The sequence below is a fragment of the Prochlorococcus marinus CUG1417 genome (assembly GCF_017695975.1).
GTDB classification, from domain to species: domain Bacteria; phylum Cyanobacteriota; class Cyanobacteriia; order PCC-6307; family Cyanobiaceae; genus Prochlorococcus_A; species Prochlorococcus_A marinus_AG.
In genome coordinates, this window is record NZ_JAAORN010000001.1 from 745,200 (window position 1) to 860,542 (window position 115,343).

Annotated in this window: 128 protein-coding genes and 2 tRNA genes (2 of these 130 cut by a window edge); 66 read left to right on the forward strand and 64 right to left on the reverse strand. The window is 30.0% G+C overall.

Annotation, left to right across the window (positions count from 1 at the left end; genetic code table 11):
• Positions 1 to 83 carry the final stretch of an ABC transporter ATP-binding protein gene (locus HA140_RS04260; RefSeq protein ID WP_209039900.1) on the forward strand. 976 nt of this gene lie to the left of the window's left edge, so the window shows 83 of its 1,059 coding nt (coding positions 977–1,059); its start codon lies beyond the left edge, outside the window; the stop codon is at positions 81 to 83.
• A gap of 243 nt (positions 84 to 326) precedes the next feature.
• Positions 327 to 881 carry a ferritin gene (locus HA140_RS04265; protein ID WP_209039902.1) on the forward strand — a complete coding sequence of 185 codons (555 nt, stop codon included), beginning with the start codon at positions 327 to 329 and terminating at the stop codon, positions 879 to 881.
• On the opposite strand, the gene HA140_RS04270 is transcribed toward HA140_RS04265, so the two are convergent.
• The 6 genes from HA140_RS04270 to HA140_RS04295 all read right to left on the reverse strand — a co-directional run bounded on the left by HA140_RS04270 (position 867) and on the right by HA140_RS04295 (position 4,647).
• Entirely contained in the window at positions 867 to 1,154 is a 288-nt protein-coding gene (locus HA140_RS04270) for a hypothetical protein (protein ID WP_209039903.1), read from the reverse strand. The two genes, HA140_RS04265 and HA140_RS04270, sit on opposite strands and share 15 nt — an antisense overlap.
• A gap of 4 nt (positions 1,155 to 1,158) precedes the next feature.
• On the reverse strand, positions 1,159 to 1,746 hold the full coding sequence (locus HA140_RS04275; RefSeq protein WP_209039905.1) for a Crp/Fnr family transcriptional regulator: 588 nt from the start codon (positions 1,744 to 1,746) through the stop codon (positions 1,159 to 1,161).
• Between the two features lie 148 nt (positions 1,747 to 1,894).
• Complete coding sequence (locus tag HA140_RS04280; RefSeq protein WP_209039907.1) at positions 1,895 to 2,062, reverse strand: hypothetical protein; 168 nt, start codon at positions 2,060 to 2,062, stop codon at positions 1,895 to 1,897.
• Positions 2,063 to 2,079: 17 nt separating this feature from the next.
• A complete protein-coding gene (locus tag HA140_RS04285; protein ID WP_209039908.1) occupies positions 2,080 to 2,868 on the reverse strand; it encodes an ABC transporter ATP-binding protein in 789 nt (262 codons plus the stop codon).
• Positions 2,869 to 2,972: 104 nt separating this feature from the next.
• Positions 2,973 to 4,295, reverse strand: a complete 1,323-nt coding sequence (locus tag HA140_RS04290; RefSeq protein ID WP_209039909.1) for a Rieske (2Fe-2S) protein — start codon at positions 4,293 to 4,295, stop codon at positions 2,973 to 2,975.
• A 157-nt stretch (positions 4,296 to 4,452) separates the two neighbouring features.
• Positions 4,453 to 4,647, reverse strand: coding sequence for a hypothetical protein (locus HA140_RS04295; protein ID WP_025931807.1), 195 nt, complete (start codon positions 4,645 to 4,647; stop codon positions 4,453 to 4,455).
• 364 nt (positions 4,648 to 5,011) lie between these two features.
• On the opposite strand from HA140_RS04295, the gene HA140_RS04300 reads away from it, so the two are divergent.
• The gene (locus HA140_RS04300; RefSeq protein WP_209039911.1) at positions 5,012 to 5,353 is read left to right on the forward strand and encodes an RNA-binding protein; all 342 of its coding nucleotides are present in this window, start codon (positions 5,012 to 5,014) and stop codon (positions 5,351 to 5,353) included.
• A gap of 21 nt (positions 5,354 to 5,374) precedes the next feature.
• Here HA140_RS04300 and HA140_RS04305 read toward each other — a convergent pair whose 3' ends face one another.
• The 3 genes from HA140_RS04305 to HA140_RS04315 all read right to left on the reverse strand — a co-directional run bounded on the left by HA140_RS04305 (position 5,375) and on the right by HA140_RS04315 (position 6,426).
• Positions 5,375 to 5,557 carry a hypothetical protein gene (locus HA140_RS04305; RefSeq protein ID WP_025955642.1) on the reverse strand — a complete coding sequence of 61 codons (183 nt, stop codon included), beginning with the start codon at positions 5,555 to 5,557 and terminating at the stop codon, positions 5,375 to 5,377.
• A 336-nt stretch (positions 5,558 to 5,893) separates the two neighbouring features.
• A complete protein-coding gene (locus tag HA140_RS04310) occupies positions 5,894 to 6,190 on the reverse strand; it encodes a hypothetical protein (RefSeq protein WP_012007619.1) in 297 nt (98 codons plus the stop codon).
• A gap of 92 nt (positions 6,191 to 6,282) precedes the next feature.
• Entirely contained in the window at positions 6,283 to 6,426 is a 144-nt protein-coding gene (locus HA140_RS04315; protein ID WP_209039912.1) for a hypothetical protein, read from the reverse strand.
• A 76-nt stretch (positions 6,427 to 6,502) separates the two neighbouring features.
• On the opposite strand from HA140_RS04315, the gene HA140_RS04320 reads away from it, so the two are divergent.
• The 4 genes from HA140_RS04320 (at position 6,503) to HA140_RS04335 (ending at position 8,360) form a co-directional block, all read left to right on the forward strand.
• Positions 6,503 to 6,901 carry a hypothetical protein gene (locus HA140_RS04320; RefSeq protein ID WP_209039914.1) on the forward strand — a complete coding sequence of 133 codons (399 nt, stop codon included), beginning with the start codon at positions 6,503 to 6,505 and terminating at the stop codon, positions 6,899 to 6,901.
• A 126-nt stretch (positions 6,902 to 7,027) separates the two neighbouring features.
• Positions 7,028 to 7,342, forward strand: coding sequence for a hypothetical protein (locus tag HA140_RS04325; RefSeq protein ID WP_209039916.1), 315 nt, complete (start codon positions 7,028 to 7,030; stop codon positions 7,340 to 7,342).
• Positions 7,343 to 7,741: 399 nt separating this feature from the next.
• The gene (locus HA140_RS04330) at positions 7,742 to 7,921 is read left to right on the forward strand and encodes a hypothetical protein (RefSeq protein WP_209039917.1); all 180 of its coding nucleotides are present in this window, start codon (positions 7,742 to 7,744) and stop codon (positions 7,919 to 7,921) included.
• A 259-nt stretch (positions 7,922 to 8,180) separates the two neighbouring features.
• A complete protein-coding gene (locus HA140_RS04335; protein WP_209039919.1) occupies positions 8,181 to 8,360 on the forward strand; it encodes a hypothetical protein in 180 nt (59 codons plus the stop codon).
• Between the two features lie 38 nt (positions 8,361 to 8,398).
• Here the strand turns inward: HA140_RS04335 and urtE are convergent, their stop codons facing one another.
• From urtE to ureE, 8 genes are all read right to left on the reverse strand, one after another.
• A complete protein-coding gene (gene urtE / locus HA140_RS04340; RefSeq protein ID WP_075448278.1) occupies positions 8,399 to 9,109 on the reverse strand; it encodes an urea ABC transporter ATP-binding subunit UrtE in 711 nt (236 codons plus the stop codon).
• 2 nt (positions 9,110 to 9,111) lie between these two features.
• Entirely contained in the window at positions 9,112 to 9,861 is a 750-nt protein-coding gene (gene urtD / locus HA140_RS04345) for an urea ABC transporter ATP-binding protein UrtD (protein ID WP_209039920.1), read from the reverse strand.
• Positions 9,854 to 10,984, reverse strand: coding sequence for an urea ABC transporter permease subunit UrtC (urtC, locus tag HA140_RS04350; protein ID WP_209039922.1), 1,131 nt, complete (start codon positions 10,982 to 10,984; stop codon positions 9,854 to 9,856). Before urtC ends, urtD begins: the two co-directional genes overlap by 8 nt.
• Entirely contained in the window at positions 10,984 to 12,138 is a 1,155-nt protein-coding gene (urtB, locus tag HA140_RS04355; RefSeq protein ID WP_209039924.1) for an urea ABC transporter permease subunit UrtB, read from the reverse strand. The genes urtC and urtB overlap by 1 nt, the downstream gene beginning before the upstream one ends.
• 82 nt (positions 12,139 to 12,220) lie before the next feature.
• Positions 12,221 to 13,498 carry an urea ABC transporter substrate-binding protein gene (urtA, locus tag HA140_RS04360; protein WP_209039925.1) on the reverse strand — a complete coding sequence of 426 codons (1,278 nt, stop codon included), beginning with the start codon at positions 13,496 to 13,498 and terminating at the stop codon, positions 12,221 to 12,223.
• A 127-nt stretch (positions 13,499 to 13,625) separates the two neighbouring features.
• Positions 13,626 to 14,237, reverse strand: a complete 612-nt coding sequence (gene ureG, locus HA140_RS04365; protein WP_209039927.1) for an urease accessory protein UreG — start codon at positions 14,235 to 14,237, stop codon at positions 13,626 to 13,628.
• 3 nt (positions 14,238 to 14,240) lie between these two features.
• A complete protein-coding gene (locus HA140_RS04370) occupies positions 14,241 to 14,927 on the reverse strand; it encodes an urease accessory protein UreF (protein ID WP_209039928.1) in 687 nt (228 codons plus the stop codon).
• A complete protein-coding gene (ureE, locus tag HA140_RS04375) occupies positions 14,920 to 15,369 on the reverse strand; it encodes an urease accessory protein UreE (protein WP_209039929.1) in 450 nt (149 codons plus the stop codon). Before ureE ends, HA140_RS04370 begins: the two co-directional genes overlap by 8 nt.
• 48 nt (positions 15,370 to 15,417) lie before the next feature.
• Here ureE and HA140_RS04380 point away from each other — a divergent pair, with 48 nt between their 5' ends.
• Genes HA140_RS04380 through ureC form a run of 4 tightly spaced genes read left to right on the forward strand, consistent with a single transcriptional unit; the run spans position 15,418 to position 18,710 of the window.
• Positions 15,418 to 16,320: an urease accessory protein UreD gene (locus tag HA140_RS04380; protein ID WP_209039931.1), complete on the forward strand. Its 903-nt coding sequence runs from the start codon at positions 15,418 to 15,420 to the stop codon at positions 16,318 to 16,320.
• A gap of 50 nt (positions 16,321 to 16,370) precedes the next feature.
• The gene (locus tag HA140_RS04385) at positions 16,371 to 16,673 is read left to right on the forward strand and encodes an urease subunit gamma (RefSeq protein WP_011862863.1); all 303 of its coding nucleotides are present in this window, start codon (positions 16,371 to 16,373) and stop codon (positions 16,671 to 16,673) included.
• A 2-nt stretch (positions 16,674 to 16,675) separates the two neighbouring features.
• Entirely contained in the window at positions 16,676 to 16,996 is a 321-nt protein-coding gene (locus tag HA140_RS04390; protein WP_209039937.1) for an urease subunit beta, read from the forward strand.
• Positions 16,997 to 17,000: 4 nt separating this feature from the next.
• Positions 17,001 to 18,710, forward strand: a complete 1,710-nt coding sequence (gene ureC / locus HA140_RS04395) for an urease subunit alpha (protein ID WP_209039938.1) — start codon at positions 17,001 to 17,003, stop codon at positions 18,708 to 18,710.
• On the opposite strand, the gene HA140_RS04400 is transcribed toward ureC, so the two are convergent.
• The gene (locus tag HA140_RS04400) at positions 18,707 to 19,933 is read right to left on the reverse strand and encodes a glycosyl transferase (RefSeq protein WP_209039939.1); all 1,227 of its coding nucleotides are present in this window, start codon (positions 19,931 to 19,933) and stop codon (positions 18,707 to 18,709) included. The genes ureC and HA140_RS04400 overlap by 4 nt on opposite strands.
• A gap of 50 nt (positions 19,934 to 19,983) precedes the next feature.
• Between HA140_RS04400 and HA140_RS04405 the strand changes: the two genes are divergently transcribed.
• The 8 genes from HA140_RS04405 (at position 19,984) to HA140_RS04430 (ending at position 25,587) form a co-directional block, all read left to right on the forward strand.
• The gene (locus tag HA140_RS04405; RefSeq protein WP_209039940.1) at positions 19,984 to 21,744 is read left to right on the forward strand and encodes a sugar phosphorylase; all 1,761 of its coding nucleotides are present in this window, start codon (positions 19,984 to 19,986) and stop codon (positions 21,742 to 21,744) included.
• Between the two features lies 1 nt (position 21,745).
• Complete coding sequence (gene yedP, locus HA140_RS04410) at positions 21,746 to 22,543, forward strand: mannosyl-3-phosphoglycerate phosphatase-related protein YedP (protein WP_209039941.1); 798 nt, start codon at positions 21,746 to 21,748, stop codon at positions 22,541 to 22,543.
• A 4-nt stretch (positions 22,544 to 22,547) separates the two neighbouring features.
• Positions 22,548 to 23,492 (forward strand): kinase, encoded by a 945-nt coding sequence (locus HA140_RS04415; RefSeq protein ID WP_209039942.1) that lies wholly within the window; start codon positions 22,548 to 22,550, stop codon positions 23,490 to 23,492.
• Between the two features lie 91 nt (positions 23,493 to 23,583).
• A complete protein-coding gene (locus tag HA140_RS04420) occupies positions 23,584 to 23,811 on the forward strand; it encodes a DUF1830 domain-containing protein (RefSeq protein WP_209039943.1) in 228 nt (75 codons plus the stop codon).
• 88 nt (positions 23,812 to 23,899) lie between these two features.
• Positions 23,900 to 24,025, forward strand: coding sequence for a hypothetical protein (locus HA140_RS09410; RefSeq protein ID WP_257469845.1), 126 nt, complete (start codon positions 23,900 to 23,902; stop codon positions 24,023 to 24,025).
• A gap of 61 nt (positions 24,026 to 24,086) precedes the next feature.
• Positions 24,087 to 24,221, forward strand: coding sequence for a hypothetical protein (locus tag HA140_RS09415; RefSeq protein ID WP_280634246.1), 135 nt, complete (start codon positions 24,087 to 24,089; stop codon positions 24,219 to 24,221).
• A 357-nt stretch (positions 24,222 to 24,578) separates the two neighbouring features.
• The gene (gene uppP / locus HA140_RS04425) at positions 24,579 to 25,379 is read left to right on the forward strand and encodes an undecaprenyl-diphosphatase UppP (protein ID WP_209039944.1); all 801 of its coding nucleotides are present in this window, start codon (positions 24,579 to 24,581) and stop codon (positions 25,377 to 25,379) included.
• Between the two features lie 55 nt (positions 25,380 to 25,434).
• Positions 25,435 to 25,587, forward strand: a complete 153-nt coding sequence (locus HA140_RS04430) for a hypothetical protein (protein WP_193743001.1) — start codon at positions 25,435 to 25,437, stop codon at positions 25,585 to 25,587.
• Here HA140_RS04430 and HA140_RS04435 read toward each other — a convergent pair.
• From HA140_RS04435 to HA140_RS04445, 3 genes are all read right to left on the reverse strand, one after another.
• Positions 25,588 to 25,661, reverse strand: a tRNA-Pro gene (locus tag HA140_RS04435).
• Positions 25,662 to 25,688: 27 nt separating this feature from the next.
• On the reverse strand, positions 25,689 to 26,417 hold the full coding sequence (gene msrA, locus HA140_RS04440) for a peptide-methionine (S)-S-oxide reductase MsrA (protein WP_209039945.1): 729 nt from the start codon (positions 26,415 to 26,417) through the stop codon (positions 25,689 to 25,691).
• Positions 26,418 to 26,454: 37 nt separating this feature from the next.
• Positions 26,455 to 28,200, reverse strand: a complete 1,746-nt coding sequence (locus tag HA140_RS04445; RefSeq protein WP_209039946.1) for an ABC transporter ATP-binding protein — start codon at positions 28,198 to 28,200, stop codon at positions 26,455 to 26,457.
• An 80-nt stretch (positions 28,201 to 28,280) separates the two neighbouring features.
• Here HA140_RS04445 and HA140_RS04450 point away from each other — a divergent pair, with 80 nt between their 5' ends.
• The 9 genes from HA140_RS04450 to HA140_RS04490 all read left to right on the forward strand — a co-directional run bounded on the left by HA140_RS04450 (position 28,281) and on the right by HA140_RS04490 (position 38,066).
• Entirely contained in the window at positions 28,281 to 28,577 is a 297-nt protein-coding gene (locus HA140_RS04450) for a DUF3288 family protein (RefSeq protein ID WP_209040237.1), read from the forward strand.
• Positions 28,578 to 28,610: 33 nt separating this feature from the next.
• On the forward strand, positions 28,611 to 29,645 hold the full coding sequence (gene trpD, locus HA140_RS04455) for an anthranilate phosphoribosyltransferase (RefSeq protein WP_209039947.1): 1,035 nt from the start codon (positions 28,611 to 28,613) through the stop codon (positions 29,643 to 29,645).
• 14 nt (positions 29,646 to 29,659) lie between these two features.
• A complete protein-coding gene (gene carA, locus HA140_RS04460; RefSeq protein ID WP_209039948.1) occupies positions 29,660 to 30,799 on the forward strand; it encodes a glutamine-hydrolyzing carbamoyl-phosphate synthase small subunit in 1,140 nt (379 codons plus the stop codon).
• Positions 30,800 to 30,863: 64 nt separating this feature from the next.
• A complete protein-coding gene (locus tag HA140_RS04465) occupies positions 30,864 to 31,226 on the forward strand; it encodes an STAS domain-containing protein (protein WP_308788991.1) in 363 nt (120 codons plus the stop codon).
• On the forward strand, positions 31,223 to 31,621 hold the full coding sequence (locus HA140_RS04470) for a Mini-ribonuclease 3 (RefSeq protein WP_209039949.1): 399 nt from the start codon (positions 31,223 to 31,225) through the stop codon (positions 31,619 to 31,621). Before HA140_RS04465 ends, HA140_RS04470 begins: the two co-directional genes overlap by 4 nt.
• Positions 31,622 to 31,625: 4 nt before the next feature.
• The gene (rlmB, locus tag HA140_RS04475; RefSeq protein ID WP_209039950.1) at positions 31,626 to 32,642 is read left to right on the forward strand and encodes a 23S rRNA (guanosine(2251)-2'-O)-methyltransferase RlmB; all 1,017 of its coding nucleotides are present in this window, start codon (positions 31,626 to 31,628) and stop codon (positions 32,640 to 32,642) included.
• A 147-nt stretch (positions 32,643 to 32,789) separates the two neighbouring features.
• Complete coding sequence (locus HA140_RS04480; protein ID WP_209039951.1) at positions 32,790 to 33,005, forward strand: DUF1816 domain-containing protein; 216 nt, start codon at positions 32,790 to 32,792, stop codon at positions 33,003 to 33,005.
• 30 nt (positions 33,006 to 33,035) lie between these two features.
• The gene (gene gatA / locus HA140_RS04485; protein WP_209039952.1) at positions 33,036 to 34,484 is read left to right on the forward strand and encodes an Asp-tRNA(Asn)/Glu-tRNA(Gln) amidotransferase subunit GatA; all 1,449 of its coding nucleotides are present in this window, start codon (positions 33,036 to 33,038) and stop codon (positions 34,482 to 34,484) included.
• 84 nt (positions 34,485 to 34,568) lie between these two features.
• Positions 34,569 to 38,066, forward strand: a complete 3,498-nt coding sequence (locus tag HA140_RS04490; protein WP_209039953.1) for a DNA polymerase III subunit alpha — start codon at positions 34,569 to 34,571, stop codon at positions 38,064 to 38,066.
• A gap of 1 nt (position 38,067) precedes the next feature.
• Here HA140_RS04490 and HA140_RS04495 read toward each other — a convergent pair whose 3' ends face one another.
• The 5 genes from HA140_RS04495 to HA140_RS04515 are packed head-to-tail and all read right to left on the reverse strand — an operon-like array spanning position 38,068 to position 40,776.
• A complete protein-coding gene (locus tag HA140_RS04495; RefSeq protein WP_209039954.1) occupies positions 38,068 to 38,517 on the reverse strand; it encodes a PAM68 family protein in 450 nt (149 codons plus the stop codon).
• 9 nt (positions 38,518 to 38,526) lie between these two features.
• Entirely contained in the window at positions 38,527 to 38,796 is a 270-nt protein-coding gene (rpsO, locus tag HA140_RS04500) for a 30S ribosomal protein S15 (RefSeq protein WP_209039955.1), read from the reverse strand.
• A gap of 34 nt (positions 38,797 to 38,830) precedes the next feature.
• Complete coding sequence (gene ruvA / locus HA140_RS04505; protein ID WP_209039956.1) at positions 38,831 to 39,508, reverse strand: Holliday junction branch migration protein RuvA; 678 nt, start codon at positions 39,506 to 39,508, stop codon at positions 38,831 to 38,833.
• A complete protein-coding gene (locus HA140_RS04510) occupies positions 39,505 to 39,861 on the reverse strand; it encodes a glycine zipper 2TM domain-containing protein (RefSeq protein ID WP_308788988.1) in 357 nt (118 codons plus the stop codon). Before HA140_RS04510 ends, ruvA begins: the two co-directional genes overlap by 4 nt.
• Before the next feature lie 24 nt (positions 39,862 to 39,885).
• Complete coding sequence (locus HA140_RS04515; protein WP_209039957.1) at positions 39,886 to 40,776, reverse strand: DMT family transporter; 891 nt, start codon at positions 40,774 to 40,776, stop codon at positions 39,886 to 39,888.
• A gap of 95 nt (positions 40,777 to 40,871) precedes the next feature.
• Here HA140_RS04515 and dnaG point away from each other — a divergent pair, with 95 nt between their 5' ends.
• The gene (gene dnaG, locus HA140_RS04520) at positions 40,872 to 42,905 is read left to right on the forward strand and encodes a DNA primase (protein ID WP_209039958.1); all 2,034 of its coding nucleotides are present in this window, start codon (positions 40,872 to 40,874) and stop codon (positions 42,903 to 42,905) included.
• Between the two features lie 16 nt (positions 42,906 to 42,921).
• Here the strand turns inward: dnaG and HA140_RS04525 are convergent, their stop codons facing one another.
• The 5 genes from HA140_RS04525 to HA140_RS04545 form a co-directional block, all read right to left on the reverse strand.
• Entirely contained in the window at positions 42,922 to 43,389 is a 468-nt protein-coding gene (locus HA140_RS04525) for a serine hydroxymethyltransferase (protein ID WP_209039959.1), read from the reverse strand.
• Between the two features lie 8 nt (positions 43,390 to 43,397).
• Positions 43,398 to 44,684, reverse strand: a complete 1,287-nt coding sequence (locus HA140_RS04530; RefSeq protein ID WP_209039960.1) for a Y-family DNA polymerase — start codon at positions 44,682 to 44,684, stop codon at positions 43,398 to 43,400.
• Positions 44,681 to 45,097 carry a LexA family protein gene (locus HA140_RS04535; RefSeq protein ID WP_209039961.1) on the reverse strand — a complete coding sequence of 139 codons (417 nt, stop codon included), beginning with the start codon at positions 45,095 to 45,097 and terminating at the stop codon, positions 44,681 to 44,683. The genes HA140_RS04530 and HA140_RS04535 overlap by 4 nt, the downstream gene beginning before the upstream one ends.
• A gap of 97 nt (positions 45,098 to 45,194) precedes the next feature.
• Positions 45,195 to 45,611, reverse strand: coding sequence for a 23S rRNA (pseudouridine(1915)-N(3))-methyltransferase RlmH (locus tag HA140_RS04540; RefSeq protein ID WP_209039962.1), 417 nt, complete (start codon positions 45,609 to 45,611; stop codon positions 45,195 to 45,197).
• Positions 45,612 to 45,630: 19 nt separating this feature from the next.
• Positions 45,631 to 45,963: a hypothetical protein gene (locus HA140_RS04545; RefSeq protein WP_209039963.1), complete on the reverse strand. Its 333-nt coding sequence runs from the start codon at positions 45,961 to 45,963 to the stop codon at positions 45,631 to 45,633.
• A 56-nt stretch (positions 45,964 to 46,019) separates the two neighbouring features.
• Here HA140_RS04545 and rsmA point away from each other — a divergent pair, with 56 nt between their 5' ends.
• The 6 genes from rsmA (at position 46,020) to secF (ending at position 51,691) form a co-directional block, all read left to right on the forward strand.
• Positions 46,020 to 46,844, forward strand: a complete 825-nt coding sequence (gene rsmA, locus HA140_RS04550) for a 16S rRNA (adenine(1518)-N(6)/adenine(1519)-N(6))-dimethyltransferase RsmA (protein ID WP_209039964.1) — start codon at positions 46,020 to 46,022, stop codon at positions 46,842 to 46,844.
• 13 nt (positions 46,845 to 46,857) lie between these two features.
• Positions 46,858 to 47,793: a 4-(cytidine 5'-diphospho)-2-C-methyl-D-erythritol kinase gene (gene ispE, locus HA140_RS04555; RefSeq protein ID WP_209039965.1), complete on the forward strand. Its 936-nt coding sequence runs from the start codon at positions 46,858 to 46,860 to the stop codon at positions 47,791 to 47,793.
• Between the two features lie 23 nt (positions 47,794 to 47,816).
• Positions 47,817 to 48,119 carry a DUF3082 domain-containing protein gene (locus tag HA140_RS04560; protein ID WP_209039966.1) on the forward strand — a complete coding sequence of 101 codons (303 nt, stop codon included), beginning with the start codon at positions 47,817 to 47,819 and terminating at the stop codon, positions 48,117 to 48,119.
• A 180-nt stretch (positions 48,120 to 48,299) separates the two neighbouring features.
• Positions 48,300 to 49,283, forward strand: coding sequence for a pyruvate dehydrogenase complex E1 component subunit beta (locus HA140_RS04565; protein ID WP_025972114.1), 984 nt, complete (start codon positions 48,300 to 48,302; stop codon positions 49,281 to 49,283).
• A 2-nt stretch (positions 49,284 to 49,285) separates the two neighbouring features.
• A complete protein-coding gene (secD, locus tag HA140_RS04570) occupies positions 49,286 to 50,755 on the forward strand; it encodes a protein translocase subunit SecD (protein WP_209039967.1) in 1,470 nt (489 codons plus the stop codon).
• Between the two features lie 21 nt (positions 50,756 to 50,776).
• A complete protein-coding gene (secF, locus tag HA140_RS04575; protein WP_209039968.1) occupies positions 50,777 to 51,691 on the forward strand; it encodes a protein translocase subunit SecF in 915 nt (304 codons plus the stop codon).
• Between the two features lie 204 nt (positions 51,692 to 51,895).
• Here the strand turns inward: secF and HA140_RS04580 are convergent, their stop codons facing one another.
• From HA140_RS04580 to mnmH, 3 genes are read right to left on the reverse strand one after another with little or no spacing between them, the layout of a single operon-like run.
• A complete protein-coding gene (locus HA140_RS04580; RefSeq protein ID WP_209039969.1) occupies positions 51,896 to 52,939 on the reverse strand; it encodes an AI-2E family transporter in 1,044 nt (347 codons plus the stop codon).
• A gap of 13 nt (positions 52,940 to 52,952) precedes the next feature.
• Positions 52,953 to 53,306: a photosystem II reaction center protein Psb28 gene (gene psb28 / locus HA140_RS04585; protein ID WP_011862904.1), complete on the reverse strand. Its 354-nt coding sequence runs from the start codon at positions 53,304 to 53,306 to the stop codon at positions 52,953 to 52,955.
• A gap of 60 nt (positions 53,307 to 53,366) precedes the next feature.
• Entirely contained in the window at positions 53,367 to 54,407 is a 1,041-nt protein-coding gene (mnmH, locus tag HA140_RS04590) for a tRNA 2-selenouridine(34) synthase MnmH (protein ID WP_209039970.1), read from the reverse strand.
• A 35-nt stretch (positions 54,408 to 54,442) separates the two neighbouring features.
• Here mnmH and HA140_RS04595 point away from each other — a divergent pair, with 35 nt between their 5' ends.
• Both HA140_RS04595 and HA140_RS04600 read left to right on the forward strand, forming a co-directional pair.
• On the forward strand, positions 54,443 to 55,162 hold the full coding sequence (locus HA140_RS04595; RefSeq protein WP_209039971.1) for a GUN4 domain-containing protein: 720 nt from the start codon (positions 54,443 to 54,445) through the stop codon (positions 55,160 to 55,162).
• A 47-nt stretch (positions 55,163 to 55,209) separates the two neighbouring features.
• The gene (locus tag HA140_RS04600; protein ID WP_025931858.1) at positions 55,210 to 55,644 is read left to right on the forward strand and encodes an ATP-binding protein; all 435 of its coding nucleotides are present in this window, start codon (positions 55,210 to 55,212) and stop codon (positions 55,642 to 55,644) included.
• On the opposite strand, the gene HA140_RS04605 is transcribed toward HA140_RS04600, so the two are convergent.
• From HA140_RS04605 to glnA, 3 genes are all read right to left on the reverse strand, one after another.
• Complete coding sequence (locus tag HA140_RS04605) at positions 55,623 to 55,886, reverse strand: DUF6439 family protein (protein ID WP_209039972.1); 264 nt, start codon at positions 55,884 to 55,886, stop codon at positions 55,623 to 55,625. The genes HA140_RS04600 and HA140_RS04605 overlap by 22 nt on opposite strands.
• 13 nt (positions 55,887 to 55,899) lie before the next feature.
• Positions 55,900 to 56,955 (reverse strand): class I SAM-dependent methyltransferase, encoded by a 1,056-nt coding sequence (locus HA140_RS04610; RefSeq protein WP_209039973.1) that lies wholly within the window; start codon positions 56,953 to 56,955, stop codon positions 55,900 to 55,902.
• A gap of 103 nt (positions 56,956 to 57,058) precedes the next feature.
• The gene (gene glnA / locus HA140_RS04615; RefSeq protein ID WP_209039974.1) at positions 57,059 to 58,480 is read right to left on the reverse strand and encodes a type I glutamate--ammonia ligase; all 1,422 of its coding nucleotides are present in this window, start codon (positions 58,478 to 58,480) and stop codon (positions 57,059 to 57,061) included.
• A gap of 214 nt (positions 58,481 to 58,694) precedes the next feature.
• Here glnA and HA140_RS04620 point away from each other — a divergent pair, with 214 nt between their 5' ends.
• Positions 58,695 to 59,879, forward strand: a complete 1,185-nt coding sequence (locus HA140_RS04620) for a pyridoxal-phosphate-dependent aminotransferase family protein (protein WP_209039975.1) — start codon at positions 58,695 to 58,697, stop codon at positions 59,877 to 59,879.
• On the opposite strand, the gene HA140_RS04625 is transcribed toward HA140_RS04620, so the two are convergent.
• Positions 59,854 to 60,369, reverse strand: a complete 516-nt coding sequence (locus tag HA140_RS04625) for a nucleoside deaminase (RefSeq protein ID WP_209039976.1) — start codon at positions 60,367 to 60,369, stop codon at positions 59,854 to 59,856. The two genes, HA140_RS04620 and HA140_RS04625, sit on opposite strands and share 26 nt — an antisense overlap.
• A gap of 43 nt (positions 60,370 to 60,412) precedes the next feature.
• Here HA140_RS04625 and HA140_RS04630 point away from each other — a divergent pair, with 43 nt between their 5' ends.
• Together HA140_RS04630 and HA140_RS04635 are read left to right on the forward strand one after the other, a co-directional pair.
• Positions 60,413 to 61,798 carry a pyridoxal phosphate-dependent decarboxylase family protein gene (locus tag HA140_RS04630; protein WP_209040240.1) on the forward strand — a complete coding sequence of 462 codons (1,386 nt, stop codon included), beginning with the start codon at positions 60,413 to 60,415 and terminating at the stop codon, positions 61,796 to 61,798.
• Between the two features lie 3 nt (positions 61,799 to 61,801).
• Entirely contained in the window at positions 61,802 to 61,939 is a 138-nt protein-coding gene (locus tag HA140_RS04635; protein ID WP_209040253.1) for a hypothetical protein, read from the forward strand.
• Here the strand turns inward: HA140_RS04635 and HA140_RS04640 are convergent.
• Genes HA140_RS04640 through pyk form a run of 5 tightly spaced genes read right to left on the reverse strand, consistent with a single transcriptional unit; the run spans position 61,932 to position 67,494 of the window.
• On the reverse strand, positions 61,932 to 63,431 hold the full coding sequence (locus HA140_RS04640; protein ID WP_209039977.1) for a DUF697 domain-containing protein: 1,500 nt from the start codon (positions 63,429 to 63,431) through the stop codon (positions 61,932 to 61,934). The genes HA140_RS04635 and HA140_RS04640 overlap by 8 nt on opposite strands.
• A 1-nt stretch (position 63,432) precedes the next feature.
• The gene (gene lspA / locus HA140_RS04645; protein ID WP_209039978.1) at positions 63,433 to 63,891 is read right to left on the reverse strand and encodes a signal peptidase II; all 459 of its coding nucleotides are present in this window, start codon (positions 63,889 to 63,891) and stop codon (positions 63,433 to 63,435) included.
• The gene (locus HA140_RS04650; RefSeq protein ID WP_209039979.1) at positions 63,891 to 64,460 is read right to left on the reverse strand and encodes a biotin transporter BioY; all 570 of its coding nucleotides are present in this window, start codon (positions 64,458 to 64,460) and stop codon (positions 63,891 to 63,893) included. Before HA140_RS04650 ends, lspA begins: the two co-directional genes overlap by 1 nt.
• A 15-nt stretch (positions 64,461 to 64,475) precedes the next feature.
• The gene (locus HA140_RS04655) at positions 64,476 to 65,708 is read right to left on the reverse strand and encodes an ABC transporter permease (RefSeq protein WP_209039980.1); all 1,233 of its coding nucleotides are present in this window, start codon (positions 65,706 to 65,708) and stop codon (positions 64,476 to 64,478) included.
• Positions 65,701 to 67,494, reverse strand: coding sequence for a pyruvate kinase (gene pyk / locus HA140_RS04660; RefSeq protein WP_209039981.1), 1,794 nt, complete (start codon positions 67,492 to 67,494; stop codon positions 65,701 to 65,703). The genes HA140_RS04655 and pyk overlap by 8 nt, the downstream gene beginning before the upstream one ends.
• Before the next feature lie 61 nt (positions 67,495 to 67,555).
• Between pyk and HA140_RS04665 the strand changes: the two genes are divergently transcribed.
• Positions 67,556 to 67,885, forward strand: coding sequence for a nucleoside triphosphate pyrophosphohydrolase family protein (locus HA140_RS04665; protein WP_209039982.1), 330 nt, complete (start codon positions 67,556 to 67,558; stop codon positions 67,883 to 67,885).
• A gap of 2 nt (positions 67,886 to 67,887) precedes the next feature.
• On the opposite strand, the gene HA140_RS04670 is transcribed toward HA140_RS04665, so the two are convergent.
• From HA140_RS04670 to ilvA, 3 genes are read right to left on the reverse strand one after another with little or no spacing between them, the layout of a single operon-like run.
• Positions 67,888 to 68,166, reverse strand: coding sequence for a YggT family protein (locus tag HA140_RS04670; RefSeq protein ID WP_079332049.1), 279 nt, complete (start codon positions 68,164 to 68,166; stop codon positions 67,888 to 67,890).
• A gap of 38 nt (positions 68,167 to 68,204) precedes the next feature.
• On the reverse strand, positions 68,205 to 68,717 hold the full coding sequence (gene scpB, locus HA140_RS04675; protein ID WP_209039983.1) for an SMC-Scp complex subunit ScpB: 513 nt from the start codon (positions 68,715 to 68,717) through the stop codon (positions 68,205 to 68,207).
• 60 nt (positions 68,718 to 68,777) lie between these two features.
• Complete coding sequence (ilvA, locus tag HA140_RS04680) at positions 68,778 to 70,319, reverse strand: threonine ammonia-lyase, biosynthetic (protein WP_209039984.1); 1,542 nt, start codon at positions 70,317 to 70,319, stop codon at positions 68,778 to 68,780.
• A 116-nt stretch (positions 70,320 to 70,435) separates the two neighbouring features.
• On the opposite strand from ilvA, the gene dxs reads away from it, so the two are divergent.
• Positions 70,436 to 72,325 carry a 1-deoxy-D-xylulose-5-phosphate synthase gene (dxs, locus tag HA140_RS04685; RefSeq protein ID WP_209039985.1) on the forward strand — a complete coding sequence of 630 codons (1,890 nt, stop codon included), beginning with the start codon at positions 70,436 to 70,438 and terminating at the stop codon, positions 72,323 to 72,325.
• 19 nt (positions 72,326 to 72,344) lie between these two features.
• On the opposite strand, the gene psaK is transcribed toward dxs, so the two are convergent.
• From psaK to HA140_RS04730, 9 genes are all read right to left on the reverse strand, one after another.
• Positions 72,345 to 72,605: a photosystem I reaction center subunit PsaK gene (gene psaK, locus HA140_RS04690; RefSeq protein WP_011818394.1), complete on the reverse strand. Its 261-nt coding sequence runs from the start codon at positions 72,603 to 72,605 to the stop codon at positions 72,345 to 72,347.
• A gap of 66 nt (positions 72,606 to 72,671) precedes the next feature.
• Positions 72,672 to 73,007 (reverse strand): DUF3593 domain-containing protein, encoded by a 336-nt coding sequence (locus HA140_RS04695; RefSeq protein WP_209039986.1) that lies wholly within the window; start codon positions 73,005 to 73,007, stop codon positions 72,672 to 72,674.
• Positions 73,000 to 73,302: a DUF2499 domain-containing protein gene (locus HA140_RS04700; protein ID WP_209039987.1), complete on the reverse strand. Its 303-nt coding sequence runs from the start codon at positions 73,300 to 73,302 to the stop codon at positions 73,000 to 73,002. Before HA140_RS04700 ends, HA140_RS04695 begins: the two co-directional genes overlap by 8 nt.
• Positions 73,303 to 73,305: 3 nt before the next feature.
• A complete protein-coding gene (locus HA140_RS04705; RefSeq protein WP_209039988.1) occupies positions 73,306 to 73,839 on the reverse strand; it encodes a peroxiredoxin in 534 nt (177 codons plus the stop codon).
• A gap of 5 nt (positions 73,840 to 73,844) precedes the next feature.
• Entirely contained in the window at positions 73,845 to 74,081 is a 237-nt protein-coding gene (gene rpmB, locus HA140_RS04710; RefSeq protein WP_025881448.1) for a 50S ribosomal protein L28, read from the reverse strand.
• A 39-nt stretch (positions 74,082 to 74,120) separates the two neighbouring features.
• A complete protein-coding gene (gene htpG, locus HA140_RS04715) occupies positions 74,121 to 76,025 on the reverse strand; it encodes a molecular chaperone HtpG (RefSeq protein ID WP_209039989.1) in 1,905 nt (634 codons plus the stop codon).
• Between the two features lie 115 nt (positions 76,026 to 76,140).
• On the reverse strand, positions 76,141 to 77,292 hold the full coding sequence (locus HA140_RS04720) for an ATP phosphoribosyltransferase regulatory subunit (RefSeq protein WP_209039990.1): 1,152 nt from the start codon (positions 77,290 to 77,292) through the stop codon (positions 76,141 to 76,143).
• An 18-nt stretch (positions 77,293 to 77,310) separates the two neighbouring features.
• On the reverse strand, positions 77,311 to 78,159 hold the full coding sequence (locus HA140_RS04725; RefSeq protein WP_209039991.1) for an inositol monophosphatase family protein: 849 nt from the start codon (positions 78,157 to 78,159) through the stop codon (positions 77,311 to 77,313).
• Between the two features lie 5 nt (positions 78,160 to 78,164).
• A complete protein-coding gene (locus tag HA140_RS04730; RefSeq protein WP_209039992.1) occupies positions 78,165 to 78,539 on the reverse strand; it encodes a 2Fe-2S iron-sulfur cluster-binding protein in 375 nt (124 codons plus the stop codon).
• Positions 78,540 to 78,588: 49 nt separating this feature from the next.
• Between HA140_RS04730 and HA140_RS04735 the strand changes: the two genes are divergently transcribed.
• From HA140_RS04735 to HA140_RS04755, 5 genes are all read left to right on the forward strand, one after another.
• Positions 78,589 to 78,675 (forward strand) — tRNA-Ser (locus tag HA140_RS04735).
• 213 nt (positions 78,676 to 78,888) lie between these two features.
• Positions 78,889 to 80,886, forward strand: coding sequence for a molecular chaperone DnaK (gene dnaK / locus HA140_RS04740; RefSeq protein WP_209039993.1), 1,998 nt, complete (start codon positions 78,889 to 78,891; stop codon positions 80,884 to 80,886).
• A complete protein-coding gene (locus HA140_RS04745) occupies positions 80,837 to 81,796 on the forward strand; it encodes a DnaJ C-terminal domain-containing protein (RefSeq protein WP_209039994.1) in 960 nt (319 codons plus the stop codon). The genes dnaK and HA140_RS04745 overlap by 50 nt, the downstream gene beginning before the upstream one ends.
• 34 nt (positions 81,797 to 81,830) lie before the next feature.
• Positions 81,831 to 82,211, forward strand: coding sequence for a DUF3110 domain-containing protein (locus tag HA140_RS04750; RefSeq protein WP_209039995.1), 381 nt, complete (start codon positions 81,831 to 81,833; stop codon positions 82,209 to 82,211).
• Positions 82,212 to 82,249: 38 nt separating this feature from the next.
• Positions 82,250 to 82,687 carry a peptidylprolyl isomerase gene (locus HA140_RS04755; protein WP_209039996.1) on the forward strand — a complete coding sequence of 146 codons (438 nt, stop codon included), beginning with the start codon at positions 82,250 to 82,252 and terminating at the stop codon, positions 82,685 to 82,687.
• Between the two features lie 4 nt (positions 82,688 to 82,691).
• Here the strand turns inward: HA140_RS04755 and ribBA are convergent, their stop codons facing one another.
• Complete coding sequence (gene ribBA / locus HA140_RS04760) at positions 82,692 to 84,416, reverse strand: bifunctional 3,4-dihydroxy-2-butanone-4-phosphate synthase/GTP cyclohydrolase II (protein WP_245156198.1); 1,725 nt, start codon at positions 84,414 to 84,416, stop codon at positions 82,692 to 82,694.
• Positions 84,417 to 84,504: 88 nt separating this feature from the next.
• Between ribBA and argC the strand changes: the two genes are divergently transcribed.
• Positions 84,505 to 85,560: an N-acetyl-gamma-glutamyl-phosphate reductase gene (gene argC, locus HA140_RS04765; RefSeq protein ID WP_209039997.1), complete on the forward strand. Its 1,056-nt coding sequence runs from the start codon at positions 84,505 to 84,507 to the stop codon at positions 85,558 to 85,560.
• Here argC and purN read toward each other — a convergent pair.
• Positions 85,544 to 86,200 carry a phosphoribosylglycinamide formyltransferase gene (purN, locus tag HA140_RS04770; RefSeq protein WP_209039998.1) on the reverse strand — a complete coding sequence of 219 codons (657 nt, stop codon included), beginning with the start codon at positions 86,198 to 86,200 and terminating at the stop codon, positions 85,544 to 85,546. The two genes, argC and purN, sit on opposite strands and share 17 nt — an antisense overlap.
• Before the next feature lie 183 nt (positions 86,201 to 86,383).
• Between purN and HA140_RS04775 the strand changes: the two genes are divergently transcribed.
• Positions 86,384 to 87,967, forward strand: a complete 1,584-nt coding sequence (locus tag HA140_RS04775; protein ID WP_209039999.1) for a glucose-6-phosphate isomerase — start codon at positions 86,384 to 86,386, stop codon at positions 87,965 to 87,967.
• On the opposite strand, the gene leuS is transcribed toward HA140_RS04775, so the two are convergent.
• Positions 87,964 to 90,534 (reverse strand): leucine--tRNA ligase, encoded by a 2,571-nt coding sequence (gene leuS / locus HA140_RS04780; RefSeq protein WP_209040000.1) that lies wholly within the window; start codon positions 90,532 to 90,534, stop codon positions 87,964 to 87,966. The genes HA140_RS04775 and leuS overlap by 4 nt on opposite strands.
• Positions 90,535 to 90,641: 107 nt before the next feature.
• Between leuS and dapF the strand changes: the two genes are divergently transcribed.
• The 4 genes from dapF to HA140_RS04800 are packed head-to-tail and all read left to right on the forward strand — an operon-like array spanning position 90,642 to position 94,525.
• Positions 90,642 to 91,502 (forward strand): diaminopimelate epimerase, encoded by an 861-nt coding sequence (gene dapF / locus HA140_RS04785; protein WP_209040001.1) that lies wholly within the window; start codon positions 90,642 to 90,644, stop codon positions 91,500 to 91,502.
• Positions 91,502 to 92,674, forward strand: coding sequence for a cysteine desulfurase family protein (locus HA140_RS04790; protein WP_209040002.1), 1,173 nt, complete (start codon positions 91,502 to 91,504; stop codon positions 92,672 to 92,674). The genes dapF and HA140_RS04790 overlap by 1 nt, the downstream gene beginning before the upstream one ends.
• Positions 92,674 to 93,300, forward strand: a complete 627-nt coding sequence (locus HA140_RS04795) for a DUF1995 family protein (RefSeq protein WP_209040003.1) — start codon at positions 92,674 to 92,676, stop codon at positions 93,298 to 93,300. The genes HA140_RS04790 and HA140_RS04795 overlap by 1 nt, the downstream gene beginning before the upstream one ends.
• A 7-nt stretch (positions 93,301 to 93,307) precedes the next feature.
• On the forward strand, positions 93,308 to 94,525 hold the full coding sequence (locus HA140_RS04800; protein WP_209040004.1) for a D-alanyl-D-alanine carboxypeptidase: 1,218 nt from the start codon (positions 93,308 to 93,310) through the stop codon (positions 94,523 to 94,525).
• Between the two features lie 7 nt (positions 94,526 to 94,532).
• Here the strand turns inward: HA140_RS04800 and coaD are convergent, their stop codons facing one another.
• Positions 94,533 to 95,006, reverse strand: coding sequence for a pantetheine-phosphate adenylyltransferase (gene coaD, locus HA140_RS04805; protein WP_209040005.1), 474 nt, complete (start codon positions 95,004 to 95,006; stop codon positions 94,533 to 94,535).
• A gap of 59 nt (positions 95,007 to 95,065) precedes the next feature.
• Between coaD and HA140_RS04810 the strand changes: the two genes are divergently transcribed.
• From HA140_RS04810 to HA140_RS04825, 4 genes are all read left to right on the forward strand, one after another.
• Positions 95,066 to 95,554, forward strand: coding sequence for a flavin reductase family protein (locus HA140_RS04810; RefSeq protein ID WP_011818417.1), 489 nt, complete (start codon positions 95,066 to 95,068; stop codon positions 95,552 to 95,554).
• A gap of 9 nt (positions 95,555 to 95,563) precedes the next feature.
• Positions 95,564 to 97,522, forward strand: coding sequence for an excinuclease ABC subunit UvrC (uvrC, locus tag HA140_RS04815; protein ID WP_209040006.1), 1,959 nt, complete (start codon positions 95,564 to 95,566; stop codon positions 97,520 to 97,522).
• Between the two features lie 88 nt (positions 97,523 to 97,610).
• Positions 97,611 to 98,177 (forward strand): protoporphyrinogen oxidase HemJ, encoded by a 567-nt coding sequence (gene hemJ, locus HA140_RS04820; RefSeq protein ID WP_025933531.1) that lies wholly within the window; start codon positions 97,611 to 97,613, stop codon positions 98,175 to 98,177.
• Positions 98,170 to 98,817, forward strand: coding sequence for a PHP domain-containing protein (locus HA140_RS04825; RefSeq protein WP_209040007.1), 648 nt, complete (start codon positions 98,170 to 98,172; stop codon positions 98,815 to 98,817). The genes hemJ and HA140_RS04825 overlap by 8 nt, the downstream gene beginning before the upstream one ends.
• Position 98,818: 1 nt before the next feature.
• Here the strand turns inward: HA140_RS04825 and cobN are convergent, their stop codons facing one another.
• The gene (gene cobN, locus HA140_RS04830; protein ID WP_209040008.1) at positions 98,819 to 102,556 is read right to left on the reverse strand and encodes a cobaltochelatase subunit CobN; all 3,738 of its coding nucleotides are present in this window, start codon (positions 102,554 to 102,556) and stop codon (positions 98,819 to 98,821) included.
• 72 nt (positions 102,557 to 102,628) lie between these two features.
• Between cobN and HA140_RS04835 the strand changes: the two genes are divergently transcribed.
• Complete coding sequence (locus HA140_RS04835) at positions 102,629 to 103,543, forward strand: branched-chain amino acid transaminase (RefSeq protein WP_209040009.1); 915 nt, start codon at positions 102,629 to 102,631, stop codon at positions 103,541 to 103,543.
• Positions 103,544 to 103,560: 17 nt separating this feature from the next.
• Positions 103,561 to 107,127: a methionine synthase gene (metH, locus tag HA140_RS04840; protein WP_209040010.1), complete on the forward strand. Its 3,567-nt coding sequence runs from the start codon at positions 103,561 to 103,563 to the stop codon at positions 107,125 to 107,127.
• Positions 107,128 to 107,136: 9 nt separating this feature from the next.
• Here metH and HA140_RS04845 read toward each other — a convergent pair whose 3' ends face one another.
• The gene (locus HA140_RS04845) at positions 107,137 to 107,355 is read right to left on the reverse strand and encodes a hypothetical protein (RefSeq protein ID WP_025888346.1); all 219 of its coding nucleotides are present in this window, start codon (positions 107,353 to 107,355) and stop codon (positions 107,137 to 107,139) included.
• Positions 107,356 to 107,453: 98 nt separating this feature from the next.
• Between HA140_RS04845 and HA140_RS04850 the strand changes: the two genes are divergently transcribed.
• Both HA140_RS04850 and HA140_RS04855 read left to right on the forward strand, forming a co-directional pair.
• Entirely contained in the window at positions 107,454 to 107,837 is a 384-nt protein-coding gene (locus HA140_RS04850) for a DUF2237 family protein (protein ID WP_209040011.1), read from the forward strand.
• A gap of 48 nt (positions 107,838 to 107,885) precedes the next feature.
• Positions 107,886 to 108,716 (forward strand): DUF4922 domain-containing protein, encoded by an 831-nt coding sequence (locus HA140_RS04855; protein ID WP_209040012.1) that lies wholly within the window; start codon positions 107,886 to 107,888, stop codon positions 108,714 to 108,716.
• A gap of 3 nt (positions 108,717 to 108,719) precedes the next feature.
• Here HA140_RS04855 and HA140_RS04860 read toward each other — a convergent pair whose 3' ends face one another.
• The gene (locus HA140_RS04860) at positions 108,720 to 108,899 is read right to left on the reverse strand and encodes a hypothetical protein (protein ID WP_025888349.1); all 180 of its coding nucleotides are present in this window, start codon (positions 108,897 to 108,899) and stop codon (positions 108,720 to 108,722) included.
• 143 nt (positions 108,900 to 109,042) lie between these two features.
• Between HA140_RS04860 and HA140_RS04865 the strand changes: the two genes are divergently transcribed.
• On the forward strand, positions 109,043 to 110,053 hold the full coding sequence (locus HA140_RS04865) for a molecular chaperone DnaJ (protein ID WP_209040013.1): 1,011 nt from the start codon (positions 109,043 to 109,045) through the stop codon (positions 110,051 to 110,053).
• Between the two features lie 416 nt (positions 110,054 to 110,469).
• Here the strand turns inward: HA140_RS04865 and HA140_RS04870 are convergent, their stop codons facing one another.
• Positions 110,470 to 110,718, reverse strand: a complete 249-nt coding sequence (locus tag HA140_RS04870) for a hypothetical protein (RefSeq protein ID WP_209040014.1) — start codon at positions 110,716 to 110,718, stop codon at positions 110,470 to 110,472.
• 105 nt (positions 110,719 to 110,823) lie between these two features.
• Positions 110,824 to 113,268, reverse strand: coding sequence for a phenylalanine--tRNA ligase subunit beta (gene pheT, locus HA140_RS04875; RefSeq protein WP_209040015.1), 2,445 nt, complete (start codon positions 113,266 to 113,268; stop codon positions 110,824 to 110,826).
• 101 nt (positions 113,269 to 113,369) lie between these two features.
• Between pheT and rpmG the strand changes: the two genes are divergently transcribed.
• The 4 genes from rpmG to HA140_RS04895 form a co-directional block, all read left to right on the forward strand.
• On the forward strand, positions 113,370 to 113,564 hold the full coding sequence (gene rpmG / locus HA140_RS04880) for a 50S ribosomal protein L33 (protein WP_002805540.1): 195 nt from the start codon (positions 113,370 to 113,372) through the stop codon (positions 113,562 to 113,564).
• Between the two features lie 17 nt (positions 113,565 to 113,581).
• Positions 113,582 to 113,803 carry a 30S ribosomal protein S18 gene (gene rpsR / locus HA140_RS04885; protein WP_002806014.1) on the forward strand — a complete coding sequence of 74 codons (222 nt, stop codon included), beginning with the start codon at positions 113,582 to 113,584 and terminating at the stop codon, positions 113,801 to 113,803.
• A gap of 45 nt (positions 113,804 to 113,848) precedes the next feature.
• Positions 113,849 to 115,033, forward strand: a complete 1,185-nt coding sequence (locus tag HA140_RS04890; RefSeq protein WP_209040016.1) for a ribonuclease catalytic domain-containing protein — start codon at positions 113,849 to 113,851, stop codon at positions 115,031 to 115,033.
• A 69-nt stretch (positions 115,034 to 115,102) separates the two neighbouring features.
• Positions 115,103 to 115,343: the 5' portion of a methionine--tRNA ligase gene (locus HA140_RS04895; RefSeq protein ID WP_209040017.1), read on the forward strand. Its footprint extends 1,304 nt past the window's final position; only the first 241 of its 1,545 coding nucleotides appear in the window; it begins with the start codon at positions 115,103 to 115,105; its stop codon lies beyond the right edge, outside the window.

Consider the following 115,343-nt stretch of genomic DNA (forward strand, 5'->3'; position numbering starts at 1 on the left):
ATAATGGTGATAAATGTTCTCTTTCTATAAATAAAAATAGTTATTATTTTTTATATCCTGGAGCACATAAGGTATATATATAAAATTTAATTATAGGCAATTACACTTCCCTCCCTTCCAATTAGAGCATTTTTTCTTTTTACATTTCTTTTTTTTATTTTTATATATTTTATTAGTTAAAAGCAGTTCAGAAAAACTGTACTCTAAATTCATTTATAGTATTGCGAGTGATTTTCATTATCATATTATTTAATTTAATTTAAAGGATTTATTAATTACTAATTTATACAAAATGTTGTATTATTTATGTAGCTCCTTATTCGAATATGAATGCAAATAATTTAAAGACAAAGAAATTAATTAATTTTGGTCCATCTGGAAGAGCTGTTGCTCAACCGATAGACAATAGTTTATTAGATAACATTTTTGAGCATCTAACAATGGAAAGATATGCCAATGTTCAGTATTTTTCTATGTATCTATGGTTTCAAGAACGTGATTTAAATGGATTTGCTTCACATTTTCTAAGTGAATCACAAGGTGAAATGGAACATGCTCAGAAATTTGCAGATTACTTAATCGCAAGAGGACAAAGCGTAAAATTAGATGAAATTCCTGCACCAATTCAAACATGGGATTCTATAGAGGAGCTTATTTCTTATTCTTTTAACATGGAGGCTGATTTAACTTCATCTTTGCAACAACTTTATTCCATATCAGAAAGAATTTCAGATACAAGAACTAACGTATTTTTAGATCCAATTATAGATGCTCAAACACAATCAGAAGATGAATTTGCGAATATACTGGGCAAGGTAAAGTTTGCTTCTAATCAACCTTCGGCAATCTTATTAATAGATAGTGATTTAAATAAAAAATAAATTACTTTCAAATTTATTTTCATTCAATGTTCTTTTGGTTATTTCAAAAAGTAAATTAGAAAAGTTTATTTTCTCATTATTTTTGTTTAAGAGCTTAGCGATTTTATAAATTTCATTAACCCTTTTAAAAATATTTTTGTTTTCAGTAAATAACCTTACCTTCAATGCTTCGTTTTCTGTTGTTTTGAAAGATTGCTTGATATTTCTGAGTCTATTCGATAAAACATCAACTTCCATTAACAAGTTGTTTGTAAGTGATTGTGATTCCTTCATGTTTTTATAGTGGCGATGTTTCAATAAAAGAAGGGGCAACACTTACTGTTTGGGTCCCGATAGGAGCTACTAATAACTCAGATGATCTTAATTTAGAAATTAATCTTGTTGATGTTACTCGTGTAGAACCGATTAATTCGCCAATCCTTTCGTGAGTTAACCTAAAAGGTAACTCACACCATTGGCCACATCTTCTACCTAGACGATTTACTAGTATTGAAAACAAGGCTTGTAATCGCTGTTCTGCATTTCCTAAGTGTCTAATCCTAAGGAGTTGCAAAGTCCATTCATTTACTGCATCGAAACCCATATTCTGATCAATATTTACATTGCTGTGAAACGACAAATCTGTTAGGGCTTCAACGCAGACACCTTCGCTACATAGTAGGTCTGTCCTTAATTGATCTCCTGATTGTAAAAATGCGAGTGTCATTCCTTCGGTTTCTTCACAAGGACAATAAACTCTTGCAATTCCACTCTCGACTTCTAGGCAAGTCCCTTTTGGTCTTGATGAAGGATCTATCAATACGGATTGTCCAGTTATTATCCTTACTAACTTTGACGGAGATTCTCCATAACTATGGAAATTCATTAATTTAAATATGATAATGAGAATTATTATCAATTATGCACTATAAATTTACTTATTGCAATAGATTCTCATTATCATATTGATTCTGAAGCTTTTCTTTACATAGTATTTAGCAATATAATTTATTTAGAATTGCGAAAATTTTATTTTAGATGAGCGTAAATAGAGTTTGTTTTAATTGTGGAAGTTCTTCTTTTGTCTCAGATCGTTCTTTAGGAGGTAAGATTGTCTGCTCTAAATGTGGATCTTCTTCATTTAAAAATAAATCTTCTTCATTTTTAAAAAGCAAAAAGTTTGTATTTCTTGCTATTGCCATAGCTATTTTTATAATTGTTATTTAGATAATCTGTTTATATTCCAAAGTCCATTATTTTTTGCTACCTCTACATCAATGCCGTATAACTTATTAAGATTCTCACTATTTATAACCTTATTTTGATGACCATCTGCGATTATCTTGCCATCTTTTAGCATTAGGACGCGATCATATATTCTTGTAATCATAGAGATATCATGAGTAACGCAAAAAATTCTGGTATTTAATTTTGATAATTCATTAATCTTATCAACTACAAAAAATTTTGATTTATAATCTAAATTTGCAATTGGTTCATCTAAGATTAAGATATCTGGTTTTTTTATTAACGCCCTAGCAATGAGAGAAATTTTTTTTTCTCCATCTGATAAATAGGAAAAATATTTTTTAGATAAATTAGAAATATTCATTTTCTTCATTATTTTTTCAACCTTATAAGAGTCTCTTTCAGTTTTATTTTGTACGTAACAATACCTTCCATATAGTCCACTTAAAATTAAATCAAAAACTTGCAGATTTGGATTTATTCTATTTCTTATATCATTATTTACGGTACTTATTCTTTTTCTTAGTTCCCATAAATTTATAAGTTCTTTGCCAAATATTTTTAATTTCGATTCATTAGCTATTACAGGATATATGTTTCTATTAATTACTTCTATTAAAGATGACTTACCCGAGCCATTTGGTCCAATTAATATTACATTCTCTGAATACGCTATCTTCAAATTTAAATCTTTTATTACTCTAAAGCCATTTTTAAAACAATTTATATTTTTTGCCTCAAACCAAAAGTTATTAACCACTAGAACTTATTGCTCCAAAATATAATTAATTGAATTGAGCTTAAAATAAATATCAAAAGATAAAGCCAATTCAACCATGAAGGTCTATTTACTTTCTTCATAAATTATATTATTAACATAAAAAATATAAGAGGTGCAGCAAATCGTATAAATGTTTTTCTTATAATATTTATATTATTTATAATTTCTAATTTCTTTACCTCAGGTGGATATTTCATTATAACTTTGTCGTATACATTTAGATTTTGAGTTTTATTAATATTTCTCCAAGGTTGATCTTTATCTTCAGACTTCTTATACCATTTCCAAAAGTAATTTATTATTCTATCTTCTCCCAATAATTTTATTTCATCTTTACTTACATATCCCATATTGTGATTATATGTTTGCGTTTTTAAAATCATATAATCCTCATCAAATATTTTATAAAAAATCTTTCTTTGATTCTCTTTAAATAATAAGAGGTTGTTAAGTAGTTTATTTTTTAGAAATTTCCTATAGTGCCTAACTATTACTCTTGCTTTGTTATCTCCTAGTGGAATATGATCTAAAACTTGTAAATATCTAGCTGCAGAAGGATTACCTTTATAAATTAATATTCGTCCAGGTGGGATGTATTTTATCCGGATAAATTCATTTTTAGGGTTTTTCTTGTAGTAATAAATACTTTCAATATATTTAGGTGTAACATTAATTTTCTGGTTGAAACTAACTAGTACATTTTTATTAACATCTTTGTCAGGAATTGTATCACCGTGAACCCAAAATAGATGAAGGATATCTAAGTGATTTTCAATTATCCTTGACCAATCACATTTAAAGTCGACTAATGCTTCTTCAAATACATAATCCTTTTCTGAAAAACCATTATCAGTTAAATCGTAGTTACTTATTGGTGAATCTTCACTAATATTGTTTAAATCTGTGTCGGATTTTTTAGAGTAATGTACAAAAATATATCCATTCTTTTCTAGAGCTTTGTATTGAGATAAGTGAATTCTTTTGGCGTAGTTATCGTAGTTATTATCAACTATGTGACTACATGTTATTCTATCTAGATTTTGGCAACTTCCCCCAGATGAGAATTTAGCTCCATGATATGGACAGGTTATAACTCCATCTGAAAGTGTTCCTCCAAAAAAAGAGGCTCCCCTATGTGGACAAATATTTTTAATGCACCTAACGATTTCATTCTCATCTCTATAAAGAACAAGAGGCTCATCATAGAGTGAAAAATAATTCAGCTTATTTTTTTTTAGTTCTTTTGAAGGACAAATTGCATACCAACCAAATAAACCTATTTTTAATTCATTTTGTTTTTCTCTAATATCTAACGAGTCAATTTTTACTACCGTTCCTTTTTTAAATGGCTTAAGAACGGTATTAAAGTCTTTTGATTTAAAAAAATTAATTTGTCTGTTTTCCATAAATTAATTTCTTTTTTAATTGACTGTTTATCTTTCGGAACTATAACCCAAGTAAATAATCAATTTCTTATAAAAAGAAAATTCTCTATTATTTGTAGCAATAAATATGTAGTTATTGAAAAATATTGATTCGCTTTAGTATTTATGTGTCTTTATTTCATGTTTTTTGTATCTTTTGTGATTCTTTCAAATTTTTTATGTAATCAATAGCATCATCAATATTTTTGTGGAAATTACACTGGCCTAAATAACAACCTATAAATCTTAAGAATTTTCTCTTGCCACCACTAATCTCATATCTATGTATAGTTCCGCCATCTATAGGAGCGTATATAAGTTCTGGTAGTGCCATATTTAATTTGTATTTATTACTCAATTAAACAATAATTCATGTTCAAATACATTTCCATAGCTCAATTCATATATTTAATAATTAATTTACTTATTTTTGGATAATTATTTATTGAATACCCAAGTATTATTTGTTATCTATTAATTATTGATAGGTTTTTACTATGCCGAAAGCATTAAGGCGTTTTTTAAAAAAAATACCAAAAAAAATTCAAACTTTAAAGTACTCATTTAGAGAGTTTTTATCTTCAAAAATATGAAATAGCTGTTACCTTTAACAATATTTTAATTTTTATATTTTTAATAAAACTTAGACCGCGAAGTTAAATTCTAAACTATATTAATCCTGCAATTTATGAAATTTTATGATCAGAAGAGTTTTTACGATATTCATTTTAACTTTGCTGCTTCTATTTAATAGTCCAGTTTACTCATTAGATACTTCCTCTAAAACTCTTGAAAAGTATACTAAAAAGATTTCTAATAAGTTCACTAGAACTTATTGCAACACTACCAAATTCGGAATTTCTTATGACGGAGCTTTGGCATTTGCTATTGGAGAGACTAATAAGGAATTTAAAAATAATAAACTCAATAAGTTTATAGATTATTCTCTATTAAAAAATTCAATAGTTAATGATTTAGAAAATAATTGCCAAGTTTATGATTTTGCTATTAGTAAATTAGAAAATTTAAAATTTAACTAGAAAATGTAAATTGTTAAAGTCTTATTTTTTACCTATCCAATCATTTGGTTTCTCCATCATCCATTCGAAAACACCCTTAGCATCAAGGTTTTTAGATGCATAAACAAATAAAACTGGAAATATTAAAATTACCGCGCCAATAACTGCTAACTCTATCTTGCCGATTCCCATCTCAGTTACTGTTAAAGCAAAATAATTAATCATTATCTTTATTGAATTGAAATTTATACCAACATAATTTACAAAAAATTTTAATTATTTTACTTATCTATGAGAAATCTTAATTTTTTATAGTGAAAGATATATGTATAAAGTACCTATTTTATTGGTGCAGACTTTTTAATAATTTTAATAATATGCTTCTGTTTGATGGTTATGAATCATGAAATTATTATTTTCACACCTATTTTTGCAGTATTGATTGGATTTATAGTTTTTAGAATTTTAAAAAAAAGAAAGAGATCAGCTAAAAGTATTTATAAATTAATAGATGATTTAGAAAAAAAATACATTTATTAATTTCTTTTGTATTAAAAAAAATCAATCAAATTCTATACCAACTTCTTCTTTTAAATCTCTCTCCAAATCTGGAAGATGTGGCTCAACCCAATGGTCTTTGTTATCAATACCAGCTGCATTTACGTAATTCATGATGTGTTGATCCACTTGCTTGTAAAGATCATGCAAATTTAAATCCATACGAATATCATGTGCAATTTCAGAGACTTGTTTTTCAGTTAGACAATGATCTGGATGAAGTAAATCACAACATGGAATTCTCTTCTCAATCAATTCATTTAGATTGATTTTTATTTCGTAATCTTGATGAACAGTCATTTATTTTATATTTTTACTTTTATTCTAATTATGTTTAAGGTTTTGTATATATTTAGTCAAGAAACAAAGTTTTTTTTATGAAGTGAATAATTTTAAATAAATAGATCTTCTAAATCCTTATACAAATCATCATTTTCTTCTTCTTTAGTGTCAATGTGATCTAGTGAAAGTTCATTTTTTGAGGTGTAGAAAAGATATCCAAGGGCTCCTAAAAGTAAGGTTGTTGGTAAGATCATTTGGATTTAATTGACTTATAATGAATATAGTGCAACACTTATTACAGTCAAGTGCTGTACTTTAATTAATTTTTAAATGCCTACCAAGAAAAAAAGAGTTGGGTTTATTCCAAGGGATGACGTTATGAGGATAATTGATAATTTGAGCATAGAGAACAATTTAAGTATTTCAAAAATAATAAGTATTTTGGTAGAGGAAGCACTTTCTACAAGAGGTATATTTAATAAAAATAATGGGCTAGTAACTCAATCGTATCAATCAAATAATGATAATTCAAAAAACTTACCTGATAATTCTGCTGACATTACAGAAAAAGCAAAATTAATAATTAATAATAAATTAGGATTGCATTATAGTCCCAGTAAATCAATCCATTCAAATGAAGCAATTCACAGGGATTTTGATTTGCAAACTTATAAAAAGTTCTTATCGTTCCTTAAATTTCAGGAAATGATGGATAAATATCATACTTAAAAGTGTTGCTAAGTGCTGTACTGTGCGTTAAGTTTAGTGTGTATTTGTCGGGAGATTTTCTTATTAGAAATTATTAATTGCCATTTCAAAAGCTTAAATTCAATTAATCCATAAAATTTTATTCCCATGAATTCATCTTTTCCAGTTTTATCTATAAATCTGCTCCCTCCAGATAAGTTATATTGTAATTTTGACTATTGGAGCACCTTGTTCTCTCAGGATATGCAAATTTTATGGGATAGAGCACATGGTGTGCCTTTAGAAAAACTGCCAAAAGGAGTTTCTGATATGATTTTTCCATATTTATTGCTTGCACTTTCAGACTACAAGAGTTCACAAATAAATAAAATGAATGGAATTGGATTAGATAATCTATTAAGCCTTTGGTTTGATAAGTATTTGCTTAATAGAAATGGTTACTTTGAGCTAATTAATAAATAATTTTTAAAAATTAGTTCTTTTAAAATCAAATTAACTTGCTATCAAAATTTATTTCATCTAAAAAACCTTTTAAATGATTCTTTGCGAATTGGTACACTTATAGTCTTGCTGTAAATTATTTATATTGTTTGATGATAATTTCTTTAAGTTCCTTTTAGGAAGTATATTATTTTTGCTTTGATAATTCAAATCATGACAGATATTAAATTAAGAAAAGAAAAATAAATGAATTTTAATTAATAGGCATTGATTTTAATATTCTATTTATATTTTTGTTCTTTTATATTTTTTAGATGTTTTTTCTTGATTCATTAACTTTAAAATCTTTTAAAGTTAATGTTCAATTTTTTGTTGACATTTTTTGTTTATGCGATGATAATTACAAAAAAAATTTTAATTGTGAATTCACTTCTCGGTACATTTGATGATTTTGTTGATGATCTACTTTTATCCGATGTTAATTTGTTAGAAGGGGAACTTGATTTTCTTCTTATGCAACATTTATTTAATTCAATAGATTTGAAGCTTATAAATATAAACAATACTGATATTGAAGATAATGAATCATTTGCTGCTTAATACTTTATGAAATTTTTTTATGAAAAGTTTTGGGTTCCAGTTTTTGGCTATTTATTATCCAAATTTGTTTTTTTAATAGAAGGTAAAAAGAGAGGTTCCAAGCAAAAAAAAGAAGGAGATTAATTATTTCCCCCCTTGATTAAGTGCCTTTAAATACATAATTGATGTTTATATATTTTGATAACAACAAAAGATATTCTTTTAATCATTAACAAAGGCATTCTTGAGATATAAACCAATTGCTTTTTAGCAAATTAAGATGATCAAAAATAATACTTTAAAGCGCTATACAGTTCATTATCGTGACTTTCAAAATATAAGATTAGAAAATTGTTTTTATGCTTTTGATGCTTACGAAGCCAGAACCCTAGCGATGGAATTTAATGAATATATTAATGCACATCCAAATAGTATTGACCTTATAAGATGTGAAAAATGAAAAAATAATTTTTCTGATTATTCAAGAAATTACTCTATTTAAACACTTAAGAATTTGTCAATAACTGACTGGCTTAATTCACTAGTATTTCCACTAGCAACAATGCCTCCGCGTTGCATAGCGTAATATCTATTTGCTTGCCTTACAAAATGCAAGTGTTGTTCTACTAATAATACACCGATTCCTGTATCTCTAATTATCTGATTAATTGCATTTTCAATATCTAAAACTATATTCGGTTGAATACCCTCTGTTGGTTCATCAAGTAAAAGAAGTTGAGGTTTGCCAAGCAACGCTCTTGCAATGGCTAGTTGCTGTTGTTGCCCTCCACTTAGATCTCCGCCTTTCCTTTGCAGAAAGTCTTTCAGGATTGGAAAGAGATCATAAATAAATGGATCTATTTTCTTGTTCTTAGATAATCCACCTGGTAGAGACTCCATCCCTAACATAAGATTTTCTTCGACTGATAGATATGGAATGATTTCTCTTCCTTGAGGAACATAAGCCATTCCTTTCCTCGCCCTCTGATGAGGTGCTTTTCTATTAATATTTTCACCAATCAAATAAATATCACCCTTTTTTTGTTTTAACAAACCAATAAGTGATTTCAATAAAGTTGTTTTTCCAACTCCATTTCTACCAATTAAACAAACCATTTCTCCAGATTTAACATTTAGATCTACATCTCTGAGAATATGACTCTCACCATAATAAGTATTTAAAGATTTTATTTCGAGTAAATTTTCCATAACTAGTCCTCAGGTCTTCCTAAATAAACATCAATAACTTTTTTGTCTTTTTGTATGGTTTCCATCGTTCCCTCACATAATACTGTGCCCTGATTTAATACTGATACATTACTATCAAGTCTTCTTATAAATTCCATATCATGATCTATTACAACTACTGTATTTTCTCCTGATAATGATTTTAATAAATCAGCCGTAAGATCAGTTTCTTCATCAGTTAAACCAGCAACAGGTTCATCTACTAACATTAAATCTGGCTTCTGTCCTACTAACATTGCTATCTCTAGCCATTGTTTTTGGCCATGTGATAAAGAACCAGCTTTTGAATTAACTTTTTGTACTAAATTTACAATTTTCAAAAGACGTTCAATCTCATTAAGTTGCTCATCCTTAATACTTTTATTTATGAGGTTTAAGGGACTTTTAGGAGTTGTCACCGATATTTCAAGATTTTCTTTAACTGTTAGATTTTCAAAGATTCTTGGACTTTGGAACTTTCTTCCAACTCCAAGTCTGGCTATTTTATGCTCCTTTCTACCTACAATAGATTTCCCCTTGAAAATTACTTCACCTTTTGTTGGCCTAACCTTTCCCGTTATTACATCAAGAAATGTTGTTTTACCTGCGCCGTTGGGTCCTATTACAGCTCTTAATTCACCTTTCTTTAAATTCAAATTAAGTTTGTTGAGAGCTAAAAAACCCTCGAAACTAACAGTAATATCTATTAAATTTAGAAGATCTTTATTACTCATTGTTCCCCTCCTTATTGTTAACTTCTAAGCTTGGATAGGTTTCAATCTTTCTTTTTAAACCAAATCTTTGAAGAAGATTCCTAGGACCATCTCCTTGAATCCATCCTAAAACTCCTTCTGGCAGAGCTGTTACAACTAAAATAAATAATCCTCCTTGAATAAACATCCAGCTCGCAGGTAATGCTTCACTTACTAGACTTTTTGCGTAGTTGATGAAAACTGCTCCAAGTATTGCTCCCAATAAAGTTCCTCTACCTCCAACTGCAACCCAGATAACCATTTCGATGGAAAAGGGAACTGTCATGAATTGAGGGGATACTATGCCAGACTGAACAGTATATAAAGCTCCTGAAATTCCAGCAAGACCTCCAGCGATAGAAAATATTATAGTCTTGAATATTACTGGATTGTATCCTGTAAACCTAACTCTTGGTTCATCATCTCGAATTCCTATAAGAATATTGCCAAATCTCCCTTTAACTACCCACTTCGCAAAAAACCATGATGCTATTACTATTATGGCGGTTACCCAAAAGAATAGTCTTTGCATGGACTCAGAACCCACCATCTGACCTAATAGTTGTGTTACATCTGTTTTTAATCCATTTGTTCCATTTATAAGTTTTTGTTGTCCATTAAAGAAGTTAAAGAATACAAGAAGAGAAGCTTGGGTAAGTATAGAAAAATAAACCCCTTTGATTCTATTCCTGAAAACAAGAAATCCAATTAAACCAGCAACCAATGCAGGAATTATCCAGATAGCGAAAAAGGTAAAAACAGGAGATCTAAAAGGTTCCCAGAAAAAAGGTAATTTTTCAACACCATATAATGCAAAAAACTCAGGAATATTATTTGGGAATTCAGAGGAGCTGGTTATTTGCAAATACATTGCTGCACAATATCCACCTAGTGCAAAAAATATACCTTGTCCAAGACTTAGTAAACCTGTATATCCCCAGATAAGATCAACGCCAAGTGCAACTATGGATAAGGATAAATATCTACCAAGAAGGTTTAGTCTAAAAACAGGGAGTAGAGTTGGTGCTGCAATAATTAAGGCTATTAATATTATCCAAAAAGATAATACTATTTTTTTATCAAATTTAAATTTACCAAAGGACATTAGTTTTCAACCATCCTTCCTTTTTGAGGAAATAGACCTGTAGGTTTAAATTGTAAGAATATAACAATTAGTGCAAATATCATTACTCTTGCCATACTTGTGGTCGCAAAAAAGTTGATTGTGTTTGATAAAGGTAAAGGCATATTTGGCCATATTGATAAGAGTCTTCCAGCTCCAATTAAGTCAGTCATTATTCCTATTCCAAATGAAGCAAGTACTGTTCCTAATAAATTTCCTACTCCTCCCAACACTACAACCATAAAACAACCAACTATATAGTTCCCTCCAACATTTGGTCCTACAGAACCTAGAAGAGATACCGCTACTCCGGCAACTCCTGCTAAGCCAGAACCAATACCAAAAGTAATTATGTCCACTTTTTCAGTAGATATACCAAGGCAATCACTCATTTGTCGGTTCTGTGTAACTGCTCTTATACGCATCCCCCAAGCACTTTGATTAAGAAATAATGTTATTGCTATTACAGAGATTAGAGTAATGACAATTATCATTAATCTTGTTTTAGGAAATGCAGTGCCAATAATTTCTATTTGACCTCGCATCCATGAGGGGGCAGTTACATCAACATTTCGGGCGCTTGCTCTACTAAGTTTGCTGACAGAGGAAGAGATTACGCCACCTGTCAGGACCCCAGTTAAAGCAGCAAATATCCAAGAACTAAATTTAAAATATTTGAAATTTATTGATTCTTTTATTTTTGAAGAAAATGTTGTTGGTAAGAGTAAACCAATTAATAGACTTATAACAAGGCCGGTCCCATAAGCTAAAGGTACACTTCTGACAAATTGTTGAAGAATCAAGCTTACTCCCCAAGTTGCGAGAAGTGTTTCTAGTGGATTTCCATAAAGCTTTCTTATTATGGTTTTTTCTAGGAGAATGCCTACTACTCCACTAACAATAAAAGCAAGGAAAATAGAAACTATTATGTATGAATTGTAGAAAGGTTTTAATATAGGTAATTTGAAAATTAATTGTGTTACATATGTTGTGTAAGCACCAAGCATCATAAGTTCTCCATGGGCAAGATTTATTACACCCATAAGACCAAAAACAATTGCTAGACCTAGTGCAGCAACAAGTAGTACAGATCCGATTGCAACACCATTAAAAAGACTATCGAGAAGTAACTCCAATTTAGAAAAGAAAATATTTGATTATATAAAATAAAAGGAGGTGTTAACCTCCTTTTATTTTGAAGTATAGGTTTTAATTAGATTAAAGCTTATACTTTTCTCCTTTTGAAGGATCTGTCCAATCGCATGCAAATCCTTTTGAACTTGGATGCTTTTGGTTCCATGCTTGAGGAAGAACAACTCCTGTTTCTTCAAGGATTGTAAATCCACCCTCTGCATTAATCTCTCCAATTCTTACTGTTTGAGATAAGTGATGATTAGGCATAACTTCAACAGGACCTTGTGGGGCATCAAACTTTTGTCCAACAAGGGCTTCCCTTACTGCGTTGTCGTCGAATGTTCCAGCATCTTCAACTGCCTGTTTCCATAAATAAACCATGTTATATGCAGATTCTTGAGGATCAGCTACAACACGATCAGATCCCCATCTTTTCTTGAAACTTGCAGCAAATTTCTTAGATGCAGGAGTATCGATTGACATCATGTAATTCCAAGCGCCAAAGTGACCTTCAAGGAACTCAGGACCAATTGTACTAATCTCTTCTTCAGCTATTGAATAGTTCATTACGTAGTAGCCACTTGAAGGCGTGATACCAGCATCTTGAATCTGTTTGAAGAATGCAACGTTTTGGTCACCATTAAGTGTATTAATGATTATTCCACCTTCAGGAAGCGCCTTCTTGATTTTTGAGATAATTGGAGCAACTTCAGTATTTCCTAATGGAAGGTAATCCTCTCCAACAACTTTACCTCCTAACTGTTTTACCTGAGCTTTAGTGATTGTGTTTGAAGTTCTTGGGAAAACATAATCAGAACCTACAAGGAAGAAATCTCCACCTGCTGCTGGAGAACGCTTATACATGAAATCTGTAGCGGGTTCTGACTGTTGGTTTGGTGTGGCTCCTGTATAGAAGATGTTGTTAGAACATTCTTGAGCTTCATATTGAATTGGGTAATAAAGGAAAGCATCCTTTGATTCGTAAACTGGTAACATTGCCTTTCTACTAGCAGATGTCCAACCACCAAATACGACAGGAACTCCGTCTTGATCTATTAGTTTCTTAGATTTTTCAGCAAAAGTAGGCCAGTCAGATGCACCATCTTCAACTATGTATTCTATTTTGTAGCTTTTACCGCCAACTTTTACACCACCAGCAGCATTTATCTCTTCAATAGCCATTTTTTCAGTATCAACAAGGGTTGATTCAGAAATTGCCATTGTTCCAGATAACGAATGCAAAATACCGACGGTTACTGTGTCGTCGAAACTTCCGGAGGTTCCACCTCCACCACATGAAGTTGCTGTGACCGCAAGTGAGGCAGTAGCTAATCCTGCCAAAATACGCCTTGAAATTCTCATGAATTAGGATAAATTAGGTAATTGACCCTCAATAGGGGGATAAAATAAAAGTTATTAACGAGTGAGGATTAGTTTTGTATCAGTCGTAACTTTTTGTTGAATCCAATATATATGTAATGAACATTTTCTAGTTTCGATTGTTTGGTATATGTGATTCTAAAAACTGAGTTATTTCTTCAACTCCTAAGCCGCTACTAAGGTTGGTAAAAAACCAAGGTTTCCCTTTTCTCATAAATTCCGTATCTCTTTTCATAATATTTAAATCTGCACCAACCATATCTGCTAAGTCAATTTTGTTTATTAATAATAAATCTGATCTTGTTATCCCCGGTCCCCCTTTTCTAGGAATTTTATCTCCTGCAGATACATCAATAACATATATTGATAAGTCTACAAGTTCTGGACTAAAACTAGATGCTAAATTATCGCCTCCACTTTCTACAAAAACAAAATCTAGAGGATTATATTTATTTTCTAAATCTAAAACTGCATTCTTATTTAATGAACAATCCTCTCTTATCGCTGTATGAGGACAACCTCCTGTTTCTACACCAATAATCCTTCCTTCCTCTAAAACTTTTTTATTTATTAGAAAGTTCGCATCTTCTTTGGTATAGATATCATTGGTAACAACTGCTATCTCATAATTATTTTTTAGGCTTAAGCATAGATTCTCTACTAATGCAGTTTTTCCCGAACCTACCGGCCCAGCAACTCCTACTCTCAATTTGCTGCTCATAAATTAATTTCTAAAAAGTTTTGTATAAAGGTCATTATGATTTTGTTGTGCCATAGCTAAACCTACATTGCCAAAATATATGTCATCAATTTCTTTGTCCATGATTTCTTCAGAAACTTTTGAAATTTCACATAATAAGTCTCTTTGAATTAATTGTGCTTTTGTTGACCCAATAGGAATAATCCTTAATGCTGCACTAAGTTGGTTTGCACTCCACGCGTAGAAAAAATTCTCAACCATTTCTAACTTCGTAATTTCAAAACAATAACAAGCCCAACTCCACGCTAATGACCAGGAGCTTTTTTTATCATTTTTATATAGATATTCAAATCCAAATTCTTTGGTTAAATCAAATAGAGATTTTGACATTTGAATTTGTTGTTCTCTCATTTCGAGAGAGTCCTTTGATGAGAGGATCCATTTATCCAAACTCAATAGTTTTTGCAAATTACTTTCTAAATTTTTGCTGTCGTTAATCTCTTTGAAAATATCAAAAAAATCTAGTAATAGTCTGGCATCTAGTCTGATCTGGCCAATTTTTAGTTCACTTATAATTAAATCTTTAACAGAATTTGAATCTTTTAAATTTTTACTCTGCAGATAACTCTCCATTCCCTCCGAATAACAAAATCCTCCAACAGGTAGGTTAGGACTTATTAATAAATATTTTATTAAGTGACTTTTACTCATGACTATGGGCACCTCTTTCCGGAAAAAACTTTTTCTTGGTATTTTTTAAATCAACTTCAAAGTTAAGAAGCATTTTTTTAATGATATAATCACTTTTTGTTAGAAGAATGTCTTCTTCGATTTCTACTTCCACGTGCCTATTTCCTAGATGATAAGCTATTTTTATAAGCTCAATTTTGGAATTAGACCTTATTTCAATCAAATCTTCTGTTTTGGCAATTATTTCTACATAAAAATTGGAATCATTAGTTGAGAGAATATCTCCATCATTTAATTTGCCCTTTCTAGGTAATTGTAAGATTATTTCTTGATCACAATCAGTTAATCTTTTACCTCGTAAGATTTTCCTTTCATCTGAGCTTAAGGTAAGTTTTAAAAATGAACCTAATCGCGGTTTTTCCTCAATCCAATCAGTTACAACAATTTGTTTATTCATTTTCATATTCATAATTTTTGGTTACTTTAATTTAGTAATTAAAGAAAATAATTTATGATAAAAACTTCATGGGAAGGTAATTGTTTCTTAAATTTTTTCAATAATAAAGCAAGTTTAGGAAATGTTGATAAAACAATCTTTAAATCTAAATCAACTTCTCCTTATAAGTTATTAAAGTCTACTCATGATATGGAAGGCAGATGCATTTTGCCTGTTCTACATACTGCAGGGGGATTGGTAGGAGGAGATTTACTTGAGTTTGAAGTAAATCTTGAAAAAAACTCAAAGGTTTTATTAACTACTTCTTCTGCTCAGAAAGTATATGGATCAGTTGGAAGATCTAAAATCTATCCAAAAGGAAGTTTTTCAAAGCAAAAGAATCTCATAAAGATTCTTGATAATTCTCATTTAGAATATCTCCCCCAAGAAACAATTATCTTTGCAAATGGTTTATATTATCAAAACTTTAAAGTATCTATTTCAGAAACTTCAAGTTTCTTATTTACTGATTTAATAAGACTTGGAAGATCTTCTGCGGGAGAGTCTATCGAAAATGGAGTTTTTAGGTCGAAATTAGAAATTATAAGAAATAATGATTTATATGATGAATGGGAATATGTTGATCAAATTGAATTATCTAAAGCAAGTTATGTGGCCAAGTCAGGCATGGATTACATGCCCGTTTTTGGATCCTTAATATGGATTTGCGAAAAAGATTTTTCTAAATCAAAAATTAATAATCTGGTGGGAAATATAAAAAAGATTTTTAATGAAAGTGATAATCATTTATCTATTGGAATTCTTGAAAATGGAATCTCTGTAAGATTCCTAGGGGATTCTTCTCAAGATGCAAGGAAATGTTTTTTTTGTATTTGGAAACAAATTAGGTCTGTTTGTGGATTCTGTGAGCCAAAATATCAAGGTGTATGGCCTTTACAAGATTCTATGAATTATTAATTATGTTCAGAAAGAACCTTTTTTAAGAATTTATAGATTAATTTTTTATTATGCATCTTTCACCTCAAGAAAAGGATAAATTATTGATTTTTTCTGCTGCGCTCTTAGCTGAAAGAAGACTTAGTCGAGGTCTTAAGCTTAATTATCCTGAAACAGTTGCTTTTTTGAGTTTTCAAGTTCTTGAAGGAGCGCGAGATGGAAAAAGTGTAAGTCAATTAATGTCAGAGGGAACTACATGGCTTTCAAAATCACAAGTTATGGAGGGCATCCCTGAAATGGTTGATGAAGTCCAAATAGAAGCAGTTTTCCCTGACGGTACAAAATTAGTTACTATTCACAATCCAATTAATTAATTATGAGTAATTTAATTCCAGGCGAAATAATTCCTGAACAAGGTGAAATCGAATTAAATCTTGGTAAGGAAGTTAAAACAGTAAAAGTTTCTAATTCTGGAGATAGGCCTGTACAAATTGGATCTCATTTTCATTTTTTTGAAGCTAATAAGGCTTTAATTTTTGATCGTGAAATAACACTTGGTATGCGTCTTGACATTCCTGCAGGAACAGCAATTAGATTTGAACCTGGAGATACAACTGATGTCAAATTAGTACCTTATTCAGGTTTAAGAATTGCAAATGGTTTTAATTCATTGGTTAACGGTTCTTTAGATATTTAAAATTATGTCCTATAAAATTAACAGAAATACTTATGCTCAAACTTACGGACCCACCACCGGTGATAGAGTAAGGCTTGCTGATACCGAACTTTTTATTGAAGTAGAAAAAGATTTAACTACATATGGAGATGAAGTTAAATTCGGTGGAGGTAAAGTTATTCGAGATGGGATGGGGCAGTCTCAAGTAAGAAGAGCTGACGGAGCTGTAGATACCGTAATAACTAACGCTTTGATCGTAGATTGGTGGGGAATAATTAAGGCTGATGTGGGCATTAAGGATGGAATGATTTTTGAAATCGGTAAAGCTGGTAATCCTGATATCCAGGAAAATGTAGATATTGTTATTGGTGCATCAACAGAAGTAATAGCTGGGGAAGGCCATATTCTTACTGCAGGTTCAATCGATACCCACATTCACTTTATCTGTCCCCAACAAATTGAGACAGCACTAGCCTCTGGAATTACAACCATGTTAGGAGGAGGAACTGGACCTGCAACTGGCACAAACGCTACTACTTGTACTCCGGGTTCTTTTCATATTTCTCGAATGCTTCAATCTGCAGAAGCATTTCCAATGAATTTAGGTTTCTTTGGAAAAGGAAACTCAACAAATGAGATCAATCTTATTGATCAGGTCGAAGCTGGTGCGTGTGGATTGAAGCTTCATGAGGATTGGGGAACGACTCCCTCGACAATAAATTCTTGTCTTAATGTCGCAGATAAGTTTGACGTACAAGTATGTATCCATACTGATACTTTAAATGAGGCAGGCTTTGTTGAAGATACCATTAACGCTATTGCCGGAAGAACTATTCATACTTTCCATACTGAAGGAGCAGGTGGAGGTCATGCGCCAGACATTATTAAAATTTGTGGAGAAAAAAATGTTCTTCCAAGTAGTACTAATCCAACAAGACCCTATACGAGGAACACATTAGAAGAGCATCTTGACATGTTAATGGTTTGTCATCATTTAGATTCTAAAATCCCAGAAGATATTGCATTTGCTGAATCAAGGATCAGAAGAGAGACAATTGCCGCTGAGGATATCTTGCATGATATAGGTGCCTTTTCAATAATTGCTAGTGATTCTCAAGCCATGGGAAGAGTTGGTGAAGTAATTACAAGAACTTTTCAAACCGCTCATAAAATGAAAGTCCAAAGGGGGCCACTATCAGAGGATTCTGATAGGAACGATAATTACAGAGTAAAGAGATATATTTCTAAAGTCACAATTAATCCTGCAATAGCTCATGGTATTGATAAATATGTAGGGTCTATAGAAAAGGGTAAAATTGCAGATTTATCATTGTGGAAACCTTCCTTTTTTGCTGTAAAGCCTGAATTAGTTGTTAAAGGAGGATCTATAGCTTGGTCACAAATGGGTGATGCAAATGCTTCAATTCCTACTCCAGGGCCTGTACATGGTCGACCTATGTTTGCAAGCTTTGGCAAATCTCTAATTAAGAGTTCTTTTACCTTTTTAAGTAAAAATTCAATTGATCAAAATATTCCAAATAAATTAGGCTTACAAAAAAAATGTATTCCAGTATTAAATACCAGAGATATCAATAAATCACACTTAAAACTAAATAGTAAACTACCAAATATTTCAGTTGATCCTCAAACTTATGAAGTTTTTTCTGATGGGGAGCTTCTTACGTGTGAACCTCTAGATGAAGTCCCAATGGCTCAAAGGTACTTTTTGCTTTAAAAGTTTTTAATTAATTCTTTTTCAGTTGTTTTTATATCTTGTGACCCAGCAATTGCCAAATCTTCTTGCAGTTTGTTCTCACAAGATAAAACTCTTGACCAACTTGGTAACTGCTGTGTAGTAGGGCAAGCTAAGTAATCTTCTGTAGCCGGTCTCAATAGTTTCGCGAATTTTTGTACTGACAGCTCTTCTTCATGCCTATCGTATGGGAGTTGATTAACTGCTGAATCTAATCCAAATTGTTTTACCCGATCTTCCCCAACTCTTTTATATAGAACTTCTAAGGTTGCTAGTTGAGTGCTTGTTAAGGTCTCAGCTTGATGCTCCATGAGACCTCTTAAAACACTTGAAAGTATTTCTGTACACATTTTTTGCAATCCTTCTTTAGACGAATCGCCAATATTCTTATGTTTATGGTCAAACAAACCTAGGTCAACTTGGGCTATTTTGGAAGTTCTTACGTTTCTATAAACTTCTGATAATAAACCTATTTCTAAACCCCAATCACAAGGAATTCGTAAATTCATAGCAAGGTCTTTTGTGAATGCAAACTCACCTGCTAATGGATATCTAAATGATTGAAGATATTGTAAAAAAGGACCCTTTCCTACTAACTGCTCAAGACTTGCCAATAAGGGACCCACAAATAATCTTGTTGCTCTACCTTGCAATTGATTGGTCTCTAAGGATAACCTGCTGTAAAAAGCCTTTACATATGATATTCCATATGATTCATCAAGAAGTGGAAGTATCATTCTTGAAGGATACAAAGGACTAAAAGTTCTTATATCAGCATCAAAAAGAGCAACAACTTCTGATTTTCTCGTCGCAACCCCTATACCTTGCCATACAGCCCATCCTTTACCTGGAGTTCCTAAAAGTTCTAACCCATTCTTTTCTTGGCTCTTTAATAGTTCTATTACAGAGGGAGAATTAGTCCATTGAACATGAACTGGAAATGGCATTGAGTCAAAAAATGATTTTGCTGATCTAACTTGCTCAACAGTTTTTGCAGAAAGAGCAATAACTAATTCATTTAAGCCTGTAAGGTCTTTTAAAACTTCTCTTATGTCTTTTAATGCTGGACGCTCAAATTCTTCATATAAGCAAGGTATTAGAATACTAGTTGATCTTTTTTTTAGACTTTTGTTTAATTCTTTAAGTAAATTTCTTGTAACTCCATATTCATGTATTGTTGTGATTAAACCTTGTTGAAAGTCCATTTTCTAATTGATGTGCAGAATAGTATTAATACTTCGTTGATTTTTTCAAAGTGAAGCAAATTGATTCAGAGAAAAAATTAAATAGATTAAACATTGATAAATTGTTAAAAACAATTTATTCAAATAATACTACAGAAGAAATTAATTTTATTTCAAACCAATTATTACAGATTTTAGAGGATTTCTCTCAGAAATCTGCTTATGAAGAAATAAGAGATAAGGAAAGGTGGAATGAATCTCATTCGGTTTTGATAACTTATGCAGATAGTATTTATAAAAGTGGCGAGGCAACATTAATTACTCTTAGTGAGTTGTTAAGTAAACATTTTGGCAGTCTTTCTAAAGTTGTTCATATTCTTCCTTTTTTGAAATCTACAAGTGATGGAGGTTTTGCAGTCTCAAGTTATGATTCTTTGGACGAAAAATTTGGTGGTTGGGATGATCTCAAAAATATTTCTAAAAATCATGATTTGATGGCTGATTTAGTACTAAACCATGTCTCATCATCTCACCCATGGGTTCAACAATTTATTAAATCCCAAGAACCCGGAATATCAAATGTTTTTTCACCTCAACAAAATCTTGACTGGTCAAAAGTAGTTAGGCCTAGAAGTTCTTCTTTGTTTTCTCAAATAAATACTGAAGATGGTCCTAAACAAGTTTGGACAACTTTTGGTCCAGATCAAATTGATTTGAATTGGCATAATCCGAAAATGACTCTTGAGTTCTTAAATCTAATTATTAATTATTTATCTAATGGAATTAAATGGTTCAGGCTTGATGCCGTAGGTTTTATTTGGAAGGAATCAGGGACAACTTGCTTGCATTTACCTAAAGCACATTCAATTGTGAAACTCTTAAGAGTTCTTTTAAACAATCTTCTTAACGATGGAGTTTTAATAACAGAAACTAATGTTCCTCAAAAGGAAAATTTATCTTATCTGAATACTGGTAATGAAGCTCATATGGCATATAATTTCCCATTGCCACCTCTCCTCCTTGAGGCAATTATTACTTCAAGAGCTGATATCCTAAACTCATGGATATTTGATTGGCCAATATTACCTGATGATACTACGTTATTTAATTTCTCTGCATCACATGATGGAGTTGGTTTAAGAGCTCTTGAAGGTTTAATGAATGATCAGAGAATTAAAGATTTATTAATTAATTGTGAAAAAAGGGGAGGCTTGGTAAGTCATAGACGTTTATCAAATGGTGATGATAAACCCTATGAATTGAATATTAGTTGGTGGAGCGCAATGGAAGACTCTAGTAGAGATACTAAAAGATTTCAATATGAGAGGTTTATTTTGAGTCAATTATTAGTAATGGCTCTTAAAGGTGTTCCTGCATTTTATTTGCCAGCATTACTAGCTTCAGAAAATGATGTCAAAAGTTTTTCTATGACAGGTCAAAGAAGAGACCTAAATAGAGAAAAGTTTAAATCAGAAAATCTTTTAGCCGTGCTAAAAAATCCTGAATCTAATGCAAATAAAAACTTAAAATTTCTTAGGAATGCTATGGATGTTAGATCAAAATTAAAGCAATTTCACCCTTGTTCACAAATGCAATGTTTGTCTAAAGGTAGAAGTGATATTGTCGTTATCAAAAGAGGTGAGGGTCCTGAGTCTGTTTTTGCAATACATAATATGACTGAAAATAAAATTAATTATCAATTGAATGATAATGACTTGCCAAAAAAAATTGATAATGATTTTAATACCCATGATTTTTTAACATCCACTAAATACAATTGCAAAAATATTAGTCTTGAGCCTTTTCAAGTAATTTGGCTTAGTGCTTTATAAAATGAAAGAAAATTCTTCTATTTGGGTTGTAAGTGATGTAGATGGTACTTTAATGGATCACTCATATGATTTATCACCTGCTAAAGAAACTATAAAAAAACTACAAAAATTATCTATACCCGTAATTCTTTGTACAAGCAAAACAGCTTCTGAAGTAAAAGTTATTAGAAAGGAACTTAACTTGAAGGATCCTTATATTGTTGAGAATGGTGCGGCAATATATGGTGAATCTCTTAAAAGAGTAAATGGAGAAATTATTCTTGGTATAAAATATGAATCTCTTGAAGAAATCTTAAATTATATTTCTAGTGAAATCGATTATAAACTTACTCCTCTTAATAATCTCACTGACCAAGAAGCCACTCAGCTCACAGGTTTAGAGGGCAACTCATTGAACTTAATGCGTGATAGGCATTGGAGCATGCCTTTTTTAAATCCGCCAAATTATTTAGAAGAGAAAATTAACATCTGCTGTAAAAAGTTCAATGTTGATATTTTCAAGGGAAATAGAATGAGTCATTTATTATCTACAAAATCGAATAAAGGTAAAGCCATAAATGCTCTTAAAGAATATTCAAACGATCAAAATATTGAAATTATAGGTTTAGGCGATTCTCCAAATGATTTGCCTCTACTTTTAAACTCAGATATTAAAATCGTTATTCCTGGAAAAGAAGGACCTAACTTAAATTTGCTAAATCAATTAAAAGATTTTGAATTTACTTTAGCTTCTGAACCAAATGGATATGGTTGGAAAAATGAAATCAATAAATTGATAAATAAGCGAGAAATAACCTAAAAAGATGAAAGATTTAGATATTAATTTCCCTTTTGATAAATTTGAAAAGTTAATTATTGATATTGGTTGGGAATCTTTGGATGATTGGTTTAATTTTTGGAATAATCAAAGAGACATTCTTGCAATTGATCAATATTGGAACAATAAAGTAAACGATGATTGGATTTGGGGTTTGGCTTTACCTCTTTTATCTCAGGCTTATAAATTTCAAAATAATTCTTCTAATAGAAAAATTATTGGAATCTCAGCTTTACCTGGTACAGGTAAAACAACACTAGGAAAATGGCTTGAAGCTATATCGTTAAAATTAAACTTCAAAATTGCGGTGATTTCAATTGACGACTTTTATCTCCCATCAAATGAAATGAAATTAGCTATTAAGAATAATCCTTGGAATGTTTCAAGAGGGTTTCCTGGTAGCCACTCGGTAAAATTAATGCATGAAAAATTAATAAATTGGAAGATAAATGGAGAATTGAATGTACCAGTTTTCGATAAATCTTTACGAAATGGTTTGGGAGATAGATCTCATTGGAGATTAGATAATCCTGATTTATTAATTCTTGAGGGATGGTTTTTGGGAATAAAACCTTATTCTATGGACATAACTGATCGACCCATAAATACAATGAATTTGAGTCTTCATGAATCATCTTATGTATTGAAAATTCAGAATAACCTAAACGAATATTTAGATATTTGGACTTTAATAGACAACATTTGGCATTTAAAGCCCTTGAAGATTGAATATATGAATATGTGGAAAACAAATCAGGAAAAAGAAATGTTTTTAAAGAAAGGTAATGCCCTCAAAGATGAAAAATTATCTAATTTTTTGAGAATGCTTAATGTCTCAATTCCTCATAAAAGTTTTGATCTTATCAAATCCTACGCGCTTTTATTAATTGATCAAAAAAGAAAGTTAGTTGAGGCAGGATTGAATTTGTAGTATTTTCTAAATTTTTTTTTTTCAGTAATTTTTTATACATTTTTTTCAGGTCTTTATAGTGTTTAATTATTGTTAATTTTGTTGATTAGGGATGGTTGAGTTTTCTTACAAAAATGAAGGGTGTAGGATGGTTGTCTTGAGATGTATTGGTCCTTCAAATTTTTTTTTAGAGAGAGTTTTATTTCCAACAGATATTCTTACTTTTATGGCACCTAATGACTCTAGAGTAGAAATCTGGGGGAATGAATTATATGGCCCTAAACTGGAAGAGAGGATAAGAGTCTCCTCTGATAATGAAGATTCCAAGTTAGTGGCTTAGTTCAAAAACCTCTAATTGTCTTCGAGTCATAATTTTTTACAAATACCATTTTTTTATTGATATTATCAAACTAGTTTAAGTTTCAAAGATGTCTTATTTTTCTTCTTTTGCGATAGGCGGTTTTGTACCTTCTGCAGCTATTGCAGGAGTATTACTTTTAGTTGGTTTGGGAGCCTTCTTTTATCTTGGTATCAAAGGTCCAACAGATTATTAAAGCTAAATTTAATCAACAAATAGTTATTTAAATTTTATAACTGATTTCTCAAACTATTTTTATGGATTTAACAACCATTTTATTTACATTAAGTTTGCCTTTCGTTTTATTAACTATCTACTTTGGCACTAGAAATGATTTTTACGAAAGTGAAAATTATAAAGGTGACGGATGTGCTCATGATGTTAAACGGTAATTATATTAAATCTTGCCAATAAATATAAAAAGTCCATTTACTATCAAAATTCTAGACAGGTCTATAAATATTATTTCACCTGCTTTTTTACAAGTTTCTAATTTATTATTGGAATAGAAAGTTAATAATGGCTTTTTATTTCACTTGCCTCAGGCCAAGCTTCAGGCCAAGGTCCTTTACCTTCTATATAAATTACCAATTACTAACAATTATCATTCAATGAATCTGAAAAAAAATAATATAGAAAATAAGAAATAACAATATTGAAATAGATTTTTTTATATTTAGTCTTTACTTATTAAATGTATATTGTATTTTCTAATTAGTTAACAACTATATTAGGAATTTATATAAATTTTGGAATATTTAGAATTTTTTTTATATGGTTTAATTCAAGGTTTTACAGAATTTATTCCAGTAAGTAGTACTGCTCATTTAAAAGTCGTATCACAATTTTTAGGAATTAATGATCCAGGCTCATCTTTATCAGCAATTATTCAACTTGGCAGTGTTTTGGCTTTAATTTGGTATTTTAAGAATGATATTTTTAAATTAAAAAGTAGTTCTTCAAAAAGGATTTTTGATAATCTTTTAAATCAAAGAATCTGGAAAACAATTTTGATTGGGACTATCCCAATTGTCTTGCTCGGTTTTAGTATAAAAATTTTTATTCCAGATTTTTTTTATGATTTTTTTCGTTCAAATTTATCAATAGCAATAGTCTCTTTCATCATGGCTTTTTTTATGTACATAGCAGAAGGCTCGAAAAAAGGTTCTAAAAATTTAAACAATCATAATTATACTGACAGTCTTTTGATAGGTTTTTTTCAAGCGCTTGCTATCTTCCCTGGTGTCTCAAGGTCTGGGGTTACTATTTCTACCGCTCTTATTTCAGGATGGGAAAGAGGCGATGCTGCAAAGTTCTCTTTTCTTTTAGGTATTCCAGCGATCGCTCTTGCTGGAATTGTTGAGTTCATTTCTTCTTTTAATGAATTTTCATCCTTTAGCTTTTTTCCTCTAATTGTTGGTTTCATTACCACATTTTTGTCCTCTGTATTAGCAATAGATTTCTTATTAAAGTATTTTTCTTCAAATGGGTTGAAAATATTTATCATCTATCGAGTAATTTTTGGTGTTGTAATTCTTTTGAATTTATAATTGGATCTGAAAAAAAATTTTTGTAATTGTGTTAAGGTTTTAAAAAATCATTCTAATGAACATTTTTATATCTTTCCAATTAGGTGAAGTGGAAGTTTCAAATCTTACTATATTGGTTTTAGCTTTTTTTTCTTCTTTTACATTCATAGCGGTAGGCATAAGTTCATATAAACTATACAAATCTCTTATAAATGAAGATGATAAGTAATCGGAACGGCGGGATTTGAACCCACGACCCCCACTACCCCAAAGTGGTGCGCTACCAAACTGCGCTACGCCCCGTATCTTTACTATAAAGATTAGATTGATTTAAATGTTATTCTTTATAGGATTGTTATCAGATCTCAATACACACTTGTCAATTTCCCAATTAAAGTTTTCCCATATATGGTCTTCTAATTTATAGTTGCTTCCAGGGAAAACTCCTAACTTAACTTTTGTAGGTGAAGCGGAACAATACTGCCTGCTTCCAGCTGATGCAAGGTATTGCTGATGGTATTGTTCTGCATAAAAATATGAATCAATCATTTTTATTTCCGTTTCAATTAAACCAAGATTTTTTTTGCTAAGTTCCGTTTGATATTGCTCCTTACTGGCTAATATAGTTTTAATATTATTTTCATTTTTGTAATATATTGCTGATCTATATTGAGTCCCCATGTCGTTACCTTGCCTATTTTTTTGTGTAGGGTCATGACATTCCCAAAACATTTTTAATAAATCACTTACATCTATTTCCCTTTTATCCCATATAACTCTTACAACTTCTGAATGACCAGTTAAGCCGGAACATACTTCATAATAAGTTGGATTATTTTTTTCACCTCCAGCATAACCTACAGAAGTTGTGAGGACTCCAGGAAGTTTCCAAAAACATTTTTCAGCCCCCCAAAAACAACCACATCCAAAAATTATTTCATCTTCTTCAACATTAGGATCTTTTTTGATATCTGTTTTTAATATTCTATGTAATGAATAAGTATCATTAGTTAAATTTATTTCCTCATTATTCATAATGTTTTTCAGGAATTTGAACATAATTAAATTTTTATATTATAAGTAAAAAAATTTACTTTTAGTTTTTAATAATTCTGGTAGCTAGTTCTCTTTCCCAAAGTTGTTTATATAGCCCGTTCGCTTTTACTAAATCTTTATGATTCCCTTCTTGTACTATTTCTCCTTTATCCATTACTAAAATCCTATCGCAGGTCGCTGCAACAGAAAGTTGGTGACTGATCATTATGATTGTTTTATTACTTCTATCACTCATTTCATCTATTATTCTTGCGGCTGTTTTATTGTCTACGCTTGCTAAAGCATCATCAAGAACAATAATAGGAGAATTGACAAGAAGTGCTCTACCTAGTGCAGTTCTTTGCCTTTGTCCACCACTTAATGTAATACCTCTTTCACCAACAATAGTTTTAAACCTTTCTGGAAAACTATTTATATCATCAATTAATCCAGCTTTTGTAGCGCTTTCTTTAACTAAATATTTAGAAGCTTTTGGTTCTCCAAAACTTATGTTTTCTGAGATTGTAGAGGTAAATAAGAATGCTTCTTGAGGAACGATTGAAATATTTTTTCTAAGATCACTTAATTTTAAGGATTTTATATCAATTTCATCTAAAAATAATTGATTATCTGGAATTTCAATAGTCCGTCCTAGAGACTTTGCTAATGTTGTCTTGCCACAACCAACTGGGCCAACTATTGCAATAAGTTCTCCAGGATAAATTTTAAAATTAAGACCATTTAATGAATTGAATTTTGATCCTGGATACTTTATTGTTAATTTTTTTGCTTCTAAGAATCCCTTAACCTTTCTTTTTAAAAATTTAGTTTCTGCTCTATCTACAATATTTGGATTGTTCTGAAAGATTTCTTCAACACGATCTAAACTTACTTGACCAAGTTGAAAAGTATTTAACGTAAAACCTAATAGAGCTGTTGGGAAGACAAGTCTTTCTACGTAAAGAATTAAAGCTACTAAACCACCTATTGAAATAAATCCACTCTCTAATTGAAAAGTACCTAGTGATAATAAAATCAATAACGAAATTGATGAAATACCTTGTAACAAAGGGAATAGAGTGCTGGCTGTTCTTGCAAGTTTTATTGCTGAATTTCGATAGTCATTATTGTATATATTAAATTCTTTTATCTCAGCATTCTCTTGGGCATAAATTTTAATGGCGCTTATACCAGATAAATCTTCTTGTATTAGATCACTTAGTTTTGATAATGATTCTTGTTGAGCTTTCCTTTGTTTAACCATTCTGCCACCAAATAGACTTACTATTCCAAGGATTAATGGAAATATCATTAAAGCTGATATTGTTAATGTCTTATTAATCGAAAACATTGAAGGAATAGTGAATGAATAAGCTAAGACAATGTTGCACAAGCTTAAAACTGTAAAACCTAAAAGTCTTCGTATGTTTTCAACATCACTTGTGGCTCTACTAATTATGTCTCCACTTCCTTTTTTTTGAATCCATTCTGGATCTTGTATAAGTAAATGGTCAAAAAGTTTTTGACGAAGATTTACTTCTACTTTTCTACCTATACCAAAGACTATCTGTCTTGAAAATAATCTTATTAAACCCATACAAGTAGCTAAAAATATTAACCATAAAGATTTAGAAATAACAAAATCGGAAGAAAAGCCCTTTTGTAATTGATCAATTATATTTTTTACTTCTAAGGGTATAACAACACTTAGTATATTTACTATTAAGAGAGCTAAAGCTCCATATAAGAATTCTTTTTTGTAAGGTCTCAGGTATTTAGATATAACTTTTATTTTTAAATTTTTCATTTTATTTTGCCGATATGATTAAGATAATGTTTCATTTTTGAATATGTGAGCTAATTTTATAAATGATTCAGTATTTATTTATGGGTAACGAGCAAACTCATCCATTACATGAAACAGACAAAAACATTATAGATTCACTTATCACTAAAAAAACACCAGATGATCTTGACTATATAAATTTAGCTAGATTAATAAATCGTTATACACATTTCCCAGGAGAAATTGAAATTAAAAACGATATTGAAAAAATTTTAAATTTTTGGGAGATCACTAAAAATGAACTTTATTCTAAAACAAAAATTATTTGGTCAAATAGCTTCAGGCCTTCTAATACAAATAAAGATTTAGTTGGTTCAGGTTTTGATACCTCAAATTGAATTTTATCTGCATAATTTTTCTTCCATAAATAAATGTCTTCTAATCTATCAAACTCTGAAATCCTAAATAATTTGTTGGAGGGAAGGGACCTTGATGAATTAACTTCTAGATCCTTAATGCAAAGATGGCTTAATGATGAAATTTCAGATGTTGAAACTGGAGCTTTTTTGAGTGCTTTGAGAGCAAAGAGTTCTACTGGTGTCGAACTAAGTTCTATGGCTGAGGAACTCCTAAATGTTTGTGAATTGCCAGTAGCAAGACCAAATTTCTATTTGGTAGACACTTGTGGAACGGGTGGTGACGGAGCTAATACATTCAATATTTCAACTGCAGTTGCATTTGTAGCTGCATCTTGTGGGGTAAAAATTGCCAAACACGGAAATAAAAGTGCGAGTGGAAAAGTAGGCTCTGCTGATGTTTTGTTGAATCTTGGTTTGAATTTAAATTGTTCATTAGAAAAAGTTATCAAAGCTGTAAGTGAAATTGGAATAACTTTTTTGTTCGCACCTGTTTGGCATAAATCTTTAATAAAGCTTGCTCCATTAAGAAAGACCCTTGGGATAAGAACAGTATTTAATCAACTCGGACCATTGGTAAATCCTTTAAGACCCAATGCACAAGTTTTGGGTGTTGCTTCTGAGGATCTTTTAAAACCTATGGGAAGTGCACTTTTAAAAATGGGTATGAATAGAGCCATAGTCGTTCATGGGTCTGGTGGCCTTGATGAAGCTTCGCTTCAAGGAGAAAATAAAATAGTATTTGTTGATAATGGTGAATTACGGTTTTCAGAAATAAATATTTCAGACTTTAACCATGAAAATATATCTAACGAAAAGCTTGTGGTTTCTGATTCTGAGTCTAACGAGGAAATATTAAAGTCTGTATTAAATGGTTCTGGACAAAAATCTCATATTGATGTGGTTGCCTTGAACTCTGCTTTAGTGCTTTGGGCAGCAGGCATTGAGGATAATTTAAATGAAGGATTTAATAAAGCATTATTTTCTATTAATCAAGGAGATCCATGGAAAAGGTTTTTACTTTTAAAAAATTATTTATCCGTAAATTAATTAATTTCATTTAGATGATTAATTCATATAAGAAAAACGCGAAATTGGTTTTAAGTAATGGAAATGTATTCCCAGGATTCTTTTTTGGTGCTTCTGGTACAGCTATTGGTGAAATAGTCTTTAACACGGGAATGACCGGATATCAGGAGGTTATTACTGATCCAAGTTATTATGGACAAATATTAACATTCACTTATCCAGAGATTGGAAATACTGGTATTAATTTTGAAGATTCAGAATCTAATATTAATGTAAAAGGCATAATAGTTAGAAATTTTTCATTTAATTGCAGCAATTGGAGATCTAAAAAGAATTTTAATCAATGGTTAATTGAAAAAAATATCGTAGGTCTATATGGAATTGATACAAGGGCTCTCGTCAAAATTTTAAGATCTAGTGGTGCGATGAATGGAGTTATTACCTCTCTAGATAAAACGGATGAAAGTTGTTTAAAGATAATTTGTGATACGCCAAAGATGGAGGGATTAAACTTATCAAAATCTGTTTCAACAAAGCAACAATATTTATGGAAAAGTCATACGCAAACAATTTTTGATTTGAGAAAAAGATATGATGAATCTTCAAAAAAGTTAAAAGTAATAGCAATTGATTTTGGAATTAAAAAATCAATTCTAAATAGACTTGTATCCCATGGTTGTGAAGTTTTGGTTTTACCTTCTCGATCTTCTCTAAATGATGTTCTATCTAACAAGCCGGATGGTATATTTTTCTCAAATGGTCCAGGAGATCCTTCTTCTGTTACTGAAGGTATAGGCTTAGCAAAATCACTCATTGAATATGGTGAAATACCTATGTTTGGAATTTGCCTTGGCCACCAAATATTTGGATTGGCATTAGGAGGTTCTACTTATAAATTACCTTTTGGACATCGCGGTTTAAATCATCCTTGTGGTGAAAATAATAAAGTTGAGATAACTAGTCAGAATCATGGATTTGCTATAGATCCCAACTCTCTCTCTGAAGAATTAGTTAAAATAACTCACTATAACCTCAACGATAATACTGTGGCTGGCCTAGAGGTTCATAATAAGCCTATATTTAGTGTGCAATATCATCCAGAAGCAGGACCTGGTCCACATGATTCAGATTATTTATTTAAGAAATTTGTTTCTCTAATGTTAGAAAGATGTTGACATATTGTTTTCTTTTGATTTGATAATTACATTTGATATATTAATTTTTTGGAGGTAATAGATCATAGAAGATTTCCAGAAGTTAACGGTTTCCCTAAGAGGAAACCTTGAGGTTAAAACAAACATTATGGTTTTTACTTTTAAAGGCCAACTTGATGCTTTCTCAGAAAAACAATTTAAGACTTTTGTTACTAATAATTTAAAAAATGACCTTCCATTCATTATTGATCTTACAAAAATCGATTTTTTAGATTCCTCGGGTCTTGGAGCGCTTGTTCAAACTGCAAAAGAATGCAAAAAGTCGAAACTTGGGTTCTCTGTTGTTGGCAATTCGAGAGTCGCCCAAACAATTAAACTTGTTCGTCTAGGGGATTTTCTTAACTTGAAGTCAAGTCTTGAAGATGCATTAAATTATTTAAAAAATTGAATTATTGGATTCAAAACCTAGTTCCATATGGATCTCCCGAGGATATAGGTGTTATACAACTTGCTTGGCTTGGAGATTCTGTATGGGAGCTCCACCAAAGACTAAGGCATGTTCATTTCCCTTTAAAATCTAAAGATCTCCATATATCTGTAGTAAACGAAGTAAAAGCAAAATCCCAGTCAAGATCATTAAGTCAAATTGAACATTTATTGAATTCAAATGAAATGGATCTAGTTAGACGTGCTAGAAATAAAACAAAGAGATATCCAAAATCTTCAGATCCCACCATATATTCTAGAGCAACTGGTTTTGAAACTCTTATTGGCTGGCTATTTTTAAAAGATCCTCAAAGATTATCAACACTTTTTGAATATTTAGAATTAAAAATGAATTGAATCTATGAAAAACTCCTCAAATAAATTTCGCGGAAAAAATAATAAAGAGTACAATAAAAATTCAGATTTTGGTTATTTCTCAAAAAATGCAAATCGTTCAGAAAAAAATGAAAGATTTCTGAACAATTCTGCTAATTATAAGAATGTTGAAAATTTAGATAAAAAAAATAAAAATAATATTAAAAATAATAAGTTTTCATTTTCAAAAGGTAGAAAGCCAATATTTAAATCTAATACAGAATTTTCTAATAAAAACTCTAATAATCATCAAGATTTCACTAATAATAGAAATTTTGATGATTGGATATGGGGCAAACATTCAGTTTATGAAGCTCTAAATAGTGAAAGAGCGATTAATAGGATTTGGTGTACTTCGGAAATCTTTTCTTCAGACAAATTCTATATTTTGCTTAAGGACCTTAAATCAAAAGGAGTCCTTATTGAAGAAGTTTCTTGGAACAGGCTTTCGCAATTGACTTATGGTGCTTCACATCAAGGCATAGCATTGCAGTTGGCATGCTCTAAAACAATATCACTAGAACAATTAATCGATTTTTCTAAACAAAACTGTGTGAATCCTATAATTCTTGCATTAGACGGCATAACTGATCCACATAATGTTGGCGCAATTATCCGATCAGCGGAGGCATTTGATTGCAAGGGTATCATCATTCCTCAGAGAAGATCTGCTGGTTTGACGGGAACAGTCGCTAAGGTAGCTGCAGGAGCCTTAGAACACTTGCAAGTAAGTAGAGTTGTTAACTTAAATAGATCACTTGAGGTTCTTAAGAAAAATGGTTTTCTTGTTGTTGGCTTGTCTGGGGATGGACAATTATCTATCTCAAATTTTCTAGAAAAAGCACCCTTGGTAGTAATAGTCGGCTCTGAGGATAAAGGTATTTCTTTGCTTACTCAAAAAAAATGTGATTTTCTATTAAGTATTCCTCTTAAAGGTAAGACTTCAAGTTTAAATGCCTCTGTGGCTGCCGCCATATCACTATTTCACTTGACAGGAAAATAATTTTATTTCTTAATAATCACAGTTATTGAAGCACTCTAAAATGTTGTTGTTTCAATACATTATTATTATTAATAGAAAATTATTGAATTTTTACTACAAAATTGTATAGAATTTAACAAGAATTGATGGCCTTAAAGGCCAATAAAATTGATTAGAAACTTTGGAAACAAACTCGGATTAGCCTGGTGGGCTAAAATTGAGACAGATGAACCAGCTGGTACTTACTGGTTTGGCCCATTTATTACTAAACGTAGTTTAAGAGAAAATATGTCTTCTTTTATGAAAGATCTCTCTGATGAGGGTTCTAAAAATATTAAACATAGTTTTGTCCGCTGCAAAAAAGAGGAACCACTCACTATTTAATAAATTTAGTTTTAAGAAGTAAATTAAGAAATGAATTTTAATTCTTTAAGAAAGGAAATTACTAGCAATAATGCTTCTGTTAAAGAATTAGTTAATGATATTTTTGCCAAAATAGACAATAAAGATTCTGAAATTAACTCATATGTTTGTATTACAAAAGATAACGCAATCGCGCAAGCAGAAAAGATAGACAAATTAATTCAAAAAAGAGAAAAACTTCCTCCTCTTGCGGGTATGCCAATAGCAATCAAAGATAATATTTGTACCAAAGGAGTAGCAACCACTTGTGCAAGTAAAATGCTCAAAAGCTTTGTTGCACCTTATGAGTCCACGGCTTCAAGTAAATTATGGTCTTCTGGAGGCATTTGTTTAGGAAAAACAAATTTAGATGAATTTGCAATGGGTAGTTCAACGGAAACTTCTGTATTTGGGGTCACTTCAAATCCATGGGATATTAATAGAGTACCAGGAGGTAGTTCAGGCGGTAGTGCAGCTTCAGTTGCCGCCGGATTTTGTGCGGCGGCAATAGGTTCTGACACAGGAGGATCAATAAGACAACCAGCTTCTTTTTGTGGCGTTGTAGGTCTTAAACCAACTTATGGCAGAGTTAGTAGATGGGGACTTGTAGCATTTGCCAGCTCTCTTGATCAAATTGGACCAATTACAAATACTGTCTCAGATGCTGCTGAAATTCTCTATTCAATATCTGGTGTAGACCCCTTTGACTCAACATGTCTTGATAAACCAGTGCCAAATTATTTGACTGATTTAAATAAATCTATAAAGGGTTTAAAAATTGGCATCATTAAAGAATGTTTTGAACATTCTGGCCTTAATCCAGAAGTTAAGGAATCAGTACTTTCTGGAGTTGATAGATTCAGAACTTTAGGAGCTGAAATTATCGAAGTTGAATGTCCTAGATTTAATGATGGAATTGCGACATATTATGTCATTGCACCATCTGAAGCCTCCGCAAATTTAGCTAGATATGATGGAGTTAAATATGGCTACAGATCGAAAGAAGGTTCAAATCTTTTAGATATGACTTCAAAAAGTAGAGCTGAAGGTTTTGGAGATGAAGTTCAAAGAAGAATTTTGATAGGAACTTATGCTTTGTCAGCTGGATACAGTGATGCTTATTACAAGAAGGCACAAAAAGTTAGGACACTTATTAGAAAAGATTTTGATAATGCTTTTAAGAAAGTAGATGTTTTATTAACACCAACTTGCCCAACAACCGCTTTTTTAAAGGGTGATTTTGTCAATGATCCTCTATCAATGTATTTGTCTGATCTATTAACTGTTCCTGCTAATTTAGCGGGCCTCCCAGCAATAAGTATTCCTTGTGGTTTTGATACTAAAGGATTACCCATAGGATTGCAATTGATAGGTAATGTCTTAGAAGAGGATAGAATACTGAATGCCGCAAATATTTTCGAAATTGATGCTCAGGTAATTAAGAGCAGACCTTTATTCTAAAGTTGTATTAATAATTAATTTGTAATCACAAAGTATAGATCTTTTAGAAATTTTCTCTATCTTATATATATAAATTATTTGAATATGGGTTTCGTTCCGCTTCATAATCATAGCGACTACAGCTTACTTGATGGAGCTAGTCAAATATCAAAAATCGTAGAAAGAGCTTCTGATCTGGGAATGGAATCTATAGCTCTTACTGATCATGGAGTTATGTATGGTGTTCTCGATTTGGTCAAGAAGTGTAAAGAAAAAGGCATAAAACCAATTATTGGAAATGAAATGTATGTGATTAATGGTTCTATTGATGATCCTCAACCTAAAAAAGAAAAAAGATATCATTTGGTGGTGTTAGCAAAAAATCATACTGGTTATAAGAATCTAGTGAAATTAACAACAATTAGTCACTTAAATGGGATGAGAGGTCGAGGCATTTTTTCTAGACCATGTATTGATAAATCTCTTTTAAGTAAATATAGTGACGGTCTTATAGTTTCTACAGCTTGTCTTGGTGGAGAGATTCCTCAAGCTATCTTAAAAGGTAGATTAGACGTAGCAGAGGATATTGCCCTTTGGTATAAAAAATTATTTGCAGATGATTTTTATCTTGAAATACAAGATCATGGCTCTATTGAGGATAGAATTGTTAACGTTGAATTAATTAAAATTGGGAAGAAGCACGAAATAAAAGTTATTGCTACTAATGATGCACACTACTTATCAAATATGGATGTTGAAGCACATGACGCTTTGCTTTGCATATTAACAGGAAAACTAATAAGTGATGAAAAAAGATTGAGATATACAGGTACAGAATATATTAAAAGTGAAAATGAAATGCTAGAACTTTTTAAAGATCATATTGATGATGAATCAATTAATGAGGCAGTGAACAATACATTAGAAATTTCTCAAAAAGTTGAGGTATTTGATTTGTTTGGTACTTATAGAATGCCAAAATTCCCTCTTAACGAAGATACTGATTCATTTACTTTCCTGACACAATTATCTAATGAAGGTCTTTTAAAAAGACTTAAAAAAAATAATCTTACTGAAGTTGATGAAAAATATAAAAAAAGACTATCTTCTGAATTAAAAATTATTAAAGATATGGGTTTCCCAGATTATTTTTTGGTTGTTTGGGACTATATCAAATTTGCTAGAGATAACTCTATCCCAGTAGGACCAGGTAGAGGTTCTGCAGCAGGCTCATTAGTAGCTTTTGCTCTTCAAATCACAAATATAGATCCTGTTGAGCATGGATTATTGTTTGAGAGATTTTTAAATCCTGCGAGAAAGTCTATGCCTGATATTGATACTGACTTTTGTATTGATCGGAGAAATGAAGTTATTGATTATGTTACTAATCGTTATGGAGAGGATAAAGTTGCGCAAATAATTACTTTTAATAAAATGACCTCAAAGGCGGTTTTGAAAGATGTTGCAAGGGTTCTAGATATATCATATGGAGAAGCGGATAAATTGGCTAAATTAATACCGGTTGTAAGAGGGAAACCTTATAAACTAAATGAAATGATTGATAAGAATTCTCCTAGTCAAGAATTTAGAGATAAGTATTTTAATGATAGTAGAGTAAAGAAATGGGTTGATTTGGCTTTGAGAATTGAAGGAACTAATAAAACATATGGAGTTCATGCTGCTGGAGTTGTAATCGCATCAGATCCTCTGGACGAACTTGTCCCTCTTCAAAGGAATAATGAAGGACAAATAATAACCCAATATTCTATGGATGATATCGAATCACTTGGATTATTGAAAATGGATTTCTTGGGTCTTAAGAATCTTACGATGATTGAAAAGACAGTTTCTCTTATTAACCAATCTACTGGAAAGAAAATAAATATTGATGAGTTACCTCAAAATGATGGTAAAACCTTTGAGCTTATTGGAAGAGGCGATCTTGAAGGCATTTTTCAACTTGAATCTTCTGGGATGAAACAGGTCGTTAAGGATTTCAAACCTAACTCACTAGAGGATATTTCTTCCATACTTGCTCTTTATAGACCTGGTCCTCTTGACGCAGGCCTTATACCTAAATTCATTAATCGAAAAAATGGGAACGAAAAGGTTGATTTCCCTCATCCTTTTATTAAGTCAATCCTTACTGAAACTTATGGAATTATGGTTTACCAAGAACAAATCATGAAAATTGCACAAGATCTGGCTGGTTATTCTTTAGGTGAAGCTGATTTACTTAGAAGAGCAATGGGCAAAAAGAAAGTATCTGAGATGGTAAAGCATAGGAGTATTTTTGTAGACGGTTCTATGAAGAAAGGTGTAAATGAGAAATTAGCAAATGATCTTTTTGATCAAATGGTTTTATTCGCAGAATATTGTTTTAACAAAAGTCACTCAACTGCTTATGGAGCTGTAACTTATCAAACTGCATTTTTAAAAGCCCATTTCCCTGTCGCATATATGGCATCCCTTCTAAGCGTAAATTCAGGTTCTAGCGACAAGATGCAAAGATATATTTCTAATTGTTATTCCATGGGAATAGAAGTTATTTCGCCAAGCATTAATTTTTCTGGGGTTGATTTTACTATTAAGAATAATCAGATTTTATTCGGGCTATCTGCAATTAAGAATTTGGGAGATTCTGCAATAAGAAATATAATTGAAAACCGAAATAGTTTTGGAATCTTTAAATCATTATCGGATTTGTGCGATCGTTTGCCTTCTAATGTTCTTAATAAAAGAAGTCTCGAATCTTTAATACATTGTGGAGCACTAGATGAGTTTTCAAATGACAATAATAGAGCTCAGTTATTGTCTGATCTCGAACATGTAATTGAGTGGGCCTCTTCAAGAAATCGTGATAGATTATCTGGTCAAGGAAATCTATTTGACTCTAAAGAAGAATTTTCTAATGTTGCTTTTTCAGATTCACAATTAGCTAAGGTTGATGATTATTCACTTATTGAGAAGTTAAAGTTAGAAAAGCAACTGTTAGGATTCTATTTATCTGATCATCCTCTAAAACATTTAACTAAGCCAGCAAAACTTGTATCTCCTATAAGCATTTCGCAGTTAGAAGAAACAAAAGATAGAACAAAAGTCTCTTTAGTTGCAATGATCCCTGAGTTGAAGCAAATCACAACGAGAAAAGGGGACAGGATGGCTATAATTCAGCTAGAAGATCTTTCTGGAAGTTGCGAAGCTATAGTTTTCCCAAAAACCTATGTCAGGTTATCAGAATTTCTTTTGACTGATACTAGATTATTAGTTTGGGGAACAATAGATAAAAAAAGTGATAAAACTCAATTAATAATTGATGATTGTAGAGAAATAGATAACCTTAAATTACTTATTATTAATCTTGAAAGTTCTCAAGCATCAGATGTAAGAGTACAAAATACTTTGAGAGACTGTTTAATTAAATTTAAACCAGATAAAGATAGATGTGGGATCAAGATTCCAGTTTTAGCAGCAGTAAGAAGTAAAAATAGTGTTACCTACGTTAAATTTGGGGAACAATTTTGTATTAGTGATATAAAGGGTGCATGCAAATTATTAGAAGATAAATCATTCCAAGTTAATTTGAAATCTTTAGTTTCCTAGATTAACTATTCTCCTCAAAATTTTGAGTTGCAGGTTTGAAGGCATCTTTTGCGCGTTGTATATTCATTGGAATATTTTCAATACCGAAAAAAGACCCAGGCTCCTTATCCCAACTGGCTGATAATATTCCAAAACTTAATCCTGCTAGACCTAGTAAGAAAAACAACGCTGAAATTGCAATAGTTGAGGAAGGTGGTATTTCAGCGATATTTCTTGTAACGATAATGTAGCTAACAATAAAAACCGACATTCCTAAAATTGTCGGTATTCCAGCTGTAAAAAATATTCTTCTTGCCATTCTATCAGCAACATATTTAGGTATCCCACTTGTTGAACGCTTTGGAGTGGTTACTGTATTAGATGTTCTTTCAAGATTAGCAAACGAAGTTTTGTCAGAAAAATTTTTTTTCTTTCTATTTTGTGTCTTTTTTTTTGACTGTTTTTTTTTCATTAATTGAAATCATCCTCTGATTCCAATTTTCTTTACTAGATCTTGATATTTATTAACGTTTTTGTCTTTTAAGTATGATAGTAATCTTTTCCTTTTACCAATCATTTTTAATAATCCTTGTCTTGATGCGAAATCATGAATGTTTCCTTGGAGGTGGTCACTTAATTTCGATATTCTTTTAGAGAGCATTGCGACTTGAACTTCAACTGAACCTGTATCAGTTGGATGAACTTGATGAGTTTCAATCAGCTTCTGTTTTTCAGCTGTATCTAATGACATAAAATTTATTTTCCTTTACTCTTATGATACTACGTCATCTAGTTAAATTACTACTATCCTTATCTAGATAATTCATAGCCATTTTTAATAAATTTTCAAATGACAAGCTATTTTCTTTTTTTGAAAGGAGATCTACTTCATTTTTGATAATTGGTAAAACATTTTTTATTTCTTTATTTTTGTAATTTAATGATTGAAGGGTTAACTGAAGGTCATGCATCATTTTATTAATTTCGGGATCCTTAATCCCAAAATCATCTTTGCCTTTTTCTTCTTCAAATTGTATTCCACTTTTAAATTTATTTTTTAATTCTAAAATCAATCTTTCACTCATTTTTTGTCCTACACCGGGCACGGAACAAATTAATTTTTTGTTTTGTGTATTAATTGCATTTATTACTTCAATGATGGAGAATTTATTTAATATCCCCATACCAATTTGGGAACCAACACCCCTAATATTTAAAATTTCAATAAAGAAATTCTTTTGATCTTTAGATAAAAAGCCAAATAATAAATCTGAATCTTCTTTTTTAATATGTTTTATCCAGAGAGTTATTTTCTTATTAGATATTTGATTTGCTTTTAATTTGAGAAAAAAAGATTCTAATATTTGAATTTCGTACCCTAACCCTTGACAATTTATTAAAATAAAATATTTTTGATTATTTTGCCAAAATTCAATAATTTCTCCAGTAATCCAACTAATCAATTACCACCATCCACTTTACAACCAATAGCTGCTCCTGTTACTGCGCCAAGTGGAACTGCCCACCAACGGCCCTCTTTTCTTGAAATGGCACCACCTACACCTCCACCAAGTAATGCACCAGCTATCTTCCCATCAGTACAATCATTATCATTAATTTTCTCAACTTTTGATCCTCCACAAGGTATTTCTACATCTACTTCGTAACTTTTTACGTAACCTGGGCTTGATTTTGTTCCAGGGATATATTCTTCTCTGTATTCAGTTCTGGTACAAGTTACTGATTTTGGTGTTGATGCATAAACTTGAAGAGCAGGAGAAAAACTAAACAAAAAAGCTAAAAAGAAAAATTTCACTGTAATTTTTATTCTTTTAATATTCTATGTCCTTTTGATTATTTTGGTAGTAGATATAATAGTTCCTAATAAAACCATTGATGCACCTAATAAAAAATTAATGTTTATTATTTCTCTAAAAAATAAAACTCCCCAAATTGAACCGAATAAAACTTGTAAATAGTTAATTGTAGAAGCTTCAGAAGCAGGTAAATTTTTTAATCCTATAGTTAAGAAAGTTTGACCTAATTGAGTAAATAAGCCAATGCCAATTATCCATACTAATTCATTCCAATTTGGAGTGACCCAGTTTATTAATACAATTGGTAATAAAGTTATTAATGAAACAAGTGGAAAATATTCAATAATTACATAAACATCTTCAGTAAATGAAAGTTTCTTAACTGTAACGTAAGCTAATGCCGTGCAGATTGCTCCAAAAAAAGCTACCCAAATCGAAATATTTTCAATTTCAACATTTATATTTGATAATTGACTTGGATTTAATATTACTAATATTCCAATCCAGCCAATAACTAAAGCAAAAATTATATTTAGATTTATTTTTTCGTTTATAAATATGCCAGCAAATATAGATATAAAAATAGGATATGTGTACTGAATGACAGTAGATATACTAAGAGGCATATTTCTTATCGCATAAAAAATACAAACTAAGGCTAAAGTTCCTAAAGCACCTCTTAAGATAAGTAATGGTCTATTTTTCCCCCAAGGATTTACATTTTTAAGATTAATTATGAATAATGTAATCATTAAACTTAATAATGATCTAAATAATACTAATTCATAAATAGGTATCCTTTTATCAATATTTTTTACGCACAAAGTCATCAAACTAAAGAAGAATGAGGCTAATACCAAATTAAATTTATTTAATGAATTAAATTTTTTTTCTAATTCTGTGATCTTTAACATTTAAATAAATAGTTTTATTGTGAAATTAAGTAGATTCTTATTCGATTTTGATCTATAACAAATAAATTATTATTTATTTTTTTACAAAAATCTCAATGGTTCATTCTATACACCCAAGAACTATTCAAGAGGTTAAGGAAAAGGCAGATATTGTTGACGTTATATCTGAACATATTGTTCTTAAGAAAAAAGGGAAAGAATTTGTTGGAATTTGTCCTTTTCATGATGATACTAAGCCATCTATGACAGTATCACCAAGTAAACAATTTTATTATTGTTTTTCTTGTGGTGCTGGCGGTAATTCTATTAAATTTTTAATGGAATTTACTCGTGCAAATTTTTCTGATGTTGTACTTTCTCTTGCTAAGAAGAATAATATTAATGTTGAAAATCTTGAGGGTCCCCAGGTAGAAGCTTATAAAAAACAATTATCTAGAAAGGAAGAGCTTTATAAAATTTTAAGAGTCACTAAAAATTGGTTTAAGTCTCAATTAAATAATTCTCTAGGCGTTGAAGCTATGAAATATCTAACAAAAAATAGAAACTTGAGTAATAAAATTATCGATGATTTTGAATTAGGTTTTGCCCCAAATTCATGGAATGATTTATTTAACTATCTATCCAAGGTTGAAAAACTTCCTATTAATCTAATTTTGGCTTCAGGTCTTGCAATTTCTAAGGATAATTCTGACAAAATTTATGATCGTTTTAGAAATAGATTAATCGTTCCAATATATGATATGCAGGGACGCGTAGTTGCCTTTGGTGGAAGATCTCTTGATGGACAGGAACCTAAATATCTTAATTCTCCTGAATCAGAGATATTTGAAAAAGGTAAAATGTTGTTTGCATTTGAAAAGGCATCTAGCGATATAAGAAAAAGAGATAAAGCTATTATTGTTGAAGGATACTTTGATGTAATTTCTCTACATTCAAAAGGTATTACTAATTCTGTAGCTTCCCTAGGCACTGCATTAAATAAATATCAAATTTCTCAATTATGTAGATGTACAGATAATAAAAATATAATATTGAATTTTGATTCTGATAATGCAGGAATATTAGCTACAAAAAGAGTAATAAAAGAAGTCGAAAGCTTATCTCTCCATGATCAAATTAATCTTAAGATACTTCAACTTAATGATTTTAAAGATCCTGACGAATATTTGAATAACCATACTCCAGAAGATTATTTTAATCTAATTGATAATTCATCCTTTTGGATTGATTGGGAGATTGATCAGATCTTTAAAGATAAAGATTTAACTAAGTCTGAAAATTTCCAGAGTGTTATTTCTTCATTGGTGAAATTGTTGAGCAAATTACCTCAATCATCAATCAGAACGCATTATTTACAAAAAGTTTCTGAACGATTGAGCAAGGGACAAGCAAGGTTAGCAATACAGTTTGAACAAGATTTAAGAAATCAAGTTAAGGGATTTCGTTGGCATGGTAGATCCAAAAAATTTGAACAGCCAAATGAAATTTCTCGGCGTGAGAAAAATGAATCTGAAATTATCTTTTATTATTTGCATTGTCCTGATCTTCGGTTATTTATTCGCGATGAATTTCTTAAAAGAGAAATTAATGGCTTTAATACTAATCATATTCAAAATTTATGGGAAGCCATTTCAAAAATTGAACAAAATAATTTAGGTTTAGATTATTTAAATAAATTAAAAGAATCTAATAGTCAAAATCTTCAAAAAGATTTTTTTGCTATTGACTTAATATCACTTCTTACCGATCACTTAGCTCTTTATAATCCTGAATTATCAAATAAAATTAATAATTTTGTTAATCCAAATGAGTTGTTTCTAACATTGCTTAGCAATCCTAAAGATAATTTACTTGGAACTTTATCACTTCTTGAAAAATATAATTCTTTAAAAAGATGTAGACACTTGATCGAATCTTGGGGATCACAAAGATTAAAAACCTTAGAAAATTGTATTTCTATTTTAATTAATAATCCTTCTTCAGGTTCCTCAGATACTAATAAAGAAATAGATGATCTCTTTAAGGATTTAAACTCGGATGCTATTAAATTTCAGCAATTATATTACCTAGAAAGAAAACATATAAGTTTTTTAGATAAACAACGCTGTGGTAATTTTATCGCTAGCTAATATATTTTATTTAAATTTATAGGCAGTATTTTTTAATCATATTTTTTACCTTTTTGGGCTTGTCTTCAAGAATATAAGCTTCTACTTCTTTTGCATAAGTTCCAGAAAAATTGGAGGTAGAGAACTCTAATGATCTCCTCTTACTTTGATGTAATTTAGCTTCTAAATTCTTTATATCACCTACTGTCTTATTGTTGTTACATTTTTGTATGGCGTGAGTAGCTTCATGTCTTAATGCTTTTCTTATTGCTAATTTTGTTTTGAAGTTGTCTTTGTTTAGTCGCGGCTTTTCATTTCTATAATTTGTTTTCCTTTTTGCATTCTCAGTACATATTATTATTTTATTTTCTACAAAATTATGTAGTCCTTTTATTTCTTTATTTATGAAACATTCAATTTTATTTTCTTCAACTTCATAGTTTGCTTTTATTAATAATTCAAGAATCTCTTTATCTAATTTGCTTAAAAATATAATAAATTCCATTTTGTTTTTTACTTTACTATAGTTGGGATCTGTTCTATATCAGTTGTAGATGAGCGACTTAAGAAATTCTTATTCATTGTCCAACTTTTTGGTGTTTTTGTAATAGCCCATGTAATTGCATTGTTATTAAATCTTTTATTTAATAAATCAATAGTTCTCATCAGAATTGCTGATTTTTTTAGGTCTTTCTGAGATTTGTAATTGATAACTGATTGCTGTAAATATTCGCTATTAGTTAAATCCTGCATTAAAACACCAGCTTTTGAAAATTTATATTCGGAATTATAAATTTCTTTAGATAATTCAACTACTATTTTTAAAATGCTGTTTGTATCGTCTGTTGCATTTGTAAGTTTTCTATGAGCACTTTTTTGATAATTTTGACTTGAATATTTACTGGTTCTTACAAATACTCTAATATTAGATGATTGCAAATTCTGACTTCTCATTTTTTCAGATGCTTTTATTGCGTGAGTCGCTAGTGCTTGAGTTAAGTCTTCTAATTTTGTGACGGGAGTACCGAAACTCCTGCTTACCTGAATTTCTTTTTTTGATTTCTTGTTTTTTTCTATGGGCAGACATTTATAACCTTTCAGTTCTAATTGTAATCTTTTTCCTACTATGCCTAGTCTCTTGATAATTTCATTTTCTTCCATATCTCTTAATTCTTTTGCATTCTTAATACCTTTACTTTGCAACCAATTAGAGGTTTGTTTCCCGACTCCCCATATCTTATCTACACTAATTCTTTTTAAATAATTATTCTCATTTATGGTTCTAGATAAATCAAATATTCCAGCTGAATAATCAATATTTTTAGCTAATTTATTAGCAATTTTTGCTCTTACTTTATTTTCTCCTATTCCTACTGTTATTGTAATCCCTAGATTCTGATATATTAATGATCTTATCTTTCTTGCCCAAGGATATAGATTTTTATCATTAGGTCTAGAAATTGAGACGAATGCTTCGTCAATAGAATAAATTTCTATTTCTTCACAGTAGTTTTTTAGTAAATTCATTAGTCTTCTGCTCATATCGCCGTAAAGAGAGTAGTTTGAGCTTAAGACTGCTACATCTAATTTATTTAATTTTTCTTTGACCTTAAAATAAGGAGTTCCCATTTTAATTTTTAAAGCTCGCGCTTCAGGACTTCTCGCAATGATACATCCATCATTATTAGATAAAATTACTACTGGTTTATTTCTCAAATTAGGATTAATATTTTGTTCACATGACGCGTAAAAATTATTAGCATCTATAAGAGCTATAGCATCATTATTTGAAATTCTCATAAATAGCTATGTATTGAATAAATAACAACTCCCCATATCTGTACATCAATATGGTTTTTAAATCTAAAATCAGGATAATTATGATTTTCTGCTTTTAAATATAATTCATTATTTTTTATAGATAATCTTTTTATTGTAAATTCTCCGTCTATCATTGCAATGATGATATTCCCTGGCCTGGCTGTTAAGCTCTTGTCTACTATTATTAAATCTTTATCTTTAATTCCTGCATTTATCATTGAGTCACCTTTAACTCTAAGAAAAAAAGTGCTAAACGGATTAGATATTAAATGTTCGTTTAAATCAATATTTTCTTCCGTATAGTCATCTGCAGGAGAAGGAAACCCTGCTGATACCGAATCAGTTAATAAGGGGATTTTAAATTTTTTAGTAGTTGAATCAAAAGAATTCAAGGTTAAATTAATAGTATATATGTACTATATAGCAAAAATCAAAAAATAGTTAGTTATTAAACTTTTATAGATTAATTTTAGATTGAATCTAATCTTTTTAAGAACGATGATAAGGGGAGTTGTTAGATATAGAAATAGCTCTATAGATTTGCTCGATTAGGATTAATCTAGCTAATTCATGAGGAAAAGTTAAAGGAGACAGGCTTAGGACAAGATCTGATTTTTCTTTTATATCTGAACTAACTCCATCAGTATCACCGATTAAGAAATTAATTTTATTATTTTTAAAATTCAAGAGTAAGGAACATAGTTCAACTGAATTAAACTGTTTTCCTTCTTCACTTAGGCAGATAATAATATTGTTATTGGATCTGAGATTATTTAAATTAAAAGTCTTTAACTCATTAATGATAAGTTCAGGCATTCTTTTTTTGTATTGATTAATTCCATCTCTAATCCAAATTTTCTTTATTTTGCCGATAGCATAAATTGCTAATCTATTACTCTGAATCATAAGTAAATATTAAAACTAATTATTCATCAAGAAGATAATTAAATTCATCATATAGTTCCTCTTCGGTTGTTAATTTCTTGGAAAAATTATCTTTTTTAGAATTCATATTAATTTGATTAATCTCACTTTTTCTTAGTGAATTATTAACGTTAGAAGTTTCTTCTAAAGATTCTGAATTGTCAATTAACGAATAAAAAATTTTATTGGGATCTTCTGAATTAAGTGGATTAGTGATTAAATTATCATTATTAGTTATATTTGTGTAATTATTTATATTTTTACTTTCGTTGTTTAAATTTTTCTTTTTTTTAAATTTATTGAGTTTATCTAAATTTTTTTTTGATAAGCTCATGATATAAAGTATTAAATAAATTCATATTTAATTTAAACATATTATTTATCTTTTAGATGAATTCAAAAAAATATCATCAAAAAAAAAGATTTGGACAACACTGGTTGGTAAATAAAAAAATATTAGAAAAAATTAAAGAAATTGCTGTTCTTAATGAAAATGACTTTATTTTAGAAATTGGTCCTGGTAAAGGGGCTTTAACATCTAAGTTGTTAGATTCAGAAATTAAAAAATTACATGCAATTGAATTAGATAAAGATTTAATAAATTTATTAAAAGATAAATTCAATAATAATGATAAGTTTTCACTGCAGCAGGGAGATATTCTTTCCGTAAATTTAGATTTAATTAATAAGAAGATTACAAAAGTAATTGCAAATATTCCTTACAATATAACTGGCCCAATATTGGATATTTTCATAGGTCGATTGGGCATTATAAGAAAGTATAATTACGAAAAAATAATATTTTTAATGCAGAAAGACGTTGTAGATAGGATTTTGTCAAAAGAAGGAAGTCCCAATGCTGGTGCGCTTAGTATAAGAATGCAACTTTTATCAAAAATAAAAAGAATATGTGATGTGCCGCCATCATCATTTAGTCCGCCTCCAAAAGTTTTTTCTTCTTTAGTAGTTTTCGAACCAATTAAAAATGAATTTAGATTAGATATTAGTTTAGAAAAATATATAGATAAACTTCTTCGAATTTCATTTAATTCAAGAAGAAAAATGCTTAGAAATACTCTTAATTCAATACTTTCAAATGAAGAGATAAATGAATTATCTGAATCTTCAAAAGTTTGTTTTAATTTACGACCACAAGATATTTCAATTGACCAATGGATTAAGCTTGCAGAAAATTGTATTAAAATTAAAAAATAAAAAATTCAAGTATATGCAAGATTTAGTTAAAAAGAAAATTAATATAAAATCTCCTGCCAAAATAAATTTGCACCTAGAAGTTATTGGTAAAAGAGAGGATGGATTTCATGAGTTAGCAATGATTATGCAAAATATTGATCTTGCTGATTATTTAGAATTTGAAATTAATAATGAAGGTTTAATTAAACTCGACTCTGATTGTAATGATTTAAGCCTATCTGATGATAACTTAATCGTTAAATCGGCAAATCTATTAAGGAAAAAATCAAATATAGATTACGGTGCGAACATATTTTTAAGAAAAAATATTCCAATTGGTGCAGGATTAGCTGGTGGATCTAGTAATGCAGCAGCAACATTAATTGGTCTTAATAAGTTATGGGATTTGAATTTAGATCAAGAAATATTATGTGCATTAGCATCAACTTTAGGGTCTGATATTCCCTTTTTTATAAATGGTGGTATTCAATTATGTTTTGGAAGAGGAGAAATTTTGGAGAAATTAGATTCAAACTTTGAATATGGAGTAATTCTTTTAAAAAACCCAAATGTATCAGTATCTACAGCTGAAACTTATAAAAAATATAGTAATAGATTTTGTGATCAATATCTTACTGATAGAGAAATGATTGAAAACATAAGAAAAAATTTAAGAGATAATGGTTTAAAGAACTTAAATTTTGATAATCAACATTTATTTATTAAAAATGATTTGCAGTTAGTTGTTGAAAATGAAAATGATTCTGTAAAGCAGGCATTATATTTACTTTCAAAATTAGAAAATTGTCTCACATTTTCAATGAGTGGATCAGGCCCTACATGCTTTGCACTCTTTAAAGATATAGAGACTGCCAAAAAAGAATTAACTGCAAATTCTAAATTATTTAAAGATAAAGGCTTTGATTCATGGGTTTGCACTTTCGTTGAAAAGGGAATAACATTCATTTAAATTTTTTTATATAAAAATCTATTGTGGCTGATATTAGTAATGAGAATATTGAAAAAAATATTCCCGAAAAAGGACCTTTGAATTTTATTGTTGGATCATTAACAAGTTTTTTATTATTTGTATTTTTTTATTTTTTAAGTAATAAAATTGCAATTTATTTTTCAGTACATAAACCATCTAACTCTTCTGAAATAGTCCAAAATATTTCCTCTAGTATTAATACCTTAATAATTGGTTTATCTTTTTTGCTAACTTTCTCTTTTGCTTTTATAGGTATAGGACTTTTTATTGTATTTATTCGCAGTTTTATTGTGAAGAAAAGTTGAATTGCCAATATTATTTAAGAAAACACTTTCTTTGAATGTCTTTACATGACTTAGGCCTTTTAGTCCTTTTACTGTCACCTGGAATGATTCTATCAATATTACTACTTATAACCTTCGCTGAAGGAGGTTGAATTATTCAAAGTGGTAGGATTATATGTGTGATTAATTAGGTAATTAATTGTGGCTGGAACATTATTATTTAATGCTTTGAAAGAGGCAATTGATGAAGAAATGGCAAATGATGTAAATGTTTGCGTAATGGGGGAAGATGTTGGTCAATATGGAGGATCTTATAAGGTAACTAAGGATTTATATGAAAAATATGGAGAGTTAAGAGTCTTAGATACTCCAATTGCAGAGAATAGTTTTACGGGTATGGCTGTGGGTGCAGCAATGACTGGCTTAAGACCAATAGTAGAAGGAATGAATATGGGTTTTTTGCTTTTAGCATTTAATCAGATATCAAACAATATGGGTATGCTTAGATATACAAGTGGCGGAAATTATAAAATACCAGCAGTAGTTCGAGGACCTGGTGGAGTTGGTCGTCAACTTGGTGCTGAGCATAGTCAAAGACTTGAAGCATATTTTCATGCAGTTCCTGGCATAAAGATTGTTGCATGTAGTACGCCAACAAATGCTAAAGGTTTAATGAAAGCAGCTATAAGAGATGATAATCCGGTTCTATTTTTCGAACATGTTCTTCTATACAATTTGTCTGAAGAATTACCTGAGGGTGATTATACTTGCGCTTTAGATCAGGCTGACGTTGTAAAAGAAGGGAGTGATATTACTTTATTGACTTATTCAAGAATGAGACATCACTGCCTTAAAGCTGTTGAAGAATTAGAAAAAAAAGGAATTGATGTTGAGTTAATAGATTTAATAAGTTTAAAACCATTTGATATGGAAACCATCTCAAAATCAATAAGAAAAACAAATAAAGTAATTATTGTTGAAGAATGTATGAAGACTGGAGGTATTGGTGCAGAATTAATTGCCTTGATAACAGAAGAGTGTTTTGATGATCTTGATGCCCGACCAATTAGATTATCTAGTCAAGATATTCCAACTCCCTATAATGGAAATCTTGAAAATTTGACAATAATCCAACCACATCAAATAGTTGAAAAAGTTGAACATTTAATTAGTGGGAGTATATAGAAATGAAAAGAAGGCAAGGTTGGCTTTTTTTTATTATATTTCTACTTACTTTATCTGTTTATCTATTAATAAATTATCCCTTACAGTTGGGATTGGATTTACAAGGAGGTTCTCAACTTACACTACAAATTGTTAAAGAGGAAGGTAAGGTAACAAGGGATGAACTTGAAGCAGTTAATTCGGTTATAGATAAGCGTGTTAACAATTTAGGAGTTTCTGAGTCTAATTTACAAACTCTCGGTGGAGATCAATTGATTTTAGAATTGCCAGGCGAACAAAATCCATTAGTTGCTTCAAGGGTATTAGGTAAGACTGCTTTATTAGAATTTAGAACTCAAAAAGAAGGAACATCTACAGATTTAAAAACCCTGCAAATACAAAGATTGAGTATTAAAGAATTAATTGAACAATATTCCTTTGAAGAAAAAAATCAAAATAATGATAGTTTCTTAAAAGTTATTCAAGATGGCCTTAAAAATATAGAGCAAGAATTGAATTACTCATCTACTAGTAATGATTTATATGGGAAGTTAATTGAAATCAAAAAATATGTTGATAAAGAAATTACAAATTTATTTATTAAAACAGATTTATCTGGTAAGGATCTTATTAACGCAGGAAGGAGACAAGAACAAACAAATAGTAATTGGGAAGTTTTATTAACTTTTAGTAATTCAGGAGGTGAAAAGTTTGCAGAAATTACAAAGTCAATTGCTGGCACTAATCAACTTTTGGCTATCATTCTTGATGGTGAATCTATAAGTGAAGCTAGTGTTGGTAACCAGTTTGCTAGTACTGGTATTACAGGTGGATCAGCAACAATAAGCGGTAATTTTAGTGCTGAAAATGCTAGAGAATTAGAAGTTCAACTTAAAGGAGGCTCATTGCCATTGCCAATTGAAATAGTAGAAACCAACACTATAGGGGCTCTATTGGGATCCAAAAATATTTTAAAAAGTCTTTATGCAGCTATTAGTGGATTAATTTTTGTTGGTATATTTATGATTTTTAATTATAGAATTCTAGGTTTCGTTTCAGTTCTATCTCTAGTACTTTATGGTTTCTTTAACTTAGCCCTATATTCTTTAATTCCTGTAACTTTGACTTTACCTGGAATATCTGGCCTTATACTTAGCATTGGTATGGCTGTTGATGCAAATATTCTAATATTTGAGAGAATTAGAGAAGAATTATATAACGGCAATACTCTTACAAGATCTATTGATAGCGGTTTTCAAAGAGCTAATTCATCTATAGTTGATGGTCATATTACAACTCTTCTAAGTTGTTTTGTATTGTTTTTATTAGGAACAAATTTTGTTAAAGGTTTTGCGGCAACATTAGGTATTGGAGTTCTAATAAGCTTGTTTACCTCATTAAATTGTTCTAAAACTATTTTGCGATTTTTTATAACATATCAATCTTTAAGAGAAAAAAATCTCTATCTACCCAAGAATAATTTTTCAAATTAAATTTTTTGTTTCTAATTTCCCATGAAATACAATCTTGAACTAATAAAAAATAAAAGAAAGATAATTAGTTTTTCAACTTTTCTTATTTTGTTAAGTCTTTTAGGAATTTTATATTCAACTTTTAATACTTCTTATAAGAAACCTATAAATTTAGGGATGGATTTTGTTGGAGGAAATGAATTAAGAATAGAAAGAGTTTGTGAAGAAGACTGTTCTAATCTTTCCCCTGATTCAGTTTTAGAAAATTTAAGAGAGATCTCTATTAATAAAAACTTTATAAATAATATTAAATTACAATTCCAAAATAATAATAAATTAATTTCAATAAGAACACCTTATTTGACTATCGAAGAATCAAATAATCTAATTACTAATCTTGATAATATTATTGGACCTCTAAATTATGAGAGTAAGGATTCAAGATTAATAGGTCCAAAGCTTGGGAAAAGATTACTTACCAATTGTGTTACTTCATTGTTGGTTTCTTTATTTGCAATATCTTTATATATAACTATTAGGTTTGATAAAAAATATGCATTATTTGCATTATTAGCTTTATTCCATGATTTATTAATTGTTTTCGGTATATTTTCCTGGTTGGGAATTATATTATCTATCGAGGTAAATAGTTTATTTGCGGTGTCCTTGTTAACTATTGCTGGTTATTCTGTAAATGATACTGTTGTTATTTTTGATAGGATTCGTGAGAATTTAAAATCAAAGGAACAAGGCTATAACGAAACTATTCAATTATCAGTAAACGAATCATTTAGGAGAACAACTTTTACCAGTATTACAACCCTTATCCCTTTACTATGCATAATTTTGTTTGGATCATACTCGCTGTTTTGGTTTTCTTTGGCCTTATCATTAGGAATTATTTTTGGAAGTTATTCAAGTATTTTATTGGCTCCATCTTTGTTGCTTAAAGACTGAGATTAGGCTTTTCATTTTATGAAATTGAATTATTATTTGATAATTTTATTTTCTTTAGTTTTAATAGATCTTTCTACTGAGCTAAGAATATTATTTGATCATTTTACTTTTAGTTCTCTATATTTTGCTATAAGTAAACATCCCTTAGCTATCTTTATACTTTTTTCATACCCATACTTATATAAAAAATTAATTAAGTAGTTTTTAAATATCTTTAAATGATTCTTTGATTAAAACCTGTATTACTACAGCCAATGGAAGAGATAGTATTAAGCCTAATGGACCAAAAATGAAGGTAAATCCAAATTGTGATATTAATGTCAAGCCAGGAAGTAGGTTTGCTTTTTTCTTCATTATAGATGGCATTATGATATAGCTTTCAATATTTTGAATGATTACATATGATCCTAAAACTGCCAGTGGTTTCCAAAAATTATCAAGTAATGCAATTGAGATTGGAAATATACCACTAATAACTGGACCTATATTTGGAATTATATTAAGAACCATTGCTATTAAGGCATTTGAGACAACGTATTTGACATCTAATATAGATAAAACTATTAATGATAATAATCCTACTGATAATGAACTTATAACCATAGAAAAGGTCCAATTTGCTAGTGCAATATTGCATTTTTCCAGAATATTTCTAAATTTGTTACGGTAATTTTTTGGTATTAATAGAAGTATATTTTCTTTATATTGTTTTGGTTCAATAGAAATCATCAAACTCACTGCCAATACGAATATTAATCTCAAAAGACCTGAACCTAGATTCCCCGCAATATTAATTAAATTCTTAAAACTTTCTTGAATAGCTTTTGCAATAGTTGAGACATCTGGAATGGTAACTACATTATTTATTAAACTGAATATATCTATAACATTTTCTGATTGTTCGCCATAAAATAAGCTATTAAATTTGTTCAGATTTGTATTGATCAAAATATTTATTTTTGATAAACCATTTGGAATGTCAACTAGTATTTCATTGAATTCTTTTATAAAAGGAGGTAATACAAGAATAAAAATAGTAAATATTATTACTGATATGACGGCTAAGACAAGAAACAAAGAAATGGATCGAGGAATTTTCAAACCTTTTTGGATTTGATCACATAAATTACATACAATATTTGAGATTACTAAAGAACAAATTATTAGTAGGAGAAAATCCCTTAAAGTCCATACTATAAAAAAAGTTATTAATATTACTACTAACTTGAAATATGATGAACTATTCAATTTTCATAATATTCTACTTCTTTTCAGAATATCCTAATCCATTTGATTTGGCATAACTATTTGCGAATCTCATGAATCTATCAAAGTCTGGTGTGTTCTTCCAAATATAAACCGCTTCTAAAAATATTGGTTCTCCATCAACAAACTTTACTTTAACTTCCCTAGTTAATATTTCACCTTCGGAATCTATCATCCTCATGCCTGTGATTTCACCGTCTGTAATTGAAGATAATGCCTGAGGCTTTTCGAACAAAAATAATGCTTGGCCGGTAGTACCATCTTTACTCCTAGTCAGTCTTATTTCAGGCACTACTGGTTCATCAGTTCCCTCATAAAATTGTATTTTTGCTGTTTTATTTGTTGTCATAATATTCGGTTAATAATTTTTCATCTTAGGAAATATTTTTCATATTCGTTTGTAGTTATTTTATAAAACATTATTTATTAATTCTAGGATACTTTCATCATATTTTTTATCAGTTAAATCTATTAACCTTATATTGGTTTTGCCAACCTTTTCATATTCATAACACTTATCGTAATAATCTAAAACTGATCTGCAAACTAAGTCCCATTTCTCATTATGAATAGATTCAAGAGCTATTTTTGTTCTTTGCGGTCCTAGTCTTTTTTTTATCCTTAGTACTGATTCTTGGAGTTCCTCTTTTTTAAATACACTATAAGTATCTATTAATTCATCTAACCTGTTAGATTCGCTCCTTATAATTTCAATCCTCATCGAGTTTTTCATCTGATTGAAGAATTCATGAGGAATTTTACATTTACCTATATTTGCACTTTCAGCTTCTACAAAAATATTATTAGAACATTTAAAAGAATTTAATTTTTCTGCAATTAAATTTTCAAATTGTTCATTTGAAGGTTGTTTTTTCATTCCTAAACCTCCAAATGTACTTCCTCTATGACAAGCAAATCCTTCAAGATCAATAGTTTGATATTTATATTTCTCAAGTAATGATAATAATCTTGTCTTCCCTGTTCCTGTTTTTCCGCCAATAACTACTAAATTCAACTTGTTTGAAAAACTATCTAATACCCATCTTCTATATATTTTGTATCCGCCTTTAAGTGTAACTATATTTAATTTAAATTTATCTAATAACCATCCAATACTTTGTGAACGCATTCCTCCTCTAGAGCAATATATCCTGATAAATAATTCATTATTTTTATTAGGAATAGTTGTAGGAGGCTCAATACTCTTGAATAAATTATCAAGAAGTAATTCCATTTTTTTTTCAAAAAATTTTAATCCCTCTATAACTGCTTTTTTTCTACCTTCTTTTTTGTAAATTGTACCAATTATAGATCTCTCATCATCATCAAATAGTGGAATATTAATAGAATTAGGCATGTGTCCTTTATAATATTCACTCGGGCTCCTAACATCTATAAGTGGTCCTTTAAAACATCTAAATTTCTCTAGTTCTTTTCTTTTGAAATACATGGATAGTTTTTATTTTTTTAGATTAATTTTTTAAAATGAATAACATAGAACAGGATAACTATAGTAATGCTACATTAGATCTTATAAAAAAATTTGTGGATTCTAATCAAAGAAAAAGAATAAATTCATTAGCTCAAATAGAATCTGAAGTCGAAAATATTTTTAATCTTGGCCCATCACTGTTTGATATGTTTGATAAAGAAGGAGATGACTGGGCTGCTGGTTGGATATTGCAAGTTTTAAAAAAATTCAAGCCAGAATTCTTTGAAAACTCTAAATTCAATAATTGGTTTAATGCATATTCAGATATTGATATTAATTATGAAGATTTGCAATTGATGTTAGTTGAGCAAAAATTTGAAGAAGCAGATAGATTAACGAGTTCCTACTTACGAAAATTAGCTGGAAAATTAGCTGAAAAACGCGGATATGTTTTCTACAGTGAAGTTAAAAATATGTCAGGAAAAGATCTAGAAACAATAGATAGATTATGGACTATTTATTCTACTGGTAGATTCGGATTTTCAATTCAAGCAAAGATATTAAAATCAGTAGGGAAAAAATATGAATTAATGTGGCCGAAAATAGGGTGGAAAAAAGAGGGCTTATGGACTAGATATCCCGGTTCTTTTTGCTGGTCATTGGATGCTCCTGATGGACATATGCCTTTAATAAATCAACTAAGAGGAGTAAGACTTATGGACTCCATCCTACGTCATCCTGCTATTTCAAAAAGACACAATAATATTCTTTAAATGAGGTATTTAATAAGTTAAAATTAAGAAAGTAGAAAAATATTATTATGTCCTTATTCCGGGGCAAAAATATTTTAAAAAGATTTTTTAAAAGACCAAAAATTAACTGGTCAATCTACGAATTCGAATCATCATTACAGTTAAATGAATTTGTCGATCAATTATTAGAACCTATTAAAAATTCTCAATCAAGCTATCTTATAAAACTTGGTTTACATGAAGCTCTAGTTAACGCAGTAAAACATGGAAATAAATTAGATCCTAAAAAGAATATTAGAGTAAGAAGAATAATTACTCCTAATTGGTGTGTTTGGCAAATTCAAGATCAAGGTAATGGATTAGAAATAAAAAAAAGAGACTACAAATTACCTAAAAAAATAAGTAGTGTAAATGGTCGTGGCCTATACATTATTAATGAATGTTTTGATGATATTAGATGGAGTAGTAAAGGTAATAGGCTTCAATTGGCTTTAAAAAGGTGATTTTTACTAGGGCAAGGTTGATCTACGTTTATTTCTTTTAACCATTTAACACTTTCTTCTATATACTCAATAGTTTCCTTGTCGTTGCAAGAAATAATTAAATGGCATAATCCAGCCGAAATTAGTTCTGCAGCTCGTTTATATTTATTTCCTTTATCTTTATGCCATTTAGAATGGTCAATCTTTAATTTTTCATTAAGACTTTGAACAAGCTGAATAGTATCTTTATCCCAATAGGTCATAGGAGTTTTTTTTTTACTTTACAGCAGACCAAACTTTGGTCATAAAAAAGGAATTTGATTTTACATCTTTAAACCCAACATCCTCAATTTTAGAATCTATATCCTCATTTATATAATCACAATAAAAAGGCTCATGAAATGATTTATAGAAGCTTTCCATTACGGATGTAAAGTCAGGTGAATCACTTATTTGAATTGAATCAGCTAAAACTAATATTCCTCCAGGTTCAAGAACCCTAAAAAATTCATTTAATACTTTAGCTCTAATTGTTCTAGGTAATTCATGAAATAAGTAAACACAAGAAATGCATTGAAAACTATCATTTTCAAAAGGTAATTTCTCAGCGTTACCTTTTATCAACTCAATTAAATCTCCATCTAAATCTGAAATATATCTACTTGCCTCTTTTAAGTATGAATCAGATAAATCAATCCCTGTAATTTTTTCTTTAGGAAATGCTGCTCTTAATTGTTTTAATGTTCTTCCTGATCCTGTAGCCACATCAAGTATTTTTATAGAACTTTTTTTTCTATCTCTAAAAATTTCAAGTCCTTCTTTTATTGGCTTAATTATTCTTCTCCTCATTGAGTCTGCACTACCATTGAAAAGTATCTCAACTTGAAGGTCATAAATGCTAGCTGAAAAATCTGATAAATAACCATCTGTTTGATGATGAAAATTTCTCAAGTAATATTGAGGATAATTATCTTTATCAATTGATTTTGGAAGATCATCAAAGTTTTGTTTTCTGCGTCTATCCCATGTATTAGGCATATCGAGCCAAATTTTAGGATATTGAGTTAGATATCTAAGCCATGGTTCGTCAAACAATAATTTTTTTGGATATATATTTTTTTCTGCATCATTCCAATCTTCTTCTCTTAAGATATCCATTGAATTTTGGATTTGTATTATAAGATCTCTATCTATATTAAAATTTTCAAGCTTTGAATCGGGAAGAATAAAGTTCATTAATCTTGAACTAATCTGCTTGTGAGCGAAACCTGCAATGCTTTTACTTTGTTGTAGCGTTTTATATGCAATTTTTGAGATAGATTCCCTAGCCATTTTTCGATTTATATATATACATTCCAACAAAAAAAAAATCAATTTGAGAATATTTTTGTGATATTTCTCAAATTGATTAATTTAAACTAATGTTTTCTTTTATTTATGCATCGTAATACATAAAGAATTCATGTGGATGAGGCCTTTGTCTTAGTTGTTGTACCTCTTCGTATTTTATCTCGATAAAGTTATCAATAAAATCTTCAGTAAATACTCCACCAGCTAATAGATAATCCTTATCTGCTTTTAGCGCATTAAGTGAGTCATTTAGAGATGAAGGTACTGTATCAATTTTAGCAAGTTCATCAGCTGGGAGTTCAAATAAATCTACATCTACTCCATCACCGGGATCAATTTGATTTTTAATTCCATCAATACCAGCAAGCATCATTACAGAGAATGCTAAGTAAGGATTTGCTAGTGCGTCCCCTGATCTGAATTCTAATCTTTTAGCTTTAGGGCTTGGTCCTGTTAAAGGTATTCTTACCGCAGCTGATCTATTACCCTCAGAATAAACTAAATTTACAGGTGCTTCGAATCCTGGAACCAATCGTTTATAACTATTAGTGGTTGGGTTAGTAAATGCTAAGAATGAAGGTGCATGTTTAAGTATGCCTCCGATGTACCATCTTGCTGTTTGAGATAAATTTGCATATGATCCTTCACCAAAGAATAGTGGCTGTCCACTCTTCCATAAACTTTGGTGAACATGCATTCCTGTTCCGTTGTCGTTAAAAACAGGTTTGGGCATAAATGTTGCTGTTTTTCCATATTTTTTGGCAACATTTCTGACAACGTATTTATAAGTCATAACGTTGTCAGCAGCATTTATTAACGAATCAAATTTCATTCCAAGTTCGTGTTGGCCGGCACCAGCAACTTCATGGTGATGTTTTTCAGTGGGGATCCCTAATTCACCCATAAGAAGAAGCATCTCAGATCTGATATCTTGCGCAGTATCATTTGGAGCTACTGGAAAATATCCTTCTTTATATTGTATTTTGTATCCTAGGTTCCCCCCTTCTTCAATTCTCCCTGTATTCCATGGAGCTTCAATAGTATCTACGCTATAAAAACAACCTCCTTCTTTAGAGTCATATCTAACATCATCAAATAAAAAGAATTCTGGTTCTGGTCCAAAAAATGCAGTATCTGCAATACCAGTCGAGTCTAGATATTTTAATGCCTTTTGAGCTAAAGCTCTTGGACATCTATCATAAGGTTCCCCGCTTCTTGGCTCTTGAATAGAGCAAATCATACTTAATGTTTTATGTTTATAAAAAGGATCTATCCAAGCTGTACTCGCATCGGGCACCATTGACATATCAGAGGCATTAATTGCTTTCCAACCTCTTATAGATGAGCCATCAAATGCCAAACCTTCTGTAAAAGAATCCTCCTCTATCATGTCTGATGTAAGAGTTAAATGTTGCCATTTCCCATGGATATCAGTGAATTTTAAATCGATGAGTTCAATTCCTTCGTCTTTAATTTGACTTAAAACATCTTGAGGAGATTTAGACATAATTTTGTAATACCTTCTATGAAATTAATAACTTGATGATTCTTGTTATGTATCAACGGTAACTTTTTTTAAGACTTGATGTCTTCTTTTAGTGTTTCATGTCATAAGTTTAATAATTGTTTACCTAAATATTTAAATTGAATTAATTTCTATAAATAAATATCGCTTATGTGGAGATATTAGATTAATTTATAAAGTAATTGAATATAATGCTTTGACAGAAGCAAAACTTATTTCGGCTTTAAATGAAGAGAATTTATCTCATTTCTCAAAGACTTATGTTCCCTCCAGACTTTTATTAGGTCCTGGTCCTTCAAATGCACATCCAGAAGTCTTAAGCGCTCTTTCTTTGAATCCTATTGGTCACTTAGATGAAGCATATATTTCATTGATGTCTGATGTCCAACAACTTCTAAGATATACCTGGCAATGTAATAATCGTCTGACTCTTCCAATGAGTGGTACTGGAAGTGCAGCTATGGAAGCATCAATTGCAAATTTTATAGAGGAAGGAGAAAAAATTCTTATCGCTAAAAAAGGATATTTTGGAGACAGACTTGTTGATATGGCAACAAGATACAAAGCAGATGTATCTGTTATTGAAAAACCTTGGGGTGAATCCTTTTCTTATGAAGAAATCAAGTATGAAATAGAAACAAAAAAACCAGCAATCTTTGCTATTGTTCATGCTGAAACATCAAGTGGTGTTTTACAACCTCTTGATGGTATTGGAGATGTATGTAGAAAAAATAACTGCTTGTTTTTAGTTGATGCAGTTACTTCTCTTGGAGCTCTAGAACTATTGATTGACGAATGGAAGATTGATTTAGCATACAGTTGTAGTCAAAAGGGATTAAGTTGTCCTCCAGGGTTAAGCCCTTTTACGATGAATAAAAGAGCTGAAGAAAAACTAAGTTCAAGAAAAACAAAAGTACCTAACTGGTATTTAGATTTATCTCTATTAAATAAATATTGGGGTTCTGATCGTGTTTACCATCATACTGCTCCTGTGAACATGAATTTTGCTATTCGAGAAGGATTACGATTAATTGCAAATGAAGGCTTAGAGAATGTTTGGTATAGGCATAATACTAATGCAAAGAAACTCTGGAAAGGTTTAGAAACTCTAGGAATGGAATTACATGTATCAGAGGATTATCGATTGCCAACTCTTACAACAGTTAAGATCCCGCCTGCAGTTGATGGAGATGGTTTTAGAAATCATCTTTTAAGAAACTTCGGAATAGAAATAGGAAATGGACTTGGAGAATTGTCTGGTAAGGTTTGGCGCATAGGATTAATGGGCTTTAACTCAAGTGAGGAGAATGTAGACAGATTATTAAACCTATTTGATACAGAGTTAAAAAAATATTCTATTTTTGAGTCCTCAACTTTTTAAACCATAATTGTAAAATTTTACTGCATTTCTCTTCTAAAATACCTCCTACGATTTCCATTTTGTGATGAGAACTTTTATGCTTTGATAAGTCAATTGAGCCCCCTAATCCACCTCTTTTCTTATCGTAAGCACCAAAAACAACTTTACCCATTCTTGCTTGAATAAGTGCCGATGCACACATGGTACATGGTTCTAAATTTGTGATGATAATACATTCATTAAATCTCCAATCATTTTTTATTAGAGATGCCTGCCTTAGAGCCATAATTTCAGCATGACCTAATGGATCATTATTTATATTTCTCTTGTTTACCCCTCTTCCAATACATCTTCCTCTCTCATCTAATATTATTGAACAGATAGGTAACTCTACTTTTCCAATTTCTTCTGATCTTCTTAAAATAGACTTCATCCATCTTGAATATTTTAAAATATTTATATCTTTCTGTTCACTATAATTACTATTTACATTTTCAAAAATATACCTCATTTACCAATATTGAGAATAAACTTATTAATAGATATCTTATATGATGACTGAAGATTTAATTAATAAAAAAGATATATACTTCCCTTCTTATTTAGGGACTAACGATAACTTAATTACTCTCTTAAATAAAACAACTCAAATTCTTTGTGACTGGTTCTCTAAAGCCGATAAATATGGTCCGTTACCATTTGATGAGAATTTCAAGTGCTTAATGCCTCATGAGGATGGTAACTCTACAGAAGATTTGTTTTCTGATATTCAATCCCTTCTAAATAATTCTTTTAATCCTGTTCATCCCGGCTCTTTAGCTCATCTGGATCCCCCACCTTTGATTTTTTCTATTTTAGGCGATTTAATTGCTGCTGGTTTAAATAATAATCTTCTTGCTTACGAGTTGTCTCCAAGTATTACTTTGCTTGAGGAATCATTATGCAAATGGTTTGCAATGAAAATAGGGTTTAATGACTCTTCAGGAGGCATAGCAGCAAGCGGAGGTACTTTAAGTAATTTAAATGCACTTATAGCTGCTAGACATAATTCTGGATTAGGTTCAGATCCGAATTCTGTATTACTTGTTAGTGAAGATGCTCATTCCTCCTTTATTAAATGTATAAGAATAATGGGTCTTGATGAAGCAAATCTCATCAGGATTAAAACTGATAAAAACGGCAGTATTGATATACATAATCTTAGAAAAACTATAGAAAAATGTTTTATTGATAATAAAAAAATATTCGCAATTGTTGCCACTCTAGGCACAACTGTAAGAGGAGCAATTGATCCTATTAAAGACATAAGTGAAATATGCAAAGAAAGAAATATATGGCTTCATATCGATGGCTCCATTGGAGGCATTTTTGCAATAACTTCTATTCCAATTGAAGGTTTAAATAATATTAATCAGGCTAATTCAATAACTATAAATCCTCAAAAAATAATTGGCATAACAAAGACATCATCTTTGTTATTGGTTTCAGAAATGAGAACTTTAGAAAATACATTTTCTACCGGACTTCCTTACATATCATCGAAAGAAGACATCATAAATAGAGGTGAAATAGGCATACAAGGATCTAGACCTGCTGAGGTGATCAAACTATGGCTTGGGTTACGTTTTTTAGGTTTAAATGGGATAGAAACTATTTTAAAATCATCAATTAATAGAAAAGATTTTTTTATAAAAAATATTAGTAAGCATAAATTTGATATTTATTCAGGTCCTCTTCATATCGTTTCATTCTTACCAAAGAAACTTGAGCCAAAAGACTCTGATGCATGGACTCAAACTAAAGTTAATGAACTTATTAACAAAAATTTTATGCTTTCTAGACCAAAATTTAAAGGTAAATATTTTTTAAGGGTTGTCATGGGAAATTACAATACAAAAGAATCTCATATAGAAGAACTTTTGAGACTTTTACATGCTTAACTTATGAATATTGGTAGACCAAAAATTATTGCAATAGTAACAGGGTTTATATCCATAGCTATTTGTATTGCTTATTTGCTCTTAATAACTATTTTTGATTTCAGAACTTATCTAAATGATCAATTGTCTAACATTACATAGTAAATGGAGGCAAACTTTTATTTGATTTAAAATACTTTTTCATTTCAATTTTTGAAATAGCTTCTTTAACGAAGTTTTTTAAAATGTCCTCCCTCTTACTTATTCTATAGATCTTATCTACTACTTCTTGAATTCCTCCATCTCCCCAATCTTGCCCATTTTTAAAATACTCAATCAAACTTAGTCCTACTATTCTTATTAACCAGCCTGCTGTAACAGATTGTATGGATTTAGATACTATTATTTTAGTCAAGCTTGTAGCTAAAACAGGAGAAAGAATGGCGAGACCCCCTTTTAGTATCCCTTGTTTGGCCAATGCGCTTAGCAATGATTTTGCTAAATCTTTTGCATCTTTTTTTGTAAGCTTTATTTCATATATTTTTGATAATTCCAAAATCATTTGAAGGTTTACAGACGTAGTAGTAAGGAAATCAACGGCTGGTAGTGGATTAACTAGTATTACTCCTCCTGTTATCCACATATATTTATTAATCACTTTATTTGACATTAAATATCTTTGTTCTTGCAGGAAATTTTTACTTTTAATACCTAATTTATTTGAGCGAAAAAGAATATTATCCGCCAATAACTCTTCACCATTATTATCGAGCGTTTCAATTATTTCTCTAAATAAACTTCCTACCTCTGGAACTAAATTTAAAGCATCTGATTTTATATAGGAAGGTTGTTGAGGTACTGCAATTGTTTGAACTACTGAAATTTTATTTTTTCTAGCGGAAGTTATAGAAATTATATTTTCTTTGATGAGGTTATTTTCATTTCTAGACCTCAAATCACATTTATTTAGAACTATTATTATTTTTTTCTTTATTTTCAATAATTCTTTAATTAAATAGTTTTCGTATTTATTTATGTCCTGATCTAACACAAAAAGAACTATGTCAGAATTTGATGCTTGTATGATTGTTGTTTTTTCTCTTTCTTCTCCTAATTTAGATGGTTCGAATAAACCCGGAGTATCTACTATATTGATGTTTCTTTTTAATATTGGGATACGAATTTTATAACTATTAATTTGCTTTGTAGTACCTATTTTTGCTGAAGTTTGTCCTACAATGTTTTTCAATAAAGATCTTGCTATAGATGTTTTTCCTGAGGAACCTGCTCCAAAAAGAGTAACTTTATAATCTCCTGTTTTTAATTGGGACTCTAGTTTGTTTCTTTTGTAATTTAACAATTCAACTTTTACTTTATCGTTAATTTTTTTATTAATTTTCTCGACCCCTTCCAAACTTATCTTTGCAGCACCATATGTATTTTTGAATGAAAGTGTATTTTTTTTATTTTTGTATATAACTTTATAAACTATTTTTTTAAATAATTTTTTATCAATATTATAAAAGATATAACTAATTAATATTAAAAATAAAAGTGTATAAATATTTACTATTCTTATAAATATTGAAAATAAAATATATACAATTAATATTAATAAAAGATACTTTATATATTTCAATATCAAGTAATTCATATTATCGATTATTTTTAAAAATGTTATACAGCAAAAAAATAAAACCAATATTAATAGAAATATCAGCAATATTAAAAACAGGAAAATTTATAATATTTAAATTTATAAAATCTACCACAAAACCTTTATATATTCTATCTATACCATTACCAATAGTTCCGCCAAGAATAAAGCTATAAGAATATAGATCAAATGTGTTTAAAGTATTTTTCCTTAATATTAAATAAATAAGTAATATTGAGAAAAAAATACTTATTAAAGATAAAAATATTCTACTACCACTAAAAATGTTAAATGCGGCCCCGTAATTTTTTACTAAGTCTAATTTGAATAAAAGAAAATCTTTATTAATAAATAATTTATTATTATATGACATTAAATATTTCGTAAATTGATCTATTAGAACAATAAAAATACTTAAAGATAAAAAATATAATTTTGTTTGTATTTTATTAATCATTATTTGCTTCGTTTTAAACGTTCTATAGGCTTTATAAGTAATAAAAGTGGAAAAAGCATTAAAAAATGATATCCAATCTTACCAAATGAGTATTTTCCTAAATTATATAAAAATAATTTAAATTGACTGTGGAATATAACCTGTATAAGGTTGTAAAATATCCCAGTTAAATGCATAGCACATATCCCTATAAATCCATTCTTTAAAAAATTTCCAATCTTTATTTTATTTCTTGTATTTAAATTATCAATTATTTTGATTAATGGATATAAACCTAATAAATATCCAAAATTTGGAGTGAGCAAATAACCTATTGAACCTCCTTGATGAAAGACAGGAAATATGAATAAACCCAAAATTATATATATAGAAAATGCCCTGAAAACAACTTTTTTATGAAATATGAGTGTTAATAAAATTATAGTTGGAATTTGCCATGTGATAGGCAACTCAAAGTTATTACTAGATTTATAGATAAAAGTTAGTGGAATAAATACAGGTAACATTGATGTTATTACTATTGATTGAAGACTCACAAGTATCTCAATTAATTTATAAAAATTGAGCATTATTATAAATTCTATTTATAAACTTCTTAATGCAACAATTGGATCTAATTTAGAAGCTCTTTTAGCAGGTAAAACGCCAAAGATTAAACCTATTGATCCTGAGATGATCATGGTGGAAAAAGTAGTTGTAATTCCTACTGATGCAGGAAGTGGTGTTATCAGAGATAAAAGAAAAACACCTGATAATCCAGTTGTTGTACCAATTAATCCTCCAATTGTAGATAAAATCAATGCCTCAATTAAAAATTGAATTAAGATATCTGACTGTTTAGCTCCTATTGCTTTTCTAAGTCCAATCTCTTCAGTTCTTTCGCTTACAGAAACGAGCATAATATTCATGATTCCTATACCTCCAACCACTAAGGATACTGCTCCAATACCAGCCAGTAAAAATGTAAGTCCACTTGTTATGTTGGTTACTATATTCAAAGCATCTTCTTGTGATCTAACCGCAAAGTCATCATCTCTTATTATTTTATGTCTTTGCCTTAATAAGTTGGTAATTTGAAATTTAGCGGCACTAGTTGCATTTTTATTTATCGCTTCTACACTAATGAAGCTTAAACTTACTCCGTATGTCGGGTCCTTCCCTGTAATTCTATTGACCATGGTTGTCAATGGTATATAAGCATTTTTGTCTTGATTACTTCCAAATACAGCACCTTTTGGCTTTAATATTCCGATAATTTCATAGGTATGGTCTTTAATTCTGATTTTTTTTCCAAGTGATGAAGAATTATCATTAAAAAATTCTTCTTTAAGATCAGGACCTATTACAACATAACTTCTTGCACTATTAACATCACTTTTTGATAAAAATCTTCCCTTATCTACTTCAAAGCTTCTTACTTCAAGAAATTCAGGAGTTACTCCAGCAATTGATATATTAAGGCTTTTAGAATTTGATTGTACTATTTCGTTAGCAGAGATTTGAGGAGCAACTTTTCTAACTGTTGGGACTTGATTGCTTATTGCTAATGCATCTTCTAAAACTAGGTTTTTCGGAAATGAAATTCCTCTTCTTCTTGTATCATTATTCCCAGGAACAATGAATAAAACATTTGCACCTAAATTACTTAATTGATTTTTTGCTAATGTTTGGGCACCTCTTCCAAGTCCAACAAGTGTAATAACTGATGCATTTCCTATGATAATCCCAAGCATTGTTAACGAACTTCTCAATTTGTTCGAAACTAGGGTTTTTGTGGCCATACCTAAGGCTTCTTTTATTGATATATTTCTAGACATATTTATATTTATCTATGGCATCATCATCATCTTCAATTTGCCCCATGTATATAACACCTTCATTTAGCTGCAGTGTAATAAGGTCGCCATTGCTAATTTGATGATTATCTATATTCTCCAAATTACAAATTGTAGAAATTCTTTTATTATTTTTATTAAACAAAGCATAAACATCATCTACATTTTGGTTCGTAACAATGCCCGCAATATTTTTACTCAGTGGAATATTTTTCATTAATTCCTCTGGAACAAATAATATTTCTCCAGGACAAATCAGCGATATATCTAGATTATTTTTTATTATTCTTGCTTTACCTGTAACACCGATTTCCCCTATTGAAATTCCTCTTGAAACAATTTTTCTAACTAAACCGACTTTTATTAAATCTGTAGAGCCGCTAATGCCAGTTAACGTGCCTGCAGTTTGAACTACTAAATCTCCTTGATTTAGAATCCCCATTTCCTGAGCAATTTGCATAGCTAAACTAAATGTTTTTGCAGTTCTTTCATCATTTTTAACTACTATGGGAGTAACTCCCCAAACTAATTGCAATCTTCTCGCTACACTTCTCTCTGTAGTAGTTGCCAAGATAGGTGTTGGGGGTCTGAATTTACTTACATTTCGAGCGGTAGAGCCTGATTTTGTTAAAGGGATTATAGCTCCCGCATCAAGTTGTCTAGCTATATTGCTTACTGCTGCACTAATAGCATTTGGGATTGTACTAGGTAGGTGGCTCTCAATAGCTTTTAGTGGATAATCCCTTTCAATTCTTCTTGCTATAGTTGCCATCGTTTCAACTGCCTCTACAGGATAATCGCCAACTGCAGTTTCATTTGAAAGCATTACAGCATCTGTTCCATCGAGAATTGCATTCGCAACATCACTTACTTCGGCCCTAGTGGGCCTAGGATTAGAAGCCATTGAATCAAGCATTTGAGTCGCTGTAATTATTGGGATACCCAATGAATTTGCTTTTCTTATTAATTCCTTTTGTAGAAGTGGAACTTCTTCAGCAGGCATTTCTACTCCCAAATCACCTCTTGCTACCATAACCCCATCACATAAGGGTAAAACTGTATCTATTTGATCAATCGCTTCAAACTTTTCTATCTTTGCGACTACAGGAGTTGAATGTCCATTTTTGTTTATTAAATCTTTTATCTCGTTTATATCAGATGGATTTCTTACAAAACTTAGGGCTATCCAATCTACTCCTTGAGATAAACCGAATTTTAAATCTTCTTTATCTTTTTCTGTTAATGCTTTTACTGATAGCTGAACATCTGGGAAATTAACACCTTTATTATTTGAAAGAACTCCCCCTACAGTCACAAGACACTTTAATAGATTAGCTTTTACATCTATTTTTTCTACAATCATTTCTATTTTTCCATCATCTAAAAGTATTCTTTTTCCCTCAGTAACTTCTTGAGAAAGTTTGTCATAGGTTACATTTGCAATAGTATTTGTACATTCGATTTCATTTGATGTCAGTATAAATTTTTCACCTTTTTTAACTTTTACTGGACCATCTTTAAATCGCCCTAATCTTATTTTAGGTCCTTGAAGATCTTGTAATATTCCTATATCTATATCTAACTTTTTTGATACTTCTCTAATAGTTTTTATTCTCTCAGCATGATCTTTATGATCTCCATGTGAGAAATTTAATCTGAACGTTGTTACTCCAGCTTTTATTAAATCTGTAATTATCTCTTCAGATTGAGTTGCAGGGCCAATAGTTGCTACTATTTTTGTTCTTCTTTTTAAATCAATATTCGACATATATAGATAATATTGCTAGATATAAATAAATTTACCATACCCAAAGTTAGTTATTTAAGTCATGGATTTTAAAACTTATCAGAAAAAAGCTAGGGAAACAGCACAATATCCAAATTTAGGCTCGAATAATATTTATCCAACTCTTGGCTTGGTTGGAGAGGCTGGTGAGGTAGCGGAAAAAGTAAAAAAAGTTATAAGAGATAAAAATGGAATATTTGATAACGAATCAAAATTAGGTTTAAAAAAAGAATTAGGTGATGTTTTGTGGTACATATCAAATCTTTGCACAGAATTAAATTTCAACTTAGAGGATGTTGCATTACAAAACCTTGAAAAATTAAAATTAAGGGCTGCTCAAGGAAAAATAAGCGGCTCTGGTGACGATAGATAAAATTAGCTATATCCTAAGCTTGCATACTGGAGATTTGTAATTAGGTTTTGAATAACATTTAAAAGTAAAAAAGCTAATAAAGATGAAATATCAAATCCACCAATAGGAGGGATGATACCTCTAAAAATATTTAGATAAGGATCTGTGATAGAAGTTAATGCAGATAAAATACCGTTACTCCAATCAATACCAGGAAACCATGTAAGTAATATTCTTATTATTAATATGAATGAATATATTGATAATGTTTGGCCCAGCACTGCAAAAATCTCAGATAACATGATCTTTTATTGTTTTATAACATTCTAACATTTACTTATTATTGCTGCTTATTAGTACGGTTTCCTATTTTTGAGAGATATTCATTACTCAAAGCAAAAGTTTGAAAAAACTTTTCTGATAATGATAGCCAATATGATCTTCCATCTTTTTGCTTCCGTTTAACAATAAAATTTTTTTCTAATAATTCTTTAATATGATCATAAGCTCCTGAACCCCTAAGAAGTATAAGATCAGATTGCAAGATTTTTTTCTTGATTGCAATAGTTGCCAATGTTCTTAATTCGGCTGTTTTTAAATCAGAAGGAAGTAGATCATCTACGAATTCATTAAGACTGGATTTTAGTTCTAGACAAAAACTATTATTAACTTCATTTAATTCAATCGCTGACTTTGGATTGGAGTATTTATTCTTAAGATCTTTAATTGCATTATTTATTGAGTTTATATCAGAATTGGTAATTTCTGAAAGATCCTTTTTTGTTATTGGTCTGCCTTTTAAATATAGAACAGCTTCAACTCTAGTAACTAGATCTATATCAGATATTGGCATGGTATTTAGATCAGATTGATTGATTTTAATTACCGTAATCTTTCCTAATTTACCTTAAATTTAATCTGATGCACCAAGGAATAATCTATATGTATCGTTTTGAGTTTCATCCCAAAATTTATAGCCTAGAATTCTTACAAATTTATTCCACTCTAAAATCTCATTTTTATCGATTAAAACTCCAATAACAATTTTCCCAACATCAGCTCCATAATTCCTATAGTGAAATACGCTTATAGACCAATTAGATTTCATATTATTTAAAAAGTTTATTAATGCGCCAGGCCTTTCAGGAAACTCAAATCTGTATAAAAGCTCAACAAAGTTTCTATTATCCATTTCTTTAAAATTCTTTGGTAATCTTCCACCTACCATATGTCTTAGATGATTTTTAGATAATTCATCATCACTTATATCAATAAATGAGTACTCTGAATTTCTAAATACATTTAAAAGATTTTTTTTATCATTTAATCCATATACTTGAACTCCTACAAAGATCTGGGCATTCTTAGAATTCGACATCCTGTAGCTAAATTCGGTCAAATTTCTATTGTCAAGTAGCTTACAAAAATCAATTAAACTTCCAGCACGTTCTGGTATTTCAACAGCCATCATTACTTCTTTACACTCACCAAGTTCTGCTCGTTCTGCGACAAATCTAAGCCGCTCAAAATTCATATTTGCACCACATGCAATCGCAACCATTTTTCTATTTAAATGATTCGAATTTAAAATATCTTTTTTCATCCCTGCAATTGATAATGCTCCTGCTGGCTCTAGTATTGATCTAGTATCCTCAAAAACATCTTTTATAGCTGCACATATCTCATCAGTATTAACGGTGATCATCTTATCTATATATTTTCTGCCAATGTCAAAAGTATTTTTCCCAATTTTTTTTACAGCAACTCCATCTGCAAATTGACCAACAGAAGATAATTCCACAATTTTTGATTCTTCCAATGATTTTGTCATAGCGTCTGCATCTTCCGGCTCTACACCAATTATTTTTACTCCAGGCCATATTTTTTTAATATATAGGGATATTCCTGATATCAATCCTCCACCACCAACAGCAATATAAATTGCATAGGGTTTTTCATTTAATTGCTGTTCAAGTTCAATAGCTATGGTTCCTTGTCCTGCTATTACATCTGGATCATCAAAAGGATGAATAAAACATAAATTTCTTTCTTTGCTAATCCTTATTGCTTCTTTGTATGTTTCATCATAATTATCACCAAATAATATAACTTTTGCTTTTAACTTTTTCACGGCATTAACTTTTACAAGAGGAGTTGTAATGGGCATTAATATCGTCGCTTGGCAATTTAACTTAAGAGCACTAAGAGCAACACCTTGAGCATGATTACCAGCACTTGAAGTAATTACTCCCTGAGAAAGCTGAGAATTGGTGAGCTTACTCATTTTGTTATATGCCCCTCTAACCTTGAATGAAAATACATCTTGAAGATCTTCTCTTTTTAGAAAAATTTCATTATTAAGTGTATTACTTAAATTATGAGCTTTTTCTAGGGGCGTTTTTTTTGCTACTTCATAGACTTCAGCTTGAAGTATTTTTTCAAAATAATCATTCATATATATATTTTTAGCATTAATTATTAATCTAATAAAACATTACATGATCTATTTCTAAAAAAATACTCATTTTGCACCTCGACGTTTTAGATTAGATAGATACCAATTTTTGTTAAATGCTTTTAAGTGAGTTAAGTCATCCAAATCAACTTCATGGCTTAACAGTTTCACAATTAGAGGAAATTGCTTGTCAAATTAGAGAAAGGCACCTTCAAGTAGTATCTACTAGCGGTGGACATCTTGGCCCTGGTTTAGGTGTGGTTGAGCTTACATTGGCTTTATATCAAACTCTTGATCTAGATTTTGACAAAGTTGTTTGGGATGTAGGACATCAAGGTTATCCTCATAAATTAATAACGGGACGTTTCAGTCAATTTGATTCCCTTAGACAACAAAATGGAGTAGCTGGATATCTAAAAAGAAGTGAAAGTAAATTTGATCATTTTGGTGCTGGACATGCAAGCACTTCTATTTCCGCTGCTTTAGGAATGGCAATAGCAAGAGACAGAAAAGGTGAGAATTATAAATGTGTTGCTGTTATTGGAGATGGAGCATTAACTGGAGGAATGGCATTAGAAGCTATAAATCATGCAGGACACTTACCAAATACTCCTTTAGTTGTTGTATTAAATGATAATGATATGTCTATTTCACCTCCAGTTGGAGCCCTTTCCTCCTACTTAAATAAGGTAAGAGTTAGTCCGCCATTGCAATTTTTATCCGATAGTGTTCAAGAAAGTGTAAAAAATATTCCCTTAATTGGTAAGGATATACCAGAAGAATTGAAAAATATTAAAGGAAGCGTTAGAAGATTGGCTGTGCCTAAGGTTGGTGCTGTTTTTGAAGAACTTGGATTTACATATATGGGTCCAATTGACGGTCATGACATTGGAAATTTAGTTAATACTTTTAACGCTGCTCATAAACTTAAAAAACCTGTTCTTGTTCATGTTGTTACAACAAAAGGGAAGGGTTATCCTTACGCAGAAGCTGACCAAGTAGGATATCATGCACAGTCTGCTTTTGATCTGACAACTGGGAAATCTATTCCATCAAAGAAACCTAAGCCTGTTAGTTATAGTAAAATATTTGGTCAAACCTTATTGAAAATATGTGAACAAGATAGCAAAGTCGTTGGCATTACAGCTGCAATGGCTACAGGTACTGGTTTAGATATATTGCAAAAAAATATTCCAGACCAATATATCGACGTTGGAATAGCAGAACAACATGCAGTTACTCTTGCTGCTGGAATGTCGTGCGATGGTCTTAAACCTGTTGTAGCAATTTATAGTACTTTTCTTCAACGTGCTTTCGATCAATTAATTCATGATGTAGGCATACAAAAATTACCTGTATCATTCGTACTTGATAGAGCTGGAATAGTTGGAGCTGACGGTCCTACACATCAAGGGCAATACGATATCAGTTATATGAGATCCATACCTAATTTTGTATTGATGGCACCAAAAGATGAGTCTGAATTACAGAGAATGTTAATAACTTCAATAAACCATAACGGTCCTACAGCACTAAGAATACCTAGAGGCTCTGGATTAGGCGTCGCTGTAATGGATGAGGGTTGGGAACCTTTAAATATAGGCGAAGCTGAAATACTTGAGGAAGGAGAGGATATTTTAATTATTGCTTATGGTTCAATGGTCGCATCAGCTATCGAAACATCAAAGATACTAAAAAATATGAACATTAATGCATGTCTTATTAATGCAAGATTTGTGAAACCTCTCGATCAAAATCTTATTATGCCTTTAGCAAGTAGGATTCAAAAAGTTGTAACTATGGAAGAAGGAACCCTAATAGGTGGATTTGGTTCCGCAATAGTTGAATTATTAAACGATAATGATATAAATATTCCTGTATTCAGAATAGGTATACCTGATGTTTTAGTTGATCATGCTTCACCTGATCAGAGTAAAGAAAAATTAGGACTTATGCCTGATCAGATGGCAGATAAAATTATTAAAAAATTTAAGTTAGGCAATTAAAAATTTAATAAATAAATTTTTATAAAACACCACGTGAGGCTAATCCTAAGATTGCTCCAATTCCGAAAATATGACCTAGGCAATTAGCACCTACAACAGATGCGTGACTTAAACCACCATAGAATTTTGAATTAGGTATTTCAAAACCTTCATTAGGTTTTCTTATTGTTGCTCTAGCAATTGCATAAGCAAAAACATTACATGCAATCATTACGACGGCACACTTTGGAGACCAAGAAAAAGTTGCTGGATCTGCAGCTGCAAATAATGTAGTAAACATAAAAAATCGTTATTTTTATATATTCTCTAATACTTTTACCTAAAAAACACAAAATTGTAAAAGGTCTTAAGAGTTGTTTACTTCTAAGCTATTTAACAAGTTTAGAAATCCAAACAAAATAACAAAATCACTTAGAGTTAGGAAGGATTCTGCAAAGCCATGCAGGAAGTCAACCTCAACAAGCGTTTTATCATAGTAATTTAGTGTGAATATAGATACCAATATAGTTATGAATACGAATAAAACAGTTAAGGAAAATCCTGTTTTTACAAAAATATTAACAGATTTGATTTTATATAAGTAAAACAAAAATATTGCATACGGAATTATTGATATTGCGAACAATAATGTGTTGTCAATAGAACCTAATTTTTCTATTAATTTAAAAAATAAATCAGTCATAAGTCTCTTCCTTTTTAAAAATAGTGAATGCTACGAGAGCTAATGTTGAATTGCCAATAAATGTAAATATCCCTTGAAGAGTTACTAATCCATACAATACATCTTGATTATCGTAGATATGCCAAGTAATAGCGCACATAGCTCCTATTAAGTTTGGAACCATAGCTAAGCTTAACCAAAAAAATAAATTATATTTTTTATATGTAGAAATTTTGTATATAACAAAGATGGTAAATATCCATTCAATGACAGAAGAGATGTGAATTAACCAAGTTCCAAATGAAAGTTCGTGCAAAATTTATATTTTTTTCTTAAGTACATTAAGTACTTCTTTGGCATGATTTATAGGTAAAACACTTATCCATCTATAAGAAATTTCCCCTTCTGGAGAAATCAAAAAAGTATTTCTATCTGAAAATGGAGGAATCCAAGAACCATATTTATCGCTAATAATTCCATCAGGATCGGATAATAAAGTGTAATTTATAGATTTCTCACTGCAGAAACTTTCATGAGAATCTTGATTATCAGCACTAATACCAACAATTTCGGCATTATATTTTGAAAAATCTTTTTTTAGTTCCGAAAAACCTTTAGCTTCAAGAGTGCAACCTGCGGTAAAGTCCTTTGGATAAAAATACATAACAAGCCACTTACCTTGAAAATCATTTAATTCCCAAATATTTTTTGATTTTATATTTTTATTAAAACCTTCTAATTGAAAGCTTGGAGCAATATCTCCAATTTCAGGAGCAAAGTCAAAAGCAATTGCTGAATTACAATTAAATAAAAAAATAAAAGATATTAATATACTTAAAACTAAATTTATCATCAAATTTAGAATTTTTTTAAATCAACTCCATTTGATTTAGCAAATTTATCTAAACCTACTTTTTGTATAGACTTTAATGCTTTGGTGCTAATTTTAATATTCACCCATTTCTTGCCTTCTTCCCACCAAAGTCTCCTTTTTTGAAGATTAACTTGTTGCAATTTCTTTGTACGAATATGTGAGTGACTCACTGCCATCCCGTTATTAGCTTTTGCACCGGTCAGTTCGCAAACTCTTGACATATTTATTGAGTTATATCTTTGAAAATTCTAACACATGACTCAATTTGTTGAATTAAGTAATTCTGAAATTAGTTCGGCATTATTATTTTGTAAATTAATTATCTGTTCTTGATCTAATCCACCAACGGAAAGCTTAGCCATATCGTAAACATGATTAGCAATTTTAGATGCCAATGGATTCTCAATAGGATCTTTTTCATCAATAATTATTTTGTTGCCTGTAATTTTATTAAGACCAACAATAAGTGGATGTTCTTTGTTAATTAAGAGCACATGATATTCAGGTAAGCCAGGCATCTTTTGTTCCATGTAAGCGCCCATATCATTAATTCTTCTCATTTGCTCTGGAAGCAGGATCATCGCTGGTGGAGCATCTTTACTTGAAAGTGACTGCACTTTAACTGTTACTTTCTCATTGTTGAGGGCGTTAACTATTGTATCTCTAAGATTATCAGTATTTGATTTGCCATCCTTATCTACAATTTCCTTAGATTCATTATCTTCTAGTTCATTTATTTCTGAGTCTACTCTTTGGAATTGATAATCTTCATTTTTACTTTCCAACCATGGAAGAAATTGTGCGTCAATTAAGGGATCTGATTTAATAACTTCTTTATTATCAGATAAACAGATATTTAATGCACTAGATTGTGCAATCAAATCTGAACAGTAAATTATTTTTTTAGAATCAGTTAATTTATTTCGCTCTTTATAATTTGCGAGAGTTGTGAAATATTTATCATTTGACTTGATGAGGGATTTATTTTCAATATCTTGAGTTACGTCTTTCTCAGCATTTATTATTGTCTCGAAAATTATACTGTTATTGACTAAATCAGCAAATTTTTCATCTTCTATAGCACCAATTTTAATAAAAGCAGAGATTGAATCCCAAATTTCAGCATAAAATTCTGGAGAATTTTTTATCAAATCCTTCAGTTTATTGGCAATTTTTTTTGAGATAAATGATGATATGGACCTCACTTTTCTATCTGTTTGTAATGCACTTCTACTAACATTTAGGGGTATATCTGTAGAGTCAATAACTCCTCTTAAAGGTAAAAGGTATTTTGGTACTATCTCTTTAATTGAATCGCTTACGAATACTTGATTGCAAAATAGTTTTATTTCTCCCTTTTCCCAATCAGCTCTACCTGACAACTTTGGAAAATATAATATCCCTTGTATGTCATATGGATAATCTGTATTTAGATGAATCCATAACAGTGGATCTCCCTGGAAAGGATAAAGGTATTTATATAACTCAATATAATCTTCATCTTTTAATTCATTAGGTTGTTTTCTCCAAGGAGGATTTTTCTTATTAATTGTCTCTCCTTCTAATAAGACATCTATTGGCATAAAATCACAATATTTTTTTATTAGTGATTTAATCCTTTCAGGCTCGATGAACTCTTTTTCTTCTTCAAGTAGGTGAAGAATAACATCTGTACCAATTGTCTCTCTTTCTGATTTCTCTAACGTGAAATTTGGCGATCCATCACATGACCATTTGAAAGCATTTGATTCCCCAATTGCTGACTTAGTTAATATATCAACTCTATCTGCCACCATGAAACTTGAATAAAACCCTAGTCCAAAATGACCTATGAATTCATCATTATCTTTTTTATATTTTGTTAGGAATTCTTCAGCACTAGAAAATGCAACTTGATTTATGTACTTCTTAATTTCTTCATCATTCATTCCAATTCCATTATCGGAAATTGTTAGTGTATTTTTTTCACGGTTAATTGTTATTTTTACTTGAGCCTCCTCAGTATTCTCGCAATCACCTGCCATAGAGGCCATTCTTCTTTTACTAATTGCGTCAACACCATTACTAACAAGTTCTCTTAAAAAGATTTCATGGTCAGAATATACTGCCTTCTTGATAATTGGGAAAATATTTTCGGTATTAATACGAATTTCGCCTTTTTCCATAAAAAAAATCAAATATATTAAATCTTATTTCGTAAAAACTAGTTAATCAAGTTTAATTAGGAGTATTGTCCGAACAATATATGAATTTAAAAGTTAAATAAATTTTTTAATGGTTTTATTTAACCCACAAAATATCACTACAATTATTTTCTCTCATAATTTGATTGGCTTTTGCCAAGTCATCACATGGATTTAAATGTAGGACGGCAATATTTCCTTTTTTCTGTTGTACTTTTTGTTCATTCATCCCTTTTTCTAACAAATAAGATTCTTTAAACATCAATAAAATCTTTTTGTTATCTGTCTTTTCTTCCTTAATTAAATTTCTTAAAATGTCTACCGAAATTGTAAATCCAATTCCATTAAATATTTTCTCATTAGGACTAAATGATCTTACTAACTCATCATATCTTCCGCCTTTTGCGATGATGCATTTATTTTTACCATTATCCCCTATTAGTTGAAAAACTATTCCTTCATATAAATTCAAGTGAGGTTGGAATGTGGGATCAAGTTGTAATTTAACTCCATATTTTTTTGATATTTTTGATAATGTTTCAAATAAAAAATTTAAGTCATCTAATGTTTTACTGGTACCAAATATAGTTTTTAATTTTTTCAATATTGCTATGGGCTCTCCTCGTGTGAATAAAAGATCTTTAAGAATATATTTATCATTTTCATCTATTTCTAATTTAGATAAATTGTCTTGATCAAAATTAACAAGACTTTTCTTAATTTCTTCAAAATTATTATTCTTATATTTGTTCAGTATTAAGTCCATTATTTTTGTGGTGCTTACTAGTAGAAATAAATCACAACCATCCTTCAAATTAATATTATCGATTGAATCAAACAAAATATTAATAACTTCAATTTCTGGGTATTTTGTATCATATCCAATTAATTCAATTCCACTCTGCAATTTTTCTTGTAACTTAAATGAATTTTTATTATTTTGTTTTTTATCAAAAACCATTCCATTGGTGAATAATCTTATAGGTCTTTTCTTATTTATTAATCTAGTAGATGATAATTTGACAATTGATGTTGTCATTTCTGGCCTAAGACATAATGAATTATTACTTACTATTCCAACAACCTGATTTTCGTCAATAACGCCACGGCCTTTTATGGTCTCTAAAGTATTAATAAATGAGGGTGAAACCTCTTCATATCCCCATAGTTTATAAATACTATTTAAATTATTTATGATGTTTGAGTTATTTTTTACATCGACTAATTTAATTTCCTTTATATCTGTCATTTTGATATTAAATTAATTTTAGGTATAGAGATTTTTTTTAAATGGAGAGACTTTATCTAGTTCATTTTTTAATTCATTCTCAAGGCTGGGAGAACAAGCTAAAATTCTTCCTGAACTTAAATTAAATTCGCCTGATGGATAATCAGAAATAATACCACCAGCCTCTTTTACAATAATAGCACCGGCCGCTAGGTCCCATACCTCCAATCCTCTTTCCCAATATCCATCTACTTTACCTGCAGCAACAAATGCTAGATCAACTGCTGCTGCACCGCCTCTTCTAACACCTCTAGTTTTATGTGTTAAATAACAAAATTCAGCATAATTATTATTCTCTGTCTCAAATCTGTCATAAGAGAAACCAGTTACAAGTAGACTATCAGATAGATTAGATGGATTCGATACTTTAATTTCACTATCATTGCAGAATGAGCCTAAACCTATACAGGCTGAATATAGTTCATTTAAATATGGTACTGATATAGCCCCAATAATTGGCTTGTTTTTATATACAAGACCAATAGAAGTCCCAAAAAAAGGATATCCATGGGAATAGTTTGTTGTACCGTCTAATGGGTCTATACACCACGTTAAATCCGATGATTTGGTTAATTTACCCGATTCCTCTGCATTTATAGATATGTTTGGTGTCTCTTCTAATAAATATTCTTTTATTTTATTTTCAACTTCCAAATCTACATTGGTAACTAGATCACCCTTCCTGCCCTTTGATGATATTTTCTGAATTTTATTGTAATTAACTTTTAAAATTTCATTACCAATTTGAGCGGAATTCTTGGCTATTTCATACAAAATGGATAAGTTTTCTTGGTTTGCGAGTTCCTCTATTTCACTTAATTCAAACATGATAGTTAATCTTCCTCAAATTCCCAAGGTGGCGCAACTCTTGTGTTTCCCCTCCCAAAATATTGTCCAAATTGTAAATCATAAACTTCATCTTCATATGTAGTTTCTACCTCAAGATCTGAAGTTGCTTTAGCGACACAAAGAAGTGCATAGCCTTTGTCTTTTAAAGCCTGAGATACACCCATAGCTTCAGGTTGTTGTAAGGTACCAGATTTAATTTTAACTGCACAACTTGTACAGCAACCATTTCTACATGAAAATGCAAGTTTGAAACCTTTCTTTTCAAATTCCTTAAGTATATATTCGTCACTATTAACCTGCTCTTGGTAGACCTTTCCGGTTTCTTTATTTTTAATCGTAACTGTGAAAGTCTTATTCAAATAACTTTCCTCAAAAATGGCATGATAAGGGGTTAAAATGATTATCTTGGGAGAGGTGGCCGAGTGGTTGAAGGCGCAGCACTGGAAATGCTGTATAGGGGCAACTTTATCGAGGGTTCGAATCCCTCTCTCTCCGTTTTATATTAGTTTATTTTGGTTAACTACATCAACAACTTTCTCTCTATAAAATTTTATTAGATAGATAATAATCTTTTTGACAAGTTAGAAATAATCTTATTTATTTAAATTAAGTTGAAAATATTTGATTTTTACTATTATATGTAGATATCTAAGATAAAAATTAATTAAATTATTATTAAATTTTGCTTTAATTTAGCGATCTAAAATCATGGGGCAAATAGTTGGAATAGATTTAGGTACTACTAACTCTGTTGTGGGAGTTATAGAAGCTGGTCGTCCAATTGTTATTGCTAATTCTGAAGGATCTAGAACCACTCCTTCAATAGTTGGTTTTACAAAGGAAAAAGAAATAGTAATAGGTGACCAAGCAAGAAGACAACTTGTTTTAAATCCAAAGAATACTTTTTACAACTTAAAAAGATTTATTGGTAGCGACTGGGACGAATTAGATGATAACAGTATATCTGTTCCCTATAATGTTAAAGCTAATAATACTGGAAGTGTGCGTGTTCTTAGTCCAAATACAGAAAGAGAGTATGCTCCTGAAGAGTTAGTTAGTTCATTAATTAGAAAACTAATAAATGATGCTGAAACATATCTTGGAGATACTGTTGACTCTGCTGTTATTACAGTCCCTGCATATTTCAATGAATCTCAAAGGCAAGCTACAAAGGATTCTGCAATATTGGCTGGAATCAGAGTTGATAGAATCCTAAATGAACCTACGGCAGCTGCTTTAGCTTATGGTTTTGAAAAAAGTTCATCTAATAATGTTCTGGTTTTTGATTTAGGGGGAGGAACATTTGATGTTTCTTTATTAAAAATTTCTAATGGTGTATTTGATGTTAAAGCCACTTGTGGAGATACTCAACTAGGTGGTAATAATTTTGATTCAAAAATAGTAGATTGGCTTGCTGAAAAATTTCTTGCTAAACATGATATTGATTTAAGAAGGGATAGACAAGCTTTACAAAGATTGACTGAAGCTGCCGAAAAAGCTAAATGTGAATTATCAGGATTGCAAAAAACAAAAATATCCCTACCCTTTATCACAACAACTAAAGATGGTCCATTACATATTGAAGAAACATTAAATAGAAAAATATTTGAATCATTATCCCAAGATCTATTAGACAGATTATTAGAGCCTGTGCAAATAGCCTTAGATGACTCAGGATGGAACGCAGAAGATATAGATGAGGTGGTTCTTGTCGGTGGCAGCACCAGAATTCCAATGGTTCAACAATTAGTTAAGACTCTTGTTCCTAATGATCCCTGTCAATCCGTTAATCCTGATGAAGTAGTTGCAATTGGTGCTGCCATACAATCTGGAATAATTAGTGGTGATTTACAAGATTTGCTACTAAATGATGTTACACCTCTTTCTTTAGGTTTAGAAACTATTGGAGGGCTTATGAAAGTACTTATTCCTCGAAATACACCAATTCCAGTACGACAGTCTGATGTTTTTAGTACATCAGAAGCCAATCAATCTTCAGTTGTTGTTCAAGTAAGGCAAGGTGAAAGGCCTCTAGCTTCTGAAAATAAATCACTTGGTAAATTTAGATTATCAGGAATACCTCCAGCTCCAAGAGGGATACCACAAGTTCAGGTAGCATTTGATATTGATGCTAATGGTCTTTTAGAAGTAAGTGCTACTGATAGGACAACTGGAAGAAAGCAAACAGTTACAATTTCTGGAGGTTCTAATTTAAATGAACAAGAAATTTCTTCTATTCTTGAAGAAGCTAAGTCAAAAGCCAATGAAGATAGAAAGATAAGATCTGTCATTGATAGAAAAAATAGTGCATTAACACTTATTGCACAAGCTGAGAGAAGGCTTAGGGATGCCTCATTGGAATTTGGTCCTTATGGTGCCGAAAGACAACAACGAGCTGTTGAATTAGCCATTCAAGATGTAGAAGAATACTTAGATGTTGATGATCCTCAAGAATTAGAAATTTCAGTAAGTGCCCTCCAAGAAGCATTATTCGGTTTAAACAGAAAATTTGCATCAGAAAGGAAAACTGATAATAATCCACTACAGAGTATAAAAAATACATTTGGATCATTAAAAGATGAACTCTTTTCAGATGATTATTGGGATGATGACCCTTGGGATAATCAAATGAATAGAAATTATAGAAATTCGAGGTATGGTAACTCTAGGGATGATGATCCATGGGACAATGACTATTACCTCTAAAAATGACTATTTGTCGATTTTGGGTTTATCTCCTGATTTCGATGACAAGGAACTTAAAAAAGCCTTTCGAAGTGAAGCAAGAAAATGGCATCCTGATTTAAATAAAAATGATCTTAATGCAGAAGAAAGATTTAAATTAATTAACGAAGCGTACGAATACCTGCGTGATCCCAATAAAAGAGATAATAGTTCGGATAAAAAAAATCAAGAGGATTACGAAAATAATAATTTCAAGACTGGTTTCCCGGATTTTCAAGATTATCTAAACTCATTATTTGGATATGAATACACCCCAAAGAATTTTGACGAATATGATAATGAACAATTTGAAGATGAACCCATATATACAGATAATGATGAAATTAATAATTATGAATACCCAACAACATCTCCAGAAGAGCCGCCTCCTGTTAAACTCTACCAAGACATTGAAACAATTATTGAATTAACTCCTGATGAGGCTATAAATGGAGCTTCAATTTTAATAGAGCTTGAAGATCAAACTGTAGTTGAAGTTGATACACCTCCTTTCGCTGGAGATGGATGGAGATTAAGACTTGAAAATATTGCAAGGGGAGGAAAAGATCATTATCTACAATTAAAAGTTCAAACAGATAGTGGTCTAAGAATTGATGGTTTAAGAGTTCATTATAAATTAGAGTTATTACCTCATGATGCTCTTCTTGGTTGTGCAGTAGAAGTTCCTACCCTTGATGGGAATGTCACACTTCAAGTGCCACCAAAATCTTCTACCGGGAGAATGTTACGTTTGAAAGGTAGAGGCTTAACTTTTGAAGATAATGTAGGTGACCAATATGTTGAAATCTTGGTGGTTATACCTGCTGATATTAATGATGAGGAAATTGCTTTATATACAAGATTACAAGAATTATCACTTTCTGATTCTTAATCAAATATTATATAAAAAAATAATTTAGATACTTATGAACATATTTGTTCTTTTATATAATTCAGGAACAGATAAGGAAGGAATTCATTCGATTGAACTAAAAGGAAGAACTATAGTTCTTATGTTTGAAGACAAGGATGATGCAACAAGATACTGTGGTCTCCTTGAAGCTCAAGATTTTCCTCTTCCAACAGTTGAAATGATCAACATTGATGAAATAAAGGATTTCTGCATTAAATTAGATTATGAATGCAAATTAGTTGAGAGAAATTTTGTGCCTAAAACAGCAGAAGATAGGTTATTAATTTCACCACCTCAGAAAAATCTAGAAGTTGATAATTGGGAGGGTGAAAACAATAATAAAGAAAACATTGATATAAATACCATTAAGGAAAACCTTGAAAAGTTGCTTTAGCTATTAAAATATCAATTAATTACTCAAAAAAATAAAATATGACAACTGCATTATTTGAAACAGAAGTTGGGAACATTAATATTGAATTTTTCCCTGACGACGCACCTAATACAGTTAAAAACTTCACTAAGTTGATTGGTGATGGTTTTTATGATGGTCTAGCATTTCACAGGGTTATTCCAGGATTTATGGCTCAGGGTGGGTGCCCAAATACTCGTGATGGAGCATCTGGTATGCCTGGAACCGGAGGCCCTGGATATAATATCAAATGTGAAATTAATTCCAATAAACATCTAAAAGGTTCACTTTCTATGGCTCATGCAGGGAAAGATACAGGTGGTAGTCAGTTTTTCATAGTTTATGAACCACAGCCTCATCTTGATGGAGTTCATACTGTTTTTGGTAAAACAGATGATATGGATGTAGTGCTAAAGCTTACTAATGGTTCAAAAATTCTAAAAGCAACCCTAAAATAGTAATTTAGTCTTCAAAAACAATACTAAATGTCTCTTTATCTAGATTAAATTTTCTTGTAGATGAATATAAAATTTCATTATTAATAGTAAATTTAGTATTGATTAATTTGATGCTATTTTTTGGGTGTAATGCTTGTTCAATATTTCTAGAAACAATGATTCCAATCTTTGTACTGTTTTCATAATTGGATAAAAATTGAATAAATAATTCTATATTCTTTATTTCTTCATCAGTAATGTTGGAATTGGTTCTATTCTGATCATGCAAAATTCGCCAAACTAATTTTGGTCGATTCCAAAAAGCCAATAATCTTGGGGTGCTTTCAAGTTTAATATTAATGTTTTGATCACTACAGAATTTAATTACGTTATTTTTTATTGGAACTAGATCAATTGATTTATATTTTCCGTCAAGAAAAATTGATATAAATGGGTCGATATTCCTGGAATTAGGATTATCTTCATCAATCATGTGGCCTAGCTTGGTTTTTTTTACACTCAAATATTCTGCATTATTATCGTTTGGACAAATTACTAATGGAACTCTCTCAATTACTTCTATTCCATAACCACCTAATCCAGCAATCTTTCTAGGATTGTTTGTAAGTAATTTTAGTTTTTTTATTCCAAGATCGGTTAATATCTGTGCTCCAACTCCATAATTTCTGAGATCAGCTGGAAAACCTAATTTTTCATTAGCTTCTACAGTGTCTAATCCACCATCCTGTAAGCTGTAAGCTTTTAATTTATTTATTAGACCAATACCTCTGCCTTCTTGCCTCAAGTAGACAACAACTCCCTCTTCCTCTTTTTCTATCCTTGATAAAGCAGCCTCTAATTGAGGTCTACAATCACAACGTAATGATCCAAAAGCATCGCCAGTTAAGCACTCTGAATGCATTCTTACTAGTACAGGTTCACTTAATTTTGATGATTTTTGCTTAACTAATGCAACATGCTCTGAACCATCAAGTTCATTGACATATCCATAAGCTTTGAAATTACCAAAAATACTTGGAAGAACAGCGTCGGATTTTCTAAATACAAATCTCTCAGTTTGAAATCGATAACTTATTAAATCAGCTATGGATATTAATTTCATTCCCCACTTTTTTGCATACTCTTTAAGTTGTGGAAGTCTCGACATGGAACCGTCAGGATTTTGTATTTCACAAATCACTCCAGCTGGATATAGACCTGACATCGCCGCAATATCTACTGCCGCTTCGGTATGACCTGCCCTCTTTAATACACCACCTTTTTTAGCTCTTAATGGAAAAATATGTCCTGGCCTCCTTAAATCATCAGGTTTTGTATTTGGGTTTATTGCAACTTGAATTGTCTTTGCCCTGTCTTCAGCGGAAATTCCAGTAGTAACATTATTTTCAGGACCAGCATCAATTGATATCGTAAAAGCTGTTTGATTTTCATCTGTATTTCTATCCACCATTAATGGTAAATCTAAAGAGTCAAGCTTTTCACCTTGCATAGCTAGGCATATAAGGCCACGTCCCTCAGTAGCCATAAAATTAATTTGCTGTGGAGTTGCAAACTGCGCCGCACATATTAAATCTCCTTCATTTTCTCTTCTTTCATCATCTACAACAATTATGCATTCACCATTTCTTATCGCTGCCAACGCATCGCTGATAGGATCAAATTCAATTTTAAAAGATTCATTTATATCCAAAATTGTTCCATTATTTGATTTGGGACTTGTTTCTTTCATTATTCCTATCAATATAGAAAAATAGTGTTTTAGTTACCTTTAATTCAACACTTTATAATCCTATCTCAAAGTCTACCAATTCAAAGAAATGAATGTTGCAATAGTTGGTGCTACTGGTTACGGAGGTATTCAAGCGGTAAATCTTTTAAAGAAGAATAAAAAATACAAAATTTCATTTTTAGGAGGTAATAAAACCTCTGGATCAAAGTGGAATGATAATTTCCCTTTTATTTATCTAGATAATGATCCTTATATAGAAGATATTTCAGTAGATAATATTTCAAAAAATTCAGATGTTGCATTGCTTTGCTTACCAAATGGAATATCTTCAACATTGACAAGAAAATTAATAGATAGAGGAGTTAAAGTTATTGATTTATCAGCTGATTACAGATACAAGTCCTTAGACGAATGGAAAAAAGTATATTCCAAAGAAGCTGCTATTTATAAAAGGAGTGACGATGATTTATGCAAAGAGGCAGTCTATGGTCTTCCTGAAATAAATAAGGAAGCCATTTCAAAAGGAAGATTAATTGCCTGTCCAGGATGTTATCCAACATCTGCTCTTATTCCATTAGCTCCTTATCTTTCTCAAGGAATTATTGAAAATGAAGGTATAGTAATTGATTCTAAAAGTGGAACTTCTGGTGGTGGTCGAGAACCAAACCAAAAGCTACTTTTATCAGAATGTGGTGAAGGTCTATCAGCATATGGATTGATTAACCATAGACATACCTCAGAGATCGAACAAGTAGCATCTTTAATATCTGGAAATAAAATTGAACTGCTCTTTACTCCTCATTTGGTTCCGATATCAAGAGGTATGCATTCGACTATATATGGGAGATTAAGAGATCCAGGATTAACTTCTGATGATTGCAGAATTCTTTTGGATAATTATTATAGAAATTTCAAAAATATTAAGGTCTTACCTGTAGATACATTCCCATCAACAAAATGGGTTAAAAATACAAACCAAATTTTCCTTTCTGTTAAAGTCGATATTCGAAATGGGAGGATTATTATTTTATCTGCAATTGATAATTTGTTAAAAGGTCAGACTGGGCAAGCAATTCAAAATTTAAATCTTATGTGTGGATTTTCAATGGATGAAGGTCTTGATTTAACTAATAATTTTCCATAAAATTACTTCTTATCAAAAACCCAGCTTGAGAGATTGAGTGAGGTAAAATTTTATGCTCAAGCATTTGTATCCTTTTGGAAAGTGATTCAATATCATCATCGTCTCTAATTGACAATGCAGCTTGCATTATCAATGATCCACTATCTACCTCCTCTTCTACAAAATGTACTGAACAACCAGTTATTTTTGAACCATTTAATATAGAGTCCTTTATCGCTGAACCACCTTTATATGCGGGAAGTAATGAAGGGTGAATATTTATTATCTTATTCTTAAATTTATTAATAAAAAAAGGAGTAACAATTTTCATCCAGCCTGCCATAACTACAAGTTCAACATCGTAATGAATTAAAGTATTCACAATTTCTAATTCAAATGCCTCCTTTTGCAGAAAGTCTTTGCCTCTTATAATTTTGTGAGGTATTTTTTTACTTTCAGCTCTCTTTATACATCCTGCATCATCTTTGTTAGTTATTAGGACTTTTATATCTATATCTAATTCTCCTTTTTCTGAGAGATCAATTAATTCCTGAAAGTTTGTTCCTTTCCCAGAAGCAAGAACACCTATTTTTAATTTAGGGGAAAATCTTCTAAATTCAGATATCTCAGGCGAAATTATGTAATTAAATGATCTATCCAAAATTTTTTTATTTTATCCAATGATAAATTCATATGAAATAAAAAAAACCCTCAATTTTAATTGTTTATATTCAAAAACATATTTATTTGAAGATAATAATTTAAACAAATTTAAATGATTCAAATCTATGTACTATTCGTATAGATATAATTGAATAAGAAATAAAAGAAACAAATATATAAAATGAATGGAGATTTAAACTCTTGGGATAAATTTTGTAATTATCTTTGGTTTGATAAAAAATTAAATATTTGGTTAGACATAAGCAAAATTAATTTCACAAGCAAAGAGATAAAAAATTTAGAAGATAAATTTAAAGATGTTTTTTCATCAATAAAAGAATTAGAAAATGGTGCAATCTCAAATATTGATGAAAATAGACAAGTTGGACATTATTGGCTTAGAAATCCATCAATTTCACCCTCTGCAAAAATAGGGGAAGAAATTAGAGCAGATATTAATTCAATCTCTGAATTTGGAAAACAAATTTTAAATGGGGATATTAAGAATAAGAATAATCAGCAGTATACTGATGTTCTATGGATAGGAATTGGTGGAAGTGGATTAGGACCATTACTTATTACAGAGTCACTGCAGAAGTGTTCTAAAGGCTTAAATTTTTCTTATATCGATAATGTTGATCCTTTTTTAATTAGCGAAAAGTTAGAAGAGTTATCTGAAAAATTATCAACAACATTATTTGTAGTAGTAAGCAAATCAGGTGGTACGCCTGAACCTAGAATTGCTATGGAAATTATTAAAAGTCACTGCGAAAACAATTCTCTTGAATGGAATTCTAATGCTATAGCTATAACTATGAAAGGTAGTAAGTTATTTAAAAAAGCTACTTCTGAAAATTGGTTAAAAATATTTAATTTGCAAGATTGGGTTGGTGGAAGAACTAGTATTACAAGCTCTGTGGGATTACTTCCATTAGCTCTTATTAATGAAAATATCTCTGAATTTATCAGAGGTGCATCATTAATGGATGAAGCCACACGTATAAGTGATTTTAATAATAATCCAGCAGCACTATTATCATCCGCATGGTATCTAACTGGGGATGGTATTGGAAAGAGAGATATGGTCGTATTACCTTATAGAGATAGGTTACAGGTTTTTAGTAAATATCTTCAGCAATTAGTAATGGAATCATTAGGAAAGAAATTTAATAGGAATGGTCAAGTAGTTAATCAAGGTATTTCCGTTTTTGGTAATAAAGGATCTACAGATCAGCATGCTTATGTTCAGCAACTGAGAGATGGTATTGATAATTTCTTTTGTATTTTTATTGAATTATTAGATTCTCCATCTACTAATATATTTGATGAAAAAGAGAATCCTAAAGAATATCTTTCTGGTTTTTTACAAGGAACCAGATCAGCACTCTCTAGTGAAAACAGACAAAGTATTACTATTACGTTAGAAAAGTTAAACTGTTTTTCACTAGGTGCCTTAATTGCTTTATTTGAAAGGGCTGTATCCTTCTACGCTGAATTGGTAAATATAAATGCATATGATCAACCTGGAGTTGAAGCTGGAAAGAAAGCAGCTGCAAATATTATTGAGTATCAACAAAAAGTAAGTAATTTATTAGATGAAGGTGGAGAATATTCTATAAATGACATAACATCATTGTTTGATAATTCAGTTAGTGAACCTATATTTTTTATACTCCGTGAAATGTGTTTCGGAAATGATAATTATTTAGTTAAGGGCGATTGGTCAAATCCAAATTCATTAGTTATTCAAAAAATAAATTCTTAAACAACAATATTCATTATTTTTCCTTTAACAATAATTATTTTTCTTATTTCTTTGTCTAGAGTCCATTTTAATATGTTAGGTCTTTTAAAAGTCAATTCTTTAATTTGATCTTCACTCATATCATTATTAATATTTACTTTGTCTCTAACTTTTCCATTCACTTGTATTACTAGTTCATATGAATCTTCCTTTAGTGCCTCGGCATTAAAGGAAGGCCAGTGTTCTAAATGTACAGATTTTTTAAATCCTATAAGATGCCATATTTCTTCTGCAATATGTGGTGCAAATGGAGCCAACAAAATAGAAAATGTTTTTAAAGCATCAATTTTTAAATTATTGTTTACATCATTAATGGAATTTGATAATGAATTATAAAACTTCATTAGTTCTGAAATCGCAGTATTAAATTGGTTATTTAATATGTCATTTGAAATTTCCTTTATAGCAATGTTCATTGACTTTATTAAACTTTTTTCTTTATCTGGATAGGAATTAGATTTACTATTTATATCTTTTGCACAATTTATATAAAGCTTCCAAATCCTACTTAAAAATCTAAATTGTCCTTCAACATCTGTATCTCCCCATTCCAAATCTTTTTCTGGTGGTGCTTTAAATAATATAAACATTCTTGCAGTATCTGCTCCATATTTTTTAATTACTGATTCAGGGTCTATTCCATTATATTTAGACTTAGACATCTTCTCGAAAAGAACTTCGAGTTTAGAATTGTCAATTGGATCTGTAGGATTTGATAAGTCAATAATATCGGAAGGAGAAACATATTTACCAGTTTTATTGTTTTTATAGGCTGCGGACTGAACCATTCCTTGCGTTAATAGTTTTTTGAAAGGTTCATCAATATCAAATAGTTCATTATCTCGCAAAGCTTTAGTGAAAAATCTTGCATATAACAAATGCAATATTGCATGCTCTACTCCTCCAACATATTGATCTACAGGTAACCACTTATTAATTTGATTCTTTTCAAATGGCTTAGTTGAACATTTTGATGATGGATATCTTAAAAAATACCAAGATGAACACATGAAAGTGTCCATAGTATCAGTTTCTTTTCTTGCCGCTATTCCACATTTGGGACATGTTGTATTTATCCAATTATTATTATTACCTAAAGCATTAATCTTGTTAGCGGAGATTTCTATATCTTTTGGTAATGAAACAGGCAAATCCGATTGGTCTAAAGGAACAGCTCCACATTTTTTGCAATTAACAATGGGTATCGGACATCCCCAATATCTTTGTCTAGATATTAACCAATCTCTTAAACGATATTGAATTTTATTTTCGGCCCATCCATTATTTACTCCCTCCTCTGTAATTTTTAATTTAGCAATAGTATTTGCTATACCATTGTATTGATTTGAATTAATTAGATATCCATTTTCTACATATGCATTATCAAGCTCATTTCTTTGATCACTTTTATCCTTTACTATTACCTGTTTAATATCTATATTGTTTTTTTTAGCAAACTCAAAATCTCTTAAATCATGAGCAGGTACACCCATAACCGCGCCTGTACCGTATTGATCAAGAACATAACTAGCCACCCAAATAGGTATAGGTTCAGAATTAACTGGATTAATTGCTATTAAGCTAGTTTTTATTCCAATTTTTTCAAGTTCATTATTTTTATTATCTTTCAAATATTGTTTAAGATTTTCTATATCTTGTATGGTTTCTTGATCACTAATTTTTTTAATTAATGAATGATTTACAGAAATTGCTAAATAAGTAACTCCAAATAAAGTATCTGGTCTTGTTGTAAATACAGTTATTTTCTTTTCTGGATTGGTATTGATATTGAAATTAATATTTGCACCAATTGACTTTCCAATCCAATTATCTTGCATTATTTTTACTCTTTCTGGCCAGTTATCTAATTTTTCTAAATCCTTCAATAACTCATCAGCATAATTAGTAATTCTTAAAAACCATTGCTTTAATAATTTTTTTTCAACTACTGCCCCAGATCTCCAAGATTTACCCTCTGAGTCAACTTGTTCATTCGCTAGGACTGTATTATCTATAGGATCCCAATTAACTTCTGATTCCTTTTGATATACAAGACCTGAATTGTATAACTCTAAAAATAGATATTGAGTCCAAATATAATAATTTTCATCACATGTAGCAAATTCCTTATCCCAATCAACTGATAGTCCCAAAAGCTTTAATTGTGACTTCATATGAGAAATATTTTTTTTTGTCCAGACACTTGGACTAATTCCTCTTTCAATCGCAGCATTTTCAGCAGGCAAACCAAAAGCGTCCCAACCCATTGGATGTAAGACAGATTTACCCTTAAACCTTTGGAATCGAGCTATTAAGTCTGTAATAACATAATTCCTAACATGTCCCATATGAAGATTACCTGAAGGGTAGGGAAACATTGATAAGGCATAAAACTTATCGCTATTCTCAGTTAATTCATCGGTTTTGTATAAATTGTTTTCTGTCCATATTGACTGCCATTTTTTTTCTATTTCAGATGGATTATATAAATTGGTATCAGCCTCATATTGTTTATTGGGAGAAATCACTTAATTTTTATTTGTTAAATTATTATTTTAATATCCATTGTATAAAATAGAAATAGATTGTTAAAAGGAATAATTTATAATTAAAATTTAAGATATATAAATTACAAATGAAAAACATAATTTTTGAAAAATATCAAGGTAACGGAAATGATTTCGTGATAATAGATTCTAGAGGAAATGAATTATATAAAAATTACAAGACAAATAAAATATTTGATATAAAAAAAATTTGCAACAGGCAATTTGGAGTTGGAGCAGATGGTGTGATTTTTATAGAAGAACCTAATGAAGATAATTATGCAAAAATGATAATTTTTAATTCTGATGGTTCTGAAGCACAAATGTGTGGAAACGGAATTAGGTGTTTAGTTGAGTATCTCCACGTAAATGATTCAATGAATAATAAAAATATAGAATATAAAATTGAGACTAAAGCAGGTTTAAAAATTGCAAAATATATAAATGATGAAATTACAGTAAAAATGGGAGTTCCAATTTTAGAATGTCAAAATATTCCAACAACAATTGAAAAAAAAATAAATTCAATTCCTTCACACGAATTTATTGAGAAAGATTTTAATAATATGGGTTATGCCGTAGGAATGGGAAATCCTCATTTAATATTCTTTGTAAAAGACATAGAGTCAATTGTTCTTTCCAGACATGGTCCTATATTTGAAAATAATGAATTATTTCCTGAAAAAACTAATGTGCATTTTTGTCAAATTTTAAATAGAGATAATATCAAAGTAAAAGTATGGGAAAGAGGTGCAGGAGCAACCTTAGCTTGTGGAACAGGTGCCTGTGCTATCCATGTGGCAGCTTATAAATTAGGCCTTTGTAATTCACAAACCATAGTAACCTTACCAGGAGGTAATCTTAAAATTGATTGGTCAAAAGACGATTGTGAAGTAATGATGACGGGTAACGCTAAAAAGGTTTTCTCAGGATCAATGTTAGTAAATTAATGGAAAATAATTTTATCTATTTAGATAATGCATCCACAACTCCATTATCTGAGAATGTTTTAAATATAATTAATTCAACTTATATGAATTATTGGCATAACCCTTCATCTACATATGAGCTAGGGATAAAATGCTCTACATATCTTGAAAAAATTAGATCTAAAATTGCTTATATATTTGAAGCAGATCCAGAGGATATAATTTTTACATCTGGTTCTTCGGAATCGACAAATATTGTATTTAATAATATTTATGAGAAATTTAAAAATGGTAGGGTTGTTATTTCAAATGTTGAACATCAAGCCACAACTATTTGTGCTAATAAACTAAGAAAACAAAATTGGGATATTTACGAATGGACGGTAAATAATGATGGAATTTTAAATATTTCTAATATCGAAAAGTTTTTAAACAATAATACTAAGCTTGTATCAATTATTTGGGGACAAAGTGAAATTGGAACAATACAACCTGTCCAATTAATAGGTTCCAAATGTGAAGAATTAAATATAATGTTTCATTTAGATGGAACTCAAATATTAAGTAATGGAATATTTAGTTGGAAAGATCTTAAATGTGATTTTTTAAGTTTATCCGCTCATAAATTTGGAGGTCCAAAAGGGATCGGTATTCTTTTAACCAAAAAAAAGTCTAGACAAATTTTGAAAAATAATGACATATCACTTACTCAGGAATTTTCAATTAGACAAGGTACACAAGCTTTGCCATTAATCGCTGGAATGTATGAATCACTAAAGAATATTGAAGGAAAAATAAAATTAAATGATTACATAACTGAATTTCCTTCTAATAATATTAATAAACTTAAAAATTATTTTTTTCAAAAAATTAAGGATAATAATCATATAAAGATTACGGGTAGTATTAACCATAGACTTCCCAGTCATATTTCTTTTCTACTATTAAATAAACTATTTGAGCCTATAAGAGCCTATAAGATTATTAATTTCATGTCAGAAAATAAAATAGCTATAAGTAGTGGAAGTGCTTGTTCAAGCTCATCTGGGAAACCTAGCTCAACACTTAAAAATATTGGTTTAAAAGATGATGAACTATATTCAAATATTCGTGTTACTTTAGGTTCAATAAACAATAAGTCAGAAATAGATAAATTTTTAGAACTTATTCAAATATGTATTGACAAATTTTAATGGAAACCAATTACAGACTACCTAAAGATTTAAATGAATCTCTTAAGAATATGGAGGATGCAATTATTCAAAGTTTATTAGATTCAAATAAAAGATTTACTATTGAATTTAATTTTGAAGGATTAAAGTTTAACAGAATTGGAATAACTATCTACAAGATATTGTCTAAAAATAATAATGTATTCATAACATTTGCTGATCAAGGTGCTGTGGCTTTGGCTCAAAGAGACTATCCAGATATCAAAGATAAAATCTTTACTTTTAAATCATTTAATGAATCAAATAATATAAATAATATTGATAGTGCAATGATATCGATACTACCTCAGCCATATGATTTCGATTCATTTGAACCAATGTCTGATAATTATCAAGGTACGCATTATTCATTAAATCCAAAATTTGAAGATGCCAATATTGGTATAGGAAGTGTTATTAGAGAGCGACGTAAAAACTTTGTCAAAACATGGAATAATATTTATTTTCTGCAGCCTTTAAATAAAGCTGCTCTTATGCATATTTATCCAAATAACTGGTTGCTTTTCAAAGAAGAAAATAAAAGATATTTTTTTAAAAAAGAATTTGAAATTAAACCCGACAATGAATCTATTTTTGTAAATTTATAGATTGAACGTGATAAAAAAAATATATTCATTTTTCTTTATTCTTCTTGTATTAGTAACATCTCCTTTCTTAATAAGATATTTACTAGCAAATCAGAAAATAACTATTTTAAATAGTATTTATTTTAATTTCCCGGGAATAATTACTAAAAACAAAATATGTCCTACTTATAATGCTCTATTGAATAAAACGCTTGATGATTCTTTTAGTGTATCAATTATTAATAATAAAGGGGAAATAATAAGTTCCTACAATGAGGATGTTTCAAGGTTGCCAGCATCTAACCAAAAATTATTCTCATCAGCTTATGTTTTAAGTAAATATAAATTAAATAATAATTTAAAAACTTCCTTATTTAAGAATAAAAACGATTATTATTTACATGGTCAAGGTGATCCAGATCTTAATTATGAAAATATAATCGAACTAATTTCAAATGTTAAAGAAAATAAAATTATAAACTTTAATATTGTAGAAATTGATTCAAAATTATATTGGCCTAATGGTTGGACAAATACTGATAAACTTTACGAATATGGATCTCCAATTACATCTCTTGCAATAGAAAGTAATCACAATAAATATGATGATATTTATGCATTAAAAAATTTTATTAAAAATTATCTAAGAAATAAATTTCCAAATTCAAAAATATATGTAAATTTTTTTGATTCAGAAAAAACTTTTTATTTAAAAAATTTTAAAGAGATAAATAAAGTATATTCAACTCCAATTCTTTCATTATTAACTCTAACAAATTCTGAAAGCCATAATTTTACGGCTGAATCTCTTTTTAAAAATGCCTCAAATACATGGAACGATAATAACTATATAAAATTGAAAAGATGGCTTGAAAATAAAGGCCTCCCAGCAACTAATGCATACTTTGCAGATGCTAGTGGATTGTCTCGAAAAAATAAAATTACAACAAAGTTAATTGTATTGTTTTTAGATAAAATGAGATACTTTAATAATTTTAAAGCTTATCAATCTACACTTTCAATTACGGGAGTGAGAGGAACATTAGCTAAAAGATTTGTAAATAGTGAATTGTCTGGAAAGTTTTTTGGCAAAACTGGGACTCTTTCAAATGTCTTTGCATTATCTGGCTTTTTATATAAAAATGAAAAGCCAATAATTATAAGCATTATCCAAAATTCTAATAAAATTGATAAAGAAAAAGCTTTTAAATTATTACGTGATCTTTATTACTTGAAACCTTGTTAACAAAATATTATTTAAAATATTCTTTTAAATCCCTCTCAACAGAGGGGGGTACCATGTGATTAATTTCACCACCAAATTTTGCAACTTCTTTTACTAAAGAACTACTAAGAAAACTATAATTTGTATTTGTCGATAAAAATATAGTTTCAATATGATTATTAAGAGATTTATTTGTATGAGCAATCTGAAGTTCATACTCAAAATCACTCATTGCTCTTAAGCCTCTAAGAATAAGATTAGCTTTTAGATCATTTGCACAATCAACAGTTAGACCAGAATAAGAAATAACTTCAATATTAGGTAAATGAGAAAGAGAATTTTTTATTTGTATTATTCTTCTTTCAAGATTAAATGTTGGTGTTTTAGAGGTATTTTCTAAAACAGCAACTACTAGATTGCCAAATATTTTTTCAGCTCTTTCTATTAAATCAAGATGCCCATTTGTTAGAGGATCAAATGTACCTGGATAAAGAATTTTCATGAATTTATTATGATCGAATAAGAAATTTAGTTAAAATAAGATTATTAGTTTAATCAATTATGACATTAAATCTAGAAGCAAAAAAAATCTTATTAAGAAAAATACCTCACGGATTATTTATTTGTGGCGTTAGAGACGAGGATAAAAATGAAGTGAATGGATTTACTGCAAGTTGGGTGACTCAAGGTTCTTTCACTCCACCATTAGTTGTAATGGCTGTTAGAGCAGAGGGTTCTAGTCATGAAATAATAAAGTCAACGAATAAGTTCTCATTAAATGTGCTCAAAAGTGATCAAAAGGATCTAGCAGCTGTTTTCTTTAAACCTCAAAAAGCATTAGGAGGTAGATTTGAATCTGTTGAATTTAATTTAGGTGAGCTTGGATTGCCTATTTTAGTTGATAGTGTAGGTGGTGTTGAATGTAATGTTGTTGGAAGTGTTATGCATGGTGACCATACCGTTTTTGTAGGAGAGGTTCAATCTGCTTATCTGAATAATGATGTTGATTCACTAAATTTATCTTCAACTGGCTGGAATTATGGAGGTTAATCACTATAAATGAGTAATTCCTCTATCGAAAAAATAAATAACAAATATAATTTTAAAATTGAATATAAATTAATTAATAATAAGGAGTTATTAAAATCAAGATTATCAGAAATTCCAAAGTCATCTGGTTGTTATCTTTTTAAAGATATTGATAATAACTTACTTTATATCGGTAAATCTAAAAAACTACGCAGTAGAGTAAGTAGTTATTTCAATAATTACTCAGATTTGACTCCCCGATTAAGTTTGATGGTTCGTCAAATAACTGAAATAGAAATAATAGTTACAGATAGCGAATATGAAGCATTAAATTTAGAGTCAAATTTAATTAAAACAAACAAACCATATTTTAATATTCTTTTAAAGGATGATAAGAAATATCCATATCTTTGTATAACTTGGAGTGAAAAATATCCTCGAATATATATTACAAGAAGAAGAAGAAATAGAAATAATTTAGATAGATATTATGGACCTTATGTTGATGTCGGATTATTAAGGAGAACATTATTTACGATAAAAAAAATATTTCCACTTAGACAAAGACCAAGGCCAGTTTATAAAGATAGAACTTGTTTGAATTATTCAATAGGAAGATGTCCAGGTGTTTGCCAGGAAGTTATATCATCTGACGATTATAAAAAAATAATGAAACAAGTATCTATGATATTTCAGGGAAGAAATGATGACTTAGAAATATTTTTAAAGAAAAAAATGCTGCAATTTTCAAATGATTTAGATTATGAGAATGCCGCAAAAATAAGAGACCAAATTTCAGGTTTAAAATTATTAACTGAATCACAAAAAATATCAATACCAGATTCTTCAATTAATAGAGATATCTTTGGAATAGTTTCAGAAAAAAATGTAGCTAGTATACAAATTTTTCAAATGAGATCTGGTAAGCTCATTGGGAGAATTGGCTATAGTCAAAAATTAGATAATGAAGATGAAAATCTTATTTTACAAAAGATATTAGAAGAGCATTATATGAATGTTGAACCTGTAGAAATACCATCAGAAATTCTTATTCAATATAAACTTCCAAAGCAAACAACCATAGAGGATTGGTTAACGGAGCTTAGAAAAAAGAAAGTAAAAATCTTAATCCCAAAAAGAAATAAAAAACATGAAACTGTAGAAATGGTTTTAAAAAATGCGAAATTGGAATTAGATAGAATATTAAATGGGATACAAGATAATGAATCATCAATTGAGGATCTTGCCCAAATACTTGAATTAAGCGAACAACCTAAAAGAATTGAAGGTTATGATATAAGCCATATTCAAGGTAGTGACCCTGTAGCATCACAAGTCGTTTTTATTGATGGGATTCCTTCTAAACAAGATTATAGGAAATATAAAATTAAAGATCCAAACGTTTTTGTAGGACATAGCGATGATTTTGCTTCGATATATGAAGTAATACATAGAAGGTTTAAAAAATGGTCAAGATTTAAAAAAAGCGGAGGGGATTTTTCAATATTAAATGATAAAACGAATAGTAAATTAGACAATGAACTTCTATCAGATTGGCCTGATTTAATAATGATTGATGGAGGAAAAGGACAGTTAAATGCAGCTATTAAAGCATTAAAAGAACTAAATCTTGAGGAAGAAGTAACTATATGTTCATTGGCAAAAAAAAATGAAGAAATATTTATTCCAGGATTTACTAAGTCTCTTGATACTGATGAAAATCAAAAAGGAGTTCTTCTATTAAGAAGGGTAAGAGATGAAGCACATAGATTTGCATTATCTTTTCATAGAGACAAAAGATCTAAAAGAATGAATAGATCTCAATTGTCCCAAATAAGTGGATTAGGACCATCAAGAATAAGAGAATTGCTTGAGCATTTTAAATCAATAGACGCGATAAGAATAGCTAGTAAAGAGGATTTATCAAAAGTTAAAGGACTTGGAAAAAATTCAGTAAATGATATATATGAATATTTTAACGAGTTATAAATATTAATTAATTTTTGAAAAATAGATTTCTTGATATTGTTAAATATAACTATATTAAAAATATATATTTTTTAATTGATCTAGTAATTTGGCAGCTGAAGCATATCTCTGGTTTAAATCACTTCACATTATTGGTGTAATCGTTTGGTTTGCGGGACTTTTTTATTTAGTAAGACTTTTTATATATCATGAAGAATCTAAAAATATGGATAATGAATTAAAAATTGCCTTTAATAAACAATACACCTTAATGGAAAAAAGGCTGGCGAATATAATAACAACACCTGGGATGATATTAGCTTTAAGTATGGCTATTTGCATGGTTATTATGCAACCAAGTTGGTTAAGTGAGAAGTGGTTGCAAATTAAAATTTCTTTTGTTTTGGGATTAGTAATTTATCATTCTTATTGTTATAAAATAATGTATTCATTACATAATGGTACTTCAACCATTTCAGCAAAAAACCTTAGATTATTAAATGAATTGCCTACTTTATTATTATTTATAATTGTACTTTTAGTTATTTTTAAAAATAATTTTCCAACTAGTGTTGCTACATGGAGCGTAGTTGGACTAATTATTTTCATGTTGGCTTCAATACAATTATATGCAAAGATTAGAAAGAAAAATGAGAATTCATTAAGTAATGAATAGGGAAGACTTAGTAAAATTAACTTCCAATATTAATAAAAATAGTTGTCCTAAAAATATTAATTTTCACTGTCATACAAAATTTAGTGATGGAAGTTTAGAACCATATGAACTTTTAGAACAAGCTTATAAAAATAACTTGAAATTTTTATCAATAACCGATCATCATACAGTTAAAGCTCATGAATATATAAAAAAAAATAATATACTCAAAAATTATCCTAAAGATTCTTTTACATTAATTTCGGGAATAGAAATTAATTGTTTGATTTTAGGATGTTTAGTACATGTAATTGGATTAGGAATAGATATAAAAAGTAAATACCTAAATCCCTACATCCTTGGGGAGTCTCCAATAGGTAATGATTTAAATATTAAATCAGTTATAAAAGCAATAAATTTAGCTGGTGGTTTATCATTTCTTGCACATCCAGCGAGATACAGGATTCCCTTTTATAAATTAATTCCAGAGGCTAAAATACAAGGTATTGATGGAATAGAGGTATGGTACGATTATGAACTTAATGAAGTATGGAATCCTAGTTTATTTGTATGTTCAGAAATAGATAAATTAGCAGATAAATATTCAATGCTAAAAACATGCGGAACAGATAGTCATGGACTTTCGCTATTAGGTAGATAATTCAGAATTCATTTTTTTCAATTATTGAATCAGTATTAATAATTATGTTCTTTAAATTTTCAATGACATCTGATGAACAATTATTCCACATTTTTCTATTGACAATTTCAAGAAATCTTTGTGCAATGTCTCTTAAAGCCCATGGATTGTTCTCTAGAAAGAAATTCCTAAGATCCAGATCACATAACCATGATTTATAAACTTCCTCATAACACCAATCTGAGACTACTTCAGTAGAAGCATCAAAAGCATATAAGTAATCTAGTGTAGCTGAAAATTCAAACGCTCCTTTATAACCATTATCCTTCATTCCATTTATCCATTTAGGGTTAAGTATTCTTGATATAACAACTTTATTAATTTCATCTTGTAATTTTGAAATTTTGGATAATCCATATTTTGATAAATCACCATGATACATTTCAGGAAATTTACCGCTCATTTTTTTTACTGCTGAAGATAATCCGCCCTGAAATTGATAATAATCATCAGAATCTAAAATATCATGTTCCTTATTATCTTGGTTATGAACTACTAACTGCACATTTTTAAGAGCATTTTCTAATGATTTTTTATCCTCTATAGGTTCAAGATTATCACTGTAAATCCACTTACTCCAATTAAGAAAAGATTCTCCAAAATCCTCAATATTTTCCCAATTTGAATTTGAAATTAGTTCTTGCAGACCAGCTCCATATGATCCTGGCGCTGACCCAAATATACGATTAATTGAATCACCATCCCTTGATGCCCCAGCGAGAGGGTTAAATTTATCATCCTCATTAAGATTAGAAACAAGAGTTATTGCTTTAGAAGTTAATTTAACTAACTGTGGAAATGCATCTCTAAACATTCCTGAAATCCTTAAAGTAACATCAACCCTTGGTCTTTCGAGAACAGATAAAGGAATGATTTCTAGATCAACTACTCTTCTTGAAGGCCCATCCCAAATAGGCTGTACTCCTAATAAATATAGTATTTGACAAATGTCTTCACCACCATTTCTCATTGTGGATGTTGCCCATACAGATATTGCTATATTTTTTAAATCTTCTCCATTATCTTGTTTGTATAAATCAAGTATTTGTGAAGCAGACTGACAACCAACACTCCATGCTGATTCAGTTGGCAGTCCTCTCGAATCAACTGAAAAGAAATTTTTACCAGTGGGTAAAGTTTCAGTTTTACCTCTCGTAGGAGCTCCAGATGGACCACTTTTTACATATTTTCCATTTAATGAATTAATAAATGATAATTTCTCATTATACGAAGAATTAATGATTGGAATTAGAATCTCTTCTTTTAATAATAAAAAATACGTATTATGTTTTTTTTCATTAACGAAATAGTCTATTATTTTCTGATTTTTATATTTTTCTAGATTTTTTATATTGATATTCTTTTTGTAAAAAAACAAATATATTAAATACTTTGCTTGTTGTTCCAAAAAATCAATAGCCATTCTAAAATTTAAAAGGTTTTTGTTGGAAAAAGTCATTAATATTTTTTTATCCTTTTCACTTAACATTTGATCATATTGATTTGTCCAAGGATTCAAATCTAGTTTTAAATGTTTTGCTATATATTGAGTAACACCAATTCGGTTCGTATTTGGTACTCTAGCAATACACAAGAATAAATTTATTTCATTAATATCATTCTGCCTATTGCCAAAAATATGCAAACCTGTCCTAATTTGAGATTCTTTAATTTTGCAAAGAAAGGAATCAATTTCTTCTATTTGATTATTTTTATTCTTTAAAGTAATTTCGCTAAAATCTTTTTTTATTAATTCAAAAATGGAATTTTCTATTATTTCAATCCTATTAGAATTTAATAATTTTGCTTCAAAATATTCGTCTAAATAATTTTCTAATATTGAATATTTTCCATATAATTCTGACCTATCCAAAGGAGGGGTTAAATGATCAATAATTGTTGCAGCAGTTCTTCTTTTAGCTTGGGATCCTTCTCCAGGATCATTTACGATAAAGGGATATATGTTTGGTATTGCTGGACAAATAATATTTGGAAAACATTTATTGCTGAGACCTATAGATTTACCAGGTAACCATTCAACAGTCCCATGTTTACCAATATGGCAAATAGCATTTGCCTTAAAAACTTTTTCAATCCAAAAATATTGTGCTAAATATCTATGGGGAGGTGGAAGATCGGGAGAATGAATATCTCTATCGGTGAAGGCGTCATAACCTCGTTGAGGTTGAATCAATAATGTTATTTTTCCAAATCTAATACCATTGATTGAGAAGCCTTTATTATCTAGATCGATCGCATCAGATGGTTTACCCCAACGACTAACAATAATATTTTTGGGATCAATTTCTAAATAATTCCAATATTTTAAATATTCACTAAGTGGTAAGTAATCTAATGGTTTATTATTTTGAGATTCAATATCATTAGTTCTAGTTTTTATAAGCATTGTCATTAATTCCGAAGAATCTTGAGGATAATTACAAGATCCAAGGTCATAACCTTCTTCTTTTAACCAATTAAGAATATTTATTATTGAAGATGGTGTATTTAGACCAACGCCATTACCGATTCTTCCGTTCTTTACTGGATAATTACTTATTACTAAACAAATTCTTTTATCAAAATTATTAAGTTTCTGAAGTTTCACATAATTTGTTGCAAATTTTGAAATCCATTGAATACCTACTTGATCAGCTTTGTAACTAGTTATTTCACTATATAGTGTATTTTTCTTAGAAATTATTTCCTTAAATGCTGAAGGACAGGTAGTAATTCTTCCATCAAATTCAGGAATAATTATTTGCATTAATAAATCAGATGAATTCATTCCAATAGATGAATTTAACCACTTTTTTCTTGATCTATTAGAAGAAAGAAGCTGTAAAATTGGAATTTTAAGAGAAGTAAAAATATTTGTTGAATTTTCAATTAATTCATTATTTTTGATTTGAGATGAAGAAAATGAAGTTGTGGTAATTATTAGTTTAATATCTTCTTTTTTAAAAATTTCAATTAATTTTTTCTGGATAATATTATCTTTTAGTGTTGAAATAAAAAATGTTTTAGGAGATAATCCGCATTTTCTTAATTGCAAGTTAAGTTTTTCGTTTACTTCAATTTCATTAGCCAAAAAAAGTGATTTATAGGATATTATTCCTATCTTTTCGCCACTTTCATTTTTCCAATCGTGTAAATAGGGATCTGCATAAAAAGTAATATTCAAAAAATCATCAGGAATTAATTTTTCATCTAAAACTAAATAATTTAAACAATTAAGAAACTTTCTATAATTATCCAGTCCTCCAGATCTTAGTAATCTAGAAATATTTAATGCAATATTTTTATCTATACTACTTATTTCACATAAGGAAATTTCCTGGTCAATGGTGCCTGAAAGGATTACTAACTTCCTTTTTTTATTAACTGCTTGCCAATTTAAAAGTTGTTCTATTCCATAGTTCCATGTACCTTTATCTCCAAATATTCTAAGTACGACTACTTTTGCATAATTTATTGTTTTTAATAAATAATTATCTATTTGAGCAGAGGAATTTAAATTAGAAATTTCTAAAGCTCTTATATTATTTTTTAATGAAGCAAAATCTTTTTCTAACAACAAGTTTGATATAAGATTTAAATCAGTCTTGACACTTGTTATAAAAATAAAATCTGCAGCTGGTTGCTCAATTAAATCATCCTTATTCTTTTCATTTCCTGCTATATTTAATATCCTGTGCATTTTTATATATAAATAAGGTTTAGAATAAGTAAGTAGGATAAAACAAGTTTACCTTAATTAAATAAATTAAATATGCATGAATTTCTTCCATACGCCTGGTTCGAAGGTAAATGTATTCCATTTAAAGAAGCAAAAATATCAATAGCTACTCATGCACTTCATTACGGTACTGCTGCATTTGGAGGAATGCGAGCAATACCTAACCCAACAAACAAAGATGAATTCCTTTTGTTTAGAACTGATAAACATATAAAAAGATTATCTCAAAGTGCAAAATTACTCTTAACTGAAATTTCTGAAGAATATATTTTTAAAGCTTTAGAAGAAGTTATAAAAAGAAACAAGCCAGAAAAACCTATTTACATAAGACCATTTGTATATACAAGCGATTTAGGTATAGCGCCAAGGTTACACAATATTGAAACAAATTTCTTTATTTATTGTATTGAACTAGGAGATTATCTATCCCCAGATGGTGTTTCATGTAGAATGAGTAGTTGGACAAGGCAAGAAGATAGATCTCTCCCCTTAAGAGGAAAAATAAGTGGAGCATATATTACTAGTTCATTAGCCAAAACAGAAGCTAGTTTATCGGGTTTTGATGAAGCCCTGCTATTAAATTCAAGTGGTAAGGTAAGCGAAGCTAGTGGTATGAATTTATTTATTGTAAGGAATGGAGACTTAATCACTCCTGGTGTTGATCAAGATATCCTTGAGGGTATTACTAGAGCTAGTGTAATTGAATTAGCTAAATCATTTGGAATAAATGTAATTGAGAGGCCTGTTGATAAAACAGAATTATTAATAGCCGATGAAGTTTTTTTAACTGGTACAGCAGCAAAAATTACACCAGTTAAAAAAATTGAATCAACTGAATTAAATGTTGAAAGACCAATAATGAATAAATTAAAAAGTAAGCTTATAGAAATAACAGAAGGTCGTTCTCAAGACTATGATAATTGGGTAACAAGAATTTCACTAAAATAAATTATTTTTCACCTAAAATGGAATCTTTCAGAACCTATTTAAATAGAGATGAAAAACCATTAATTATTTTTGACGGAGGTACTGGAACATCATTTCAGAACTTAAATCTTACTTCAGATGACTTTGGAGGAAAAGAATTAGAAGGTTGTAATGAAAACCTTGTATTATCATCACCAAAAGTAGTTGAAAGAGTTCATGATTCATTCCTAGAAGCTGGTTGTCATGTTATAGAAACTAATACCTTTGGAGCCTCATCCATAGTTCTTGATGAATATGATATTGCGGATAAGGCATATGACATAAATAAAAATGCTGCATTAATAGCAAAAAACGCTGCGTCCAAATATACATCAGTTGATAAACCAAGGTTTGTTGCTGGTTCAATTGGACCAACCACTAAATTACCGACATTAGGACATATAGATTTTGATGAATTAAAGCAGTCATATAAAGAACAAATATATGGTCTTATAGATGGAGGAGTTGATCTTCTATTAATTGAAACTTGTCAAGATGTATTGCAAATAAAATCTGCCTTATCAGCATCAAAAGAAGTACTTGATAGTAAAAATATAGATTTACCCATAATGGTATCTATAACAATGGAAACAACAGGTACTATGCTTGTTGGATCTGATATCGCATCTGCATTAACAATACTAGAGCCATTTAATATAGATGTCCTTGGACTTAATTGTGCTACTGGTCCAGAACAAATGAAGGAACATATAAAATATTTGTCTGAAAATTCACCCTTCGCTATCAGTTGTATTCCCAATGCAGGACTTCCTGAAAATGTTGGTGGTGTGGCTCACTACAGATTAAAGCCAATAGAATTAAAAATGCAGCTAATGAATTTTATCTACGACTTTAATGTTCAATTAATAGGTGGATGTTGTGGGACGACACCTGATCATATTAAATATCTTTCTTCAATAATTGACGAAATTATTGATAACGAAAGGAATAGCAAAAATGGTAAGAACAAATCAAGTGGATATATTCCTTCTGCATCATCAATATATAATTCTGTGCCGTACAAACAAGATAATTCAATTTTGATTGTAGGAGAAAGATTAAATGCAAGTGGATCTAAAAAGGTAAGGGAGTTATTAAATAACGATGACTGGGATGGACTAGTTTCAATTGCCAAGCAACAACAAAAAGAAAATGCACACGTACTTGATGTGAATGTTGATTATGTGGGGAGAGACGGAGTGAAAGATATGAAAGAAATAACTTCAAGACTAGTTACCAATATAAATTTGCCTTTAATGATTGACTCTACAGATGCTGACAAAATGGAAAGTGGATTAAAGTCAGCTGGTGGTAAATGTATTTTAAATTCAACAAATTACGAAGACGGTGATGAAAGATTTGATCAAGTTCTAAATTTAGCATTGGGGTACGGTTCAGGACTTGTTGTAGGAACTATTGATGAAGATGGAATGGCAAGGAATGCAGATAAAAAATATAACATTGTTAAACGAGCGATTAATAGAACAAGAGAATGTGGTTTGTCAGATTATGAGCTCTTTTTTGATCCATTAGCTTTGCCAATATCTACTGGGATAGAAGAAGATAGATTAAACGCTAAAGAAACAATTACTGCTATATCAAATATTCGTGATAATTTCCCAGATATTCATATCATACTGGGGATATCAAACATTAGTTTTGGTCTTTCACCATTATCTAGAATTAATTTAAATTCAATATTTTTAGATGAATGCATTAAAGCGGGATTGGATTCTGCTATTATCGCACCAAATAAAATTTTGCCTTTATCAAAAATTTCTCAAGAGACTAAAAAGCTTTGCTTAGATTTGATATATGACAAAAGAGAATTTGAAGATGATATTTGTATATATGATCCATTAGTAGAATTAACAAAGGCATTTCAAGATTTATCTATTCAGGATTTCAAAAAAGCATCTTCAGAAAATAAAAACTTAACACTGGAAGAAAGTCTAAAAAATCATATTATTGATGGAGAAAAAATAGGTTTAGAGGATCAATTAAATAAAGCTTTAAAAAAATATAAACCTCTTGAAATAATTAATACCTTTTTACTAGATGGGATGAAAGTTGTAGGAGATTTATTTGGCTCAGGTCAAATGCAATTGCCATTTGTACTACAATCCGCTGAAACAATGAAATTTGCGGTTTCAATTTTAGAACCCTATATGGAAACTGTAGATCAAAAAATATCTAATGGAAAACTCTTAATAGCAACTGTCAAAGGCGATGTTCATGATATTGGAAAAAATTTGGTTGACATAATACTTACAAATAATGGTTATGACGTTATAAATCTTGGAATAAAGCAAGATGTTTCAGCAATTATAGATGCACAAAAGAAGCATAATGCCGACTGCATAGCTATGAGCGGATTACTCGTTAAATCAACTGCATTTATGAAAGATAATTTAGAGGCTTTTAATAATGAAGATATTGATGTACCAGTAATATTAGGAGGCGCAGCCTTAACCCCAAAATTTGTTAATGAGGACTGCAGCAAAATATATAAAGGGAAAATATTGTACGGAAAAGATGCGTTCACTGATCTTAAATTCATGAATGAATATATGGATAATAAGAAAAAGGGTAATTGGTCAAATACAGAGGGTTTCATTAACAATGAAGGTATAAATATTAATTTAGCCTCATCAAAATCCAACTCTCAAGCTGTTAAAGAATCAATATCAGTAAATACCGAGACTTCCAAATTAAATTTAAAAGAAAATTTTATAAGATCTAAATATATAAATGAAGAAGAACCAATTCAAGCTCCTTTCTTGGGAACGAAAGTCTTGAACGAAATCGATATAGATTTAAATAAATTAATTTTTTATTTAGATACAAAAGCTCTATTTAGCGGTCAATGGCAAATAAAAAAAGGAAAAAACCAAAGCGTAGATGAATACAATAACTACCTGGATTCATATGCTAAACCATTGTTAGATAAATGGTTAGAGGCAATTATAGAAAAAAAACTTATTTCACCCAAAGCAGTTTATGGATATTTCAAATGCGGAAGAAAAGATAATAGTATTTTATTATTTGATAATAAATCATTAAATAAAATTTCACAATTTAATTTTCCAAGACAAAAATCTGGGAATAATCTATGCATAGCTGATTTTTATTGTGATTTGAAAAATGATAAACCGATAGATATATTTCCTATGCAGGCAGTAACCATGGGCGATATTGCTAGTGAATATTCTCAAAAATTATTTAAAGAAGATAAATATAGCGATTATTTGTTATTCCATGGGCTTACAGTCCAATTAGCAGAAGCTCTAGCTGAGTATGTCCATGCATTAATTCGTATTGAATGTGGTTTTAGGTCTGAAGAACCAGACAAAAATAGAGAAATACTAGCTCAAAAATATAGAGGAGCTAGATATTCTTTTGGTTATCCTGCATGTCCAAAAGTATCTGATTCAAACATACAATTATCATTGTTGGATGCAAAAAGGATAAACTTGACCATGGATGAATCTGAACAACTCCATCCAGAACAAAGTACTACAGCTATCATTTCACTACACTCAAAAGCTAAATATTTCAGCGCTTAAGCTAAATTTTTAGTTGTTTTCTAAATATTCAATAATTTCTTCCTGAAGTTCTTCCATCGTTTCATTATCACCCAGATCAAGACCCTCACCCGCGGCATCCTGTGTTAACTCAAGATAATATGAAGCACCATCGCTAGATAAAAATTCTAATGCGGAAGTTTCATCACTATCTTTAAAAGCTTCATAAAGAGCTTTAAATGCAATGTTTTCAGTAAAGTCCCAATCCATAATGAAAAAAACCTTATTAGAATTATTACCTCCTTACCCCCCATACTCGTCAACCTTTTTTAAAGAAATGTTGGTGTTTTATTATTATTAAAAAATCTATGACCAAAAATAATCAAAATCAGTTAAATGTCCTTGGAGAAAAAATTGAGATTTGTAGTTGCGCACCAATGACAGGGTGGTTCAGGGATGGATTTTGCAACTATGACAAAAATGATGGAGGAAATCATTCCATATGTTGTGTAATGGATGATAATTTCTTGAAATATAGTAAATCACAAGGTAATGATTTAATAACTCCAATGCCTATTTATTCCTTCCCAGGACTAAAGGATGGTGATCATTGGTGTATTTGTCTTGATAGGTGGAAGCAAGCATTATTAGACGGTCTTGCACCAAAAGTCATATTAGAATCAACGAATATCGTAGTCTTAGAATCAGTACCTCTGGAAAAATTGAAAGAATATCAATTTAATAAAAAGTAATTACAAGTTTATTTTTTTTTTTAAAATGATAATGATAAATTTATTTAAATGAGTTTAGAAATATATTGGAAAAAAGCACTAGAACAAACCCAATTATCAATTGATGATGAATCATTATTTCCTCTCAAAACTGATATTATTACAAGGGATTTATATGAAAAAGACGACTTCATAATTAGGAAACTCGATACTTCAAAATTTAATAAAAAAAAAATTTATGGTCCTAAGCAAAATCCATTTTGTCCTTGGGAAAAGATACTAGAAATTGATAAAATTGGTGATAATCATCAACTAATATTAAATAAATACCCTGTACAAAAAGGTCATATTTTACTTATTACAAATGAATGGAAACCTCAAAATGGATGGTTAGATATTAAAGATTGGAGCGCGATCCAACAAGTTAATAAAGATACTAGTGGATTATGGTTTTTCAATAGTTCTCCAATTGCGGGAGCAAGTCAACCTCACAGGCATTTTCAACTTCTGCGTAGATCTAAAGGTGAGATATCATGCCCCAGAGAAAAGTGGTTTCTAGAGATGAACTCATATCAAGATATAGATAGTAAGCTTAAAAAAAATATTATTGTATCCAAATTTAATTTTTTAGAAAATCCATCATGTCTTTTTGAATTTTACTTAGAATTATCTAAGAAATTAGGACTTGGGGACCCTATTAGTGATAAGAAACCTATGTATCCATACAATATTTTAATAACTAATAAATGGATCGCTATTATAAAAAGAAAAAATGATCATATTCATGGTTTTAGTATTAACGGTTTAGGATTTGCAGGATATCTATTAGTAACTGAAAATTCAAATATTAATTATTTAAAGAAATTTGGCCCTGAAAAACTTCTAGAAAGTTTTGTTTGAATACTAGTTAGTTACTTCAACTTCCTTATCCCTGCTTATTTGGCTTTCTAGAACTTCTATAGATGCTGTTACGGAGGCAATTTTACGTTCAAGTGAATCCTTAATGTAATTAAGCATTTCTAACTTCTTATGTTGATAAAAACTCTTTTTTTCTTTAGATGACTTGAAATAACAATTAAACATTTTTATTTTTATTATAAAAAAATACTTAATTGACTTGTGACATAAAAATAAATTGGTTTTAATTTAAAAACAATATTCCGTATGGACTTTCAATTTTTTTTGAATAAAATTAAATAAATTCCATACTATTTAAGAAAATATTATTGAATACTCCTGAAAATTCAAATACAAAAAGAATTTCAATTGATTTACCTGAGGAACTAATTTCCAGGTTTGATCAATTACGAAAAGAGTGGGGATTTAGAGCAAGAGGACCTGTAATAGAAAAGATACTTAAAGAACTTCTTCAAGAAGATGATTTACTACCTAAGAACCAACAGCAAGAAATAGACTTTAACGATAATAATAATAATGAAAATTTAAATATTGATGAAGATACTGCATTGGTATTAATTAAATCAGACGTAAAAAAAGAAGTTAATGAGATATCTTTGAATAAAAGATTTACAAATAATAATCAATATAAAGAAAAAACCAACTCAAACATAAGTCTTCCCAATTTTGTTGAAAAAAAAGTAAAGAATCTAAGAAGAAGTATTAATAGTGAAAAATTAAAGGAGAATATTAATGATATTGAAATTAATACAATTAAAGAAACTGAATTAATAAAATGTCGAATTGAGTTAATTAGTCATTGGAAAACTTTATATGGATCAGTTCCTAATGATAATGTAGTAGAAGCTTCGATGGATTGGTTTGAAAGGGATATATGGCCAAATATTGATGGAACTGAAAATCTACCCTTTACGTGGAATGCAGCCAATAAATTAATGTCAGAATTATGCCCATTTTGGATAAAGAACAATCCATCCCTTGAAACTGTATTATTAATGATTGGCGTTTTAGAAGACCCTTTTGCTACATCAGATCTGATAAATAGAATTCCAACACTTATGAGAAGGTTTGTAAGTAGATTTAAGCGAAATAATAGATCAAATTCATTTGTAACTTTGGACTCAACAATGACAGTACATGGAGCACTTAAATTATTGAATTTATCAACATCCGCAGGATCCGCACATACGTTCCCTAAAATTAGGGAGGCCTATAAATCAATAGCCTTAGAGACGCATCCTGATGCTGGAGGATCAACAGATCAAATGAGAAAATTAAATGAAGCGTATCAATTGCTAAAAAATCTATATAGATATTAGTATTATAATTCTCAAATAAGACTATTTATAAGTCCAATTAATAGTCTCATATAAGAGTAATGTTAATTTAAATTTCTTATTTTCATCAATTATTTTTTTTAAATTTTTAAAAAAAATTATGCTTAAATGAGATTAAAATAAATTCACTTTTAAAAAATAAAAATTTCTTTGTATAGCGATTCTTATATAAGACTTATTATAAGTCTACTATATAGTCTCAAAATAGATAAACAAGATACATTAATTTATCAATTCGGATTAATCACGTCTAAAAAACATTTATTGCCTATGAAAAATTTAAAATTGAATAATAAATCAATAAACTGTGTCCTTTCAATGTCCAAGAATTTAATAAGCCCTAGAAAGTCTTGCTATAAGGGAATTTAATATTTTACCGTACTGTCTTTAAGACAGTACTACTTGCTTTGGAGCTTCTGGATAGCAGTTTGTTTATCAATACTGGGGACATCGCTTAAACCGTTAACGTCAAACCAAGGGGCACTGGCCCAATCAAACCCATCACCAAAAGTGTTGTCTGGCGCAGCTATGTACCAATGGCATGAAGCGTCAGGAACATCGACAGCACATTTTGACCAATCATCTGACCACTGAGGGACTTGCACCCAAAGCACTGAAGATAGCAATAGAGATAATAAATTTATCATGATACTTATGATACAACATTAATTAGTTTTATAGGATTATTACTTATCTTATATAAGAATTATTATTAGACTTAGCTAAAGTCTCATATGAGACTAGCAATACACTTAATTTCTTAACTTAGTATTAAAACATTTTTCAAGATTAGAAATGATATTTGAATGTATTGATGTGATGTCAGAGTCCAGCAATGTTTTATCTTTATCTCTATAAGATAATCTAAATGTATAACTTATATGATCATCTCCAAATTTATTATCTTCAAAAACATCTATTAAATTTACATCCTCCAAGAGATTTTTTCCTGTTTTTCTTATCTGTGATGTTATTTCACTAATTAAATATTTCTTACTGAATACAAAATTTATATCCCTTTCAATTTTCGGAACAATTGGGTATTGCTTATATATTGGAATCCATTTATTTTTTCTTGTACTTGCTCCCAAAAGGTTAGATACATTTATTTTAAATAAATAAACTTTTTTTAATGACTTCTTTTCTAATATTAATTTGGGATGTATTTCACCAAAAAAACCTACATCTTTCCCTTCAATAAAAAGTTTCGCTGTTCTTCCTGGATGAAGAAAATCAATTGAATCAGAAGGTTTATCCTCAATTTTTATGTTCAATGATGATAAAGCCTCCTTTAACTTTCCTCTGGCCTGGTAATAATTAAGATCATTATCCTTACCCGAATTTATCCATTTTCCAAATTTTCTATTTCCATAAATCGCGCCATTCAAAACTTCTTCTTGAATAAACTCAGTTTTCTTTTGAAAAACATTTCCAATTTCAAATATATAACAACTTGCTTGTCCAGCTTTTATATTACGGTTCACTATCTCCAAATGTTCTTTCCAGATATTATCTCTAAGACAGCTCGTTTCTAATAGCAAAGGATTAGAAATCTTTATAAGTTTTTCATTATCATCAGGAACAAGAGAGTAGCTTAGTACCTCATTAAAACCATTTTCTATAAAACCATTTTTTACTTTTCTCAATGCCAACTGTTCTGATGACAATTTTCCAGGCTTAATTGGATTAGGAAGGTTTAAGTCGAATCTGTCATACCCTATTAATCTCGCTATTTCTTCAATTAAATCTATTTCTCTTATTAAATCATGTGATCTATTAGGAATTACTACAACATCCCAGCCATATTCTTTATTCTTTAAAGTACAACCTATGAGTGTTAATTTATCCACTATTTCATTATCAGATAAATTTCTTTTTTCAAATTGATCGTTAATTATTAATGGACCAAGAATTTTATGTATTCGATTTCTCCGTAGTTTAATAAATACATCCTCATTATTTATTAAATTGGAAGTATTGATGATTGGTGAATCAATAGAAAAATATTCTTCTAAAAGATTAATTGCCCTTGTTACTGCACTTATTGTATTTTTTGATGAAATCCCTTTTTCATACCTGCTGCTGGATTCTGTTCTTATGCCAACAGCCTTTGAAGATTTTCTTATAGTAACTGGATTAAAAACAGCGCCTTCAAGGTAAATAGATGAGGTAGTATTAGTCACAGAAGTCTCTAAACCGCCTATCACCCCTGCAATAGCTACTGGTTTATCACAACAAGTAATAACTGTGATATTGTCATTTAAGTCATATTCTTTACCATCTAAGCAGATAAGGCTTTCGTTGTCCTTACCTTTTCTTACAGAGAAATCTTCTGGGGAAACTTCCTTACCAATTAAGTTTGATAGTTTATCTTTATCAAACGCATGCAAAGGTTGACCTTGTTCTAAAAGAATATAATTTGTCAAATCAACTAAAAGATTAATAGATTTTATACCTGATTTTTCTATACGGTCTTTAAGCCAATTTGGCGATAATTTCTCTCCATTTACTCCATCAACGCAGCTTATTGTATAAATGCAATTAGATTCAATTGCCTCTGGACAAAGTTTAATTCCCTTAAGTAAATGAATATTGTATTTATGGTTTAATTCTGGAAAATTTAAAGTGGTTTCTAAAAGGGCAGAAATTTCACGGGCTATACCCATAACGGACATTCCGTCAGGTCTATTAGCTGTAATAGCTAAATCATATATAAAATCATTTAATTGAAGCAAATCAGCTCCCGGAGTGCCCAATTTATGTTTTAAGGCTAAATCTTGATTAATGATCTCAATCCCTTCGCTAGAGTCCTCTAAACCCATTTCCTGCAATGAACATATCATTCCTTCACTCATGACACCTCTAATTTCACTTCTTTTTATAGTTAAATCAACTGCATTTAATTTCGCGCCTACAGTAGCAACATAAACATAAATATTTGGTTTAATATTGCGCGCACCACAGATAATTTGTAAATTCTTTGAATTACCAATATCGACTTGGCAAATTGAAAGTTTATCAGATCCTTCGTGTTTTAAAACAGATAATACCTTACCTAAAACAACACCATTTACATTTTCTGAACAATCTTCTAATGATTCAACCTCAAACCCACCAATAGACAATTTCTCAGAGAGATCTTCAGGAGTAGAGGTAATTTCTACTAAATTTTTCAACCAATTTTGAGAAACTTTCATATATATTATTTAATCAATGATGATAAAAGAAATAAGTATATCTTCAAAAAAGTTTGTTGAAGATGTACAATAGAAAATTATACAATAAAGTATTAATTAAAATGGCAAAAAAAGGGACAAGAGTTGTAGTGACCCTGGAATGTACTGAAGCTAGGACAAGCACAGATCCTAAAAGATCAAATGGTGTCTCAAGATATACTACTGAAAAGAATCGAAGAAATACAACTGAAAGATTAGAACTAAAAAAGTTTAATCCTCATTTAAACAGAATGACGATTCACAAAGAAATTAAGTAACCAAATCAAATTAAATCATGCCTAATTCAATTTTCAAAAAGCAATTATCACCTATCAAACCTGGAGATCCTATTGACTATAAGGATGTAGAATTACTAAAAAAATTCATAACTGAGAGAGGAAAGATCCTACCAAGAAGGATGACAGGTTTAACCTCTAAGCAACAAAGAGATCTTACATTAGCTGTAAAGAGAGCCAGAATTGTAGCTCTTTTACCCTTCGTAAATCCCGAAGGATAGTTTCATATTGAATATAGTTGGCACTATAATTAATATCACAAATATTTGAAAGATTTAACTAATTTAAAAACATATATTATTGACTCTGATGATCCACATGAGGTTGATGACGCTTTTTCATTAGAAATTAAAGAAGGAAATAAAAAAAATTTATGGATACATATTAGTAATCCATGCAAACTCTTTTTTCATGACTCTAATGTTGATTTAAATGCAAGAAAGAAAAATAGCAGTTTATATTTAATTGATCAATATGTCCCAATGCTACCTAAAGATATTCTTGAAAAGGCAAATCTAGCTCAAAATAAAGTTTCAGAAACAATTAGTGCAGCAATAGAATTCAATGACGATGGATCAATAAATAAATATGAAATAACTGAAGCTATAATAAAACCAAAATATCAATTAACATATGAAGATGCAAATGAAATATTAGAAATAGAACCTAAAGAAGAAATAGAATTAATTGAGATTAAAAATTTATTAGAAAAAAGTATTACATTCAGAAAGAAACAAGGAGCAATTATTTTTGAAAGTCCTAATAATAAAATTAAATTATATGAGGATAAGATTATAATAACTAAATTAGAGAAAACAATCTCACAAATTATAGTTGCAGAATCAATGATATTAATGGGTTATGTAACAAGTTTATTTTTAGATAAATATAATTTAGCAGCTGCATTTAGGATTCAAAAATTAAACTGCAATCCATCTGAAATACTTAATAGATACAATGATAGTGATATTAAATATATAATATTAAAACAATATATGGGAAGAAGTTACATAACTACTAAACCAGGAATTCATGAATCATTAGGTCTTAAAATGTATGTACAATGTACTTCCCCATTGAGAAGATATCTTGATTTAATTATACAAAGGCAAGTCTATAATAAAATTAATAATTACGAAGTTCTAAGTAAAGATTCAGTCACTAGGATAATTGATTATTCAAAGAATAGACAATCAGAGAATAATAATATATTTAAAAATGATAAATTTAAGTATTTAAAATTATTTTTTAAGAATGAAAAAAAACCTTTTTATAAAATAATATTCGTTAAGTGGATTAATCATAAAAAAAATATAGCTCTGGTTTTTTTTCCAGATTATTCTCTAGAAATACTTATTACTCTTTTTGTATCAATAGAAATTTATAGTAATAAAATATATAAAGTTAAATATATTATAAATGATAGTAATCTTTTAGAGTTTATTTATTAATAAGATAATAAATATAATAGGTTGATAATAGTTTAAAAAAATATCTGTTAGTATTAATAAAAAAGCTTTATGACTTTTGTCATTACTACACCTTTATACTATGTTAATGATAAACCTCATTTAGGAAGTGTATATACAACAATAATTTGTGACTCAATAGCTAGGTATAAAAGGCTTGCAGGTGAAGATGTTATTTTCATCACTGGTGTTGATGAACATGGTTTAAAAATACAAAGAACAGCTAATGAAAAGGGTATTGAACCAAAATCACATTGTGATGAAATCTCAGAAGTCTTTAATAATAATTGGA

Bases quoted from the DNA above. Each gene is read 5' to 3' on its own strand.
- urtD (WP_209039920.1), bottom strand. From the start codon at position 9,861: ATGAGTAATAAAGATCTTCTAAATTTAATAGATATTACTGTTAGTTTC.
- psb28 (WP_011862904.1), bottom strand. From the start codon at position 53,306: ATGACAACAAATAAAACAGCAAAAATACAATTTTATGAGGGAACTGAT.
- argC (WP_209039997.1), top strand. From the start codon at position 84,505: ATGAATGTTGCAATAGTTGGTGCTACTGGTTACGGAGGTATTCAAGCG.
- HA140_RS04775 (WP_209039999.1), top strand. From the start codon at position 86,384: ATGAATGGAGATTTAAACTCTTGGGATAAATTTTGTAATTATCTTTGG.
- trpD (WP_209039947.1), top strand. From the start codon at position 28,611: ATGTCTTCTAATCTATCAAACTCTGAAATCCTAAATAATTTGTTGGAG.
- HA140_RS04495 (WP_209039954.1), bottom strand. From the start codon at position 38,517: ATGAAAAAAAAACAGTCAAAAAAAAAGACACAAAATAGAAAGAAAAAA.
- HA140_RS04860 (WP_025888349.1), bottom strand. From the start codon at position 108,899: ATGTTTAATTGTTATTTCAAGTCATCTAAAGAAAAAAAGAGTTTTTAT.
- HA140_RS04705 (WP_209039988.1), bottom strand. From the start codon at position 73,839: ATGATAAATTTAGTTTTAAGTATATTAATATCTTTTATTTTTTTATTT.
- HA140_RS04795 (WP_209040003.1), top strand. From the start codon at position 92,674: ATGGAAACCAATTACAGACTACCTAAAGATTTAAATGAATCTCTTAAG.
- dnaK (WP_209039993.1), top strand. From the start codon at position 78,889: ATGGGGCAAATAGTTGGAATAGATTTAGGTACTACTAACTCTGTTGTG.
- HA140_RS04610 (WP_209039973.1), bottom strand. From the start codon at position 56,955: ATGGCTAGGGAATCTATCTCAAAAATTGCATATAAAACGCTACAACAA.
- HA140_RS04605 (WP_209039972.1), bottom strand. From the start codon at position 55,886: ATGACCTATTGGGATAAAGATACTATTCAGCTTGTTCAAAGTCTTAAT.
- rpmG (WP_002805540.1), top strand. From the start codon at position 113,370: ATGGCAAAAAAAGGGACAAGAGTTGTAGTGACCCTGGAATGTACTGAA.
- urtC (WP_209039922.1), bottom strand. From the start codon at position 10,984: ATGTCCTTTGGTAAATTTAAATTTGATAAAAAAATAGTATTATCTTTT.
- carA (WP_209039948.1), top strand. From the start codon at position 29,660: ATGATTAATTCATATAAGAAAAACGCGAAATTGGTTTTAAGTAATGGA.
- HA140_RS04370 (WP_209039928.1), bottom strand. From the start codon at position 14,927: ATGAGTAAAAGTCACTTAATAAAATATTTATTAATAAGTCCTAACCTA.
- glnA (WP_209039974.1), bottom strand. From the start codon at position 58,480: ATGTCTAAATCTCCTCAAGATGTTTTAAGTCAAATTAAAGACGAAGGA.
- HA140_RS04650 (WP_209039979.1), bottom strand. From the start codon at position 64,460: ATGCTCAATTTTTATAAATTAATTGAGATACTTGTGAGTCTTCAATCA.
- HA140_RS04640 (WP_209039977.1), bottom strand. From the start codon at position 63,431: ATGAATTACTTGATATTGAAATATATAAAGTATCTTTTATTAATATTA.
- HA140_RS04825 (WP_209040007.1), top strand. From the start codon at position 98,170: ATGAATAGGGAAGACTTAGTAAAATTAACTTCCAATATTAATAAAAAT.
- pheT (WP_209040015.1), bottom strand. From the start codon at position 113,268: ATGAAAGTTTCTCAAAATTGGTTGAAAAATTTAGTAGAAATTACCTCT.
- rsmA (WP_209039964.1), top strand. From the start codon at position 46,020: ATGAATTCAAAAAAATATCATCAAAAAAAAAGATTTGGACAACACTGG.
- cobN (WP_209040008.1), bottom strand. From the start codon at position 102,556: ATGCACAGGATATTAAATATAGCAGGAAATGAAAAGAATAAGGATGAT.
- HA140_RS04415 (WP_209039942.1), top strand. From the start codon at position 22,548: ATGAAAGATTTAGATATTAATTTCCCTTTTGATAAATTTGAAAAGTTA.
- HA140_RS04595 (WP_209039971.1), top strand. From the start codon at position 54,443: ATGAATAACATAGAACAGGATAACTATAGTAATGCTACATTAGATCTT.
- HA140_RS04665 (WP_209039982.1), top strand. From the start codon at position 67,556: ATGGATTTTAAAACTTATCAGAAAAAAGCTAGGGAAACAGCACAATAT.
- metH (WP_209040010.1), top strand. From the start codon at position 103,561: ATGGAATCTTTCAGAACCTATTTAAATAGAGATGAAAAACCATTAATT.
- HA140_RS04525 (WP_209039959.1), bottom strand. From the start codon at position 43,389: ATGGAATTTATTATATTTTTAAGCAAATTAGATAAAGAGATTCTTGAA.
- HA140_RS04845 (WP_025888346.1), bottom strand. From the start codon at position 107,355: ATGGATTGGGACTTTACTGAAAACATTGCATTTAAAGCTCTTTATGAA.
- HA140_RS04295 (WP_025931807.1), bottom strand. From the start codon at position 4,647: ATGGCACTACCAGAACTTATATACGCTCCTATAGATGGCGGAACTATA.
- HA140_RS04540 (WP_209039962.1), bottom strand. From the start codon at position 45,611: ATGATTCAGAGTAATAGATTAGCAATTTATGCTATCGGCAAAATAAAG.
- rpsR (WP_002806014.1), top strand. From the start codon at position 113,582: ATGCCTAATTCAATTTTCAAAAAGCAATTATCACCTATCAAACCTGGA.
- dxs (WP_209039985.1), top strand. From the start codon at position 70,436: ATGCTTTTAAGTGAGTTAAGTCATCCAAATCAACTTCATGGCTTAACA.
- ureG (WP_209039927.1), bottom strand. From the start codon at position 14,237: ATGAGCAGCAAATTGAGAGTAGGAGTTGCTGGGCCGGTAGGTTCGGGA.
- rpsO (WP_209039955.1), bottom strand. From the start codon at position 38,796: ATGTCATTAGATACAGCTGAAAAACAGAAGCTGATTGAAACTCATCAA.
- HA140_RS04445 (WP_209039946.1), bottom strand. From the start codon at position 28,200: ATGAAAAATTTAAAAATAAAAGTTATATCTAAATACCTGAGACCTTAC.
- HA140_RS04270 (WP_209039903.1), bottom strand. From the start codon at position 1,154: ATGAAGGAATCACAATCACTTACAAACAACTTGTTAATGGAAGTTGAT.
- HA140_RS04530 (WP_209039960.1), bottom strand. From the start codon at position 44,684: ATGAGAATTTCAAATAATGATGCTATAGCTCTTATAGATGCTAATAAT.
- HA140_RS04515 (WP_209039957.1), bottom strand. From the start codon at position 40,776: ATGTTAAAGATCACAGAATTAGAAAAAAAATTTAATTCATTAAATAAA.
- pyk (WP_209039981.1), bottom strand. From the start codon at position 67,494: ATGTCGAATATTGATTTAAAAAGAAGAACAAAAATAGTAGCAACTATT.
- HA140_RS04290 (WP_209039909.1), bottom strand. From the start codon at position 4,295: ATGGAAAACAGACAAATTAATTTTTTTAAATCAAAAGACTTTAATACC.
- HA140_RS04450 (WP_209040237.1), top strand. From the start codon at position 28,281: ATGGGTAACGAGCAAACTCATCCATTACATGAAACAGACAAAAACATT.
- HA140_RS04725 (WP_209039991.1), bottom strand. From the start codon at position 78,159: ATGTTTGAATTAAGTGAAATAGAGGAACTCGCAAACCAAGAAAACTTA.
- secD (WP_209039967.1), top strand. From the start codon at position 49,286: ATGAAAAGAAGGCAAGGTTGGCTTTTTTTTATTATATTTCTACTTACT.
- ribBA (WP_245156198.1), bottom strand. From the start codon at position 84,416: ATGAAAGAAACAAGTCCCAAATCAAATAATGGAACAATTTTGGATATA.
- ispE (WP_209039965.1), top strand. From the start codon at position 46,858: ATGCAAGATTTAGTTAAAAAGAAAATTAATATAAAATCTCCTGCCAAA.
- HA140_RS04850 (WP_209040011.1), top strand. From the start codon at position 107,454: ATGACCAAAAATAATCAAAATCAGTTAAATGTCCTTGGAGAAAAAATT.
- ureE (WP_209039929.1), bottom strand. From the start codon at position 15,369: ATGAAAATGAATAAACAAATTGTTGTAACTGATTGGATTGAGGAAAAA.
- HA140_RS04310 (WP_012007619.1), bottom strand. From the start codon at position 6,190: ATGACTGTTCATCAAGATTACGAAATAAAAATCAATCTAAATGAATTG.
- dapF (WP_209040001.1), top strand. From the start codon at position 90,642: ATGAAAAACATAATTTTTGAAAAATATCAAGGTAACGGAAATGATTTC.
- HA140_RS04380 (WP_209039931.1), top strand. From the start codon at position 15,418: ATGATAAAAACTTCATGGGAAGGTAATTGTTTCTTAAATTTTTTCAAT.
- rlmB (WP_209039950.1), top strand. From the start codon at position 31,626: ATGAAAAACTCCTCAAATAAATTTCGCGGAAAAAATAATAAAGAGTAC.
- HA140_RS04755 (WP_209039996.1), top strand. From the start codon at position 82,250: ATGACAACTGCATTATTTGAAACAGAAGTTGGGAACATTAATATTGAA.
- gatA (WP_209039952.1), top strand. From the start codon at position 33,036: ATGAATTTTAATTCTTTAAGAAAGGAAATTACTAGCAATAATGCTTCT.
- msrA (WP_209039945.1), bottom strand. From the start codon at position 26,417: ATGTTCAAATTCCTGAAAAACATTATGAATAATGAGGAAATAAATTTA.
- HA140_RS04635 (WP_209040253.1), top strand. From the start codon at position 61,802: ATGAATATTGGTAGACCAAAAATTATTGCAATAGTAACAGGGTTTATA.
- HA140_RS04790 (WP_209040002.1), top strand. From the start codon at position 91,502: ATGGAAAATAATTTTATCTATTTAGATAATGCATCCACAACTCCATTA.
- lspA (WP_209039978.1), bottom strand. From the start codon at position 63,891: ATGATTAATAAAATACAAACAAAATTATATTTTTTATCTTTAAGTATT.
- HA140_RS04320 (WP_209039914.1), top strand. From the start codon at position 6,503: ATGCCTACCAAGAAAAAAAGAGTTGGGTTTATTCCAAGGGATGACGTT.
- HA140_RS04810 (WP_011818417.1), top strand. From the start codon at position 95,066: ATGACATTAAATCTAGAAGCAAAAAAAATCTTATTAAGAAAAATACCT.
- HA140_RS04855 (WP_209040012.1), top strand. From the start codon at position 107,886: ATGAGTTTAGAAATATATTGGAAAAAAGCACTAGAACAAACCCAATTA.
- ilvA (WP_209039984.1), bottom strand. From the start codon at position 70,319: ATGAATGATTATTTTGAAAAAATACTTCAAGCTGAAGTCTATGAAGTA.
- psaK (WP_011818394.1), bottom strand. From the start codon at position 72,605: ATGTTTACTACATTATTTGCAGCTGCAGATCCAGCAACTTTTTCTTGG.
- HA140_RS04305 (WP_025955642.1), bottom strand. From the start codon at position 5,557: ATGATTAATTATTTTGCTTTAACAGTAACTGAGATGGGAATCGGCAAG.
- HA140_RS04430 (WP_193743001.1), top strand. From the start codon at position 25,435: ATGAACATTTTTATATCTTTCCAATTAGGTGAAGTGGAAGTTTCAAAT.
- HA140_RS04420 (WP_209039943.1), top strand. From the start codon at position 23,584: ATGGTTGAGTTTTCTTACAAAAATGAAGGGTGTAGGATGGTTGTCTTG.
- HA140_RS04385 (WP_011862863.1), top strand. From the start codon at position 16,371: ATGCATCTTTCACCTCAAGAAAAGGATAAATTATTGATTTTTTCTGCT.
- HA140_RS09415 (WP_280634246.1), top strand. From the start codon at position 24,087: ATGGATTTAACAACCATTTTATTTACATTAAGTTTGCCTTTCGTTTTA.
- ureC (WP_209039938.1), top strand. From the start codon at position 17,001: ATGTCCTATAAAATTAACAGAAATACTTATGCTCAAACTTACGGACCC.
- urtE (WP_075448278.1), bottom strand. From the start codon at position 9,109: ATGGAAAATTTACTCGAAATAAAATCTTTAAATACTTATTATGGTGAG.
- HA140_RS04315 (WP_209039912.1), bottom strand. From the start codon at position 6,426: ATGATCTTACCAACAACCTTACTTTTAGGAGCCCTTGGATATCTTTTC.
- HA140_RS04655 (WP_209039980.1), bottom strand. From the start codon at position 65,708: ATGTCTAGAAATATATCAATAAAAGAAGCCTTAGGTATGGCCACAAAA.
- rpmB (WP_025881448.1), bottom strand. From the start codon at position 74,081: ATGTCAAGAGTTTGCGAACTGACCGGTGCAAAAGCTAATAACGGGATG.
- HA140_RS04400 (WP_209039939.1), bottom strand. From the start codon at position 19,933: ATGGACTTTCAACAAGGTTTAATCACAACAATACATGAATATGGAGTT.
- HA140_RS04600 (WP_025931858.1), top strand. From the start codon at position 55,210: ATGTCCTTATTCCGGGGCAAAAATATTTTAAAAAGATTTTTTAAAAGA.
- HA140_RS04280 (WP_209039907.1), bottom strand. From the start codon at position 2,062: ATGGCAATAGCAAGAAATACAAACTTTTTGCTTTTTAAAAATGAAGAA.
- HA140_RS04630 (WP_209040240.1), top strand. From the start codon at position 60,413: ATGACTGAAGATTTAATTAATAAAAAAGATATATACTTCCCTTCTTAT.
- HA140_RS04265 (WP_209039902.1), top strand. From the start codon at position 327: ATGAATGCAAATAATTTAAAGACAAAGAAATTAATTAATTTTGGTCCA.
- HA140_RS04325 (WP_209039916.1), top strand. From the start codon at position 7,028: ATGAATTCATCTTTTCCAGTTTTATCTATAAATCTGCTCCCTCCAGAT.
- HA140_RS04720 (WP_209039990.1), bottom strand. From the start codon at position 77,292: ATGACAGATATAAAGGAAATTAAATTAGTCGATGTAAAAAATAACTCA.
- secF (WP_209039968.1), top strand. From the start codon at position 50,777: ATGAAATACAATCTTGAACTAATAAAAAATAAAAGAAAGATAATTAGT.
- HA140_RS09410 (WP_257469845.1), top strand. From the start codon at position 23,900: ATGTCTTATTTTTCTTCTTTTGCGATAGGCGGTTTTGTACCTTCTGCA.
- HA140_RS04835 (WP_209040009.1), top strand. From the start codon at position 102,629: ATGCATGAATTTCTTCCATACGCCTGGTTCGAAGGTAAATGTATTCCA.
- HA140_RS04390 (WP_209039937.1), top strand. From the start codon at position 16,676: ATGAGTAATTTAATTCCAGGCGAAATAATTCCTGAACAAGGTGAAATC.
- htpG (WP_209039989.1), bottom strand. From the start codon at position 76,025: ATGGAAAAAGGCGAAATTCGTATTAATACCGAAAATATTTTCCCAATT.
- HA140_RS04300 (WP_209039911.1), top strand. From the start codon at position 5,012: ATGATCAGAAGAGTTTTTACGATATTCATTTTAACTTTGCTGCTTCTA.
- HA140_RS04625 (WP_209039976.1), bottom strand. From the start codon at position 60,369: ATGAGGTATATTTTTGAAAATGTAAATAGTAATTATAGTGAACAGAAA.
- HA140_RS04335 (WP_209039919.1), top strand. From the start codon at position 8,181: ATGATCAAAAATAATACTTTAAAGCGCTATACAGTTCATTATCGTGAC.
- HA140_RS04670 (WP_079332049.1), bottom strand. From the start codon at position 68,166: ATGTTATCTGAGATTTTTGCAGTGCTGGGCCAAACATTATCAATATAT.
- HA140_RS04275 (WP_209039905.1), bottom strand. From the start codon at position 1,746: ATGAATTTCCATAGTTATGGAGAATCTCCGTCAAAGTTAGTAAGGATA.
- urtA (WP_209039925.1), bottom strand. From the start codon at position 13,498: ATGAGAATTTCAAGGCGTATTTTGGCAGGATTAGCTACTGCCTCACTT.
- mnmH (WP_209039970.1), bottom strand. From the start codon at position 54,407: ATGTATTTCAAAAGAAAAGAACTAGAGAAATTTAGATGTTTTAAAGGA.
- uvrC (WP_209040006.1), top strand. From the start codon at position 95,564: ATGAGTAATTCCTCTATCGAAAAAATAAATAACAAATATAATTTTAAA.
- coaD (WP_209040005.1), bottom strand. From the start codon at position 95,006: ATGAAAATTCTTTATCCAGGTACATTTGATCCTCTAACAAATGGGCAT.
- HA140_RS04745 (WP_209039994.1), top strand. From the start codon at position 80,837: ATGGTAACTCTAGGGATGATGATCCATGGGACAATGACTATTACCTCT.
- HA140_RS04870 (WP_209040014.1), bottom strand. From the start codon at position 110,718: ATGATAAATTTATTATCTCTATTGCTATCTTCAGTGCTTTGGGTGCAA.
- HA140_RS04545 (WP_209039963.1), bottom strand. From the start codon at position 45,963: ATGAGCTTATCAAAAAAAAATTTAGATAAACTCAATAAATTTAAAAAA.
- yedP (WP_209039941.1), top strand. From the start codon at position 21,746: ATGAAAGAAAATTCTTCTATTTGGGTTGTAAGTGATGTAGATGGTACT.
- dnaG (WP_209039958.1), top strand. From the start codon at position 40,872: ATGGTTCATTCTATACACCCAAGAACTATTCAAGAGGTTAAGGAAAAG.
- scpB (WP_209039983.1), bottom strand. From the start codon at position 68,717: ATGCCAATATCTGATATAGATCTAGTTACTAGAGTTGAAGCTGTTCTA.
- HA140_RS04750 (WP_209039995.1), top strand. From the start codon at position 81,831: ATGAACATATTTGTTCTTTTATATAATTCAGGAACAGATAAGGAAGGA.
- HA140_RS04695 (WP_209039986.1), bottom strand. From the start codon at position 73,007: ATGACTGATTTATTTTTTAAATTAATAGAAAAATTAGGTTCTATTGAC.
- HA140_RS04490 (WP_209039953.1), top strand. From the start codon at position 34,569: ATGGGTTTCGTTCCGCTTCATAATCATAGCGACTACAGCTTACTTGAT.